Raw genomic sequence first — 114,586 nt, 5'->3', positions numbered from 1 at the left:
CAAGGGCTGATGTATCGCACGACGATGCCCGCCAACGCGGGCATGCTCTTCGTGTTCGAACAACGCGCCGGACACTGCTTCTGGATGAAGAACACCGATCTGCCGCTATCCATCGCGTTTCTTGCCGACGATGGCACGATCGTCAACATCGAAGACATGGCGCCCCAGACGGAGGACAACCACTGCCCGCGCGCAGCCGTGCGTTACGCGCTCGAGATGAATCAAGGCTGGTTCAAAAGCAAGCATATCGGCCCGGGTGCCAAGATCTCGGGCCTGCCACGCTGATCGCGCTGATCGCGCTGATCGCTCCGATCGCTCCGTATCGCGCGCGCCCTCAGTGGGCGCCGCTCGATGCGCGTCGCATGTCGCATGTCGCGACGCATCGATGGCGAACGGGAGGATTGCGGTTCGGGTCGGCGCAGGGTTAGCAATACGTCGTCCGATCGGTTTGAAGTACTCGCTCTAACGACGGGCGCATGCAAGAACGATAACGTCGGCCAAGCACGGCATCGATGCCTGCGAAACCGGCAGTTGTTTACGACAAAAAGCCCACTGCAAGCAGTGGGCTTTCGTTTTGCCGGCGACGCCGGACGCTCGGGTTGGGCGCCGGATATTCACCTTGGCGGCCAGCCGCCGCAGTCAACCTTATCGACCGGCAAATTCCGGGAGATTCGATTACGCGAAGTTCTTCGCGGCGAAGTCCCAGTTGACCAGATTCCAGAATGCCTCGACGAATTTCGGACGGGCATTGCGGTAGTCGATGTAGTACGCGTGCTCCCACACGTCGACGGTGATCAGCGGCTTGTCCGTGCCCGTGAGCGGCGTGGCGGCGTTGCTGGTGTTGACGATGTCGACCGAACCATCGGCCTTCTTCACAAGCCACGTCCAGCCCGAACCGAAGTTGCCCACGGCCGATTTCGTGAACGCTTCCTTGAAAGCATCGTACGAGCCGAACTTGGCGTCGATGGCCTTGGCCAGATCACCCTTCGGCGCACCGCCGCCGTTCGGCGACAGCGTATTCCAGAAGAAGGTGTGGTTCCACACCTGTGCGGCGTTGTTGAACACACCGCCGGACGACTTCTTGATGATGTCCTCGAGGCTGGCGTTTTCGAATTCGGTGCCCTTGATCAGGTTGTTCAAGTTGGTCACATAGGCTTGATGATGCTTGCCGTAGTGATACTCCATCGTTTCCTTGGAGATGGTCGGCGCCAGTGCATCGATGGCGTACGGCAGTTCAGGGAGCTTGTGTTCCATGGCAATTGTCCTTTGTGCTCTGAGGGGAACCCGATTTTGTGTTATCCGGAGCCATTGATTCTAGGGCAGATGCGATAACCCCGCAAACCGCACGGTTACTTGCGCCACCGCACGGCATGACGCGGACGTGGCGATTGCTTGCCGATACCGTCCAATCGACGCACGATGTCTGCGCTTTGCCAGCGTTGCCGGCTCGAACCCGCTAAAAAGTATCGTCTAGCCTGACCTGAACGTCACCAATGCCCACGTCGGCGGCGCCGTCAGCCAAATGCATCGTGACTTGCTGACCCCGCTGCAGTTTTCGCGGGTCACGCAACGGCTGCCCCTTGGCGTCGAGCACGGCGGCGTAGCCGCGCTGCAGCGTGCGGCGCGGATTGAGCAGTTCGAGTTGCGCCGAGGCATCGGCAAGCCGCTGCGCCGAGCGCTCTGCGCGGCGCGACATCGCGCTTTGCATGCGTTGCGAAAGCAAGGCGACGCGCTCGTGCTGCGATGCGGTATCGGGCACCGCGCGCACCCACCGAAGGCGTAGCATCTCGAAGCGGCTTCGGCGCTGGGCCAGCGGGCGCTCAAGCGCGTGACGCATCCGGTCGCCCAGGTGCGCCAGCGCTCCCCGCTGGCGCGCCAGACGCTCACGCGGCGACACCAGCGCGCGCGACAAGCTGTCGAGTTGCTGGGCTCGCTGCTCGAGGGTGCGCCGCATTGCGCGCGTGAGTCGCTGGCGCTCACGCTCGACGTGACGCAGGCATTCGTCGCGAGCCGCACTGATCATCTCGGCGGCTGCCGTCGGTGTGGGCGCCCGCACATCCGCCACGAAGTCGGCAATCGTGAAATCGGTTTCATGTCCCACGCCGGACACCACCGGCAACGCACTGCGGGCGATCGCGTGCGCCAGCACTTCTTCGTTGAACGCCCACAGGTCTTCGATCGAGCCGCCGCCACGGCAAAGCAGCAGGGCGTCGACCTCGCGACGCGCGTTGGCCGTATCGAGGGCCGCCGCCAGCCGGGTTGCGGCATCGCTTCCCTGCACAGGCGCCGGGTAAACCACCACCGAAACATGCGGCGCGCGCCGGGCGAGCGTTGTCAGCACGTCGCGCAATGCGGCCGCCTGCAACGATGTGACAACGCCCACGCGCCGCGCGTATCGCGGCAACGCGCGCTTACGCGCCACGTCGAACAGTCCGGCAGCGGCGAGCTTTTCCTTGAGCCGCAGAAACGCCTCATACAGATTGCCTTGCCCGGCTCGACGGATCGCTTCGACGTTAAGCTGGACCTCCCCGCGCGGCACGTACATGGAGAGCAGCGCGCGCACTTCGACGCGATCGCCCTCCTTCGGCGAGAAGTCGGCGTGCTGGGCGCGGCCACGGAACATCACGCAGCGCATTTGCGCCTGGGCGTCCTTGATCGAGAAATACCAATGGCCGCTTGCCGCGCGCGTGAAGTTGGAGATTTCGCCGCTGACCCACGCCAGCGGGAAGCTTCGCTCCAGCAGGCCGGCCACGGCTTTGTTCAAATCCGAAACACTGAGCACGCGATCCGCGCCACCAGAGGGCCGGGCGTCGTCGAAAGAGAGATTCATGCGTGTTCGCTGACGAAAAACTGTCCACAGGACCGTTAATTTAAGGGTTTTCGCGCCCGGACGCCCCATTTTTCCTGCACTCCGATGCCAAACCGTTGATTTATCTGGCTTTGCACGGGGTTTCACGGCGGCGCCACAAGGCGATCTGCGCGGCATCGCCAAGATATATTCCGAATCGCCGACATGTTCACAAAGTTATCCACAGGCAGTTGAGGGTTTCTTGGGAATCGTGAATCTGCGGACGTGTTCATTTCTGAAACGTTTTGCTGCTCATTTTTTCATCACAAACCAAAAAGATGCGTCGCGTCAAAGGGTTGGTGAACGTATCCCACGGTTGTCCACACCCTTGTGCTCGTGTGATGTGGAAAACGGTGCTTGCCCATCCCCCCCCTGCACGCTACAGTTCGGACTCGTTTGCTCCATCCCCCGCACCAAGCAAGAGGTCGTCTTTGTTCGCCGTCATCCAGGCCGCCGGCTGGCCCATCTGGCCACTTCTCATCGCCTCCGTCATCGCGCTCGCCCTGATCGTCGAGCGCGCCCTTTCGTTGCGCCGCGCACGCGTGCTGCCGAGTGGTGTGCTCGAAAGCGCGATCACGCTCGCCCGACGCGGCTCGGCCAAACAGGACTCGACCGACGCGTTGGCGCGCGGCTCCATGCTCGGGCGCGTGCTCGCGACCGGCGTTCGCTACGTTGCACACAATCCCCAGGGACCGCGCGACGCTGCGAAGGAAGCATTGGAGGAGACCGGGCGTGCCGTCGCGCATGAACTGGAGCGCTTTCTGCCTGCGCTGGGCACCATCGCGTCGGTCGCGCCGCTCATGGGGCTGTTCGGCACGGTCGTCGGCATGATCGAGATCTTTGGCGCCCAAGACGCCACGGGCACCGACCCGGCGCAACTGGCGCATGGCATTTCGGTGGCGCTCTACAACACGGGTTTCGGTCTGATGATCGCCATTCCCGCGATGATCTTCTACCGCTACTATCGCACCCGTGTGGACGCGTTTCTGGTCGAACTCGAGACGCAGGCGATCCATTTTCTCGATGCCACGCTGCCGCGGCACTGAACCGAGAGACGTGCGATGAATTTCCGTCGAGGTCTCTCCACGCGCGACGAGCCGGAGATCAATCTGATCCCGCTCATCGACGTGCTGCTCGTTATTCTCATCTTTTTGATGGTCACCACGACCTACACGCGCTACACGGCGCTCAAGGTCAACCTCCCGACAGCCGATGCGGAAAAGGCCGTCGTGCCGCCGCGTCAGATCGTGGTTTCGGTCAGTGCCGACGGCAGCTACGCCATCGATCGGCACGCGCTCGCAAAGCGCGATGTCGTGAGTCTCACGGACGCACTGCGTCAAGCCACCGGTCCCGCAAGCGCAGGTGCCGAAGCGCCGGTCGTCGTCATTAACGCCGACGCCAAGAGCGCCCATCAGTCGGTGATCAACGTCATGGAGGCTGCGCGCGAGGCCGGCTTGTCTCGGCTGACGTTTGCCGCACGCTCGACGGCGACCCACGACGCGGCGGGCCAACCGTCCCGATGACGACGCCTTCCTTGCGCCCAGGGACAGCGCGCCGGGCGCGTTCGCGCGCGCTGGTGCCGCGTCTGTCGGGCGCGCTGGTCCATTGGGTGAGCGCGCAGTGGCAACGAAGAGGGCTCATCGCCTGGCTGCTCTGGCCCCTGTCGTGGATTTTCGCCGCCATCGCGGCATGGCGGCGTCTGAGCTTTCGCCTGGGCTGGAGAACGTCGACGCGGCTGCCGGTGCCCGTCGTCATCGTCGGCAACCTCACGGTAGGAGGCACCGGCAAAACCCCAACCGTCATCGCACTCGTGGACGCGCTGCGTGCGCATGGCTACACGCCCGGTGTGCTCTCGCGCGGGTACGGGGCAACGCTGTCACGCCCGACGGAAGTGGACGCGACGGCACGTCCCGAGGCTGTCGGTGACGAGCCCCTGCTCATCGCCAAGCGCACGGGCGTGCCGGTGTGGGTGTGGCCGTCACGGGTCGAAGGTGGCCGTGCCCTGCTGGCCGCGCATCCGGCATGCGACGTCATTGTCTGCGACGACGGGCTTCAGCATTACGCGCTCGCGCGCGATGTCGAGATCGCCGTGTTCGATCACCGGCTGGGCGGCAACGGCTTCCTACTGCCCGCCGGGCCGTTGCGCGAGCCGCTCTCGCGGCGGCGCGACGCCAATCTCATCAACGATCCGTACGGGAAAACGCTCCCCGAGTGGCCCTGCACGTGGCGATTGACGCTCACGCTGGGCAACGCCTGGTGCGTGAGCCAGCCCGCCCTGACTCGGGCGATTTCGCACTTCGTTGGCAAACGCGTGCTGGCGGCGGCCGGTATTGGCGCGCCCGAGCGCTTTTTCGCTGCACTGCGTGCCGCGGGCCTGCAAGTCGAAACGCTGGCCTTGCCCGATCATTACGACTTTGCGACGAATCCGTTCGACGGCGTCGCGGCCGATGCCATCCTGATTACCGAAAAGGATGCAGTAAAATGCGTCACCTGGTCCGACCCGCGCGTGTGGGCCGTGCCTGCCGAGGCGGCGCTCGATGCACGCCTCGTTTCACTGGTAGTGGAGAAATTGCGTGGACAACCGACTGTTTGAGATTCTCGTCTGCCCGTTGTGCAAGGGCCCCCTGGAGTACGACAAGAAAGCCCAGGAGCTGATTTGCCACGCAGACAAGCTCGCCTATCCGATTCGTGACGGCATCCCCGTCATGCTGGCCGATGAGGCGCGCCAATCTGTCGAAGGCACGCCCGTGCCGCTGAAAGACGACAAATCTGCATCGTGAGCGATTCGATCCATCCCGTCGATTTTGTCGCAGTGGTGCCCGCGCGCCTCGCGTCGACGCGTCTGCCCAACAAGCCGCTCGCCGATATCGGCGGCAAGCCGATGGTGGTGCGCGTTGCCGAGCGGGCGCGTGAGTCGGGCGCGTCTCAGGTCGTTGTGGCCACCGACGCACAGCGTGTGGTCGATGCCGTGTCGATGCACGGCTTCGATGTTGCTTTGACGCGCGCGGATCATCCGACCGGCACCGATCGTCTTGCCGAGGTGGCGGTTCAACAGGGCTGGTCCGACGACACCATCGTCGTCAATGTACAAGGCGACGAGCCGCTTATCGATCCACGCCTGGTGCACGCGGTGGCGGCACATCTGGCCGAGCATCCGGAATGTGCGCTGGCGACCGCAGCCCACCCGATTACCGACAACGCGGAGATTTTTTCTCCAAACGTCGTCAAGGTTGTGCTCGACGCGCATGGCCGCGCGCTCTATTTCTCCCGTGCCCCCATCCCGTGGTCGCGCGATGCATGGTCCGCCGGACTTGCGGATACGGCGACCCTGCCGGCGCCCGCCACCCCTGTTTTTCGTCACATTGGCCTTTACGCCTATCGCGCCAAATTTCTGCGCAGCTATCCGAGCCTGCCGCAGGCGCCGATCGAGATGGCCGAGTCGCTCGAACAACTCCGCGCGCTCTGGCATGGGGAACGCATTGCCGTGCTCGTGACCGACGACGCACCGCTGCCCGGCGTCGACACGGCGGAAGACCTCGAACGCGTTCGGGCGTTGCTGCAAAACTGAAGCCCCATCGAGCGCGAACGCCGGCATCGATACGTCTTCGGATCGGGCGCGAACGCGTCCCGGAAATCGCACCCGCTCAACGCACGCGAGTCGGCAAAACGGCGCCGGGCGGGCACGCCGTGGCATAATCGCTCTGATTCTCGCGAGCAGACCCCCGGTCGCGCGCGACGCGCCCTGTCGAGCGCGTTGCCTGCGCGCAGTGCGGTTGGCCGGTCGCTGGACCCGTAACCGCCCGAGATCGCCGGAGAACGCACCTGCTCGCCGCACGCACAGCATTCGCAAATCACAAACTTTCAGGAGTCATCGATGCGTCTGATTTTGTTGGGGGCACCCGGGGCCGGCAAGGGCACCCAAGCCACTTTCATCAAGGAAAAATTCGGCATCCCGCAAATTTCGACCGGCGACATGCTGCGCGCCGCGATCAAGGAAGGCACCCAACTCGGCCTCGAAGCCAAGCGGTATATGGACGCTGGCGACCTCGTGCCGGACGCCGTCATCATCGGCATGGTGCGTGAACGGCTGAGCGCCGACGACTGCAAGACCGGCTATCTGTTCGACGGTTTCCCGCGCACGATTGCGCAGGCTGAAGCCATGAAGGACGCCGGCGTCGCCATCGACTTCGTGCTCGAGATCGACGTACCGTTCGACGAAATCATTACCCGCATGAGCGGTCGCCGCACGCACCCGGCGTCGGGCCGTACGTATCACGTCACGTTCAACCCGCCCAAGGTCGAAGGCAAGGACGATGTGACCGGCGAGCCGCTCGTGCAGCGCGACGACGACAAGGAAGAAACCGTCAAGAAGCGCCTGACCGTGTACGAATCGCAAACCAAGCCGCTCGTGGCCTACTACTCGGATTGGGCTTCGCATGGCAGCCCCGGCGCGAAGGTCGCGCCGCCGCAGTATCGAAAGATCTCGGGTCAGGGCAGCGTGGAAGAAATCCGTGCGCGCGTGTTCGACGCATTGAAGTAAGCAAGTTACCGTCGCCCCCCGTGCCCCGGTGCTACACGCACCCTGCCCGGTGAGGTCGACGTCGATGACGCCATGGAAAAAGGCGGCCAGGTCACACTGGTCCGCCTTTTTTGCCAAGGAAGCAAGCCCCATGGACAATCGGCGCAATGAATTCCCGATCGTCGGCGGCACGTCAGCGCCTGTCGCGGCGACATCGATTGCGCGGGCATCGCCCCAGGCAACAGGCAACCGGTAACAGGCGAACAGGCGAACAGGCGAACAGGCAAGCAGCAGAGCCGTAGGCGTCGACAACTCGCAGGCCCGCGACGCCATCGCGCGTCATTCGGGTCGGACTGTGACTACAATGGAATGCCGAACGCACTTTGCGGTCGGCTCACGCGCCGGGGGCGGTTGCCGGTGCTCCCGCATTCTCCCGTTCCCCCGAGGCAGGAGGCTGGCATGAAATCACTGGCACAACAGATGTCGTTCTACCAGCGGTATCACCGAAGTCCCAAGAATCGTCTCACGCATTTCTTCGGCGTTCCCATGATCATCCTCGCTGTCATGCAGGCGTTTTCGTGGCTGCCGCTCGGCCCGAGCGGACTGAACGTCGCGCATGTGATCGTGCTGGTGCTGCTCATGTACTACTTTCTGCTCGATGTCCCCCTGGCGCTCGCCATGACCGTCTTTTTCGCGTTGCTGCTGGCCATCACCCAGCATCTGGCGAAACTGTCGTGGCCCTGGGGGCTGACCGTCTTTGGCGTACTCTTCGTGGGAGGCTGGATCATTCAACTGATCGGCCATCATTTCGAAGGCCGCAAGCCCGCCCTGCTCGACAACGTCTTCCAGATTTTCATCGCTCCGATGTTCCTGATGGCCGAAGTGTTCTTTCATTTCGGTTACAAGCGAGGGCTGCAACGGCGCGTCCAGGAGTTGGCGGCGCAATCGGTATGATTGACGGCCTGGCCCCGACGCGCGGCGTGAACGGTTGAAAGCGTCGTGACAGGCACGGGCGCTTGCATCCACGACGACGGCGTGACTGGCGAACCGGTGTGTCGGGCGTATCTGGCGTATCTGGCGTATCTGGCGTATCTGGCGTATCTGGCGTATCTGGCGTATCCAGTGTATCCGGCGCAACGCCACGGCCGGTGCCTACCCGTGACTGCCCGGGCGCCGGCTCAGATCATCGAGCACCTGACGAATCGCGTAGGCGTCGTCGGCGTCGGGACGTTCGCCCAGATAGCGTTCGAGATCGTCTTGCGCCGGACGTACCAACCCGAGACGCGCATAGGCCAACCCGCGGTCCCGCTTTTCAACGGGATGGTCGGGCAACACGAGCACCATGCGCTCCTGCACCGCCAACAGGCGTTCCCATCGCTCGCTTTGCGTGTAAACCGCTCGCAGGTTGCGTAGCATCCGCGCCAGGATGTCGCGCGGTGTTGCCGGTTCCAGAAACGGGTGCAGCAATGCCCACAGCGCCAACTCCTGAATCGGCTCGGCGCTTTCGTCTCGATAGTGCTTCAGATAGGGCTCGACCATTTCCAACAGCCGTTGCGGAGAGAGTGAGTCGCCCGAGAGCGGGTCGATGACCACGTCGCCGGCCGGCACGGCAAGCCTCAGCAGGAAATGACCGGGGAACGACAGGCCACGCAGCGGCAAGCCAATCTGGTGACCGATCTCCATGCACAGCACGGCCAATGAAATGGGGATACCGCGACGTCGATCCAGCACCATGTGCAGGTGACTGTTATCGGGATCGTAATAGTCGTTCTGGTTGACGGCGAAGCCGAGTTCTCGAAAGAAGAAGTGATCGAGCAACTGAAGCTTCTGCAGCGGTCCGGCGTCGGTCGGCAGGCGCTTGGCCAGACGCGCGGCAAGCGCGTCGATCTGGGTCAGCGTGTCCTGCACGTCGAGATCCGGATAGACGTCCTGTGCAATTGCGATGGCCGCTTCGGTCAGTGGCAGACCGTCGTCAGACGCGACCAGCGCAGCAAAGTACTCGAGAATGCGATTCGCCATGCGGTATCCGTGGATTCTGCCGAGCACGCAGCTCGTTAGTGATCACTAGCGAGTCCGTCGGCGGAAGAAGGAGAAGTTGAATCCCATGAGGAATAATGCCCCGAAATACACCACGCCGCATAGCACCAGACTTGCACCGAGCAAAGCAATGCGCGAGAGCGGCCGCGCGGCCAGCGCCACCCAGTCGAAACTCTGCGTGAACCACAGCAACACGCCCGCGAGAATCAGGCAAGCGGCCAGCAACTGCACGAAGAACAAACGCCAACCGGGCGCCGGCCGATAGATGCCTCGCTTGTACAGGCCCGCGAACAGCAGCGCCGCGTTCATGCACGCCCCGACGCCAATCGACAGCGACAGCCCCGCATGGGCAAACCAACGCACGAAAAGCACGTTTGAGAGCTGCGTGGCAATGAGGACCACCACGGCGATCTTCACCGGCGTCTTGATGTCCTGCTTGGCGTAAAAACCCGGCGCCAGAATCTTGATGAGAATCAGGCCAACCAACCCGATGCCATACGCAGTCAGCGCATGCGCCGTCATCGCGACGTCAGTCGCGTCGAAACGGCCGTACTGATAGAGCGTTGCGGTCAGCGGCTCGGCGTACACGAATAGCCCGACGGCGCTCGGCATCGCCAGCAGGAATGTCAGGCGCAGGCCCCAGTCCAGCAGGGCGGAATACTCGGCGGTGTCGCCGTCGGCGTGGGCGCGGGACAGACTCGGCAGCAGGATCGTGCCCAGTGCCACCCCCAGAAGCGCGGTCGGAAACTCCATCAACCGGTCGGCATAAGCGAGCCACGACACACTGCCCTGCGCGAGGTGCGACGCAATATTGGTATTGATGATCAGGCTCACCTGCGCCACCGACACGGCGAGCGTCGCCGGCACCATCTTCGCGAGCACTCGTTTGACCCCGGTGTTGCGTAGCGCCGCAGCGATATTGATCGTAATGCGCGGCAGCATGCCGATACGCGCGAGCGCCGGGAGCTGGATGAGCAGTTGCAGCACGCCGCCGACGATCACGGCGTAGGCCAGGGCATAGACTGGCGTTTTCAGGTGCGGCGCGACCCAGAGCGCCGCGACGATCGAACTGATATTGAGCAGTACGGGAGCGACCGCCGGCATCGAGAACTGACGCCAGGTGTTGAGCACCCCGGCGGCGAGCGTGGTGATCGAGATGAGCGTGATGTATGGAAACATCACGCGGGTCATGAAAACGGCGGAGTCGAACGTGCCATTCTCGCGCGAGAGGCCTGCCGCGACGGCATAGACCACCCCGGACGCCCCGAGCACCCCGGCAACCGTGATCGCCAGCAATACCCAGAACAGCACCGTGGTGACGGAATCGACGAGGGTTTTCGTCTCCTGCGCGCTACGCTGCGATTTGAATTCGGCCAGAATTGGAACGAATGCCTGCGAAAACGCCCCTTCGGCGGACAGGCGGCGCAGCAGATTGGGGATGCGGAACGCGACATTGTAGGCGTCGGTCATGGGACCGGCACCGAACATGCGCGCGATGAGAATTTCACGGACCAGACCGGTGATGCGCGAAAGCATCGTAAAACCGCTGACCGTAGCGAGAGCTTTGAGCAAATTCATGTTGCGCGTATTATACGCACAGCCCCGCAGCAAAGAAGTTGCAATTTCCGTTGGCCTTCGGCTATAATCGACGGTTTCGAAGTCAATGGATTGCTTCCTGGCCACCGTGTCTCCCAGGGAGCCGAGCCAAACTGCATAGAAGCCGCATCAGGCGGAGCAATTCAAGGAATTCACCGAACATGGCAAATACCGCACAAGCACGCAAGCGCGCGCGTCAAACCGTTAAGATCAACGCTCACAACTCGGCGCTGCGTTCCCGTCTGCGCACGGCCGTGAAGGCTGTCCGCAAGGCTATCGCCAAGGGCGATCAAGCCGCTGCCAAGGAAGTGCTGCGCACGTCGGCAAAGACGATCGACATCATCGCTGACAAGAAGATCGTCCACAAGAACACGGCCGCTCGTCAAAAGAGCCGCCTGTCGGCCGCCATCAAGGCGATGTCGGCTGCTGCCTAAGTCAGCGCAAGCTGCAAAGCAGTACCCGTTGCTTGCCGGTTCCGACCACGGTCGGAACACTAAAAAGCCCGCTTCATGCGGGCTTTTTTCTTTGGGATGCTCGGCAAAGCCCCCCTCCTCCACCGCCGTGTCCACCCTCTGTGTCCGTCCTCTGTGTCCGTCCTCTGTGTCCAACCCTCTATATAGCCCTCAAGCTCGGCGCATGCGCGCCCATGGGTGACGCGGCAGACGAATGCACGCGCGGCTTACAGGCGAACGCGACCCTGTTCGGCGTGCCGCATGTACGGAAAAGTCTGGGAATATCCCGCGAGCACGCAGGCATTGATGACATCGAGGCCCCACAACAGGCAGGGCGCTTGCGGATCGACGGTGAGCCAGGGCCAAAGGCCCGGTACTCACGTCTGGCCGAACAACGGCCATGGGGGGATTACTTGACGTCGGGGACGAAGCAGGCTTCGGTCAGTTGCAAATCGTTGTCACGGGCGAAATTCATCACGAAATCAAAAGCCATCGGCTCGATGTCGCGCAGTCGCTCGTCAACCACAACACATTTGACGTCGCCCACCATAATCGGACGCACGTAGGGGGAGTACTGCATGTATGCGTTCGGGCCGGTATTGCTTCGGCCGCAGAACGACACGGCGCCGCACAGACGCTCCGCCCAGTCACTCGGCCGGAACTTCTTGCCACCCCGGGTGAGCCCCTGGATGAAATACTCGCGCGCGGAAACCTCGTCGGTCATATCGCTCAATCACCTCTAAAAACACCTGGCCAGCCATACGCGGGTAGCGTCGGCGACAGAGTAGGTATTATATCTTATATAAGACTCAAACCCGTCCCCCACCCGAGCTGCAGATGTTTTTTTCAGTCTTGCCAACCGTTTTCGGCTATGCAGCAGCGGGCTCGATCATACGCTTTTCATGTGACGGCAAAACGATTTGGTAGACTAGCGCTTGTTCCCCTGAAGCCAGCAATCGATAGAACACCTTCACGCGCCTGATCGGGGGACAGGCCTCAAGGCTTGTTCGTCGTGCCGTAAGCGAGCGAGTTCCCTTCGAATTCCCGCGATATCGGCCTCCAGCAGAACATCCAAATGACCACCGCCAAACCCATCAAGCATTACCTTCAGTTTTCGGATCTGACGCTCGACGAGTACGACTACGTGCTCGAGCGCACCCGCATTCTCAAGAAGAAGTTCAAGAACTACGAGACCTACCACCCGCTGCACGACCGCACGCTGGCGATGATCTTCGAGAAAAGCTCGACCCGCACACGCCTGTCGTTCGAAGCGGGGATTCACCAGTTGGGCGGACACGCTGTGTTTCTGAACACGCGCGACACGCAGCTTGGCCGAGGCGAGCCGATCGAAGACGCCGCCCAGGTGATCTCGCGAATGACCGACATCATCATGATTCGCACCTTCGGTCAGGAGATTCTCGAGCGCTTCGCGCAACACTCACGCGTGCCCGTGATCAACGGCCTGACCAACGAATATCATCCGTGCCAGGTCATGGCGGACATTTTCACGTACCTTGAGCATCGCGGGCCGATCAAGGGCAAAACCGTGACGTGGATTGGCGACGCCAACAACATGTCGTACACCTGGATTCAGGCCGCCGAGATCTTCGGCTTCCAGTTCAACATCTCCACGCCGCCGGGTTACCGTCTCGATCACGCTCGGGTGGCCGAATCGGCCCGCCCGTTCGTGCGCGAATTCGATGATCCGCGCCAGGCCTGCGAAGGCGCCGATCTCGTGTCGACCGACGTCTGGACGAGCATGGGCTTCGAAGCGGAAAACGAGGTGCGCAAAGCCGCCTTCGCGCAATGGTGCGTCAACGGCGATCTGATGCAGCGCGCGAAACCCGACGCCCTGTTCATGCACTGCCTGCCCGCACATCGTGGCGAAGAAGTGTCTGCCGAGGTGATCGACGGCACGCAGAGCGTGGTATGGGATGAAGCGGAGAACCGTCTGCACGTACAAAAGGCACTCATGGAGTTCCTGATGCTGGGTCGCGTGTAACAGCGTAACAGCCAGCCCCGCAGTGCAATCAACGCCCGGACTCGCGCAATGCTGTCCGGGCGCTTCGCCGAACATCGACCGCCCGCCACGCGCCCCGATCCCCCCCGCCGTCCCACCGCCCCACCGCCCCACCGCTCTTAGCGTTCCGCTATCATCACTGTCGCGCCGCCGTCGTTCATCGGCGTGCGTTTCATTGCAGCACATTGCACTCCATCAGGTCCATCAGGTCCGTCAGGTCCGTCAGGTCCGTCAGAGCGTTTCATGTTTTGCACCAAAACGAGGCAAATTCGTTGTGCAATGCACAAACCGGCGACGGGTGGACGTCTGAAACGTGCTAGCATGAATTCACGCTTGCTCCGTCGGAGCAGGCTTATCGACGATCCATCGCGACTTTCCGTCGCATTCGACACCGCATTCGGTCATGACGCAAAACGCAACGCAGTTCGACAACGTTTCCGTAATCAAGCGTGCCAACACCTATTTCGAAGGCAAGTGTGTTTCACACACCGTTCTGTTTCAGGACGGCACTCGCAAGACACTGGGCGTGATCTTTCCGGCCACGCTCCAGTTCGGGACCGATGCGCCTGAAATCATGGAAGTCACGGGCGGCCGCTGCCGCATTCGCCTGGCCGGTCAGACCGAATGGCAGGAATACGCCGCCGGTCAGCAATTCTCCGTGCCGGGTAATAGCAAGTTCGATATCGAGGTCGTGGAGACGCTCGATTACGTTTGCCACTACGGCTAACCGACCGGCCAGTATCGCCATGACGCGGGACCTCCCGCGTCATGGCCCTCTCGGCCGGTTCAGCGCGGCCCGGCGCCGCTACTCACTATGTCGAGTCTGCCCCCCGAATCTGCCAACCCTGCTGCCGGCGACCTGTCCTCTGTAACCCCTGCCGATGCACTGGACACGGCCCAGCCCGCTGCGCTGAGCGCTTCCACCACGGCCCCGCACAACGGCGCGAGTACCGACCTCGAACCGAGCGACGTGCCGCTGCTCCCGCCAGACGGACTCACGCGCCCCGCACAAACCGTGAAGGCGCCGAGAAAACCCGCCGCCCCTCGCGCGCGCAAGCGCACGCCCGTCACGGACGACGCCCTCGCGACCATTGCCGCAAAGGGCAGCGCCGGGACATCCGAGGCTCGCCCCACATCCGGCCCCTCTCGATCCACGAAGCCCGAGCGCAGTCGTCGCGGCCCCGCGAAGCGAAAAGGCATCGACCTGGGGTTGCAAGGCGGTGGCGCACACGGCGCGTACACGTGGGGCGTGCTCGACAAACTGCTTGAGGACGGACGTCTCGAGTTCGAGGGGATCAGCGGCGCCTCGGCAGGCACCATGAACGCGGTTGTACTGGCGCATGGACTGCTGGATCGTCCGGGCGTCGATCCGCGCGAGAAGGCGCGTGAAGCGCTGCACGGTTTCTGGCTCGGCGTGTCGCAGGCGGGTTCGTCGGCGAGCGCATGGGCGCAGACCGTCTTCAGTTGGCTCAACGGCCGGCCGACCGAGTACCCCGTCTGGCACGACTGGATGCAGAGCATGCAGCAATGGATGATGCCATTCTCGCAACCTACGGCCGAAATCAACCCGCTGCGCACCGTGCTTGAAGCGCAGGTCGATTTCGAGCGGCTGCGCGAGAGCACCGCGACGCATCTGTTCGTTTCGGCAACCAACATCCGCACCGGCAACATCCGCATCTTCCGCACGCATGAAATCACGCTCGACGTTGCAATGGCGTCGGCGTGCCTGCCGTGGCTGTTCAAACCGGTGAAAATCGACGAAGAGTTTTACTGGGACGGCGGCTATCTGGGCAACCCGGCGCTCTACCCGTTCTATTACGAGACGCTCACGAGCGACATCCTGATCGTCCACATCAACCCGATCGAGCGTAAAGAGAAGCCAGTGCTGCCGGGGCAGATCATGAACCGTGTGAACGAGATCACGTTCAACGCGTCGCTGCAACGCGAATTCCGCGCCATTTCCTTCGTGCACAAACTGATCGACGAAGGATGGCTCAAGCCCGAGTTTCGCAAGCGTCTGAAGTATCCGCTGATTCACTCGATTCGCGCAGACAAGGAATTGTACGATTTGTCGTCATCGACGAAATTCGTGACCGACTGGCATTTCCTCACCACACTGCGCGACCGTGGACGTGACGCCGCAAGCCGTTGGCTCGATGAGCACTTTGCAGACGTCGGCGTGCGTTCCACCGTCGATCTGCGGCGCGACTATCTGCAGCGCCTGCCCGACGCCACCGCGATCAAAGCATGACCGGTTCGGGCTCGAGCGCGATGTCGAAGCGCGCCCGCACGCTGGCCTGCACGGCACGCGCGAGCGCAACGATATCGGCCCCGCTCGCGCCGCCGCGATTGACGAGCACCAGCGCCTGGCGCTCATGCACGCCCGCTTGTCCCAGCGACTTGCCGCGCCAGCCGCATTGATCGATCAACCAGCCGGCGGCGACTTTCCAGGTGCCGTCCGCCTGGGCGTAGCCGACTGCCTGCGGGAATCGCTCGCGCAGCGCGGCAAACGTTGCCGCATCCACCACAGGGTTCTTGAAGAAGCTGCCCGCATTGCCGAGTTCGGATGGATCGGGCAATTTGCGACGACGAATGTCCGCGACGGCATCGAAGATCTGCCGCGCATTCGGCCGATCGATGCCCGCCTGTGCGAGCGTGCGCGACACGTCCGCATAGCCGGTGACGGGTTGCCACGGCTGCGGCAGTCGCAAGGTGACCGAGACGATGATGTAACGCCCCGGTTCGCGCTTGAATAGAGAGTCACGGTAGCCAAACGTGCAAGCGTCGCGCGCGAGCGTCACGAACGTTCCCGTCGTCGTGTCGAGCGCCCGCACCTGGGCCAGGCGCTCGGCGAGTTCCAGCCCGTAGGCGCCGATGTTCTGGATGGGCGCCGCACCGAGTGTGCCCGGGATCAGGGCGAGGTTTTCCAGGCCGGGGCAGTCGTGCGCAAGCGTCCAGTCGACGAACGCGTGCCAGACCTCGCCAGCGCCGCCGCGTACATAGCGCGCGTGCGCGTCGTCTGCGAGCCTTTCGCGGCCGCGAATCGCCATTCGGAACACCACACCGTCGAAGTCACGCGTGAGCACCACATTGCTGCCGCCACCGAGCACGAGACGCGGCAGTCCTCTCAGTTCAGGCATCGCGAGCGCGTCAAGCAGCGCCGCCTCGCTGTCGATCGTCACGACAAAGCGTGCGGTGGCCGGCAAACCGAAGGTATTGAATTCGCGCAGACTGACGTCGCGTTGCAACTGAGGCATGGAGTATGAAGAAGTCAGTGGGGGCCGCCGTGCCGGACATCGCCCGAATGGGACGCGGGACCGGCGGCTGAATTACAATGTCGGGCGAACGAATTTTGCGCATCATTATACCGGCCGCGCGACCCTGACCCGCGTCGCTCGGACGCCCCGGACTTCTCGGGCTTCCCGGATACCCCCGATACCCGGGAAGCCCCGGGCGGACACGCCGGTGACGCCCAACCCGCAGGGCACGCCCAGCGTGCCATTTCACGAACCCTTTGCATTTCAGGAGAGCCAGATGCCATCGTTTGACGTGGTTAGCGAAGCCAACATGGTAGAGGTCAAGAACGCCATCGAGCAGGCCAACAAGGAAATCTCGACGCGATTCGACTTCAAGGGATCGGACTCGCGCGTCGAGCACAAGGAGCAGGAACTCACGCTCTTCGCCGACGACAACTTCAAGCTCGATCAGGTCACACAGGTGCTCATCAGCAAGATGGCCAAGCGCAATGTCGACGTGCGCTTCCTCGACTATGGCAAGGTCGAGAAGGTGAGCGGCGACAAGGTCAAGCAGGTCGTCAAGGTGAAGAAGGGCGTCGAAGGCGATCTGGCCAAGAAGATCGTGCGCCTGATCAAGGACAGCAAGATGAAGGTGCAGGCAAGCATCCAGGGCGATAGCGTACGCATCTCGGGTGCCAAACGCGACGACCTGCAAAGCGCCATGGCGCTGTTGCGCAAGGATGTGACCGACACCCCGCTCGACTTCAACAACTTCCGCGACTGACCCGCGCGAGCGCGCAGCAGACCCACGAAACCCGCAGACTCGCTGCGGGTTTTTTCATGGCCGAAACCGTCCGGGTGTCGGCCGGGTTGCCCGAGACAGCGGCTTTACTTCTTTTGCCCGATGCGGCTTTCCTGACCTGCGATCAGCTTGCCGATGTTCGCGCGGTGCCGGTAGACCAGCAGCATCGCCATGACGATCACCGCCGGTGCATACGGACCGAAGCCGAACATGAACACGTAGTAGAGCGGTGCGAACGCGGCCGCCACCAGTGCGGCAAGCGACGAATAGCGGAAGAAGATCGCAATGATGAGCCAGGTGGCCATGACGGCCAGCCCCAGAATCGGGTTGATGGCAAACAGCACGCCGGCAGCGGTCGCCACGCCTTTGCCGCCCGCAAAGCGCAGGAACACCGGATACAGATGGCCGACGAAGACCGCGAGGGCCACGCCCGCGAGACCCAGATCGCCCACGCCCCAGGCGTCGGCGAAGCGCGCCGCGAGATACACCGCGAGCCAGCCCTTCAAGGCGTCGCCGATCAACGTGAGCACGGCCGCTTTCTTGTTGCCGGAGCGCAGCACGTTCGTGGCGCCCGGGTTGCCCGATCCGTAGCTGCGCGGGTCGGCGAGCCCCATCGTTCGGCTGACGATCACCGCAAAGGACACCGAGCCGATCAGATAGGCGAGAACGATAAAAACCAGTGTGGCCATGAACGTCGAGCGTGAGCAGAAATAGTGATGGCCGCCATTCTACTTGAGCCGGTCCACCCCCCCATACTGACAAACACGGGGTTGCACCGCGCGCGCAGCCCTCAGACCGGCGCACATCACCGTTTGACGGGCGCTACTCGTCGTTCAATGCGCAGGCGACCGGCTTGGCCGCCAACGTATTAACCAGCACCTGCGGTGCAATGCCGATGAGATACCCGCGTCGCCCGCCATTGATGAATATCTGCGGCAAATCGAGGATCGACGCTTCCACATACACCGTCATCGCACGCCGGGTGCCGAACGGCGACGTGCCGCCCACCAGATACCCCGAATGGCGCTGGGCCACGTCCGGTTTGCAGGGTTCCACGCGCTTGGCGCCGATCTGACGCGCCAGATTCTTCGTCGAGACGGTTCGGTCGCCGTGCATGAGCACGATCAACGGCCGGGCTTTTTCGTCCTCCATGACCAGCGTCTTGACGACGGCGTGTTCGTCCGCGCCCAACTGGCGTGCCGACTCCGCGGTCCCGCCATGCTCGACGTATTCGTAGACGTGTTCGGTAAAGGCCACTTTCTTTTGCTTCAGAAACTGCGTGGCGGGCGTTTCCGAGACGTGTTTGCTCTTACTCATGGGCGCCTATTGTAATGAAACGCAGCCGTTGCTGCGGCCCAGGAATGTGGGTGTCCCAAGCGCCCTGGCCGCCGGCGTACTGCCCGAAGCAGCCGTCGGCATTACAATGCGGCCATGTCTGCCACTCCCGTCACCTCGCCTCAGGACACGTTCGCCGCCACCTTGCTCGCGAATCTGCCCGCACGCATCGACACGCTACCTGCGCGCATCGCCGCGCAAACGCCCGCACGCACCGCCCTGATCGACGACTTCGGACGTCTGACCTACGGGGATCTGGCGCACGCCGTCAGCGCCTGCGCCGAGCGCCTGCGCGCGCACGGCGTGCGGGGCGGCGATCGGGTGATGATCGTCGGCGAGAACGGCATCGCGTATGTGGTGCTGCTACTCGCCGTGGCCGCCCTCGACGCCTGGCCGCTGCTCTGCAATGCGCGGCTCTCCCCGTCAGAGTTGAGCGTCATTCGCGATCACGCCCGGCCACGCTGCGCGATTTACACCGTCGACGCCTCTCCCGACGCCGCCGCACACGCCCGGGCGGACGCCGCCAAGGTGGTCTGGACGGAACTTGCCTTGGGGGCCATTGCGGCGTCCGACGCCGACCCCGAGAGCCTCGCCGAGCCGGTGCAGGCCGACCCGGCGTTGCAATGCGCGGCGCTCATCTACACCACGGGCACGACAGGCACCCCCAAGGGCGTTTGTCTCTCGCATCGCAATCTGATGTTCATCGCGGCAGTGTCGAGCCGCTTGCGTCGCGTAAGCGCCGACGATATCGCGTACGCCGTGCTGCCGATCTCGCATGTGTATGGACTGACATCCGTCTGCCTCGGCACGCTATACGCTGGCGGAACGCTACGGCTCGCAGCGCGCTTCAGCCCCGAAGCGGTACTCGACTCGCTTGCCCATGACGGGCTGACGATCCTCCAAGGCGTGCCCGCCATGCACGCGCGCCTGATGGCCTATGTCGCGCGGCAGAACCGATCGCTCGCCGCACCGCGTTTGCGCTTCGTCTACTCGGGGGGATCGCCACTCGATGCTGCGCTCAAGGCGCGTGTCGAGGCGTTCTACGGCCTGCCCATTCACAACGGTTACGGCCTGACGGAGAGCAGCCCGACGGTCTCGCAAACGCTGCTCGATGCGCCGCGCGAGGATTGTGCCGTCGGCCCGGCGATCCCCGGGGTCGCGGTACGGATCGTCGATGGCGACGGGCGCGATCTGCCCGAGGGCGAGGTGGGAGAACTCTGGGTGCGTGGCCCGAACGTGATGCTCGGGTACTACCGCGCCCCGGAACTCACCGCCGCGACGGTGAGCGCAGACGGCTGGTTACGCACCGGCGATCTGGCACGCCGCACCGCTGATGGTGCGCTTTTCCTCGCAGGACGCGCCAAGGAACTCATCATCCACTCCGGCTTCAACGTCTACCCGATCGAAGTCGAGCAGGCGCTCACCAGCCATCCGGACGTGCTTCAAGCCGCAGTCCTCGGACGGCCCGACGAAGACAATGAACAGGTGATCGCGTTCGTCGAAGCGCGCCCCGGCCATGTCATCGACGTGACATCGCTGGCCGCGTGGGCGGCGAAGCGCTTGGCGCCATACAAGCGTCCGGCGCAGATTCGTGTGTTGAGCGCCTTGCCCGCCGCGTCGACGGGCAAGGTGCTCAAACACAAGCTCAAAGCGATGCTTTGACGGCGTAGCGGCGTGGCGGCATAGCGGCGTGGCGGCACGGCTCGCGGCTCGCGTACCGCGTACCGCGATCACCCTCGCGGATGATGCTGCGCATGCAGCGACTTGAGCCGCTCGCGGGCAACGTGCGTGTAGATCTGCGTGGTGGAGATGTCGGCGTGGCCGAGCAACAACTGCACCACGCGCAGATCGGCACCGTGATTGATCAAATGGGTCGCGAAGGCATGGCGCAGCGTATGCGGCGAGAGCGGCGCACGAATGTCCGCCTGCAACGCATAGCGCTTGATCAAATACCAGAAGGCCTGCCGTGTCATGCCCTCGCCGCGTTGCGTGACAAACAGCGTGTCGCAGGCGCGACCGGCGAGCAACACACCACGACTCTGGGCCAGATAGCGCGTGAGCCAGCCGTTGGCCTCTTCGCCGAACGGCACCAGGCGCTCCTTCGCGCCTTTGCCGAAAATGCGCAGCACGCCTTCGTTCAATCCCACTTCGATGGTCTTGAGCGCCACCAGCTCCGACACACGCAGACCGCTCGCGTACATCAACTCGAGCATCGCACGGTCGCGCAGACCGAGCGGCTGGGTCAGATCGGGGGCACCCAGCAACGCTTCGACCTGCGCCTCGGACAAGGTCGTGGGCAGCCGCTGGGCACGCTTCGCACACGCAATGCGCAGGCACGGATCGTGCGGCACGATGTGTTCGCGCAACGCCCATTGATAGAAGCGCTTGAAGACGGACAGACGACGGTTCACGCTACTCGCCAAACTCTCGCGACGCCAGCCGAGATAGGCAGAGAGCGCAGCCTCGTCCACGCCGTCGAGCGAGGTCTCGCGCTTGGCGGCCAACCATTCCGCGAAGAGGCGCAGATCACGTCGGTACGCCTCGAGCGTGTTGCGCGCGAGACCGTCTTCGAGCCAGATCGTGTCGCAGAACTGGTCGATGAGCGTCGCGCTGCGCACGTACGTGACGCCGTCTAGATCGAAGACGAGCGGGGATGAAGCATCGTGGTCGCGGCCGTGGTCGGTGTCGACCTCGGTCGCGTTGCGTGCCGGCGTGGTCAAGCGGTGGCTCCTTCCTGGGTCAGTGCCCATTCGACATGTTCGCGCACAAGCGCCGAGGGGTGATCGCGGCGCGCCTGCAAGGCGCTGCGCAGCGGTGCGCGCGCGCCGGGGTCGGCCGTTTCGCGCAATGCATTGCCGAGTCCGACGGACAGATTGCGCAGCCATCGCTCGTAGCCAATGCGGCGAATGGGGCTACCCGCCAGCTTTTCCATGAAGTCCGCTTCGCTCCAGGCAAACAATTCCACGAGCGAGGCGCAGTCGAGCCGGTTGCGCGGAGCGAAATCGGCGAGTGGCGACGGCTGAGCAAATTTGTTCCACGGACAATAGAGCTGGCAATCGTCGCAGCCGTAAATACGATTGCCCATCTTCGCGCGCAAGCCCTCGGGAATCGAACCTTTGTGTTCAATCGTCAGATACGACACGCACAACCGCGCATCGACGCGGAACGCCTCGGTAATCGCCCCGGTCGGGCAGACGTCGCGGCATCGCTGGCATTGCCCGCAGTGCTCGCCGCGCTGCATGCCCCGCCGCTCGCCCTCGCGCCCCCCCTCGCCCTCGCCCCCGCGCGCCGCCTCATCGGGCGCGCGCGCGTCGTCGACGTCCACCGGCAGCGGTATGTCGACAAAGATCTCGCCGAGAAAGAAGAGCGACCCCGCTTCGCGTGAGAGCAGCAGAGTGTGCTTGCCGCGCCAGCCCAATCCGGCCTTCTGAGCGAGCTCGACTTCAAGCACCGGGGCCGAATCGGTGAACGCGCGATAGCCGAACGGTCCGATGGCCTGCGTGATGCGCTCAGCCAATTGTTGCAGCCGGTTGCGCAGGACCTTGTGATAGTCGCGCCCGCGCGCATAGACCGACACGATCGCCTCGGCGGGCCTCGCGGCCCGCGCGGCCTCGTGCTCACGCCAGTTCGCCATGTCGGTATCGTTCGGGAGGTAGTTCATGCTTGCGCTGATGACGCGCACCGTGCCGGGGACCAGTTCGGCGGGCCGCGCGCGCTTCATGCCGTGCGCCGCCATGTAGTCCATATCGCCGTGACAGCCGTCGTCGAGCCACTGTTGCAGGCCCGCTTCGGCATGCGAGAGATCGATGTCCGCAATGCCGACCCGGGCGAAACCGAGCTCGCTCGCCCAAGCGCGAATCTGACCGGCAAGCGCTGCCAAGCCCTCGGCATCGAGGGCGAGCGGCGTCGCATTGTCGCGTGAGGACGACACTTCCGAGGCAGGCGGACGTGCGGTCGACTCGACTTGTGCGGCGGTAGCGGGGAGAATCACGGAAGCTTTCATCGACTCCATTTTACGCAATGCCCGATCCATCGACGCCGCCCCTTCTGGGCGAGCGCATCTTCGCGCTGCCGGACGAAGCCGCCACCGAGGCCTTCGCTGCGGCGCTCGCGCGCGCCATCGTGGCGCGCATGGCGCACGCCGACCCCGCGCACGCGGGCCTGCACGTGCAGCTCTCGGGCGACCTCGGCGCGGGCAAAACCACCCTCGTACGGGCGCTGCTGCGCGCGCTCGGCCACACGGGACGCGTCAAAAGCCCCACTTACGCGTTGTGTGAACCTTACAACATCGACACACCACACGGCGGGTTGCCGGTCTATCATTTCGATCTATACCGCTTTGCCGATCCGGCCGAATGGCACGACACGGGCTTTCGCGAGCACTTTTCAGGCGATGCCCTGTGCCTTGTCGAGTGGCCGGAAAAGGCCGAAGGTCTCCTGGGCACCCCCGATTTGGGCCTTTGGCTGGAACCTGTTGGCAACAGCCGCCGTCTGACAACGAGCGCCTACACGCCAGCCGGTCTTGCTTGCCTGAACTCATGCTGATCAAACGCTTCACCCGTACCGACGATGCCTCTTCGCCCAATGCCGGCCGCCGCCGCGCACTGCGCGCGGGCGCATCGACACTGATCCTGGGCCTCGTCGGCCCCCGCCTCGCGTTCGCCAACACCATCGTGGCGGTGCGCGTCTGGCCGGCCAGAGACTACACGCGCGTCACGCTCGAGACCGACAGCCCGGTCAAGTTCCAGCAGCAACTGATGGATAGTCCGAACCGCTTCGTCATCGATCTCGACGAGGTGGATCTGAATCCAGCGCTGCGCGACCTCGTGTCCAAGATCCAGCCGAACGACCCGCAGATCATTCAGGTTCGCGTGGGACAGTTCAAACCCGGCGTCGTGCGCATGGTCTTCGACCTCAAGGCGGGCGTGAAGCCGCAGTCCTTCACGCTGCCGCCGGTCGCAGGCTACAAGTACCGCACGGTGTTCGACCTCTATCCCGCTGTCGAGCCCGATCCGCTCATGGAACTGCTCGCCAAATCCGGCCATAAGGCCGAAGCGTTGGCGCAAAACGCGCCGCCATCGACATCGACATCGCCGTCCGGCGCAGGCACACCGAGTACGGATGAAAGCGAAGCGTTCTTTCAGCGTTACGCGCAGCGCGAACCGGGCCCGCGTTGGCCACGCCAGACGCCCTCCCCCGCGCCGGGCAAGACACCACCGCTCGCCCAGCGCAATTACGGCGGCGACGACGGCCTGACGAACCTGACACCGTCGCGCGGTCCGAAGACAACCCGCCTGCTCACCATCGCCCTCGATCCCGGCCATGGCGGCGAAGATCCGGGCGCGATCGGCAGCCGAGGCACCTACGAGAAGGTGGTCGTGCTGCAGATCGCCAAACGGCTGCGAGAGAAGATCGACGCGCAACCCAATATGCGGGTGATGATGACCCGCGACGCCGATTACTTCGTGCCCCTCGGCGTGCGTGTGCAAAAAGCCCGCCGCGTGGACGCCGATCTTTTCATGTCGATTCACGCCGACGCGTTCACGTCGCCGTCGGCGAACGGCGCGTCGGTCTTCGCGCTCTCCGAGCGCGGCGCCACCAGCGCGACAGCGCGCCTGCTCGAGAAAACGCAGAACGCGTCCGATCTGATCGGCGGCGTCAATATCAAGACCAACGACCGCGCCGTGGCGCATGCGCTGCTCGACATGTCGACGACCGCACAGATTCGCGACAGCAAGGTATTCGGCCGGGCGCTGCTCGCCGAGATCGGCACGGTCGCGGACCGGCTGCACAGCGCGAACGTGGAACAGGCGGCATTTGCAGTGCTCAAGGCGCCTGACATTCCGTCGGTGCTCGTCGAGACAGCCTTCATCAGCAACCCCAAGGAAGAGCAATCGCTGAACGACCCGGCGTATCAGGACCGGCTCGCCAACGCGCTGCTCAAGGGCATCAAGGCGTACTTCGCCAAGAATCCGCCCCTCGCGAAGAATCGTACAGCCTGAGCGTACGGCCTGAGACCAGGCAGCGCATGAGGCAACGCGCGAGGCAGCGCGCGACGGCCCCAATGAAAAAATGGCGCGCCCGTTCATCAAACGGACGCGCCATGATTCATCGACCGGGCTGGGTCGAGCTTACTTGCCCTGACCCTGCGGCGCGCGGCGACGTCCGCGCGTGAAGAGCTTCCAGAGCGCGCCAAGCGCAATGGGCACCACCGCCGCCGAAATCCCCACCAGCACGATGACGTTCAGGTATTGCTTGACCACCGGCAGGTTGCCGAACAGGTGACCGCCGCCCACGAGCAGCCCCACCCAGATCAGCGCGCCCAGCGTGTTGTAGAGCTGGAAGCGTGCCCACGACATGGCCGATACGCCCGCCACGAACGGCGCGAACGTGCGCACGACCGGCACAAAGCGCGCGATCACGATGGTCTTGCCACCGTGATGCTCGTAGAAGTCATGCGTCTTGCGCAATGCGTCGCGATCGAGAAAACGCCAATTCTTCTCGTACACGCGCGGCCCGATCTTCGAGCCGATCCAATAATTGAGCGTATTACCCGTCACCGCCGCGATGAAGAGCAGCACGCCGAGCAGCCACGGATCCATCGCGCCGGTCGCGGCAAACGCACCGCCAATGAACAACAGGGAATCGCCCGGAAGGAACGGAAAGAGCACCAGCCCCGTTTCCACGAACACAATCATGAACAGGAACAGATACACCCAGTTTCCGTACTGATCGATGAACATCCCCAGATGTTTATCGATGTGGAGCACCATCTCCAGCAATTGCACCAAAGTATCCAAGTCGATTCCTCAAGATAAAGGACGCCAGCCCGTCCCTGCGGGCGCAAGACGATTCGCATCATACCAGCGCAAACGTCAGGCGTCGTGAAGTCCCCATGACAGTCGGAGCCGACTTGCCCGGGCGCGTCGAATACGGCCTTCAGCCTACTACCTTCCCATGTGGGGAATGAGTCGCGCCTGCAAGGGTGTTGCAGACCGAAACATCGGTCGGCCTATGTCTTTGAGGGCAACCTTTATAATGGTTCCCATGTCTGCCACCCCGACCCCCGCTTCCCCGTCACAGGATCTGGCTGCCGTGCCCGGCGACGCCAGCACCGACGCCCACGTGCGTCGCCCCGGCCCCATGCCGGCGGGCCTCGCACCCGCGCGTGCCATCCGTGTCCTGCCCGACCAGTTGATCAGCCAGATTGCCGCCGGCGAAGTGGTCGAGCGCCCGGCGTCCGTCGTGAAGGAATTGCTCGAAAACGCCCTCGATGCCGGCGCCCGCGCACTCCAGATCAAACTCGAAGAAGGCGGCGTGCGCCGCATTGCCATTACCGACGACGGCGGCGGCATGTCCGCCGAGCAGTTGCCGCTGGCGCTCACCCGCCACGCGACAAGCAAGATCCGCACGCTCGACGAGCTGGAATCGGTGCTCACCCTCGGGTTCCGTGGGGAAGCGCTCGCCTCCATCGCGTCGGTGGCCCAGCTCACGCTGTCGAGCCGCCAGATCGATGCACCGCACGCGAGCGCCATCGACGGCAATACCGGCGTGCTCACGCCCGCCGCCGGACCGGTGGGCACGACGGTCGACGTGCGCGACCTGTATTTCAATACCCCCGCGCGCCGCAAATTCCTGAAGACCGAGCAGACCGAATTCGGTCATTGCATGGACGTCATCCGTCGCAGTGCGCTCGCCCGGCCGGACGTGGGCTTCTCGATTCTGCACAACAACCGCGCGGTGGAGCATTGGAATGCGTCAGACGCGGCGACACGTGTCGCGCGCGTGCTCGGCAACGATTTTGCCGACGCCCATCTGGCGCTGGACGAAGGCGCGGCCGAATTGCGCCTGTCGGGCTTTGTCGGTCTGCCAACCGCCAGCCGTGGCCGTGCCGACCAGCAGTTCTTCTTCGTGAACGGTCGCTTCGTGCGCGACAAACTGCTGACCCACGCCGTGCGCGCCGCCTATGAAGACGTGCTGCACGGCGACCGCTATCCGGCGTACGTGCTGTATTTCGAACTGCCGCCGCAGTTGGTCGACGTCAACGTTCATCCGTCGAAAATCGAAGTACGGTTTCGCGACGCCCGCAGCGTCCACCAATTCGTGTTCCACGTCGTGCAACGCGCGCTGGCCCGCGCGGCGGGCAGCGGCGGTGCAACCCACGCAGCCCACCTGACCGATGGCGGCGCACTCGCCGCAGGGCCGGGCACGGCCGGCAGCGGCATGACGGCCGCGCGTGCGGTCGGCGGCTTCGGCGCGCAGGGCGGCAGCAGTTGGAACCCGCGCATGCAGCAAGGCACCTTGCCCGTCGCGCAACCGCTGTCCGTGTACGACAACCTGTTCGGACGGACCGCACCGCCGGCACCGCGTCCGTATGGTCAGCCGGGGGTGTCGGACGCGCTCCCACCCCCGTATGGCAGTGCCGGCGCGTCGCAAGGCGCGGGCGCGCTCGCCGGCGGCCTCGACACCCCGCCGATCGCTACCGGTGACAACGGCAACATCGGCACCACCGACGCCACGTCGCTCGGACAGCCGCTCGGCTTCGCGCTCGGCCAGTTGCACGGCATCTATATCCTCGCGCAAAACGCGCATGGCCTCGTGCTCGTCGACATGCATGCCGCGCACGAGCGCATTCTGTACGAACGCTTCAAGCAGGCGCTGGTGGAGCGCAGCGTGCCGGTGCAGCCGCTGCTCATTCCCGTGACGTTCTTCGCCGACCCGGTGGAGATCGGCACCACGCACGAGCATCAGGAAGCGCTCACCGCGCTTGGCTTCGACCTCGCGGCGATTTCACCGACCACGCTGGCCGTGCGCGCCATTCCCGCGCTGCTCGACGGCGCCGATGCGCAAGCCCTCGCGCGTGCCGTGCTCGCCGACTTGCGTCAGTACGGTGGCTCGCATGTGCTCACGGAACGTCAGCACGAACTGCTCGGCACGCTGGCCTGCCACACGGCGGTGCGCGCCAACCGGCGTCTCACCCACGAGGAGATGAACGCGCTGCTGCGTCAGATGGAAGCGACCGAGCGCGCCGATCAGTGCAACCACGGACGTCCTACCTGGTATCAGCTCACGCTCGGCGACCTCGACAAATTGTTCATGCGCGGACGTTGAGCAGTTCATGAAGGCACCTTCCCCGATCGTCTGCCTGCTAGGCCCGACGGCGTCCGGCAAGACCGCCGCCGCCCTCGCGCTCGCGCAGGACACCCCGCTCGAAATCATCAGCGTCGACTCCGCACTCGTCTATCGCGAGATGGATATCGGCACCGCCAAACCGAGCAAGGCCGAGTTGGCCGCCGTGAGGCATCATCTGATCGATATCGTCGACCCGCGCGACGCCTACTCCGCCGCGCAATTCCGCGACGATGCGCTGCGTCTTGTCGATGACATCGCGGCGCGGGGTCGCCGGCCGCTGCTTGTCGGCGGCACGATGCTTTACTACAAGGCGCTCACGCAGGGTCTCTCGCCCCTGCCGTCGGCCAACGCCGACGTGCGCGCCCAACTGGACGAGGACGCCGCGCGCCACGGCTGGCCGGCGATGCATGCGCGGCTCGCGCGCGTCGATCCCGTCACGGCGGCGCGCCTCGCCCCGAACGACGCGCAACGCATTCAACGCGCGCTGGAAATCTTCACCCTCTCGGGCAAACCGATGTCGCATTGGCTTGCCGAAGTCGCACAGACACCCGGCACGCCGCCCGCGCACACATTCGTGCCCGTCGCGCTCGAACCCGGCGAGCGCTCGATCCTGCACGCCCGCATTGCCGAACGCTTTCGTCTGATGCTCGCGGCGGGCTTCGTCGAGGAAGTCGAGCGCCTTCGTGCGCGTGGCGATCTCAACCCCGGCCTGCCATCGATGCGCTGCGTTGGCTACCGCCAGGTGTGGGAATACCTCGACGGCGAGACCGATTACGACACCATGCGCGACAAAGGCATCTTCGCCACGCGTCAGCTGTGCAAGCGTCAGCTCACGTGGCTGCGCGCAATGCCGGAACGCCACGTCGTGGACTGCACCGCCGCCGACGCCGCACAACGCGCCATCGAGACGGTACGCGCCCTCTGGCAAGCCTGAGCACGACGCCCCCTGCTGCTTCGCCGACGCAGCGCAACGGCTTGGCGCGCGCTGCGTCGCACCACGCGAAACCCGCATCGCCGCGCACCCAGTCCCTGGCGCACCTCCGTTGAAACCCTGACAGCTTTCCGGTTTGCATGCCGATTTTGATATGCTAATTTGCATATCAACGTTTCGATCAATGCAAATTTGCATCGAATCCACGATATCGGGAAGGGCGCCAATGACGCAGACTTCGATGGAGCCGAGTGGGGTGGCGGGTGACGTGTCGCGACTGCCGGCAGGCAGGCCGAGGCGCGTGCCGGTCGTCCAATGGGCGGTACGCACAGCGGTCGCCCTGATCTATCTGTTCATGCTCAGTCCGCTGATCTTCGTCGTCTGGCTGAGCTTCTTCAAAGACGCGATCATCACGTTCCCGCCGAGCGGCTACACGATGTCGTGGTACTTGAACGCGTGGCGCAACGATGCGTTCGCCGACGGCTTTCTGCTCTCGATGCAGCTCGCCGCGTGTGCGGCCATCGTTGGTGTGATTCTCGGTGTGGCCGCATCGCTCGCGCTCGCGCGCTATCGCTTCCCGGGGCGCCGCGCGCTCGGCAATGTGCTGCTGTTGCCGCTCGTCGTGCCGGGCATCGTCGCGGGCATTGCCACTTACCTTTTCTATCTTCGCGCCGAAAACGCGCTCGACATGGACATCGTCGGTACGTTCGGCGGTCTCGTGATCGCGCATGTGTGCCTGACCATTCCGTGGACGATGCGTCTCGTGGGCGCGAGCCTCGCGCAGATCGACGGCACCATCGAGGAAGCGGCGCGCAATCTCGGTGCGGGGCCGTGGCGCACGCTCTGGCGCGTGACGCTGCCGATGTTGCGCCCCGCTGTCGTGGCGGCCGGACTGTTCAGCTTCATCGTGTCGTTCGAGAACCTCGAACTCACCCTGCCCCTGGTGGGCCCGGGCAAGACCACCCTGCCCATCGCCATCATGCAGTACCTCGAATTCAACCTCGATCCGACCATTGCGGCGGTCTCCGCCGCACAGATCGTGCTGCTCGGCATCGTCATGCTGATCACCGATCGCTTCGTCAAACTCAGCCAGGTGATCTGACATGGCCAACGTTTCGCTTCGCGGGCTGCGCAAGCAATACGGCAACGCCGCTGCCGTGACCGACTTTTCGCTGGAGATTGCGCAAGGAGAACTCGTCGCATTCCTCGGCCCGAGCGGCTGCGGCAAGACCACGACGCTGCGCATGGTCGCGGGCTTCGTCGAGCCGACGGCCGGCGAAATCTGGATCGGCGGCAAAGAGGTCTCGCGCCTGCCCGCGCACCGTCGCAACACGGGCATGGTGTTTCAGCGCTACGCCCTCTTTCCGCATATGACCGTGGCCGAGAACGTGGCGTTCGGACTGGAGATGCGTCACGTCCCGAGCGCCGAGCGCACCACACGCATTCGCGAGGCACTCGATATGGTGCGCCTCACGCCGCTCGCGGATCGCTATCCGCGCCAGCTCTCCGGCGGTCAACAGCAACGTGTGGCAATTGCCCGCGCGCTGGCGATTCGCCCCGACGTCTTCCTGCTCGACGAGCCGCTCTCCAATCTCGACGCGAAGCTGCGAAGCGAAGTGCGCGAGGAGATCCGCGCGCTGCAGCGCCGGCTCGGGCTGACGACGATCTTCGTCACGCACGATCAGGAGGAGGCGCTCGCCATTGCCGACCGTCTCGCCGTGATGCACGACGGCTGCGTGCAGCAGATCGGCACCGCCGATGCCCTCTACGAACGCCCGGCCAATCCGTTCGTTGCGAACTTTCTCGGCAAGATGAACTTCCTTCCGGGCCGCATGACCGACGGCCACTTCGTGACCGCCAAGGGCGAACGCCTGGCATTGGCGGGCGCCGCGCCCGATGCCACGACGCTGGGTATCCGCCCCGAGCGCCTGCGCCTGAGCGACGCCCCCGCCCATGACGAGACGGCCATACCGGTCACAGTCGACCAGTCGATCTATCTGGGCGCCACGCTGGAACTGCGGCTGACGAGCCGGCACGGCGAAACGCTCGTCGCGCATGTCCCGAATACCGCACGCGAGGACACCGGCCGGTACGCGCCGGGCCGCACGCTCAACGCGTGCTTCGCGAGCACCGACTGCCTGTTTTTCAACGCCTGACGACTCAGCCTCACTCACACCCGCTTCGGCCCCTGTTTTGGCCAACCTTGTGGCCAACGTTTTGAAGGATGACGACATGACGCACGCCCTGAACCGCCGCTCGTTTCTGAAGACCGCTTCCGGTCTGGTGATCGCCCCCGCGCTCGGCCTCGATGCGCTCTGCGCACACGCTGCCGCTGCGTGTCCGAATGTGGTCGTCGGCACATGGGGCGGCGACTATCTGAACCTTCTCGAGCAAAACATCGGCAAGCCGATCATCGAAGCCGCAGGCGGCAAGGTCACGTACGACTCCGCCGGGCAGGTCGAGCGCATGACGAAGCTGCGCGCCGAGAAGGCCTCGCGGCGCGGCTCGCTCGACGTGGCGTGCCTGGCCGATCTCGATATGTACGACATCAACCGCTCGGGCATTCTCGAAGCGGTCGACACCCAGCGCGTGCCGAATCTGGCGAACGCGCTGGAGGCGCTGCGCCGTCCGTACTCGATCCCGCACATCTTCAGCGCGATGGTGATCGTCTACAACCCCGAGAAGCTGGGCACGAAGCCCGATTCGTTTACCGCCGCGCTCGATCCCAAGCTCAAGGGCCGCGTCGGCTTCTCCGACATCCTCTACAACTTCAACGTGGTGAGCAGCTCGCTGGCCGCCGGCCACAAGGACGGCGACATGGCCGGTGGCGTGCAATTCCTGCGCGAGCTGCGCAAGACGCAACAGCCCAAGGTGTATCCGTCGAACGAAGCCGTGGCTTCCGCGCTCAAGAGCGGCGACATCTGGTTCACCTGCATGTGGAAGGCACGCGCGCTGCAATGGAAGAAGGCGGGCGTGCCCATCGACTACGTGGTGCCCAAGGAAGGCGCCGTGCCGGTCACGTTCGAAGCCGCCGTGCCGAAGAACTCGCAGTCCAAGGCCTGCGGCTTCAACTATCTGAATGCGATGCTCGATCCGCGTGCGCAGATCGGATTTGCCGAGACGATGGGCTACGCGCCGACCGTAACGAACGCGAATCTGCCGCCGTCGTTGCAGCAAAGCGTGGGGTTCACCAACGCCGAGCTCGATCGCATGGTCAAACTCGATTACGCCCGCTTCACCGCCGACAAGCCCGCACTGCTCGATTTCTGGAACAAGGAATTCAAGGTGGGGCTGTGAGCGTCGCCGACACCCCAGAGCCCGCGATGACGCCACGCCTGCCTTCGTCTCGAGCCTCCCGGGCCGCCACCGCACGTGCGGTGCGCGGCGCGCTCACGGGTGGCTCGCTCGCCGCGCCGGCCACGCTCGTCGTGTTGCTGGTGATCGTGCTGCCGGGGCTGCAACTGGTGCGCTACAGCTTCAACCGGTTCGACCCCGTCGACATGATGCAGGCGGCGTTCACCGGCAGCAACTATCTCAAGTTCTTCACCGATCCGTACTACCTGTCGGTGCTGTGGACGACGATCAAGGTTGCATCGCTGTGCACCGCCCTCGCGCTGGTGTTCGGCTTTCCGGTGGCGTACGTTCTCGCTCGCACGCAAACCCGCTTCAAGAGCCTGCTCGTGATGCTGCTGGTCTTCCCGCTGCTCGTGGGCAACGTCGTGCGCGCAGCCGGATGGATGGTCATGCTCGGCACCGCCGGCTTCGTCAACTCGCTGCTCGTCTCGCTGGACATCGTGTCGCAGCCGATTCGTTTGCTGTACACGCCGTTTGCGGTCGTGGTGGGCACCACCGCCGTGGTGCTGCCCTACATGATCCTCACGTTGCAGAGCGTGCTCGAAGGCATGGACTTCTCCGTCGAGGAAGCCGCGCGCAATCTCGGGGCGACGTTCCGGCAAACCCTCACGCGCGTGATTCTGCCAATGGCCGCGCCGGGCATTGCGGCAGGCACCATGCTCGTGTTCATTCTGTGCATGAACGCCTATGCCACGCCGGTATTGCTGGGCGGCACCGGCATCACGATGATGACGCCCACGATCTACGACCAGATCGCGAAGGCGAACAACTGGCCGTTCGGCGCGGTGCTCTCCATCGTATCGATGGTCGTGACGTTCGTGCTGGCCATTGCGTCCCATTGGGTCATCCACCGTCGTTATGCAAAAACGATGATGACCTGACCGAACCGACGTCGTGAGCCGCACTGCCCGGCGGCTCACCCGTGTGCCGCACACACCCGACACCGGACACCGGACGCCCCCACGCACCCTGACATTCCGCCGATAAGGATTTCGTCATGCCGATACTCTCCGATGCCACGCGTGTGTACCGCCGTGGCCTGATGAACGATCTGATGGATCGCGCGCGCGTCGATGCGCTCGTGTTCACCGCCGCCGACTTCTTCCAGTGGGCGACCAACTTCCATGTCGATGTGCAGACGTGGGAGCGCCCCATCGCCATTTGCGTGCCGCGCAATGGCGAACCCGTCGCCGTGATGAACGAGCTGTCCACGCATCACCTGCGGATGGCGAGCGAGCGCGGCCATCTGTGGCTCGACCTCGATCGCGTCACGCTTTATGCCGAGCATCCGCGCGTGACGCAACGCCAGCCGCTGCTCGCGGAAGTGCCATCGCTGATCGCCGACACGCTGAGCGCGGCCGGCCTCGCCGGCGCGCGCATCGGGGTCGATGCCGCGGGCGGGCCGCTGGCCCGCGCAAGCGCGCTGCTGCCCGACGCCAGGTTCGTACCGATGCTCGCGCAAATGCGCGCCTTGCGCTGGGTCAAGCACGATGAGGAGATCGCCATCATGCGCGCCGCAGCGGAACTGTCCGACTGGGTACAGGAGCGTTATCGCGAAAACATCCGGCCCGGGCGTCTCGTGCAGGAACTCGATTACGCGATGGCCGCGCTGATGGTCACCGAAGGAGCGAAGCGCTTTCCCGGCGAGAATCTCGAAGTGCTGCGCTGCTGGACGCTCTCCGGCCCGGCATCGGCCTCGCCGCATGGCGATGGGGCGTCGTGCGGCGCGCGCATCGGTGCGGGCGACGGCATGGTCAACATCGTGATCCCGCGCCTGAACGGCCTGGTGATCGAGAACGAGCGCACGTGGTTCTGCGGCAAGCCGTCGAGCGAGCAGGCGCGCTTCTACGAAGTCGCCCGCGCGGCCAACGAGGCCGCCGTGAACGCTGCGGTGACAGGCAAACCCGTCTCCGGTATCGACGCCGCCGCACAGGCCGTCATCGAGCAAGCAGGTTGCGGCGAGTATATCCGCCATCGCACCGGACACGGCATGGGCATCATCGGCCACGAATACCCGGACGACATGGCCTTCAACCATCGCCCGCTGCTCGCGAACGAAGTCTATTCGGCGGAACCGGGCATCTACGTCTACGGCCTCGGTGGCTTCCGTCTGGACGACTCGGTCGTCACCGGCGATACCCCCGTCATGCTCACACGCACGCCGCGCACCCTTGCGCATGCCACGATCGATTGAAAGCGAGACAGGGTGGCCGCGCCGGCTTGGCGCCCCCCCCGACACACTATTGCGGAGGAGAGGTCATGGAGTCGATTCTGTTGTCGAATTGCGCGCTGCTCGACCCGGTCAAGGGCGAACTGCGCGAAGACTACGCCGTCCTGATCGAGGGCGGGCGCATCAAGGAAGTGTCCGATCGGCCGATTCGCGCGCCGTCCGCGCGTGAGATCGATGCCCACGGACGCACCGTCATGCCGGGTCTGATCGATCTGCACGTGCATGTGCACGCCACGCAGCTCAATCTCGCCGCGCAAGCGCATCTGCCGAACGTGCTCGTCACGCTCAAGTCGGTGCCGATTCTGCAAGGCATGTTGCGGCGCGGCTTCACCACTGTGCGAGACGCGGGCGGTGCGGGACACGCCATCAAGCATGCCGTCGAAAGCGGTCTGGCCGAAGGACCGCGCCTGTTCGTGTCGGGCCGCGCCATCAGTCAGACCGGTGGACACGGCGACGGCCGCCCACGCACCGATTACGTCGGCACCGACGGCCCCTGCCCATGCTGCGTTCGCGTGGGGGCATTGTCGCGCGTGGCCGACGGCGTCGACGAAGTACGGCGCGCCGTGCGCGAGGAGCTGCAAATGGGCGCCGACCAGATCAAGATCATGGCCTCGGGGGGCGTGGCGTCGCCCACCGATCCCGTCGGCGCGTGGGGCTATTCCGAAGACGAGATCCGCGCCATCGTTGCGGAAGCACGCGGGCGCGGCACCTACGTGCTCGCCCACGCCTACACGGCACAAGCTATCGAACGCGCAGTGCGCTGCGGCGTGCGTACCATCGAACACGGCAATCTCGTCGACGCCGCCACCGCGCGTTACATGGCCGATCAGGGCGCTTATGTCGTGCCAACGCTTGTAACGTATGACGCGCTCGCGAACGAAGGCAAGTCGCTCGGTCTGCCGGACGATAGCGTTGCGAAGATCGCGAGCGTGCATGCGGCGGGGCTGCGTTCGCTGGAGATCTTCCGCGACGCCGGTGTGAAGATGGGTTACGGCTCGGATTTGCTGGGGGAGTCGCAGCGTTTGCAAAGCGACGAGTTCCGTCTGCGCGCCGAAGTGCTGACGCCTGCGGAGATTCTTCGCAGCGCGACGGTCATCGGCGCCGAGGTCCTCGGACAGTCGGGGCAGTTGGGCGAGATCGTGCCCGGCGCGCATGCCGATGTGCTGATCGTCGATGGCAATCCGCTCGCGTCGCTCGACTGTCTGCTCGGTCAGGGGGAGCGGATTCCGATGGTCATGAAGGGCGGTAAAATCCACGCTTTCGCGCTGTAGGGCGAGCCTCGCACGAGGCCCATCGCGGGTTCGAGCGGTGGGGCGGCCAGCACCGGCGCTCCCTGCCCCAAATCACGACAGCGCGGCTGTGCGGCCATGCGGCGCACACGCTAACCCTTCCGTGGAGAATCGATGGATTTCCGGCACATCGACGCCTTTCGGGCGCTGATGCTCACGCGCACAACGACCAAAGCCGCACAGGTGCTTGGCACGTCGCAGTCTGCGGTCAGCCGCCTGGTGGCCGATCTCGAACGCTCGACGCGTCTCACGCTGTTCGATCGTGCGCGCGGCCGGCTCGAACCCACGGCCGAGGCGTTCGCGCTCTTCGAGGAAGTCGAGCGCCGCTACGCCGGGCTCGACAACATTCGCGAATTCGCCTTGAATCTGCGCAATCCCGACAAGGCGGTCGTTCGTGTGGGGTCGGTCCTGTCGTTCGGGCTGGGCTTCTTCGCGCGCGTGATGGCAGGCTACCGGGCGTTGCATCCCAGCGTGCAGCTCGCGCTGACCACCGGCGCGTCGGATCTGATTCGCGACCAGGTCGTCACCCATCAACTCGCACTCGGACTGGTGACCGACACCATCGACGTCGCCGCGACCGATGCCGTCTCGTTCGCCAAGCTCGACGCGATCTGCGCCCTGCCCGCCGGTCATGCGCTCGCGCGCAAGAAGGTGATTCGCCTGAGCGATCTGAAGGGGCAGCCGATCTTGTCGTACGAACCGACGGACATGGTGCGCTGGGGCATGGATCAACTCTTTGCGGACGGCGATCTGCATCAGCAGGTCGTTGCGACGGCACGCTACTCCGTCAACATCGGCACGATGGTCAAGGAGAACGTTGGGATCGGCTTGCTGCATCCGGTGTCCGCCTACGACTTCCTCGACTCCGATCTCGTGCTGCGCCGCTTCGAGCCGTCGATGCCATTTCACACGTTGCGCATCACGCCGCGCGCCGCTGCGCCCAGTGCACAGCTCGACGACCTGGTACGGGTGATGGAGACGACGCTCGACGATGTCATGCGCGCCGTCGAGGCCCGGATGAAGGTGTGACCCACCTCGCGCATATCGAAAAAAAGCCCGCCAAAGCGATCGAAGCGATCGAAGCGATCTCCGGCGGGCTTGCAGTGCAATCCTTAACGCGCGAGGCGCGAGGCGCGAGGGCGCGGCGCCCTCGCCGGCCGCTCACGACACGATGGTTTGCGCTTCGCCTTCCTTGCGCTCGCGGATCCGGCCCAGACGGTAGACCGTCTCGCCCGATGCTTCGAGGTGCTTGACGGCCGCATCGGCGTCCGCTGCCGAGACGATCACCGCCATACCAATGCCACAGTTGAACACGCGATGCATCTCGGCGTCGGCGACCTTGCCATGCGCCTGCAGCCACTGGAACAGCGGCGGCAGCGTCCAGGCGTCCTTCGCGATGTCGGCCGTCAGGTGGTCCTGCAACACGCGCGGAATGTTCTCGACGATGCCGCCGCCCGTGATGTGCGCCATGCCCTTGACCGGCAGCGCCTGCATCAGCGCCAGCAACGGCTTGACGTAGATGCGCGTCGGGGCCATCAGCACGTCACGCAGCGGCTGGCCGTGGAAGTCGGCGTCCAGATCCGGCTTGGCGACGTCGAGGATCTTGCGAACGAGCGAGTAGCCGTTCGAATGCGCGCCCGACGAGGCCAGTCCCAGCACCACGTCGCCCGGCACGATGGTCGTGCCATCGATGATCTTGCTCTTCTCGACCGCACCCACGGCAAAACCGGCCAGATCGTATTCGCCATCCGGGTACATGCTCGGCATTTCAGCCGTCTCGCCGCCGATCAGCGCACAGCCCGCCAGTTCGCAGCCCTGGGCGATGCCCTTGACGACGGTGGCCGCAGTGGCCACGTCCAGCTTGCCGCAGGCGAAATAGTCGAGGAAGAACAGCGGCTCGGCGCCCTGCACCAGAATATCGTTCACGCTCATGGCCACCAGATCCTGGCCGACCGTGTCGTGCTTGTTCAGCGTAAAGGCCAGCTTGAGCTTGGTGCCCACGCCGTCGGTCCCCGAGACGAGCACCGGCTCCTTGTAGCGCTTGGGCACTTCGAACAGCGCGCCAAAGCCGCCGATGCCGCCCAGCACGCCGTCGCGCAGGGTTTTCTTGGCAAACGGCTTGATCGCTTCGACCAGTGCGTCGCCCGCTTCGATGTCGACGCCAGCGTCGCGATAGGAAAGGCCGGAAGTTTCGTTAGGGTGTGACATGACGGGAATGCATCAAGGTTCGGTAAAATGCGATTTTACCCGATGCGCGTGCCCTTTCGGCGCGCAAAGCGGATATCGGACGCCAGTCACGGCTGGCGTGCCCCGTAAACCGACCTTTGCCGGCGTTTTAGCCGGCTTTCTTCGTTCGTGATCCAGCAACTGTATCTCGACCTCGGCACACCGCCGCCCGCGACGTTCGACAATTTCATTGTCGGGCCCAATCGCGAGGCGGCGCAGACGCTCGCCGGCCTGCCCGCCGAACTCTCGGCCGGCACGGCGCGCGACCGCGGCATCTACCTTTGGGGGGCTGCGGGTTCCGGACGCACCCACCTGATGGAGGCGCTGTGCCACGCCGTCGGCCCGAGCGCGCGCTATCTGCGCGCGAACAGCCCGCTGGCCGCCTTCACCTTCGACGAGACGAGCACCGTCTACTGTGTCGACGACTGCGACCAGCTCTCGCCTACGCAGCAGATCGCCGCCTTCAATCTGTTCAACGAGACGCGCGCCCGGCCGCATTGCGCCTTCCTCGCCGCAGGATCGCAGCCGCCGGTCGACATGCCGCTGCGCGAAGACCTGCGTACCCGCCTCGGCTGGGGCCTCGTTTTCCACATTGTGGGACTCGACGACGACGGCAAGAAGCAGGCGTTGCAGAATGCGGCCCGCGAGCGGGGGTTGCAGTTGGCGACCGACGTGCCGGCCTATCTGCTCACGCATTTTGAGCGTGACATGTCGAGTCTGATGGCGCTGCTCGACCGTCTTGACCGGTTTTCGATGGAACAAAAGCGCGCGGTGACCTTGCCGTTGCTGCGCCAGATGCTCACCCACACCGATTCCGCCGCCCCCGACGGCAAAAACTGACCGGTGTTAGCTTCAGGTAAAATTCGCGCAATGACCAATTTAGCTCTCTTCGATCTCGACCACACCCTGCTGCCCACGGACAGCGACAAGGAGTGGGGCCGTTTCCTCGTGCGCCAGGGCGCCGTCGAGCGCGACTCGTACGCGCAGGCCAACGAGGCCTTTTATCAGGACTACCGTGCAGGCCGACTCGATATGCCGGCCTATCTGCGTTTCTGCCTGGCGCCGCTCGCACGCTACCCGCGTGACCAGCTCGACGCATGGCACGCGCAGTACATGGAAGAATCGATTCTGCCGCACATTCGCGCCGAAGCGCTCGAACTGCTCGACGTGCACCGTCGGGCCGGCGACCTGTGCGCCATTGTGACGGCCACCAACACGTTCGTCACGCGACCGATCGCCAAGGCGTTCGGCATCGATCATCTGATCGGCACCGAGCCGACCACGGCCGGCGACGGTCCGAACGCGCGGTACACCGGCGAATACGTCGGCACGCCGAGCTTCCGCGAGGGCAAGATCACGCGCACCGAAGCCTGGCTCGCCAGCCTGGGCAAGACGTGGAGCGATTTCGACCACGCATTTTTCTATAGCGATTCCGCCAACGACGTCCCCCTGATGGAGAAGGTGAACCATCCGGTGGCAACGAACCCCGATGAGGCGCTGCGCGATATCGCACTGGCGCGTCGCTGGCCCATTCTCGAGTTGTTTCAGTGATCCGCAAATTCATTAAAAAGCTGCTGGGCAAAGACAGCCCGACCGACGGCGGCGCAGGCAGCCCGCCCCCCATCGGCACGCCGGTCGTCATCCCCGTCTCGGTCCACGGCATCGATCCGAGCCTGCTCTCGAAGAACGCCGTGCGCGTGACCGACACGCTGCAGCAAGCCGGCTTCAAGGCCTTCATCGTCGGCGGCGCCGTGCGCGATCTGCTGCTCGGTATCGCCCCGAAGGACTTCGACGTCGCCACGAGTGCCACGCCCGAGCAGGTCCAGCGCCTGTTCCGTCGCGCTCGCATCATCGGGCGCCGCTTCCAGATCGTGCACGTTCAGTTCGGGCAGGAGATCATCGAGACCTCCACGTTCCGGGCGTTGGTCGATGCGGTCGACAGCGAGCAGATCGGTACGCGTCGTCCGAAAAAGGGCGAACTCGACCGCAAGACGCACGTCACCGACGAATCGGGCCGCGTGCTGCGCGACAACGTCTGGGGCGAGCAGGAAGAGGACGCCGCCCGGCGCGACTTCACCATCAACGCCATGTATTACGACCCGGCGGCGCAGACGGTGCATGACTATCACCGCGGCTGGGAAGACATTCAGAAGCGCGTGCTGCGCATGATCGGCGACCCGGCCACGCGCTACCGCGAAGATCCGGTGCGCATGCTGCGCGTGGTGCGTTTCGCGGCCAAGCTCGGCTTCAAGATCGACGAGGCGACGGCCGCGCCGATTCCGCAGCTCGCCCCGCTTGTCGACAACGTGCCTGCGGCGCGTCTGTTCGACGAAATGCTCAAACTGCTGCTCTCGGGTCACGCGTGGGCCTGTGTCCAGCAATTGCGCGAGCAGGGCCTGCATCACGGGCTGTTGCCGTTGCTCGATGTCGTGTTGGAGCAGCCGCTGGGCGAGAAATTCGTCGCGCTCGCGCTCGCCAACACCGATGCGCGCATTCGTGCGGGCAAGCCGGTCTCGCCGGGCTTCCTGTTCGCCGCGCTGCTCTGGCACCTCGTGCTCGAAAAATGGCAGGCCTATCAACGCGCCGGCGAGTATCCGATTCCGGCGTTGCATCTCGCGATGGACGACGTGCTCGATGCGCAAACCGGCAAGCTGGCGATCCAGCGCCGTTTCGTCGCCGACATGAAAGAGATCTGGGGCTTGCAGGTGCGTCTCGACAAGCGCGTTGGCCGCACGCCCTTGCGAATGCTCGAGCATCCGCGTCTGCGCGCGGGATACGACTTCCTGCTGCTGCGTTGCGAGTCGGGCGAAGTTCCGGCGGAAGCCGGCCAATGGTGGACGGACTTCCTCGAAGGCGATGCCGCCACGCGCGACGCCTTGCTCGCACAAGGCGGCGGATCGAGCACCACGCCGGCCGCCAAGCGCCGCCGGCGCCGTCGCAAGCCGTCGGGCAGCGGTGGCAGCGAAGGCACCGGCAGCGGTGAGCCCGACGCGCGTGGCGACGCGGGTGGCGAGGGCGCTACCAGCGAGAATCAGGGCAAGCGGGTATCATCGCGACAGCGTGGTTCTGAAGGTGCTTCATGACTGTTGCCTATATCGGGCTCGGCGCGAATCTCGGCGACGCCCGTCAATCGATCAAAGACGCCATCGTCTGTCTGGCACAGCAGATCGGCGTCACCATCATCGGCAAGTCCGACTTGTATCGCACTGCGCCGATCGAGTCGAGCGGCGACGATTATCTCAACTGCGCCATCGCCGTCGAGACCCATCTGAGCGCGCGGCAGTTGCTTACGCTGTGCCTGAAGATCGAAACGCATTTTGGGCGTGAGCGGCCCTACAAGCATGCACCGCGCACGCTCGATCTCGATCTGCTGCTGTATGGCAACGAACGCATTGCGGAACCCGATCTGATCGTGCCGCATCCGCGCATGGCAGGGCGCGCCTTCGTGCTGCGCCCGCTTGCGGACCTCGCGCCCGAGCTTGAAATTCCCGGCGTGGGCCGCGTGAGCGCCTTGCTGATGAACGTTGTCGACCAGCGCATCGAGCGCGTTGCGCAGTGCTGCTGCCCGACGAAGCGCGCCTACGCATCATGAGATCGCCGGTGCTTGGGCGTTTTCGCTATCTGGCCGTCGAGGGTCCCATCGGGGTTGGCAAGACGTCGCTGGCGCAGCGCCTGGCCGATGCCGCCGGCGCCGATCTGATGCTCGAACAGCCCGCGCTCAATCCCTTTCTCGAACGTTTCTATCGCGACAGCGCACGCTACGCGATGCCTGCGCAGTTGTCCTTCTGTCTGCAACGCGTGGACGAGGCGACGGAAATTGCACGGCGCGATATCGACGGCAAACCGATCTTTACCGATTTCCTTCCCGAAAAGGACGGCCTGTTCGCGCGACTCACGCTCGCCGCCGACGAGCTCGATCTGTACCGCAAGCTCGTTGCGCACATCGAGCGGCCGCACCGGGCGCCCGATCTGGTGATTCTTCTGCAGGCGAGTCCCGAAACGCTGTTCGCGCGTATTCAGAAGCGTGCCATTGCGATGGAGCAGCAAATTCCGGACACCTATCTGCGTGCGTTGTGCGACATCTATGGTGAATTCTTCTATCATTACGCCGCGGCGCCGGTACTGACGGTCGACACGGAACAATTCGATCCGGCGCACAACGACAGCGACTTCGCCCTGCTGGTCGAGCGCATCGACCAGATGCGCGGACGCAAGGAAGTCTTCGTCAAGGGCGCGCGCCCCTGATCGTCTCCAGACCCGCTCCGGCGCACGCGCGACACCTCGACACCTCCTGAACCAGGGCTGACATGAGTTATCTGCAAGAATCCAATCGCAAGGCCGTGACCGTTCCCGGACTCGCCCAGATGCGCGAACGGGGTGAGAAGATCGTGATGCTCACCGCCTACGACGCCAGTTTTGCCGCGCTGCTCGAGCGCGTGGGCGTCGATGCCATTCTCGTTGGCGACTCGCTCGGCAACGTCATTCAAGGTCAGCGCACGACGCTGCCCGTCACGTTGCGTGACATCTGCTACCACACCGAATGCGTGGCACGCAGTGTGAACAAGGCACTGGTGCTGGCCGACCTGCCGTTCGGCACCTACGGCACGAAGGAACAGGCGTATCAAAGCGCGGTGTCCGTCATGCAGGCCGGTGCGCAAATGGTGAAGATCGAAGGCGGTGCGTGGCTCGCCGAGACGGTGCGCTTTCTGGTCGAGCGCAGCATTCCGGTGTGTGCGCATCTTGGGCTGACGCCGCAGTCGGTACACGCTTTCGGCGGATTCAAGGTGCAGGCGCGTGAGGACGCCGCACAGGCGCAATTGATCGACGATGCCCGCGCGCTGCAAGCGGCAGGCGCGCAATTGGTCGTGCTCGAAGCAATTCCGGCGGCCGTCGCGTCGCGCGTCACGCCGGAAGTGCCGACGATGCCGACCATCGGTATCGGCGCCGGTCCCGAGTGCGACGGGCAAGTGCTCGTCCTGCAGGACATGCTTGGCGTGTTTCCCGGCAAATCGCCGAAATTCTCGAAGAACTTCATGGACGGCCAGCCCAGCATTGCCGCTGCCATCGAAGCCTATGTGCAAGCCGTGAAGCACGGCACCTTCCCGGCGCAGGAGCATTGCTTCTGAGCGCAGGCGCACGCCCGGCGCAATGACGAGACAGCGGTTCGGCAACGCACCGCTTCGTTCATCCCGCGCAAGGCAACATCAGCACGACCGCGAATCCCTCACCTTCGGCCTGCTCGAATGTCATCTGACCGCCATGGGCGAGCATGACTTCGGCCACCATCGCCAACCCCAGGCTTGCCCCTTCACGGCCGTCCGCGCGCGATGAAAACGGCGTGCGCACGCGCTGCCATTCCGACGCCGGAATGCCCGGGCCATCGTCGAAGAAGCGCAACCGCCATTGATCGTTCACGCGGGTCAGATCGACATGAAGCCGGTGCGGTGCACCGTAGGCCAGCGCGTTGACCAGCACGTTCTTGATCGCTTCACGCAGGCTCAGGGCGTCGCCCACGATCATGCAGGGCGTCTGAGGTGCCTGAAGCGCGACGTCGATATCGCGCGTCGCATACGAGAGCGTTTCGCGCATCGCCACCTGCAACAGCGCGTTCAGATCGACTGGCGTCGGCGCGATGCTGTCGGCCCGGTGCTGCACCATGGCGTGATTGATCAATTGATGGATCAGCCCGCCGAGTCCACGCGCCTGCTTCTGGATGCGCGCGATATGCGCCTGTCGCGCGGCCTCGTCCTGCGTTTGCGTGAGCATTTCCGCCTGCGCGGTGAGCGCCGTGACAGGCGTGCGCAATTGATGCGCCGCGTCGCCGATGACACGGCGCATCAGCGCACGCGATGTCGCCAGCCGTTGCATGAAGTCGTTGATCGCACCGACTAGCGCCAGCGTCTCGACCGGTGCCGTCACCGCCAGCGGGGCAAGGTCGTTCGAATCGCGCGCTCGAATCGCGGCCTCGATCTGCCCCAGCGGCGCGAGCGCCTGACGCAGTGTCCACAACGCCGCAAGCATCGTAAGCACGCCGGTGGCAATGGTGATGAGCAACGTGTTGTCCGCCAAGCCGCGCGTGAACCGCACGCGAGCATTCTGCGTGTGGGCCAGCGCCACGACGGCCCACGGATGAGGCGCGTCCACCGGCATGCGGCGTCCGACGATGGCGATCCGGATCGGCATCTCCTGATACGTGCCGTCGACGACGACCGGTCCGTCGGCCAGTTTGTCCCATGGAATGGCCGGATGGAACTCCGAATCGCCGGCCACCGAGCGGCCATTCGGATCGAGCACGGTATAGAAGATCTGATCGCCCGGCGCGAGGGCGGAAAAGGCGGCGAGTGGCACGTCGACATTCACTTCGCCGTTCTGGTACCAGGTGTTCTCCGCCACTTGCAAAGCACTGCCGAGCAGCCAGCGGTCATAGGCCCGGTCGACGGCCGCGCGCGTCGAGAACCAGATGCCGAGCAGCACGGCCGCCACCGCGAACGCGAGTACCGCGCCCATGCGCACGACAAGGCGCAGATACAGGGAACGGCCGGGAACGATCATGACAGCACAAGTTGATAGCCCAGTCCGCGCAACGTGCGAATCTGGAATTGCGCCGCCGCCAGCTTCTTGCGCAGGCGAGCGACATACTGCTCGATCGCATTGGCGTTCGGTGCGGGTTCGTCGCCATACAGACGATCCATGAGTTCATCCTTGCCGAAGATGCGCCCCGGTCGCGCCGCGAGTATTTCGAGCAGCGTCACTTCGCGGCGTGTGAGCTCGATCGGCTGGCCATCGACCTCGACACCGCGGCTCTTGCGATCCAGCGTGAGGTTGGCGCACGTCAGCCGGTTCGTGGCGTCTTGTCCGGTGCGACGCATCAGCGCGCGCACGCGCGCTTCGAACTCGCGGAAATCGAACGGCTTGGTGAGGTAATCGTCGGCGCCAAGATCGAGGGCGCGCACCCGCTCTTCGATCTCCGCACACGCGGTGAGCATGAGCACGCGCGTGGACAGGCCGCGCTCGCGCACGCGTCGCAGCAGCTCGAAACCATCGATGTGCGGCAGCATGACGTCGAGGATCAACAGGTCGTAATCGTCGCCGATGCGCGCCGCTGCTGCCGCGCCGTCCGTCTCGCAATCGAGCGCATGGCCAAGCCTGCGCAATTGGGTGGCGATCGCTTCGGCGACATCGGCGGTGTCTTCCACCAGCATGATGCGCATGGTTCCTGAGTCTCCTTCCCTCTTTTCACCGAGCGCGCGACGCGCACCTGGCTGCCGGTCACTTCCCGGCGTATGCCGCGATTCTGTCGGAAATCGTCTGCGACTTCCTCGGGGTTTCCCCTGAATTCGGGCGCCGCACGCCTCGCGTGTCAGCTTCGCTACAGCTTTGCTACTTAGTATCGGAACCGATTATAAGAGCATCCCTCAGGAGACACGCAATGCACAACGCCCCCCTTGCGGGCGCCGCCGGGACGATGGCGCCCGCAGCGCCGCCATTGCTGGAAATCGACCGCGTCACGCTGCAATACAAGACCGACGACTATCTGGTGACCGCCGCCCAGCAAGTGAGCTTCAATGTCTATCCGGGCGACCGGTTTGTGTTGCTCGGCCCGTCCGGCTGCGGCAAATCGACCTTGCTCAAGGCGATTGGCGGATATCTGCCGCCGGTCCACGGCGAGATTCGCCTCAAAGGGCGCACGATCACCGAACCGGGCCCCGATCGCATGATGGTGTTCCAGGAATTCGATCAACTGCTGCCATGGAAAACCGTTCGCCAGAACGTGGAGTTCGCGCTCGTCGCGAGCGGTCGCCTGAAACGGCGCGACGCCGCAGAACGCGCAGCACACTACATCGAAAAGGTCGGCCTGGCGAAGTTCATCGACAGCTATCCGCATACGCTCTCCGGCGGCATGAAGCAGCGCGTGTCCATCGCGCGCGGCATGGCAATGGAGCCCGACGTCCTCCTCATGGACGAGCCCTTCGCCGCGCTCGACGCCCTCACCCGCCGCAAGATGCAGGACGAGCTGCTGCGCTTGTGGGACGACACGCGCTTCACGGTGCTGTTCGTCACGCACGGCATCGACGAAGCGATTCGCATCGGCACGCGCATTCTGCTGCTCTCTGCGCACCCGGGTCAGGTCAAGGCCGAACTCAACAGCATCGCGCCCGAACAGCTCGGCACCGCGCACCAGAGCGCGCTCGAGTCCCGCATCGATCAACTGCTGTTCGCGACACACTGAGAAGACGACCATGAACACCATGACCTCGCCACCCACCGCGTCGTCCACGCCTGCGCCCATCGAACCGGTCTTCAGACCGGAGTTCGTGCTGGAACCGGCGCCCGCCGAGTTGTCGTCGATTCAGCGTCCGCTCTCTACCTTCGAGACACTGTACCGACTGAGTTGGCTGCGCAAGACGCTCATCTTGTGCGTGCTCGCGGTGATCTGGGAAATCTACGGCCGCTGGCTCGACAATGCTCTGCTCTTCCCAAGTTTCACCGACACGCTCGGCGCCTTCGCGAATGGACTGACGAGCGGTGTACTGCTGCTGCGCGCGGCGGTCTCGCTCAAGACGCTGCTCATCGGCTACGGCATCGGCATTGGGCTCGCGGCCGTGCTCACCACCGTCGCCATCAGTTCGAGGATCGGCAACGACTTGCTCGAGACGCTCACCGCGATGTTCAACCCGCTGCCGGCCATCGCGCTGTTGCCGCTGGCGCTGATCTGGTTCGGACTCGGTAGCGGCAGCGTGATTTTCGTGCTGGTGCACTCGGTGCTGTGGGCAGTGGCGCTGAACACGCACAGCGGCTTTCGCGGTGTATCGAAAACGCTGCGCATGGTCGGTCAGAACTACGGGCTCAAGCGCTTTGCGCTGGTGCGCCACGTGCTCATTCCCGCCGCGTTCCCGAGCATTCTCACCGGACTGAAGGTGGGCTGGGCATTTGCGTGGCGCACGCTGATCGCGGCAGAACTCGTGTTCGGCGTGTCCTCTGGGTCGGGCGGTCTCGGGTGGTACATCTTCGAGAACCGCAATTCGCTGGAGACCGCCAACGTCTTCGCCGGGTTGTTCTTCGTGATTCTGATCGGGCTGGCGGTCGAGAATCTGCTGTTCGCCCGCATCGAGAAGCGCACGCTGCATCGTTGGGGCATGCAGCACTGACACATGGTTTTTTGCGGCTGTGTTTGATTGACGCCCCTTCGGGGGTATGAATAATTCCAACTATCTGGAGACGACAACACCATGAACCGACGCCATTTCACCCGCTGGGCAAGCGCGCTGACGCTCGCCGTCACGACCGCCCTCTCCACACTCGGCAACGTGGCCCACGCCGAGGCCAGCACCGTGCGCCTGTCGCACGGCTACGGCATTCTCTATCTGCCGTTGATGGTCATGCGCGACCAGCATCTCGTGGAGAAGCACGCGAAGGCGCTGGGGCTGGGCGACGTGAAAACGACGTGGACCATTCTCGACGGCGGCAACGTCATCAACGACGCAATGCTCGCAGGCAATCTCGATGTGGCAGGCACAGGCGCGCCGGGCTTCGTCACGCTTTGGTCGAAGGCTCACGGCATTCCGCGCTCGGAAGTGATCGGTCTGTCGGCCCTGTCGACCGGCCCGCTCTGGCTCAACACGAACAACCCGAACGTCAAGTCGCTCAAGGACTTCACGTCGAAGGACAAGATTGCGATTCCGGGCATCAAGACCTCACTCTCCGCCGTGCTGCTGCAAATGGCGGCCGCCAAGACATTCGGCATCGAGAACTATGCGAAGCTCGATCCGCTCACGGTCAGCCTGAGCCATCCGGAAGCCCTCAGCGCCCTGCTCTCGGGCAAGACCGAGATCACGGCGCATTTCACCTCGCCGCCGTTCTCCTATCAGGAGCTGAAGGACCCGCGTATCAAGCGCGTGCTGAACTCGACCGACCTGCTCGGCAACATCACCATCGACGTCCTGTTCGCGCCGAAGCAATTCACCGTGCAGAATCCGAAGCTGGTGCAGGCGATTCTTGACGCTCAGGAAGAAGCCGCCGCGTATATCGCCAAAGATCGCGTAGGTGCCGCGAAGACGTTCCTGCGGGTGTCGAAGATGAACCTTCAACTCTCCGACATCGAGCAGATCCTCGCAGACCCGGGCATGAAGTTCACCACCACGCCCAATGGCCTGATGCAGTACGTCGAGTTCATGGGCCGCGCGGGCACCATCAAGGCGCGTCCGGCGAAGTGGACCGATCTGTTCGTGCCGCAGATGGCATCGCGCCAGGGAAGTTGAGGTCAAGGTGCACGGCCGGCGCGTATCCGGCACCGCCGTGCGTCAGACGGCCGGTGCAGCCGATATCGTTGCGGGAAGTGCACCGCGCAGGGCATTGCAGACGACGATGGCCTGCGCGCACAGCACATCGTCGCGTGTGAGCACCGCCTCGACGGCCCCCCACGAGGGGTCGTCGAGCAGCACACCGCGCATCACGCCCGGTAATACGCCGCACGACAGTGGCGGCGTCACCCAGACGCCGTCGCGCTTGACGAACACATTGCTGCGCCCGCCCTCCGTCAGTTCCCCCCGCTCGTTGAAGAACAACACGTCGAAGGCCCCGCCCCCTTGCGCCGCCTTCCACGCTGCATCGTAACGCGCACGCACCGTGGTTTTATGGCGCAGGAACACGTCGCTCGCACGGGTCGTGCTCGCGGGATTCGCCACGTCCGCCAGCCACACCACAACGCTGTCGGCCGACAACGGTTCGAGCACGCCATGGGTGATCTCGGCAGTCCCATCGTGGGCGAGCGCCAGCCGCAGGCGATGAATGCCCGCCTCGCCGAGCGTTGCGACGACCGTGTCGATCCGGGCGCGCAAGGCCGCTTCGTCGAACCGGAAGCCGAAGTACTTGGCCGACGTCGCGAGACGCGCCAGATGACGCGCCAGATGGGCCACGCCAGACGAATGCGTGGCCTGCATCGTCTCAAAAATTTCGAAGCCCGGATCGAGCGCGCTCAGGAAATGCGCCTTGAGCTTGCACTCGTCGCGTTCCTCGTCGGCTTGGCTATCGAGCACGATCCCCGCACCGACGCCCAACCGACCGCGCCGCAGACCGCTCGCGTCCGGTGCTTCGAGTTCGAGCGTTCGAATCGCGACGGACAAACAGAAGTCCCCGAGCGCTTGCGGGTTATCCTCGCGCGCATCGAGCCAGCCAATCGCGCCGGTGTAGAGCCGCCTCGGCGACGTTTCCAGTTCGCCGATCAGTTGCATCGCGCGGTGTTTCGGCGCGCCTGTGATCGAACCGCAGGGATACAGCGCGCGCAGAACATCGGCGAACGACGCCGTCTGCGGCAGCGTGGCGGTGACCGTCGAGGTCATCTGCAAGACACTCGCGAAGCGCGTCACCTCGAAGAGGTTCGGCACCTTGACCGTGCCAGGGATCGCAAGGCGTCCGAGATCGTTGCGCAACAGGTCGACGATCATCAGGTTCTCGGCGCGATTCTTCTCGTCGGCCGCGAGCGCGGCGCTGCGCTCGGCATCCACCGACGCGTCGCCGCACGCCGGCGCCGTCCCCTTCATCGGACGGGCCTCGATCTGCCCGCGCGAATGGCGCACGAACAGTTCGGGCGAGAGCGAGAGAATCGCCCGCCCCGCCACGCCCTGTGCCCCCGGCAACACGACCAGCGCACCGTACGGCACCGGCTGACGCGCCCGCAACCGGCGATACAGCGCCACGGGCGAGCCGAACGCGTCGAAATTCAGGCGGTACGTGTAGTTGATCTGATAGCACTCGCCTTGCGCGAGCCAGTCGTGAATGCGGGCAATGGCGTCGTCGAACGCGGCGTCGCTCACATCGCTTCGCAACGCGGCGACGCCGGCCACCCCAGGCGGGGCCACGCCGTCGCTGCCGAGATCGGTCGCAGCGGCAGCGGCAGCAGCAACAGCGGTGCCTTCGCTGGCAAATGTCGCTTCGCGACGCGATAGCCACGCTTGTGTTTGCGTGTCGTCGAGTCGTTGCAGGTCGCCAAACAGCAGCGCGCGAAATCGCCCCGGCGCGCGACGCGTCGTCACCGTCTGGACACCGCCCAAACGCACACCGAATTCGTAATCGGCCAGCAGCACGGCATGCAAGCCGTGACGTGTGGCATCTTCCACTTGGCGAAGTGCGTCGGAAAGCACACCGGGCTCGTCGCAAGTCACCTCGCGTACGAGCCCGGTATACAGACGCGCCCCACCGGCCGGATTCGCGCTGTCGTCCAACAGCGCGAACGCGGCCAAAGGCGCTTCATCTTGCATGCAATTACTCGAAGAACTGCTTCACACGGTCGAACCAACCCTTGGACTGCGGGCTGTGGCGAGCGCCGCCGGCCTTGAGCGACGCATCGAAGTCGCGCAGCAGTTGCTTCTGCTTGTCGTCGAGCTTCACCGGCGTCTCGACCTGCACATGCACGTACAGATCCCCCGGATAGCTCGCGCGCAGGCCCTTGATGCCCTTGCCGCGCAGGCGGAACGTCTTGCCCGTCTGGGTGCCTTCCGGCACTTCGAAGGTCGCTTTGCCGTGCAGCGTCGGCGCATCGATGTCGCCGCCGAGTGCCGCCGTTGCAAACGAAATCGGCATCTGGCAATGCAGATCGTCGCCGTCGCGCTCGAACACGTTGTGCGCCTTGATGTGGATTTCCACATACAGGTCACCCGCCGGACCGCCATTCACCCCCGGCTCGCCGTTGCCGGCCGAGCGGATGCGCATGCCGTCTTCGATACCCGCCGGAATCTTGATCTCCAGCGTCTTGGTCTTCTTGATCTTGCCCGCGCCGTGACAGTTGGTGCAGGGCTCGGGAATGTACGAGCCCGTGCCGTGGCACTTCGGGCAGGTCTGCTGAATGCTGAAAAAGCCCTGCGACATGCGCACCGCACCCGAACCGTTACAGGTCGGGCACGTCTCGGGCTTCGTGCCCGGCTTCGCGCCGCTGCCATGACAGATCTCGCATTCGTCCCAGCTCGGCACGCGAATCTGCGTGTCGAAGCCGTTTGCGGCCTGCTCGAGCGTAATCTCCATGTTGTAGCGCAGATCGGCGCCGCGATATACCTGCGGACCGCCCCGACCACCCCGGCCGCCGGCGCCGCCTGGGCCGCCCTGACCGAAGATGTCGCCGAAGATATCGCCGAACGCGTCCGCGAAGCCACCGAAGCCCTGACCGCCCGCGCCACCGAAGCCGCCCATGTTCGGGTCGACGCCTGCGTGACCGTATTGGTCGTATGCTGCGCGCTTCTCCGGCTCGGAGAGCATCTCGTAAGCTTCTTTGACTTCCTTGAACTTGTCTTCGGCGTCCTTGCTGTCCGGATTGCGGTCCGGATGGTACTTCATCGCCAGCTTGCGATACGCCTTCTTGATTTCTTCGTCGGAGGCGTTCTTGGCGACGCCAAGGACTTCGTAGTAATCACGTTTGGCCATAAGTCTTTCCAATGTTGGCGCATGTCGCCATCAGGCAAAAAGCCGGGTCGAGATTCTCTTGTCAGAGAACTTCGATACCCGGCCCACACGCGGCGCACATCTGCGTGCACCGCGCGCCATGCACGCCTTACTTCTTGTCGGTAACGTCCTTCACTTCAGCGTCGACGACATTATCGTCATGCGGCTTGCCCGGCTCGGCGCCCGCGGCACCCGCAGCACCGGCTTGCGCCTGCATGTCGGCATACATCTTCTCGCCGAGCTTCTGACTGACGGTGCCCAGCGCCTCGACCTTGGCATCGATGTCCGCCTTGTCCGAACCGCGCAGCGCGCCTTCGAGTGCCGTGATGGCCGATTCGATCGCTTCCTTCTCCGAAGCCTCGATCTTGTCGCCGTACTCGGTCAGCGCCTTGCGAGTGCTGTGGACCAGTGCGTCGCCCTGGTTACGGGAGTCGGCCAGCTCGCGTGCCTTCTTGTCTTCCTCGGCATTGAGCTCCGCGTCCTTCACCATTTGCTCGATCTCGGCATCCGACAGGCCCGAGTTCGCCTTGATGGTGATCTTGTTTTCCTTGCCCGTTGCCTTGTCCTTCGCGCCCACGTGCAAAATGCCGTTGGCGTCGATGTCGAAGGTCACTTCGATCTGCGGCGTGCCACGCGCGGCGGGCGGAATGCCCTCGAGATTGAACTCGCCCAGCGACTTGTTGCCGGCGGCCATCTCGCGCTCACCCTGGTACACCTTGATCGTCACGGCCGGCTGGTTGTCGTCGGCCGTCGAGAACACTTGCGAGTGCTTCGTCGGGATCGTCGTGTTCTTCGTGATCATCTTCGTCATCACGCCGCCCAGCGTTTCGATACCGAGCGAGAGCGGGGTCACGTCGAGCAGCAGCACGTCCTTGCGGTCGCCCGAGAGCACCGAGCCCTGGATCGACGCGCCAGCGGCCACGGCTTCGTCCGGGTTCACGTCCTTGCGCGGTTCCTTGCCGAAGAACTCCTTGACCTTGTCCTGCACCTTCGGCATGCGGGTCATACCGCCGACCAGAATCACGTCGTCGATGTCGCCGACCTTCACGCCGGCATCCTTGATGGCCAGGCGGCAAGGCTCGATCGTGCGCTCGATCAACTCCTCGACCAAGGCTTCGAGCTTGGCGCGCGTGATCTTCAGGTTCAAGTGCTTCGGACCCGAGGCGTCGGCCGTGATGTACGGCAGGTTGATTTCGGTCTGCTGGCTCGACGACAACTCGATCTTGGCCTTTTCCGCAGCTTCCTTCAGGCGTTGCAGCGCGAGCACATCCTTCGACAGATCGACGCCTTGTTCCTTCTTGAACTCGCCGATGATGTAATCGATGATGCGCTGGTCGAAGTCTTCGCCGCCCAGGAACGTGTCGCCGTTGGTCGACAGCACTTCGAACTGGTGCTCGCCATCCACATCCGCGATTTCGATGATCGAGATATCGAACGTGCCGCCACCCAGGTCATACACCGCGATCTTGCGGTCGCCGCCTTCCTTCTTGTCCAGACCGAAAGCCAGTGCGGCCGCGGTCGGCTCGTTGATGATGCGCTTGACTTCCAGACCGGCGATACGGCCGGCGTCCTTCGTTGCCTGACGCTGGCTGTCGTTGAAATACGCCGGCACCGTGATCACGGCTTCCGTGACCGGCTCGCCCAGATAGTCCTCGGCGGTCTTCTTCATCTTGCGCAGCACTTCGGCGGAAATCTGCGGCGGCGCCAGCTTCTGGTCGCGCACTTCCACCCAGGCGTCGCCGTTGTCGGCCTTGACGATCTTGTACGGCATCAGGCCGATATCTTTCTGCACTTCCTTTTCTTCGAAGCGACGGCCGATGAGGCGCTTGACAGCGTACAACGTGTTCTTCGGATTGGTCACCGCCTGGCGCTTGGCCGGCGCACCGACCAAAATCTCGCCATCGTCCATGTAGGCGATGATCGATGGCGTGGTGCGCGCACCTTCCGCGTTCTCGATGATCTTGACCTGATTGCCTTCCATGACGGCCACGCACGAGTTCGTGGTGCCCAAGTCGATACCGATAATCTTGCCCATTTGAATTTCTCCTAGCGTCCTGTGCGTCTTTCTATCGGGCCTGCGGCCCGTTAAATTCGTTGATCTGCACGACATATGGGGTGCAGCCCGGTACATTTCAAGACCCTTCTTGCGGTCCGGTTTTGTCCTCCCGCCGCCGCGATCTTCGCGCGGGCGGCGGCTGCCTGCCATGCCGTGCGGGTCAGCCGTCAGCCGGCAGCCGGCAGCCGGCAGCCCACGGATTGCCATGATGGCAGGGCACCGCGCGCCGGTACGTTCCGATTACTTGGCCGCAGCGACGGTCACGAGTGCCGGGCGCAGCACGCGGTCGGCGATCAGATAACCTTTTTGCAGCACCGATACGATGGTATTCGGCTCCTGGTCGGCCGGCACCATCGAAATGGCCTGATGTTGATGCGGATCGAACTTCGCACCGGCCGGATCGATGACGGTGACCCTGCTGCGCTCGAGCGCCGAGACGAGCTGACGCAGGGTCAGCGCGACGCCTTCCTGCAGCTTGGCCACGTCACCGCTCTTGTCGGCGGCGGCGGCTTCCAGGCTGTCGATCACCGGCAGGAGGTTCTCGGCGAAGCTCTCGACGGCAAACTTGCGGGCCTTCGCCACGTCATCTTCCGCGCGGCGGCGGACGTTCTCCATCTCGGCGCGTGCGCGCAACGCGTCGTCGCGCAGTGCCGCCGCTTCGGCTTGCGCCGCCAGAAGCTGCGCCTCGACCGAGGGCAGCGCGTCGTTCGCGAGCGCAGCGTCGTTCGGGGCCGCTTCGGCCTGGGACGGAATCGGCTGGTCGGGGGTGTTTTGCTGTTCAGTCATGAGCTTGAGTCGTCAAAAGGTTCTTGCGGCGCACCACGACGATGCGCCACCAGTTCAAATCCCATTGGATAGTAGGGGCGTTCACACCGATTTCAAGAGCTGGCGGGCAGTCTGTGCGCCATACCGGTGCGCGCTGCGCGTCGGAAAACATCCGGTTACACGCGTTACGAGTCCTCTATTGTATCGGCCGTTGCTGCGACCTAACATGAAATACGGTTCTGCGGATGTTCGTGCCATGCCGAACCCGGCCGCTCATCGGGCATCGCCTGTCCGATGCAGTGTTCTCTCAGGAGCGCATCATGAAGCTGCCACTGACTGTCGTATTCATCCTCGCGTTGGTGACGACGGTAACGATTACGATCTGCCTGTCCGGCGCAGTGACGCCGCGCGACACCGAGTACGGTGGCGTGAAGGCAGTGCTGCATCGCTACGTCGAAATGCCAGGCGCGCCGCTGCATTCACCCAACTCCGGAATCCCCTCACGGTAGTTGCGAGGGAACGCCGGAGCGCTTATGGCGCCTCGCCGTCATACGTGGCGATGTTCCCCAGTTCGTTCCGCCCTTGCCCTTGCCCTTGCCCTTGCCCGCCGCTGCGCGATTCGCCAGCGGCGGTGTTCGTTTGGGGGCATTCGCTGGGCAGGCATTCGTTGCGGGGCGCTGAAACAACGGCTGGCCGGCCGATCGGCCTTCGCCGTGGCAGGCTGGCGGGCTGCTGCTACTCGCCGAGCCCGCCGAGACGACGCCGGTCCCGCTTCGTCGGACGCCCGTGCAGTTGCGACGCGGGTTCCTGAAACAGCCGCCGGCGCTCACTTTCATTTGCACGCGCGCGAATACTGGCTTCCGTCTCTTCGTACAGCGACTGCGCCACCGTCGCCGAGCCCCGCACTTCGGCGATGGCCTTCACCCGGACTTCCCAACGCGTGCTGCCGTTGTCCACCGTGACGATGTCGCCTGGGCGGACGTCGCGCGCCGGTTTGACGCGCGCCTCGTTGCACAGGATTCGGCCGCGATCGACCGCCTGTGTGGCGAGCGAACGCGTCTTGAAGAAACGCGCCGCCCACAACCACTTGTCAATGCGCGTGGCGGCCTGCGCAGAATCGTCGACCTTGACCGTCACCTGCTCGCTCCCGGCTCGCCCTGTGCCGATGCGGCGGCTGCGGCATTGGCCGCATTCGCTTCGTCGAACGCGGCAACGGCCGCGACTTGCCGCTGGCGGGTCGAGGCCACCGCCGCTGCCGACGCCTGAACCGCACCCTCGGGCGTGAGCACCGGCCACCCCTGCAGGTGACGCGCCGCAATCTCGCCAAGCGCCGTGATCCAGGCACTCGCACCGTTCAGGCACGGGATGAAGTGGAACGCCTTGCCGCCTGCGGACAAGTACGCGTGACGGCCTTCCATGTTGATTTCTTCGAGCGTCTCGAGACAGTCGGAGGTGAAGCCGGGGCAGAACACGTCGACACGCGGCGTGCCGCCACGACCCAGTTCTTCGAGCGTGGGCGCCGTATACGGTTGCAGCCATTCGGCCTTGCCGAAACGCGACTGGAACGTAAGACGGCAGGTCGTCTCATCGAGACCGAGCGCGGCCCCCAGCAGACGTGCCGTCTTCACACACTGATCGTGATACGGATCGCCCAGATCGAGCGTGCGGCGCGGTACGCCGTGAAAGCTCAGCAACAAGCGCTCGCCCGCCGCGAAATCGGGACGGCCGTGCTGCTGCCAGTAGCCTTCTACCTGCTGACGCAGCGCCTCGATGTACGCAGGATGATCGTGATAGTCGCGCACCGTGCGCACGTCGGGCTGATTGCGCAGTCGACCCAGCACGCGGAACACGGCGTCACTGGCCGTGGCGGTCGTGCTGCTTGAGTACTGCGGATAGAGCGGCAGGACGAGAATGCGCTCGACGCCAATTTGCCGCAGCGCGCGAATGCGCTCCGGGATCGACGGATTGCCGTAGCGCATGGCGTAGTCGACGACCACGTCGTAATCGTTCGCATGCAGCAGGGCGCGCAGCGCGTTTGTCTGATACTCGGTGTTCACTTTGAGCGGCGAGCCGTCGCGCGTCCAGACCGTCGCGTACTTCTGTGCGGACTGACGGGAGCGGAACGGCAAGATCACCAGCCGCAGCAATGGCTGCCACACCAGCGAAGGAATCTCCACGACGCGAGGGTCCGACAGGAACTCCCGCAGGTAGCGGCGCACGGCCGCAGGGCGCGGCTCATCGGGCGTGCCGAGGTTGATCAGCAGAACGGCAGTCTTGCCGGCCTGGCCATGCGAAATAGGTTCTGGATCGAAGCGCATGGGACGTACTTTACCGCAAACTCGGGATGAATCCGGCAGGCATGCCACGCGCCCCCGCCGCCGTGCCCCGCCCCGTCAGCCAGCCGGCGACGACGGGGCGCGACGGCCGATTCGGCGCTCAACCGTGCGGATGCTCGTCTTCGCGCGACGGGTCATGGCGTGCGCTTGGGCGCTCGGTCTCGTGCGATGGAGCACGCGCGCCGTCGGGCTTGCTTTCACGAGGCGCGGGTGGCGGATGCGGATGCCCCTGGGGTTGTGGGTTCGGTGCCTGCGGACGTTCGGGCGGACGCACAGGTCTCGGCGCGACTTGCGCGCGCTCGGTCTGGGGTTCCGCCTGGGGTTTCAAACTCGGCTGGGGACGCGGCTGGGGACGCGTCACATTCGGCTGAACACGCTCGATCGGCGCTGACGGACCGGGCTGCGGCTGGAACTGCGGCTGCGCGTGCGACTGCCATTGCTGCGCTCGACGGACCGGTTCGGCCGGGTCGGGTTGAACGCGCGACGGCGCAGGAGCACTGCGCGCCGCTGGGGCCGGCATGGGCGCTTGCGGCGATTGACGCGGCATCTGCATGTCGCGCGGCACCGATTCGCGCCCGGTCTGCGACGGTTCGCCACGTGAGCCACCTAAGCCACCTAAGCCACCTGAGCCATCTGAACCACGCAAGGCAGGCTCGGTCGGCACACGCGTTTGCGGCGGATGCGGCACGCCCGACGGGACCGCCTGCCCACCTCGCTCCGGCAGCGGTGCCTGCGGCGCGGACCGAAGCGGGCGATTCTGATAAACGCCCTGTCCCGGATTTCCCGGCCCCCCCGGCTCGGCGAGAACGCCAGGTTCACCCGGCACGCCCGAATGTCCCGGCTTGCCCGGTACACCCGGTACACCCGGTACGCCGCGCATTGGCGATACGGCTTCGGAGGGCGGCAGCGAGCGACGCGCCGGCGCTGCGGGCGTCACCCCGAGGGGCGCTTGGGCCGGCGCCGCCCCGTTCGCCCCGTTCGCACCGATCGGCGCGCCGACGGGCCCATGGGTGCCGACCACCGTCACGCGCGGCTGTATACGCCCTGGCGAGCCAGCGACGCCCGGTTGGGTCTTGGGCATTTGCTGGGCGCTGCGCCCCAACGCCAGCGGCGTGCCACCCGCATCAGGCACTGCGTGCAGTTGGCTCGTAAGCTCACGCGACGGCAACATGCGGGCGACCGGCGAGCGCGTGGCGAGCACCTGCCGGTTGAACAGACCCGCCGGCGGCGCTCCCGCAGCACGACGGCTGTTGCCGAACACACTCTGCTGCACTGGCGCGACGCCTGGCGTGTTGCCCACACGCCACGGCTGGCCGGCACGCGGGGCGGCCAATGCCACGGGCGCGCCCACTGGGCGACCCTGTACGAAGGCATGGGCAGGCATCGTCGACACGGCGCCGCGCACATTGCGATTCACGTACACATTGTTGACGTAAATTTGGGTGACATCGGTCGTCCGGATCACCGTCGATCGATTGATGTTGGTCACATACGACGAGCTGGCGCGATAGGCCGGGCGATAAGCATCGTGCGGACCGAGCGCGAACCAGGCAAGCCCCATGCCCCCCGCCGCAAACGAGATGCCCCATTGATTCCCGCCGCTGTTGCCGCTGACCCAGCCGACCAGCGCCGGCGCATACACAGGACGCGCGGCGACCGGGCCCGGCACCCAGCACCAGCGCGCGTCGACGTAGGCCCAACGGCCGTAGTGATAGGGCGCGAAGCCCCACGGCGCATCGTCGACCCACGTCCAGCCCCACGGTTCGACCCAGACCCAATGCCCCGTGCGGTAAGGCGCCCAGCCCGACGGCACGTCGGACGGCACCCACACGGCGCCGTAGGTCGACGTCTCCTGCCACACGCCGTAGTCGTCCAGACTTTCGAAGCCGGTCATCTCACGCGGCACATAACGTGCGGACACGGAGGCGTCCTCGCGAGCGTCGCGCTGACGTACCCATTCGTCGAACGCGTCGGCCACGCGTTGCCCTGTCGGTTGCTGCATCAGGTTCTGACCGATGAATGCGACACGCTGCCCCTGCTGCAGGGGTACGGATGCGCCTTGACCATACACGGTGGCCGCACCGCGCCAGACGCTCACGGTCGTTACCCCGTTCGGGTCGATGTCGACCCGATACTCACCGGGCTGTTGCGGGACGAACGCCAGATTCGGCGTATCGATCTCGTAAGGCCGATTCGGATCGTAGGCCCGCAAACGCAATCCGACCGTGCCCTGCGTTACGTTCAGTTGCACATTCTGATCGGTCACCGCCGAGAGCACGACGCTGGTGGACGCCCCCATGCGAACCGCCGTACCGCCGACGTGCATCTCGGCACGGCTGTTGCGGTCGACCCAGACGGCATCGCCCGTGGTAAGCGGCCGGTTGCGATCGGCGTAGTGCCATTCGCTGGTGCCTGCGGGGGCATACGTGACGGTGCCGTCGAAATCGTTCAGACGTGCCACCCGCCCCGGCGGGTCGGCGCTCTGGGCGTATGCCAGCGCGGGAACCCCCGCTGCGCCAACGGCCCCGAGCGCTAACCCGATACCGAGATTGCGCGCCATCGACCACCAGGAAATCAGGGATTTCATAAACACTCCGGGTCCGTCCGGCTCACGCACCGAGCGTTGCGTCGGTCGCGCCACCTTGTTGCTCTGTCCGAATCCTTCGACGAACGCCATGCTCGCGACTTCGCCATAAGTGACAACTCAAGCGTAAGCCTGCCGTGTGTGACAGCGTGTAAAGGAATGCTACGGGGATGTAACGCGAAGCGGCAGCGCAGACGCCCGTTTGCCCGTTTGCCCGTTTGCGTCCGGCCAATCCTGGCACGTGCGTCCAAGGGCTGGCGTTGGTGCCGACGTTAGTGCTGGCGTCAGTGCTGGCTGAGCGCGTTGGAGAGCAGCTTGGCGGTGATGTCGACGATCGGGATCACACGCTCATACGCCATACGCGTCGGGCCGATCACGCCGAGCGTGCCGACGACTTCGCCGTCGACTTCGTAGGGTGCCGTGATGACCGTCATCTCCTCGATCGGCACGAGGCTCGACTCGCCGCCGATGAAGATCTGCACGCCCTGAGCACGGCTCGACACGTCGAGCAATTGCAGCAGGCCGGTCTTGGACTCGAACACGTCGAAGAGCTTGCGCAGGCGCGCCATGTTCGACGACAGATCTTCCACGCCCAGCAAATTGCGCTCGCCCGAGATCAGCACGCTCTCACGGGTGGTGTCGGCCATGGCGTCGCTGCCCGCCTGCACGGCGGCCTGCATCAAAGCGCTCATATCGGAGCGCAGCGCATCGAGTTCACCGCGCAAGCAAGCGCGCACGTCGTCGAAGCTGTGGCCGCCGAAATTGGCGTTCAGATAGTTTGCCGCCTCCACCAGTTGCGCGGGCGAATGATCCTTTTCCGTCAGGATGATGCGGTTCTGCACGTCGCCGTCGGGGGTGACGATGATGAGCAGCACGCGCTTGTCGGACAGCCGCAGAAATTCGATCTGCCGGAACGTCTGGCTGCGGCGCGGCGTCAGCACCACGCCCGCGAACTGCGAAAGATTGGAGAGCACCTGCGCCGCCGAGGCAACCAGTTGCTGCGGCCCCGCGGGCTGCAGCCCGGTCTGCACCTGTGATGCCAATTGATGCACCGCCTCCTCGAGCGGGCGCACCGTGAGCATGGTATCGACGAACAAACGATAGGCACGCGGCGTCGGCACGCGACCGGCCGACGTATGCGGGCTGGCCACAAAGCCGAGCGCCTCGAGGTCGGCCATCGCGTTACGGATGGTCGCCGGCGACAGGTCGAGTCCGGAGTATCGGGAAAGCGTGCGAGACCCGACCGGCTGGCCATCCGCGATGTACCGTTCGATCAGGGTTTTGAGGAGCGTTTGCGCACGTTGATCTAGCATGGCAAAAATTGTAACGCGAAATGTGCATACGCGGCGTGCGGCAAACCCCGAGGCGTATTCCGCGAGGCCGCGCGTGCCGATGGTTGGTGTCATCGACTTATGGTGTAATGGCGGCATGAAAACAGGGAGCCCTTTCAAGACCGTGGCGCTCGTCGGGAAATACCATGCCGACGGCGTTGCCGAACCGTTGCTCACGCTCGCGGCATGCATCGCCCAGCGGGGGCACCATGTCGTCTTCGAGCGAGAGACCGCGCACAACATCGGCGCGGCGGCCGATCCTTACGGCACCCTCGATATTCGGGAGATCGCCACGCAGGCCGATGTGGCCGTGGTCGTCGGCGGCGACGGCACGATGCTTGGCGTCGGCCGTCAGCTTGCGGCATCGAAGGTGCCGCTCATCGGCGTGAACCACGGACGCGTCGGTTTCATCACCGATATTCCGCTCGACGAAATGCGGCAGGTCGTGCCCGCCATGCTCGAAGGGCATTTCGAAGCCGAGCAGCGCACGCTGCTGGCCGCCCGCATCGAGCGCGACGACCAGACGCTCTTCGAGACGCTCGCGTTCAACGACGTGGTCGTGAACCGCTCGGGCATCTCGGGCATGGTCGAGCTGCGTGTCGATGTCGACGGCCGCTTCATGTACAAGCAGCGCTCCGACGGCCTGATCGTCGCCACGCCCACCGGCTCGACCGCCTACGCGCTCTCGGCCACCGGCCCGATTCTGCATCCGCGTCTTGGCGGCGTGGTACTCGTGCCGATCGCCCCGCATGCGCTGTCGAACCGGCCGATCGTGCTGCCGGATTCGAGCAGCATCGTCATCACCATCACGGGCGGGCGCGAAGTCGGCGCCAACTTCGATATGCAGTCGTTTGCCGAACTGCGCCAGGGCGACCGGATTCTATTGGGCCGGTCCGAGCACCAAGTGACGTTTCTGCATCCGGTGGGCTACAACTACTACGCCACGCTGCGCCGCAAGCTCCACTGGAACGAGCATATTTCCGACGAAGACATGCCGCAGAACTGACCTCACGCCTCTCTCGACCTCCCATGCTACGCAGTCTCTCGATTCGCGATTTCGTGATCGTCGATCGTCTCGACCTGGAATTCTCCGCCGGCTTCACCGTGTTCTCGGGGGAGACCGGCGCGGGTAAATCGATTCTGATCGACGCGCTCGCGTTGGCCATGGGCGAGCGCGGCGACGCCAGTATGGTGCGGGCGGGGCAGACACGCGCCGACATCACCGCCGAGTTCGCCGCCGACGCGCAAGCCCGCCCCGATCTCGAAGCCTGGCTTCAGGCACAGGCGCTCACGCTCGAAGAGCACGGCGGCGTGCTGCTGCGCCGCGTGCTCGACTCGGGCGGACGCTCGCGCGCCTTCATCAACGGCACACCCGCCACCCTCGCCCAACTGCGCGAGCTCGGCGAGATGCTCGTCGACATTCACGGGCAGCATGCGCACCAGCAACTGCTGCGCCCCGACGCGCAGCGCCGTCTGCTCGATGCCCACGCCAGCGCCAGCGTGCTTGCAGCCGACACGGCGGCGGCACACAAGGAATGGCGGCGTCTCGTCAAACGATGCGAAGAAGCGCACGGGCGCGACCGCGAGTTGCAACTGGAACGCGAACGCCTCGAATGGCAAACGTCGGAGCTCGACAAGCTGAACCCGCAGGAAGGCGAGTGGGATGACGTGAGCGCCGAGCATCGCCGGCTCTCTCACGCCGCGAGCCTCATCAACGGCGTGCAAGGCGCGCTCGACACGCTCGCCGAGGCCGACGGGGCAATCGTCCCGTCGCTCGGTCATGTGGTGCATCAGATCCGCGCATTGGCCGAGATCGATGCCGGGCTGGCCGACACGCTTGCCGCGCTGGAGCCCGCCGAGATTCAGCTTCGCGAAGCCGTCCACTCGCTCACGCATTATGCGCAACGCATCGATCTCGACCCGGAGCGCCTGGCGGTTGTCGAGCAGCGTCTCGAAGCGCTGCATTCGGCGGCACGCAAGTTCCGCGTCACACCGGAGCGGCTGCCGGCCGAGCACGCCGAACGGCGTGCGCTGCTCGATGAACTGACCGCCTCGCAGGACACGGCCGCCATGCAGGCTGCGGCCGACGCAGCCCATGCGACGTACCTCGCGCTCGCGAAGGACTTGTCGAAGGCCCGCGCCGCCGCGGCGGCGTCGCTCTCGCGAGAAGTCACCCGCGCGATGCAGGATCTCTCGATGCCGGGCGGGCGCTTCGACGTTTCGCTCAGCCCCACCCCCGAGCCCCAGTCGTTCGGTCTGGAGACGGTCGAGTTTCTTGTCGCCGGTCATCCGGGCGTGCCGACGCGGCCGCTCACCAAGGTGGCGTCCGGGGGCGAACTGGCGCGCATCAGCCTGGCGTTGCAGGTGATCGCCAGCAGCGCGAGCCTCACACCGACGCTGATCTTCGACGAAGTCGATTCCGGTATCGGCGGCGCCGTGGCCGAAGTGGTCGGCCGTCTGCTGCGAGAACTCGGTCAGGGACGGCAGGTGCTGTGCGTCACCCACTTGCCGCAGGTCGCCGCCCTCGGCCATCAGCATCTGCGTGTGAAAAAGCGCAGCGACGGCGATACGACGATGAGTGAAATCGAGCCGCTCGGCCGCACGGAACGCGTCGAGGAGATCGCCCGGATGCTCGGGGGTGTGGAAATTACCGCGACGACGCGCAAGCATGCGCGGGAAATGCTCGCGCTCTGAGCGCCCCTTGCACACCGCTCGCGCCTCAGCGCAGACACGGATAGACGCAGACCATCGCGGGCGGCCACGCGTCGGCCGCCCGCGTCTGACGTCAAACCGGTCCAGCGTTGGAAAACACCGAATCCCATAGCGCCATTACGGCTTCGCGTTCGGCCTCGACATCGTCGGCCGGCACGCGCGCGGCTTCCACGCCATCGAGCCGCAACTTGTGCTGACGCTTGCGATATGTCCGATAAGCGGCGGCGGCATTGTCGGCGAGCGTGGCGTCGATCAGTCCGAGCTGCGCCGCTTCGCGCAACAGCGCGATGTTGCCTGCATTGCGCAGCAACGCCGGGTGCGCGCCCGAATACAGCAAGACCAGGTACTGCACGGTGAACTCGATGTCGACCATGCCGCCGCGGTCGTGCTTCAAATCGACGAGCCCGGTCGGGTTCGGATGCCCTTCGAGCACCTTACGTCGCATTGCCACGATTTCCTGCGCGAGCGGCAGGGCTTCGCGTGGCGTGGCGAGCACCTGCGCCCGTATGCGCTCGAACGCAGCGCCAATCGCCTCGTCGCCGGCACAGAAACGGGCACGCGTGAGCGCTTGATGCTCCCAGACCCACGCCGTGTTCGCATTGCCCTCGCGGAACTGGTACTGGCGAAAACTCTCGATGTTCGTCACCAACAAGCCCGATAAACCATTGGGCCGCAGCCGCAGATCGACGTCGAAGAGCATGCCCGCGCCCGTATGCGTGGTGAGCCACGTCACGAACCGGCGGGCCAGCGCGGCATAGGCGTCCGGTGCGCGATCGTCATCGTCGTCATAAAGGAAAATCAGGTCGAGGTCGGACGCGTAGCCCAGCTCCTTCCCGCCGAGCTTGCCGTAGGCAATCACCGAGAAGCGCGGCACCTCGCGGTGGCGCGTGGCCACGTGCGGCCAGACGGTCGAGATCGTCACGTCGACGATGATGTCGGCCAGTTCCGAGAGCCGGTCGCCGATCGCCTCGACCGAGAGCGTGCCCTGCAGATCGAGCAGCAAAATTCGGAAGACCTCGGCGTGATGCGCGCGCCGCAGAATGTCCATTTGCACTTCGACGTTTCCCGCCGCGCCCGACGCGTTCAGGCTCAGCAGCAACTGCGTCTTGAATGACGGCCAGTCGAACGGGGCGGCGAGCGCCTCGTCGTCAAGGAGTTCGTCGAGCAATTGCGGGTGGATGACCAGATAGCCCGCCGCCCAGCGCGAGCCGGCCAGCACCTTGACCACGCGCTCCAGCGCGCGCGGATACTCCGTGAGGAGCGCCAGATACGAACTGCGCCGGCTGATGGTCGAGAGCAGATCGAGCATGCGCGCCAGCACGGCGTCGGCCTCGCCCGTGCCCGCCGCGCCTTCCACCGCGCGCTGCACGAGTTGGTCGAAGCGCCGCCGGCTGATCTCGCCCAGCGCCTTGTAGCGTGACGACGTCCACACCGCGCGCAGCCGGTCGAGCGCCCCTTCGGCATCGGTGAAGCCCAGACGCGCGAGTTGATTGCCGAGGTCGCCCGTCTGCGCCTCGTCGGCCAGACACTCGCTCCACAACTCGGGCGGGCATTCGCAATCGCCCGAGCCGGACGCCCCGTGCTTCCCGCCTTTCTGTGCGTTGCTGCCCGCCTTGTCGGCGAAGATCTCGTCGAACTGGGCCGCCACGAATTCGCGATGCTCGTCGAGCACCGTCATGAAGCTGGCTTCGTCGGGGAAGCCCATCGCACGCGCGATCGCAAGGCGATCGTCACCCGATGCGGGAAGCATATGCGTCTGCGCGTCGTCCAGGTATTGAATGCGGTGTTCGAGCTTGCGCAGGAAGACGTAGGCGTTCGAGAGCTCATCGGCGACGTGCTGCGCGAGCCAGCCACGTCGCGCCGCCACGCCCAGCACGGCGAGCGTCGGGCGCACGCGCAGCTCCGGCTCCTGCCCGCCCCGGATCAGTTGAAACACCTGGGCGCAGAACTCGATCTCGCGAATGCCGCCGCGCCCGAGCTTGATGTCGTTGATGCGGGCCGGTTTGGCGCGCGCGCGGCGCTCCGCCTCATGGCGAATCTGTTCGTGCAGCGCACGAATCGCGCCGATCACACCGTAGTCGAGATAGCGACGAAACACAAAAGGCTGCACCAGCGAGGCCAGCAGCCGCTCGATGCGCTTGCCGGGCTCGGTCGCGACCTCGGACACCAGCCGCCCCTTGATCCACGCGTAGCGCTCCCACTCACGCCCTTGCACGTAGAAATACTCTTCGAGCATCGGCAGGCTGCACACGAGCGGCCCCGAGTCGCCGTTCGGACGCAGGCGCATGTCCACGCGAAACACATAGCCGTGGGGCGTGAGCTCGGAAATCATGCCGATCAGCTTGCGGCCGAGCTTGGTGAAGAATTCGTGGTTCGACAGCGGCCGCAGGCGGCTCGCTGCCGCCGGATCGGCATCGTCGGGCGCCGACGTGTCGCCATCGTCTTCGTAGAGAAAGATCAGGTCGATGTCCGACGAGACGTTCAGTTCGCGCCCGCCGAGCTTGCCCATACCGACCACGCCAAGCGTCTGCCGCTGCCCTTCCACGTTGCGCGGCACGCCGTGAATGGCTTCCAGCTCGCGCGACAGCACCGCGATCGCTGCCTGCACGGCGAACTCGGCGAGGGCCGTCATGGCTTCGGTCACCTCGGACAACTCGGCGCGGCCGTCCAGATCGCGCTGCATGACCGCGCACAGCGCTTCGACGCGCAGCACGCGCAACGCCCGAGACAGGCCCGCCTCATCGAGGCCCGACACCCCCGAGGGTTGTTCGGGCGGCGATAGCTCGGTGCCGGTCACGCTTTCGAAGCGACGGGCCAGCCAGCGCGCGTCCACAGGGTGCTCCGCCAACGCGGGGAGCGCCTCGGCAAGCGCAGGACGGCTCGCCAACATGCGCGCCACATAGCGCGAGTAGGACGAGAGATCGATCGGGTTTGGGTGTGAACTCACGGGCGGGCTTCCGGTCAGCAATGTGAGGAAGAGACTTTCGCATGCTTACCCGTGCGCGATGAAACGCCGGTTCACACGTCTGTTTCTCCTACGGCCGGGCCGTCGGACGGCCTTGGGCTTGTGTTACAGTCTTTGCCACAGAAACTACCACATTCCCTCGTAGACGCGCAGCATGACCGACCGCAAGCCGCCCGCCTCGCCCACTGCGACCCGGTCCTGGCTCTCATCACTGCCGCGTGGCTTGCGCCTGGGGCTGGAATGGCTGCTGGCGCTCGTCGTCATCGCCTATTTCGGACTGGGCGCGGTCGTCTTGACGACCCGCTACGTCATCCTCCCCCGTGTCACCGATTACCGCCCGCAAATCGAAGCGGCGGCGACGCGCGCCATCGGCCTGCCCGTCACCATCGGTCGAATCGACGCGGTCTGGCGCGGCTGGCACCCGTATCTGACGCTCGAAAACGTGCGCATCACGCGTGTGACACATGCTGCGCGTGCCGCCGGCACCACCCGCGCCCCCCGCGCCACACCTGGCACGCCCCCCGGTGCGCCACCGCCCGCCGAGCCGAGCCTGACGCTCCACCGGCTCGACGCCGTGCTCTCATGGACCAGCCTGATCCATCTTGACCTGCGTCTGTCGAATCTCACGCTGTACGAACCCGATCTGACCGTCGAGCGCCTCACCGACGGATCGGTGCTCGTTGCCGGCATGCCGGTCGCCGGTAGCGGCGGCGCCGCCGACACCACGGCCGCAGACTGGCTCATGCGGCAGGCACGCGTCGTCATTCGCAACGGCACGGTGCGCTGGCGCGACGCCATGCGCGACGCGCCCGAGGTCGTCGTCACACACGTCAACGCCATGCTGCGCAATCGCGGCTTCGAACACCGCTTCGGCATGCAGGCGAACCCGCCGCCCGGCATCGAGGCACCGCTCGACATTCGCGCCCGCTTCTCCCATGCGCTGTTCGCGCGTCCGAGCGACGTCAAACGCTGGCGTGGCCAGCTCTATGGCGATGTCGGCACGCTCGATCTGAGCGCGCTGGCCCGCTACGTCGACTTGCCGGGCAAGGACTCGCGCGGACGCGTTGCTGCCCGGGCATGGGTCGACTTCGACGGCACCGCGATTACGGGGGCCACGCTGCTCGCAGCGGGGTCGAACACGTCGGTGCAGTTGGCCGATGACCTGCCGCCGCTCACCTTCGACGCGACCCAGGGCCGGATCGATGTCACCCGCACGGGGCCGCAGGCCGCCCCGGGTTGGCAACTGCGCGCCCGCGATCTGACGTTGCAGGCGGCAGGCCGCCCGACGCTCGATGTGCCCGATCTGCGCGGCACCTACGCGCCGGCCAACGACGCGCGCGGTTTGCAGGCGGCACTCTCCGGCCAGCGCCTCGACATCGGCGCCGCGATGGCGCTCGTGCCGTCACTGCCGATCGATCCGAAGACGCGCGACACGCTCGCGCGTTTCCGGCCGCGCGGCAGGTTGGCCAATTTCAACGTCGACTATCAGGCGCCCAAACCCCACGGCGCGGGTAACTGGCGCGATCTGCCGGGCATCCGACAATTGACCCCCGAGCGCGAGCGCTATCGCGTGGTCGCCGATTTCGACGCACTCGGCGTCGACAGCGAACCGAGCCGGAATCCGCCGGGCTCGCAAGGCTCGCAAGGCCCGCAAGCGGCGTCCAATGCGGGACGCCCCGGCTTCGCCAATCTGAGCGGACACGTGGACGCCGACCAGTCACGCGGCAGTCTGACGCTCAACGCCAGGAACGCCACACTCGACTTTCCCGGCCACTTCGACCAACCTCGCATCGATCTGGATACGTTGAGCGCACGCGCATCATGGCGGGTCTCACACTCGGCGACCCAGCGCGATGCCCCCGCGAACGTGCAGGTGCGTGTCGACGCCCTGCATCTGCAAAACGCCGAACTCACCGGCGACGTGAGCGGCACGTGGCATAACGGCGGCAAGGGCAACGGCATCGTCGATCTGAAAGGCAGCATCGTGCGCGCGAACGCCAGTTCGGTGCCTCGCTACCTGCCGACCGACATCGGCGCGAGCGTGCGCGACTATCTGCAACGCGCGTTGCTCGGCGGCACGGTGCAGAACGCGCCGTTTGCGGTGCAAGGCGATCTCGAAGACTTTCCGTTCGCCAGCGGTGGCGGCAAGTTCCGCATCGACATCCCCCTCGTGGACGTCGCCTTCAATCCGTCACCCCAGCGTCCCGGTCACACCGAAGTCTGGCCGGCCTTCGACAAGGTGCGGGGCAATCTGCGCTTCGATGCCGACAAGCTGCACATTGCCATCGACAGCGGCTCGGTCTTCGGCGTCGCACTCACCCAGGTGCAAGGCGACATCAACGACATCGGTCAGGACGACTCGGTGCTCACCCTCAAGGGAGACGCACGCGGCCCGGCCGCAGACTTCGTGAAGTACCTGAACAGCAGCCCGGTGGGGCATTGGATCGGCGACTTTACCGAGGAAACACGGGCGAGCGGCACCGCGCAGCTCGCCATGCAATTGACGATGCCGCTCGACCATACCGATCAGTCGAAAGTCACAGGACGAGCGCGGTTCCTGCGCAACGACATCACGCTGCTCAACGGTCTGCCGACCTTCGGCGCGGTGGACGGAGAACTGGCGTTCAACGAGCGCGGCATCTCGCTCGACAATCTGCGCGGCACCTTCCTCGGCGGGGAGGTGCGCGCTTCGGGCGGCAGTCGCAACGATGGCACGCTCGCCCTGAACATCAATGGCACGATCAGCGCACAAGGGCTGCGCGAGAATCGCGAAAGCGCCGCACTCGCGCAACTGGCCAAGCGCATGACGGGCAGCACGCCCTATACGGCCACGGTCACGGTGCGTCAGGGCATGACGGACGTGGCCGTGCAATCCACGCTCGCCGGACTGGCCGTGAACCTGCCCGCGCCGCTGGGCAAGACGGCCGAGTCGTCGCTGCCCGCCCGTTTCACGCTGCGGCCGCAGGCGAACCCCGGCGGCCGTCGCATCGATACGCTCGACTTCGCCATCGGCAGCGTGCAAGGCAGCTACGTGCAGCAGCTTGACGGCACGCGCGTCGAGGTGCTGCGTGGCGGCATCGGCATCGACCAGCCCGTGCCGGCCCCGCGCGAAGGCGTGCAGGCGGCCGCCCAGTTCGATACGCTCGACGTGGACGCGTGGCGCAGCGTGATCGCATCGCTCGCGAGCGATGCGGCCAAGCCCGGCACGCAAGGCGCAGCGGCCACTCCCGCACCGACGGCGGCCGCAGCGAGCGACGAATTCGGCGCGCTCACGCCCTACCTGCCAACGCGTCTCGCGCTGCATGCCAAGCAGGTGCGTCTGATGTCGCGCCAGTGGCCGGAATTGGTCCTGGGCGCGCAGCGCAGCGATCACGACTGGCAGGTCAGCCTGGCGTCGGATCTGGTCTCCGGCTTCGCCGAATGGCACGCCCCGGACGCGAAGAACCCGTCGGGCACCCTTCGCGCACGGCTCGCGAAGCTGGTGATCCCGCGCGAAGAGCAAGGCGACGATGTCCTCACGCAAGTCCTCGACGAGCCGAGTGACGAATTCCCGGCCATCGATGTCGTTGCCAACGATTTCGTGCTGCGCGACAAGCCGCTCGGCCGGTTGCAATTGAACGCACACAACGCCACCGAGGACGGCGTGCCCGTGTGGCAGCTCACCAAGCTGACGTTGAGCAACAGCGCCGCCACCCTCGACGTGAAGGGCAATTGGCGCACCTCGCGCCGCCGCGCGGCCATCGCCGGCGGCGACAACAACGTGCCGCGCCGCACCGTGCTCGACTTCAATCTCGACGTGAAGGACGCAGGCGGCCTGCTCGACCGCCTGGGTCTGCCCAAAACGCTCAAGGACGGTTCGGGCACGGTCTCGGGACGCTTCGGCTGGCAAGGCGGTCCCGACGCCATCGATTACCCGACGCTCGGCGGCCGTGTCACGATCGACCTGAAGCGCGGGCAAATCCTGAAGGCCGACCCCGGACTGGCCAAGCTGTTGGGGATTCTGTCGGTGCAGACGCTCGCGAAGATTCTGACGTTCGACTTCAACAGCGTGATCGGCAGCGGCCTGCCGTTCGACAGCATCGTGGGCAACGCCACGATGCAAGGCGGCGTGGCGAACACCAACGACCTGACGATCAACGCCAACGCCGCGACGATCAAGATCGACGGCCACACCGACCTCGCCCACGAGACGCAGGACCTGAATGTGCTGGTGCTGCCGAAGATCAATGCGGCGTCGGCGTCGCTTGCGTGGGCCATCGTCAATCCGGCGCTGGGCATCGGTTCGTTCTTCGCGCAATTGGCGCTGGGCGAACAGCTCTCGCGCACGCTCTCGACGACCTACCACGTGACCGGCTCGTGGGACAATCCGGTCATCGAACAGGCAAGTAGCAATAAGAGTAAGATCGACGCATCCCCGGAAGCCCGGCCCGGGGCGCAAAATCGCGCCCCGCCGGAGATTGCGCTCCGCAACTGAGCCCACTCACGTGTGTTTGCGAAACATACGGGGGTTTCCGAGACGCCTTTCCGCTCCGAATCCAGCCATTACATGACGAGTTCCGACACGAAGTCAGCCGCCACGCCCGCCCCCGCCATCCCGCCCGTTCGCGTGGCGGCTGTGCAGATGGTGAGCGCGCCCGACGTCGAACGAAACCTGCGCGAGGCCGCTCACCGGGTCGCCGAGGCCGCCGAAGCGGGTGCGCAGCTGGTGCTGCTGCCCGAGTACTTTTGCTACATGGGCCAGCACGACACCGACAAGCTCGCCCTGCGCGAGACACCGGGTTGCGGGCCGATTCAAGACTTTCTGGCCGAGACCGCCCGCCGTCACGGCGTCTGGCTGATCGGCGGTACGCTACCGCTGGCGGCCCCCGAGGCCGAGCGCGTGCTCAACACCACGCTGGTTTTCGGGCCGGACGGCGCAGTCGCCGCACGCTACGACAAGATTCACCTGTTCAACTTCGTCAAAGGGGAGGAAGCCTACGACGAGGCCCGCACGATTCGCCCGGGCGACGCCGTACGGACGTTTGAAGCACCCTTTGGACGCGTGGGGCTGTCGGTCTGCTACGACCTTCGTTTTCCCGAGTTGTACCGTGCCATGGGCGACTGTACGCTCATGGTCGTACCCGCCGCCTTTACCTATACGACGGGCCGCGCGCACTGGGAATTGCTGCTGCGGGCGCGCGCCATCGAAAATCAGTGCTACGTGCTGGCGTCCGCGCAGGGCGGGCGTCACGAGAACGGGCGGCGCACCTGGGGGCATTCCATGTTGATCGACCCGTGGGGCGATATCGTCGCCCAGCGAGAAGCGCAAGGCGCCGGCGTGGTCGTGGGCGACATCGATCCGGCTCGGCTGGCCGGCGTACGCCAGAGCCTGCCGGCATGGCGGCATCGCGTGCTGCAAGGTTGATTCCCCCGTTTCCGCCCCCATCTACCGAATACATTTCCTTGGCCTGACACCCGCATGAAAATCATCGACACCGGCATCCAGAACCTGGCCACGGCCCGTGAGCTGCTGCTCACGCCCTATGGTCTCGACGAAAGCCACGTGCAACGCGCGCTGGGCGACATCTTCACGCACCGCGTGGACTACGCCGACCTGTACTTCCAATACACGCGCAGCGAGGCATGGAGCCTCGAGGAGGGCATCGTCAAATCGGGTTCGTTCTCGATCGACCAGGGCGTGGGGGTGCGCGCCATCGTGGGCGATCGAACCGCATTCGCCTACTCCGACGACATCTCCGAGATCGCACTGAAGGACGCCGCCGCCGCCACGCGCAGCATCGCCACAGCCGGACGCGGGCGCGTGAAGGTGGGCAGCAAGCTCTCGAACACCACCGGTCACGGGCTGTATCTGCCGTCCGATCCCCTGGCCTCGCTCGACGCCAACGGCAAGGTGGCGTTGCTCGAACGCATCGAAAAACTCGCCCGCGCGCGCGACCCGCGCGTGTCGCAAGTCATGGCCGGTCTGGCCGGTGAGTACGACGTCGTGCTGGTGGCTCGCAGCGACGGCGTGATCGCCGCCGACGTGCGGCCGCTCGTGCGCGTGTCGGTCACGGTCATCGTCGAATCCAACGGACGCCGCGAAATCGGCAACAGTGGCGGCGGTGCGCGTCTCGACTACGGATACTTCACCGACGAACTGCTCGAAAAGTACGTCAAGGAAGCGGTCGACGGCGCCATCGTCAAACTCGATGCCCGCCCGGCGCCGGCCGGCGCGATGACCGTCGTGCTCGGCCCAGGCTGGCCCGGCGTGCTGCTGCATGAAGCCATCGGCCACGGACTGGAAGGCGACTTCAACCGCAAGGGTTCCTCGGCCTTTTCAGGACGCCTCGGTGAGCGCGTGGCCGCCAAGGGCGTCACGGTGGTCGACGACGGCACGCTGTCCAACCGTCGCGGCTCGCTCAACGTCGACGACGAAGGCAATCCGACGCAATGCACCACGCTCATTGAAGACGGGATTCTGCGCGGCTACATGCAGGACAGCCTGAATGCGCGCCTCATGAAGATGCCGGTCACGGGGAACGGCCGCCGCGAATCGTATGCCGCGCTGCCGATGCCGCGCATGACCAACACGTACATGCTCGGCGGCGACAAGGACCCCGAGGAAATCATCGCGTCGGTCAAGCACGGGCTGTACGCTGTGAACTTCGGCGGCGGTCAGGTGGACATCACCAACGGCAAATTCGTGTTCTCGATGTCCGAGGCCTACATGATCGAGGACGGCAAGATCACCTACCCGGTCAAGGGCGCCACGCTCATCGGCAACGGCCCGGAATCGCTCAAGGACGTCACGATGATCGGCAACGACATGTCGCTCGACTCGGGCGTGGGCGTGTGCGGCAAGGAAGGCCAGAGCGTGCCGGTGGGCGTCGGTCAGCCGACGCTGCGCATGGAGAACATGACGGTCGGCGGCACCGCATAAGCGCCGCAGCGTCACCCGCAGGATGACGCAACGCAAAAAATGCGTAAAGCGTAGCAAAGCGCCCGGTGCGAACCGGGTGTTTTCGCGCCGTCTCCGCAAATCATGATTTTTTCACGCATTTTGCAGCATTGATTTGCGGCGATTCCGCGCGTTTTCTGACCGAATAGCGGCCGCCGCGGTTGCAGCGTCATTTGATTCAGCGTATAAAGTGATTCCTGTGCACGGCAAACGCGTGCAGTGCAATGCGAACGACATCTCTCATGACCGCCCATTCGTTTTATTTTTACTTTTTTGCGAATCTCACACCGCTGGCGGAAGGAGAGGGGTACTTGCAGCAGTAAGCACCGAAAAGAATCCTGAAAAACCGCCAGCGAGTCTGGCGGTTTTTTTTTGACCCGCATCCCCAGAAACGAACCGCAGCCCGATCTGCCCAGGAGAAGAGCCATGCCTCCCCACAACACCGACGATGTCCGTATTCGTGAGCTCAAGGAATTGACGCCGCCGGCGCATTTGATTCGCGAATCCCCCTGCTCGGAAAAGAGCGCGGACCTCATCCATCGCTCGCGCAGCGCCATTCATCGCGTGCTGCACGGCATGGAAGACCGTCTCGTCGTAATTATCGGCCCGTGCTCGATCCACGATCCGCGTGCCGCGATGGAATACGCCGAGCGTCTGGTCGAACAGCGCGAGCGCCTGAAGGGCGACCTCGAAATCGTGATGCGCGTGTACTTCGAGAAGCCGCGCACGACGGTGGGCTGGAAGGGTCTGATCAACGATCCGCACATGGACAACAGCTTCAAGATCAACGACGGTCTGCGTCTCGCGCGCGATCTGCTCGCCCAGATCAACGAACTGGGGCTGCCCGCCGGCACGGAATACCTCGACATGATCAGCCCGCAATACATCGCCGATCTCGTGTCGTGGGGCGCCATCGGCGCGCGCACCACCGAATCGCAGGTGCACCGCGAACTTGCCTCGGGCCTGTCGTGCCCGGTCGGGTTCAAGAACGGCACGGACGGCAACGTGAAGATCGCCGTCGACGCCATCAAGGCCGCGTCGCAGCCGCACCATTTCCTGTCGGTGACCAAGGGGGGGCACTCCGCGATCGTGTCGACGTCGGGTAACGAGGATTGTCATCTGATCCTGCGCGGCGGCAAGACGCCCAACTTCGACGCCGCCAGCGTGCAGACCGCATGCGACGATATCGCCAAATCGGGACTGGCCGCGCGCGTGATGATCGACGCATCGCACGCGAACAGCCAGAAGAAGCATGAAAATCAGATCCTGGTATGCGAGGACATCGCGCGTCAGATCGCCGGCGGCGACGACCGCATCATCGGCGTGATGGTCGAGTCGCATCTGGTCGCCGGCCGCCAGGATCCTGTGCCGGGCAAGCCGCTGACCTACGGTCAGAGCGTCACCGATGCCTGCATCGACTGGGAAGACAGCCTGAAGGTGCTCGACACGCTGGCCGAAGCGGTACGTGCGCGCCGTCTGGCGCGCGGCGCAGGTAACTGATGTCGAGGGCGGCCCGCGGGCGCAGCGATTACGCTCCGCCCTCGGCCCGATCGCGCCGCCACAGCACGTCGGTGCCCCCGCCGGCCCGGTTGAGCACGCGCGCGAGGACGAACATCAGGTCGGACAGGCGATTGATGTACTGACGTGGCGCGGGGGCCACCGTCTCCTCTGCGCCGAGCGCCACCATTGCGCGTTCGGCGCGTCGGGCAACGGTCCGCACGATGTGCGCCAGCGCCGCTGCACGGGTTCCGCCCGGCAGAATGAATTCCTTGAGTCGCGGCAAATCCGCGTTGTAGTACGCCAGCCAGTCGTCGAGCCTGGCAACCTGGGCGTCTCCGAGCAGCGTATGACGCGGCATGCTCAGTTCCCCGCCCAGATCGAACAGATCGTGCTGGATGTCGAGCAGCATTGCGCGCACGTCCAGTGGCAGGTCTTCGCACAGCAGCACCCCGACGTGCGAATTGGTCTCGTCAATCTCACCGATGGCGACGATGCGCAGGCTGAACTTGTCGACGCGTGCGCCGTCCCCGAGACCTGTCTTGCCACCGTCGCCCGTACGCGTGACGATCTTGCTCAAACGATTCCCCATCTTCTGACACCGACTCCTTGCGGCATGCGTTGCCCGTCGGCGCCTCGGTTGGGCCGCCAGACGACTTGCCTTCCTGGATTGAAATTGGCCGCGCACGCTCGGGTTGCCCATTTTTCGGGCAATTCCGATGGCGTTCATTGGCGGCAAGTCCGTATGATATGACGCAAAAGGTGGGGAAAAACGCCGCCACGGCGTAAAATCCCCGCACATGGGGTGTCAGGGGGCGCCGCCCGAACATGCGCGCGTTCGGACTGGCCGTGCCATTCCGACACCCCGCACCCGATATGGCGCTTGCCATCGCCCACCGGCGTTGGCGCCCGGAGACCCGAAGGAGATAACCGTGAATCACCCCCACCTGCCGTTCGCCGCCAAGCGCGCCTTTCCCGACGCGTTGCTCACCGAACTGCAAGCCCTGCTGGGCGAGCGCGTGAGCACCAAGGAGGCACTTCGCGAACACCACGGCCGGGACGAGTCTCCGTTCGACCCCATGCTGCCGGACGCCGTCGCCTTTGCGCACAGCACCGACGAGGTCTCGCAGATCGTCAAACTTTGCGCCAAATATGACGTCCCCATCATTCCGTACGGCGCAGGCTCGTCGCTCGAAGGTCATCTGCTCGCGATCGAGGGCGGCCTGTCGCTCGACCTCTCGGAGATGAACCAGGTCGTTGCGATCAATGCCGAAGATCTGACCGTCACCACGCAGCCAGGTATCTCCCGCAAGGCGCTCAATGAAGCGCTGCGTGATACGGGCCTGTTCTTCCCGATCGATCCGGGCGCCGACGCCAGCATTGGCGGCATGTGCGCCACGCGCGCGTCGGGCACCAACGCCGTGCGCTACGGCACGATGCGTGAAAACGTGCTGGCGTTGACCGTCGTGCTCGCAGACGGGCGCGTGATCCGCACCGGCACGCGCGCACGCAAGTCCTCCGCGGGCTACGACCTCACGCGTCTGTTCGTCGGCAGCGAAGGCACGTTGGGCATCATCACCGAGGCGACCGTGCGCCTCTATCCGCAGCCGGAAGCGGTATCGGCCGCGATCTGCGCATTCCCCAGCATGACCGATGCCGTGAATTGCGTTATCCAAACGATTCAGTTGGGGGTGCCGGTGGCACGCGTCGAATTCGTCGATGCGCTGGCGGTGCGCGCCATCAACAAGCATTCCAAGATGACTTTGCCGGAGACGCAAACGCTGTTCTTCGAATTTCACGGCAGCGATGCCGGCGTGAAGGAGCAGGCGGAAACCGTCGAGGAACTGGCCAAGGAAAACGGCGGCACCGGCTTCGAATGGGCCACCCGCACCGAAGACCGCAACCGTTTGTGGGGTGCGCGTCATAGCGCGTACTTCGCAATGCTTCAGCTCAAGCCGGGCTGCCGCGCGATCACGACGGACGTCTGCGTGCCGATCTCGCGTCTGGCCGAGTGTGTGGGCGAGACCGAAGAAGACCTGCGGGCGTCGAGCCTGCCCTGCCCGATCGTGGGTCACGTGGGCGACGGCAATTTCCACGTGGCGATTCTGATCGATCCGGACAAACCGGAAGAGATCGAGGAAGCCGAGCAGCTCAACCAACGCATCGTCGAGCGCGCGATCCGCATGGGCGGCACATGCACCGGCGAGCACGGGGTGGGCCTGCACAAGATGGGCTTCCTCGTGACCGAGCACGGTGAAGACGCCATCGACGTCATGCGCGCGATCAAGACATCGCTCGATCCGCACAATCTGCTCAATCCGGGCAAGATTTTCCGGTTGCGCTCGGCGGGTTGAGCGTCGCATGAACGCGCCCGTCACCCCGCAAGGTCCGTCCGGCCCGCATCAGGCGGGCGCCGCGCGCGATGAGACTGACACCGACGCCCTCGACATGCGCCGGCGTCAATTGCTCGAAGCGCTCGCCCAGATCCTGCCGCCCCATTGCATTCTGCATCGACGCGAAGACACCACGCCATACGAATGCGATGGCCTGGCCGCGTATCGGCGCGTGCCGCTCGCCGTTGTACTGCCCGAGTCGGAATCGCAGGTGCAGCGCATTCTGCAGGCGTGCCATCAACTCGGCGTTCCGGTCGTGCCGCGCGGCGCTGGCACGAGCCTGTCCGGCGGTGCGATGCCCATTTTCGACGGCCTTGTACTCTCGCTCGCCAAATTCAAGAAGATCGTCGAAGTCGACCCCTATGCGCGCACCGCGACGGTGCAACCCGGCGTTCGCAATCTGGCGATATCGGAAGCGGCCGCGCCTTACGGGCTGTATTACGCGCCCGATCCGTCGTCACAGATCGCCTGCACCATCGGGGGCAATATCGCGGAGAATTCCGGCGGCGTGCATTGCCTCAAGTACGGGTTGACGGTGCACAACGTGCTGCGCGTGCGCGCCATCACGATGTCGGGCGAAGCCATCGAGTTCGGCTCGCTCGGCCCCGACGCGCCGGGGCTCGATCTGCTCTCGGTGTTCATTGGCAGCGAGGGAATGTTCGGGGTGGTGACCGAAATCACCGTCAAGCTGGTACCCAAGGCGCAGACGGCACAGATCATCATGGCGAGCTTCGACGACGTGGAGACCGGCGGCAACGCCGTGGCGGCGATCATTGCAGCAGGCATCATTCCGGCCGGATTGGAAATGATGGACAAGCCCGCCACACAGGCCGTCGAAGCGTTCGTTCACGCCGGTTACGACCTGGACGCGGCGGCCCTCCTGTTGTGTGAATCGGATGGCACGCCGGAAGAAGTCGCCGAGGAGATCATGCGCATCTCCCAGGTGTTGCGCGCCTCGGGGGCGACGCGATTGCAGATTTCCCGCAGCGAAGAGGAGCGCCTGCGCTTCTGGTCGGGACGCAAGAACGCATTTCCTGCGGCCGGACGCATTTCACCGGACTATTACTGCATGGACGGGACAATTCCACGCCGCGCGATTGGGACGTTACTCAAACGCATCGAAGGTCTGGAACAACACTACGGATTGCGCTGTATTAACGTCTTTCACGCGGGAGACGGCAATATGCATCCGCTCATTCTTTTCAACGGCAACGACCTCGACGAGTGGCACCGCGCCGAGGCGTTCGGCTGCGACATTCTCGAAGCGTGCGTCGAACTTGGCGGCACCATCACGGGCGAACACGGCGTGGGCATCGAGAAGATCAACTCGATGTGCGTGCAGTTCTCGGCCGAGGAGCGAGACGCGTTTTTTGGCGTGAAGCGCGCATTCGATCCGGTTGGGCTGCTCAATCCGGACAAGGGCATCCCAACGCGCGCGCGTTGTGCCGAGTACGGCAAACTGCATGTGCGTGGCGGCCTGCTACCGCACCCCGACCTGCCGAGGTTCTGACATGCGCCCGCCGTCGGATTGGCTGCCGCACGATTGGCGGCAGCGGCTCTATATCATCATCTTCGAAGCCGACACGCGCGAAGGTCGACTGTTCGACATCGCGCTGCTTGTCGCCATCGTGCTCTCGGTACTCACGGTGATCGTCTCGAGCGTGCCGGCCGTGCAGGCGACGTCCGCGCGACCGCTGGCGATCCTCGAATGGTTCTTCACGCTGCTCTTTACGGCCGAGTACATCGCGCGACTGCTCAGCGCTCACCGGCCGCTGCGGTATGCGCTGTCGTTCTACGGCATGATCGACCTGCTGGCCATCCTGCCGACGTATCTCGCGATACTCGTGCCCGAGATGCATGGCCTGATCGACGTGCGCCTGCTGCGCCTCATGCGTGCGTTCCGAATTCTCAAGCTCACGGCGTATGTGAACGAAGCCGGCGTGCTGAGCATTGCGCTCTACAACGCGCGTCGCAAGATCCTCGTGTTTCTCGGGTTCATCTCGATCATCGTGGTGATCTTCGGCACGCTCATGCACATCATCGAAGGGCCGGAGCACGGGTTCACGAGCATTCCCGTCGGCATCTATTGGGCCATCGTCACGCTCACGACCACCGGCTACGGGGACGTGGTGCCCGTCACCGCCCTGGGCAAGGCGATCACCGGCTTCGTGATGTTGCTCGGTTATGGCGTGATTGCGATTCCGACCGGCATCATGGGTGCCGAGATCCATTCGGCCATGAACAAGAAACTGATCACCACGCGCACCTGCCGGCAATGTCACACCGAAGGGCACGACCCCGACGCCAGCTACTGCAAACATTGCGGCAGCGAGTTGGGACCTTATCAATCCGACCTGCCACCGCCGCCCGAACCCAGCTGATGACCGATACGAACGATACTCTCGAGCACTTCCGCGCCGTCATCGAAAATGCAACGGCACGCCGTGCGCCCCTTCAGCTTCGCGGCGGCGGCACCAAAGCGTGGTACGGGCAACAGCGCGTAGGCGACGTGCTCGACACGCGCGCCTATAGCGGCATCGTGGCCTACGACCCGGCGGAACTGGTCATTACCGCCCGGTGCGGCACACCCCTGGCCGAAGTCGAAGCCGCGCTCGCCGAACGCAATCAGTTGCTGCCGTTCGAGCCGCCCTACTTCGGCCCCGGCGCAACCCTCGGCGGCGCGGTGGCCGCCGGGCTTGCCGGCCCGCGCCGCAGCGCCGTCGGGGCCGTGCGCGACTTCGTCCTCGGCGCCAAGTTGATGGACGGTCGAGGTCACGTGCTGAACTTCGGCGGGCAGGTGATGAAGAACGTGGCCGGTTACGACGTCTCGCGCATGCTCGCGGGCTCGCTCGGCACGCTGGGGCTCATTCTCGAAGTGTCGCTCAAGGTGTTGCCGCAGCCGTTCGCAGAGCTGACGCTGCAATTCGAAATGAACGCCGTCGACGCGGTGCGCAAGCTCAACGAATGGGGCGGGCAACCGTTACCGATTACCGGCAGTGCGTGGCGCAGCGACTTACTGGTGATTCGTCTGGCGGGCGCGTCGGCGGCCATCAAGGCCGCGCGCGTGAAAATGGGCGGCGAATTGGTCGACGCCATTCACGCGGCCAAATTCTGGCACGCCATCCGTGAGCAGACCGACAACTTCTTCGCCGACGCGGGACCGGGTCAGGCCCTGTGGCGCCTGGCGGTGCCCTCCACCGCCGAGCCGCACCGGCTGCCGGGCAAGCAGCTCATCGAGTGGGGCGGCGCACAGCGCTGGTGGATCACTGACGCCGACGCACAAATCGTGCGCTCTGCGGCGCGGCAGGACGGCGGGCACGCCACGCTCTTCCGCTACGGCGAGCCCGGCGTGAGCGTCTTCACGCCGCTGCCCGCACCGGTGATGCGCATTCATCGCAACCTCAAGTCGGTGTTCGACCCCGCCGGGATCTTCAATCCGGGGCGGATGTATACGGAGTTCTGAGCGGAACGCCGAGCGGAATTCCGCGCCAAACACCGGCCCCCGCGAACTGGCGGCTCAACGCGATTCGTCCAGCAAACGCACGACCTCCGACGCGAGGGTGCGAACCGCCTTGTCGATTTCACGCGTGAACGGCTGCCCACCATTGATGCGCAGGAAGTGGTCGTAACGTGCCGAATTGGAGAAAAGACTGCCCGGTGCAACGCGAATCCCCTTCGCGAGCGCGGCATCGAACAGTTGCTCCGAACTGACGCCGCCGGGCATTTCCACCCAAAGACTCAAGCCGCCAGCGGGCTGCGTCAGGCGGGTACCCGCCGGGAAGTAGGTCGCAATCGCTTCGGCCATCGCCGCGCGATGCTCGCGCAACTGGGCGCGCAGATGACGCAGGTGACGATCGTAGCGGGGAGAGTCGATGAACTCGCCCATCGCGATTTGCGCGAGCGCTTCATTGGGGCGTGTCTGCGCGTACTTCAGCATCTCCACGCGCCACTGCCATTTGCCACCGGCGATCCAGCCGAGCCGCATGCCCGGCGCCAGCGTCTTGTGCAGCGATGCACAGTGAATCACGTTGCCGGTCGTGTCCCATGACCGGATGGCGGCGGGGATATTGCCGTCGTCGCCCAGCGCCGAATAGGTGTCGTCTTCGATGATCGCCATGCCGCGCGACGCCGCCCATTTCACGAGCCTCGCCTTGTGCGCGTCCGGCATCACCGACCCGAGCGGATTCTGGAAATGCGGCACAACGATGACCGCCTTGATGTTGTCGTAGGTTTCGCTCGCCAATTCCAGCGCTTCAAGCGAGATTCCCGTCTGCGGACTCGTGGGAATTTCGAGCGCTCGTATGCCCATGCTCTCCAGCGTTTGCAGCAGCGCGTAGTAGGTGGGCGACTCGACGGCAACCACGTCACCCACAGTGGCCACCGCCCGCAGCGCAAGATTGATCGCCTCGATGCAACCGTGCGTGACGACGATCTCCTCGGGATGAATGTTCATGCGCGCTTCCAACGCTCGACGGGCAATGGCAGCGCGAAAACGGGCCTCGCCGCCGCCGGGCGGCGGTGTGCCATAGAGCAGCGGGTTATCGCGCAACGCCCGAAGCGTGGCCTGACGCAGCGCGTTGACCGGATAGAGCGACGCCGCGCCGTGGGCGACCGCGAAATTGATTTTGACGTCGGCCTGAAGGCCTCGCGCGAGGATCGACGATACGCGCTGATTGATGCCGACGTATTGCCTCAGGTCCGGCACCCACGGACGCGGTTCAGCCACGGGTACCAGGCTGGCCCGCGCAGGCGCGCGTACGAAATAGCCCGAACGCGGACGTGCCTCAAGCACGCCCTGCGCCTCGAGATGACGGCACGCGTGCAATGCGGTCGAGAGGCTGATCTGGTGCCGATCCATCAATGTGCGCACGCTTGGCATACGCTCGCCCGGCGTGAGCGTGCCCGCCTCGATGGCCTGACGGTAATGATCGGCAAGTTGCCGATACAACGGCGTGCGATCCCGCGAGGCCCCATCGGGCGATGTCGCCGGATCGGTCGCATCGGTCGCATCGGTCGCATCGGTCGCATCGGTCGCATCGGTCGCATCGGTCGGATCGGTCGGATCGGTCGGATCGGTCGGATCGGTCGGATCAGGCGGGACTGGCCGCGTGGCGTCCGAAGTCGCGAGAGGAAGAGTGACGGCATTCATGCGCAGATGATCGTCCATTGCACGCGACCATAACAGATACAGATACATTGAATTGGCATCGTAACAGACCGCCAGACGCCGTTCTGTACCGAACGAAACGATGCCATTGTGTGCCTACCGGGGCCACTCGCGGGTCGATACGCTGTATTGCATCTCATCAACGCCCCGGAGCCCGCCATGATAAAGCCCCCCTCGCCCGCGCTGTCCCCTGATTCCATGCGTGTGCGCCATCGCGGCGATGCCGGGGCGTCGCAAACGCGCGTTGCCCAGCCCTGGGTGCGGGCTCACCCTGAAGATGCGGGAGGCGACGCGCCTGGCATCCTGCCGTCGCCGTCGTCGATTACGCTGACACGCGGGCAATCGTTTCACGCCTATGTGAGTCGCGGCACGGTGTTTCATGTACAGCAAGGGTGCGCCGTCCTCGGCCTCGCACCGCGTTGGCTGTCGGCGAGCGTCTGGCGAGATGTCGTGTCGCTGGCAGCGGGTCAGGTCCGTGTGGTCGAGACGCCCGGCTGGATGACGCTGACCAGCGACGCCGGGGCCCGGATTGCGCTGCGCGAAAGCACAGGCGATGCCCGCCACCGTGCAGGGTGGCGGGCGCACGCTACCGGTCGCTGGCAGCGCATCCGCGAGCGTTTCGGGTTTTGAGCCGTCTGCGCAACGGCGCGGCGCGGGCGGCTTCGTATGTCTGCGTATTGCGGCGTGCGCCGCATCTTCCTGCGTGCGGCTGCCTGCGCCCGTGGGCGCATGGATACGCCTGGATACGCCTGGACGCGCCCGGACGCGCCTTGATGCACCCGGATGCGCCTCGATGCGCCTCGACATGCCTGATAACGCCTGATAGCGCCTGATAGCGCCTGAATCTGGGGCAAGTGCGGCTTGGCCGGCCCGTGCGTGGCCAATCAAGCCGGTAGCAGTCGCTCGATGTCGGCGCGAAGTGTCTCGGGTTTCGCGGTCGGCGCATAGCGTGCTACCACGTGGCCCGTCGCATCGACGAGAAACTTCGTGAAATTCCATTTGATCGCCTTCGTGCCGAGCACACCGCGCTGTTCCTGCGTGAGGTATGCATAGAGCGGTGCGGCGTCCGGCCCTTTGACGTCGACCTTGGCGAACATCGGAAACGTCACGTGAAAGCGCAGATCGCAGAAGCTGCGAATTGCCTGTGCGTCGCCGGGTTCCTGCTTGCCGAACTGATTGCACGGGAACGCGAGAACTTCGAAGCCACGCGGGGCAAGTTGTTCGTAGAGCGTCTGCAGTCCGGCGTACTGCGGCGTGAAGCCGCATTCGCTTGCCGTGTTGACGATCAGCAGCACCTTGCCGCGGTATTGCGACAGGCTGACGGTCTCGCCCGCGAGGGTCTGGACGGAAAAATCGTAAATGTGCTGCGAATTCGCGCTCATCGCTGGCTCCCTGTGAATGTTTGCTTCGCGCAGTCTGCCACAAGCCGCGCGCCAAGGCCGCTCGATAGGCTTCGGACCACCGGACCGCCCGGCCACCGGCCACCGGCCACCGGCCACCCAGACATGGGACATGGGACATGGGTCATGGGTCATGGGTCATGGAGCGGGAAGCGGGAAGCGGGAAGCGGGAAGCGGGATGCGGGGAGCGGAGAGCAGGAAGCAGGAAGCAGGAAGCAGGGAGCAGGGAGCAGGGAGCAGGGAGCAGGGAGCATAGGGCTCGGGGCACAGAGTACAGTTCATGGCTCACGGGGCATTGGGCGGGTAGCACCTCGTTTTTTCCCGGGTAGCACCTCGAGTGCGGGCACGGCTATAATCATTGACCGGCACGACCTGTCAAACACACTCTCGCGCCACCGCCCTCGCCTCTCCTGACGCCCGAACCTGCCTCATGTCGACCATCGCCGCCCATCTCGACGACGTGCTTTCCCGGATTGACCGCGCCACCGCCGATGCCGGCCGACCGGCGGGCAGTGTGCGTTTGCTTGCGGTCTCGAAAACGTTCGGCGTCGATGCCGTGCGCGAAGCACTCGCGGCGGGTCAGCGGGCATTCGGCGAAAACTATGTCCAGGAGTCGCTCGACAAGATCGCCGCGCTTTCCGGCGACAGAGTCGACGGCGCACCGCTGGAGTGGCACTTCATCGGCCCGCTGCAGAGCAACAAGACGCGCCCGGTGGCGGAACATTTCGACTGGGTGCATTCGGTGGATCGCCTGAAGATCGCCGAACGTCTGAGCGCGCAGCGGCCAACGGACCTCCCGCCCCTGCAAGTCTGCCTGCAGGTCAATATCAGCGGCGAAGCAAGCAAGAGCGGCGTAACACCCGCCGACGTGCCCGCCGTCGCGCGCGCCATGGCGGCGCTGCCGAATCTGCAATTGCGCGGCCTCATGGCCGTCCCCGAACCCGAAAGCGATCCGGCTCGACAACGCGCGCCATTCAAGGCCTTGCGCGAATTGTTCGATGCCCTGCGCGCCGACGGTCTGGCGCTCGACACGCTCTCGATGGGCATGTCGGGCGATCTCGAAGCGGCGATTGCCGAGGGTGCGACAATGGTGCGCATCGGCACCGCGATTTTTGGTGCCCGCGATTACGGCGCCCGGGCCTGATGGCTGCGCGCATCGGTGGCGAGCGCAATGCCACGGCTCGCCGCAACACGCGATATCACGCGATATCACACGCAAACACGCGCAACCACGCAATAACGCAATAACGCGATAACGACGGTCACGACTCACGCAACGCAAAGGATGGTTATGAGAATTGCATTCATCGGCGGCGGCAACATGGCCAATGCCCTGATCGGCGGACTCGTCAAACGCGGCACGGCCCCGCGCGACATTCTCGCGATCGACGTCAACGAATCGACCCGCGACGGCCTCGTCAAGCAGTATGGCGTCGAGACCGCCAGCACCCCCAACGATCGACTGCGCGACTACGACACGCTCGTGCTGGCCGTGAAACCGCAAGTGCTCAAGGATGTCGCGCAGGCGCTCCAACCGCACCTGAACGGCCAACTGGTCATCAGCATTGCGGCGGGCATTCGGGCGTCTGATCTGGCGCGCTGGCTCGGCGGCCACAACCAGATCGTGCGCTGCATGCCGAACACGCCCGCCCTGATCGGCATGGGCATCACCGGTCTGGCCGCGCTCTCGGGGGTCGATTCCGACCAACGCAAGCGCGCCGAGAACGTGCTGGGCGCGGCGGGGCAGATCGTCTGGGTCGACAAGGAAAGCCAGCTCGATGGCGTAACCGCCATCTCCGGCAGCGGCCCCGCGTATGTGTTCTATTTCATCGAGGCGTTGGAGCAGGCCGCACGGGAATTGGGCTTTTCGCCGGAACAGGGACGCCAGTTGGCCGTCGCCACATTTACGGGTGCGTCGCAACTGGCGGCGCAGTCGAGCGAACCGGCGAGTGTGCTGCGTGAGCGTGTGACGTCCAAGGGCGGCACAACGTTTGCCGCGCTCAGCTCGTTCGAGCGCGACGCCGTCAAGGCGGCGATCGTGCGTGGCGTGCACGCGGCCAACACCCGCGCCAAAGAACTCGGCGACGAGTTGGGCGACGCCTGACCGCCCGACGATCGACACGATGCAATGACGAACGGCCCGCATGCGGGCCGCTTCTTTTCGACAGGCGCTCCGGCGCACGCTCGAGCTTGTCACTGCCCCCGTCACTGCACCCCGCCCCTGCACCTGTCCCGGCACCCGCCCCTGCGCCTACCCTGGCACCTACCTCTGCCCTTACGCCTGCGCGCTCAGCAGATAGTGGCCGACGATGCCCGCAAACACGGCGGCACCGAGCCAGTTGTTATGACGGAACGCGGCAAAACAAGACATGCGCTCGCGTCCGCGAATCAGGAAGTAATGGTAGATCGCGAAGCTGGCCGCCACTGCCATTCCCAGCCAAAACGGCCACCCGAAGCCGAGATACACGCCAACGCCCGCCTGTATGCCCAGCGCGCCCACGTAGCAGAGCATGACGGCCACCACGTCGAGGCGACCGAACGTGATCGCCGACGTCTTGATGCCGATCTTCAGGTCATCGTCGCGATCGACCATCGCGTATTCGGTGTCGTAGGCGACCGACCAGAATACATTCGAGAGCAACAGCACCCACGCGATCGTCGGCACCTGATTCTGCACCGCCGCGAAGGCCATCGGAATGCCGAACCCGAACGCCACGCCGAGATACGCCTGCGGAATCGCCAGAAAGCGCTTGGTGAACGGATAGGTACCGGCCACGAACAGCGCCGGAATCGAGAGCCACTTGGTCAGCGCGTTGAGCGGCAGAATCAGCAGAAAACTGGCGAGGGCGAGCGTCGCGGCCACGGCCACGGCCTCCCACGCGCGGATACGTCCCGACGTGATCGGGCGCTCCTTCGTACGTTTGACGAACTTGTCGAAGTCGCGATCGGCGTAATCGTTGATGGCGCACCCGGCCGAGCGCATCAGAAAGGTGCCGAGCGTGAAGATCGCGAGCAGCAGGAGGTCGGGATGCCCGTTCGATGCGATCCACAGCGCGGCGAGCGTCGGCCAGAGCAGCAGCACGGTGCCGATCGGCTTGTCGAGACGAACGAGGCGGAAATAGAGCGGAAGACGTTGGGCAAGCAACATGGGCGTCACATGGAAAGACTGGTGGGGACATTGTAGGCCACGGGCCACGGGCTCGCCAATCGCCGCGCCCGCGCCGTCACCAGATCCAGAACATGAGGAGCCAGAGCCAGTTGACCAGCGCCAGCGCCGCCACGACACCGGCCATTCCGGCCAGACGCCGTCCCAGCGAGCGTGCATGACGTCCGGTCACCCGCCAGCCCAGCCACAGACTCCACAACGTAGTCGCGGCGAGCAGGGCCGCGCGCACATCGTTCGCCCAGTACACCGGCAGGTGCTCGGCGCGCAGCAGGCTGATCGTGGTGGCCGACAGACCGATGAACACCCCCGCCCCGGCGATCGGAATCAGCGACTGCGCCAGATGATTGAAGCGCGACGTCTGCCACGGCCCCATCGCCCGGTTGGCCAAAGCGAAGATGATCGTGAAGGCCAAGCCCAGCAACAGCCCGTTGCCCAGGATGTACGTGACGACCATGCCGCCGTCGAGCCATGAGAAAACGTCGCTCTGCTCGGGGTAGTTGGTGAAAACGAACCACGGCGCGTTCGTCTCGAATGGCCACATGATGTTGCGATCGATGAGCCAGGTGGCCAGCGCCGTCTTGGTCGCAACGAACCACGGGTTCACCGTCCAGTGGAACGCGCCGATGGCCACGCCGAGCAGGCCGTACATGAGAAGCACGCTGTCCCACACACTATTGTTCTCGGTCGCGCCGAACTTAACGATTTCGTCGCTCGGTGAGCGGCCCGCGAGCGCGATGGCGTCGCGATGTCCGGCGCAGCGGCCACACATATGGCACTGCGCGCCGCCCTTCATATTGCGCAGCGGCACGAGCGGCGCGCAGTTGATCGGAATGATCTTGCGGCCGTTGGTGTGGTACGACCGACGCCAGGCGTCTTCGTCGACCTTGAAGTGAAACGGCGCCAGACGCGCCAGCAACGAAAACACACCGTTGACCGGGCACAGATACTTGCACCACACGCGCTTGTCGCGTCCGTAGAAATAGCCGATGACCATCGCACCGACGGTCGACCCGCCCAGCACCAGCAGCACCGCCTTCGGATATTGGTAGACGCTGACCATCTGGCCGTAAAGCGTGGTGCCGGCAAAGGCCACGAATGGCCAACCGCCCCAGCGCATCCAGCGCGGAATGGCGCGCCCGCGTCCATGACGGCTCGCAAATTCCGAAAGCGTGCCCTCCGGACACAGCACGCCGCACCAGACGCGGCCCATCAGCACCATGCTGATGAGCACGAACGGCCACCAGATGCCCCAGAACGTGAATTGCGCGAAAACGGTGAGGTTGTTGAGGATGTGTGCCGTCTCGTCGGGCAACGGCAACATCACCGGCACACCAATGAGAAACGCATAGACGAGCACGACGCCCCACTGCACGCCACGTATGAGCTTGCCGTGGCGTTGCATCCAAAGGCCCAATCGGGCCAGTCGGTTCGGGACAGGTATGGCGATACTCATGCTCAACTCGTACGTCGGGGGGACGACCTTGCCGGGCTGACGATACGCGTCGCGTCGGTAGGTCTCGGGGTGCCGGAACGCGCGCGGCTGTGTGGCGCCTTACAGCGCACTGGCGAGGCTTTCGTTGCCCGGTGCGCACCGCCCCACGCCCGCGTTCATTCAGGCGGGCTTGACCTGCTTGGCGGGGGTGTCGGCCCGCCTGAGCAGCGCCCAGATAAACAGCCAGTACACGGCGTACACCAGCAGATTCATGCCGGCCGGATGCGCACGGTAGCCGGTCAGCGTGGCGACGAGACTGCCGAACGGGCTGGCGTCGTCGAGCACCGCGGAGGTGTCCCACAATTGATCGACCAATGTCGGCACGATCTCGAGCGAGATCAGACGATCGAGTCCTGACTCAAGCAAGCCCGCCGCCAGGAACAGCAGCATGATTTCGGTGACGCGGAAGAACAGGCGCCACGAGAAGATCTTTCCGCCCAGTTGCAGCAGCCAGAATGTCAGGAGCGCCAACGCGAAACCGATCAGCACCGCGAGCCACATCGACGGCGGCACGCTGCCCTGCTGGCCGAAGCCGATGCCGTACAGAAAAATGGCCGTCTCGCTGCCTTCGCGGGCGATGGCCAGCGCCACCAGCACGAGCACCCCCCACCACGTGCCCTGATCCTGATTCTTTTGCAGCGACGATTCCATGTCGCGCTTGAGCGTTCGCCCGTGCCGCTTCATCCAGAAGACCATCTGTACGATCAGCACACAGGCGATCAGCACCATGGCGGTCTGGAAGTAATCCTGCGCGTCGCCCGAGAGCACCTCGGTAAAGCCGACGAGCGCCGCGCCCAGCCCGACAGCCGCCGCAATCCCCAGTGCGACACCGGCCCACAGATAGGGAAGCCCGCGCTTGGCGCCGTGCTCCGGGTTGGCCAGCCAGGCGTGGAGAATACCGACTACCAGCAATGCCTCGACGCTCTCGCGCCAGACGATGAACATGACCTGACCCATCGCGTGATTCCTCTTGTGAAGCGTGTCTTACCGTGTGTCCGAAACAACGTCCGCAGGCTCACTTGGCGACGATCACGCCTTGCGCCTGCTGGTGGAAATCGTCGAAAAACTTGTACTCGCCCGGCTGCAACGGGGCGATCACCACGAACGACTGCGCGCCCGGTGCGAGCACCTTTTCCTTGCGCAATTGCAGACTTTCGAATTCGACCGCATTCGTTCCGGTGTTGTGCACCTCGATCTTGATGCGCTTACCGGCCGGGACTTCGATACGCGCCGGATTGAGCTTGCCGTTGTTCATTTCCAGCCTGAAGGTCGGCAATTCGTCGGCACGAGCAAGCGTCGGGCCGACGAGCACCGACCACGTCGCCATCACAGCCATCACCGTGGCCAGCAGGCGCGCGATGCGTTGATTCATCCTTTTGCTCCAAACGAAACCGGCGCTGACCCACAGGCCAACGCCGTATCACGATCGGGCAGGCTTAGTAGCCGCCCTTCTTGCCAATGCCCGAGAAAGTGAAGTCGACTTCCTTGGTGATCGGCTTGAACCACGGACCCACGCCGGTTTCCTTGTCGACGTGACGGCCGAAGCACCACGGTCCCATCCCGCCATGCGCCGCGTGGGCGCCCGCGGCCGGTGCACCGCCCATCTTGCAGCCGAATTCCTGCAGCGTGCCCGGTGCGTTGACGACCATCGTCAGGCGGTACTTGCCGACCCCCGCCAACTTCACGTTGTCACCGTAGTGCGGACCGTCGCTCGCAACCATCGGCATCATCAAGCCTTCCACGGCAGCGCCGTCCGGGGTCTTGCCGTCGCTCTTCATCTTTTGCAACTTGTACGTGATTTCCAGCCCTGGAATCCAGTCACCCTCGGCGTAACCGTTCGGGTTCTTGGCAATCGCGTGAATGTCCGCTTCGAGGTGGATGTCCGACTTCGCGGCGTCGCGCATCATGCCGGCCGGTTCCATCGTGACCGGCTGGAGATACACCGTGTTGATTTCCATGCCCGCTACATTCAGCGGCTTACCGATGGGGAACTCGGCGGCCTGAGCCAGGGTGGCGACACCGGCAAGCAACACCGCTGCCACGAGGGATTTCACACGCATACGCACTCCAGATTGACGAAGAAGTTAATGCAAACAATTCTCAGTAATTTTAGCACTATCGCCATCGGCAGACAAACCTGCGGCCGCACGGCAACACGGCGATCAACGGGAAATTTGCGTGTCGCGCGAGCGCTGGCGGGACGCGGCGCGATTCTTAGAAGCCGGTTACGGAAAATTACCGCGCATCGAATCGAACGATTTACCGCAGACGCTGGGCCAGTGCGTACGCGTGCGCTGCGGGCGCTGCGAGCGTCGAGCCTCCCGGGCCGCACCGCGGCGGCGACGCACCGGGGGCACCAGGGGACACCGGACGGACAGGGGGATGCTCAGGGCAGTACGCCGCCCCGGTCGATCTTGCGGGCGAGTACCACCGACGTGGTCGTCCGGGTCACGCCGTCGATCTCGCCGATGGTGTCGAGCAGCCCGTCGAGCTGGTCTGCCGAAGCAGCATGCAGCCACGCCACGTAGTCGAACTCACCGCTGACGGTGCACAACAGGTGAATCTCGGGCATCTTGTTCAGGCGCCGCAGTACGTCGCGCCCTGAACGCGGCTGCACGCTGATGCCTACGCAGGCTTGCAGCCCGCCACCGGCGGCGTCCTGCCCAAGTCGCACCGTATAGCCGGCGATGACGCCAGCATGCTCGAGCCGCCCGAGGCGGGCGACCACGGTCGTGCGCGCCACGCCCAACCGGCGCGCCAGATTGGCCGTGCTCTCGCGCGCGTTCACCCGCAGCAGCGCGAGCAGGTTACGGTCGAGTTCGTCGAGTGCGGTCGAAGACAGCGTCATCAGGTTTCGCCTTGGTTATCACAGTCGTAATCGGCAAGCGCGATTATAGAACCCCGGCCTCATGCCGCGCGCCCCCCCTCCTTTCAACCTCAAGAGATACGATGACAAGGGTCCGGAAACAGGCGCCATCAACCCGTCGTTGAGGTGTCCTCACGCAACCTTCAGCCCTCCATCCGGTGCGTCGGAACCCCCTTTGACCCTTGTGGCGTCAAGGGATAAGCCAAGGGTATCCCCCCAAGCCGCCGCTATTGACAACGCCAATCCACGGTGCGCAAAATCACATCACTTATATGACGACGTACAAGAAAGACTTGCCAAAGCGATTGCGGCGAACATCACCGCAACGGCACGACCTGGCGCGTCGGCCCCGAACGTCACCGGAGACAGGCGTCAGCCATGCATTTCTCGTTGAATTTCGCCCCACTGGTGCCCTACTGGCCAGTTTTCCTTGACGGCGCCTGGCTCACGCTGAGGATGACCTTGCTCGCCGTCGTCATCGGTACCGTCGTCGGCACGCTCGTGGCCTTCGCCAAGCGCAGCCGCCACCGCTGGCTGTCCCGGCTTTGCAGTCTCTATATCGAATCGGTTCGCAACACGCCGTTTCTCGTCCAGATCTTTCTGCTGTATTTCGGACTAGCCAGCGTAGGCGTGCACATGCCGACGTTTGCTGCGTCGGTCATTGCGATGGTGATCAACATCGGCGCGTACGCGGCGGAGATCATCCGCGCGGGGCTCGAATCGGTGCCGCGCGGTCAGATCGAGGCGGCCGAGTGCCTGGGGCTATCGAAATGGCGCATCGCGTGGCACGTCATGCTGCAGCCGTCGATCGAGAAGGTGTATCCGGCCCTCACCACCCAGTTCATTCTGATGATGCAGGCGTCCGCCATGGCCTCGCAGATCTCCGCCGAAGAACTGACGGCCGTGGCGAACACCGTGCAATCGGACACGTTCCGCTCGCTCGAGACGTACATCGTCGTGGCGGCGCTCTATCTTTGCCTCTCGCTGCTGGTGAAGCTCGTGGCGTGGGCGGCAGGCGAGTACTTCTTCAAGCGCCGCCGTATCGTACGACGCGCTGCGGCGCAGACCGCCCAGGCAGCGCGGCGCCGTGCCACCGCCGCGCGCACCGCCCAGTTGAATGCCTCGAAGGCCGCGGGCGTACCGGGCGTACCGGGCGTACCGGGCGTACCGGGCGTACCGGGCGTACCGGGCGTACCGGGCGTATCGAGCGTATCGAGCGTATCGAGCGTATCGAGCGTATCGAGCGTATCGAGCGTATCGAGCGCATCGAGCGCATCGGGCTCGGGCATATCCGGCATATCGGGCACGCCGGCCGCATCGGGCTCGGGCATATCGGGCAATAACGCCGCGCAACGGAGCACCTCATGATCGGCAACTTCTCCTGGACCTATTTGGGTTACTTGGTGCAGTCCATCGGCTGGACGCTCGTGCTCTCGCTCATCGCGTTCGTACTCGGCAGTGCGGGTGGCTTTCTCGTGATGCTCGGGCGCATCTCGCCGCGCCGCTGGCTGCGTCTGCCGGTACAGGTATTCATCGAAGCGATCCAGGGCATTCCGCTGCTGATTCTGCTTTTCATCGTCTACTTCGGCCTCTCGGTGTATGGCTTCGAGCTGCCCGCCATCGTGGCCGCCGCGCTCGCCCTGATGGTCTACACGAGCGCCTATCTGGGCGACATCTGGCGCGGTTGCGTCGAAGCGATGCCTCGGGCGCAGTGGGAGGCCGCAGAGTGCCTGTCGCTCTCGCGTTGGCAAACGCTGCGTCTGGTCATCATTCCGCAAGCGGTACGTCTGTCGCTGCCGCCGACCATCGGCTTTCTGGTGCAGATCATCAAGATGACGTCGCTCGCGTCGGTGATCGGATTCGTGGAGCTCACGCGCGCCGGACAGATCATCAACAACTCGATTTTCCAGCCCTTCCTCGTGTTCTCGCTGGTCGGGGCGTTTTATTTCGTGCTGTGCTACCCGCTCTCGCGCTGGAGCGCATCACTGGAGGACAAGCTCAATGTCGGCAATCGTTAAGGTCAACCAGATTCACAAGCGCTTCGGCGACAACCCGGTGCTCAAGGGCGTGTCGTTCGAGGTGGAGCGCGGCCAGATGGTCGCGGTCATCGGCGCGAGCGGCTCGGGCAAGAGTACGGCTCTGCGTTGCATCGACCGGCTCGAGACCATCGACGAGGGCTCCATCGAGGTGTGCGGCATTCGCGTGGAAGATCCGAAGATCGATCTGCATCAACTGCGCCGCGAAGTGGGCATCGTCTTCCAGAGCTACAACCTGTTTCCGCACCTGAGCGTTCGAGAGAACATCATGCTCGCGCTGCGCCACGTCAAGCGCATGGCGCGCGACGAAGCGCAGGACATCGCCAAGCGCGTGCTCGCCCAGGTGGGCCTCTCCGACAAGGCCGACAGCTATCCCGAGCAGCTCTCGGGCGGTCAGCAGCAACGCGTGGCCATTGCACGCTCACTCGCCATGTCGCCGAAGGTCATGCTGTTCGATGAAGTGACGTCCGCACTCGATCCGCAACTCACGGGCGAAGTGCTGCGCGTCATGGAAGACCTCGCAGCCGACGGCATGACGATGCTGCTGGTCACGCATGAGATGGCGTTCGCCAAACGCGTCGCCGACCAGATCATCTACATGCATCAGGGCAAGGTGTGGGAGGTCGGTCCGGGAGACATGCTCGACAACCCGCAAACGCCCGAGTTGCGAGCGTTTCTCGCCAACGGGCTGTAAGTCGCCAGGCAAGGCAACACAACACATCACTCCAAGGAGACCTTTGCATGAAACTCAAGACGTTCCTCACCCAGACCTGCGCCGCAGTCGTGCTCGGGGCGATGGCGCACGCCGCCCTCGCCGATCAGTTGGACGACATCAAGAAAGCGGGCAAGATTCGTGTCGCGATCGCCATGGGGACCCCCCTGTATTCGTACGCCGATGCCAACCTGCAACCGGCGGGCTCGGATGTCGATACGGCCAAGCTGCTGGCGCAGGATCTGGGCGTGAAGCTCGATATCGTGTCCGTGACAAACGCCGCGCGCGTGCCAACGCTGCAGGCAAACCGTGCCGATGTCGTGGTGGCCGATCTCGCGATCACGCCGGAGCGCGCCCAGGTGATCGACTTCTCGGTGCCTTACGCCGTCATCTCGATCATCGTCGGCGCACCCAAGAGCATGACCATCAAGGGTTACAGCGATCTGAACGGCAAGCGCATCGGCCTCACGCGCGCCACCGTCAACGATACGCTGACCACGCAGAACACGAAGGACGCCCAGATCGTGCGCTACGAAGACGACGCCACGCTCATCACGTCGATGGTGACCGGTCAGGTCGATATTTTCTCGAGCACGCCGTCGAACCTCGACGAGATGATCAAGCGCGCACCGGACAAGCACCTCGAACTCAAGTTCGAACAGAAGGAATTCAATCTCGGCATTGCGCTCAACAAAAATCAGCCGGCGCTCAAGGCGTGGATCAACAACTGGGTGAAAACCAATCTGAAAAACGGCAAGCTCAACGCGATCTACAAGAAGTATCACGGCCGCGATCTGCCGCAGAGCATCACGCAAGGCGCGGCGTAATACCGCGGTAGCCCGACTCGAACGGCCGTCGACGCCCCTGCGTTGGCGGCCGTTGCGTTTGGCGTCACACCCGACATGCGCCGCGTGAAGCACGCGTGCCATCGCTGCGACGCTCGCTCGCGCACCCCGCACGGCGACACCTCCCAGGCGCCCACGAGCGGTGCTCAAGAGACAGATGATTGGCATCGGAGAGGCGGCTCGATGTCTGCGCCCGCGACAGGATGTCGCAGCGTCGTCGCGCGCGAATCGCTGGCGGCGCACGACGGAAAGCGGTAAGTTAGCGCCTTGCCTTTCGACACGCTCCCGGCTGTGCGCCCGCCCATGATTGCCCTTACCGTCTTCCCGACCTCGTCCGCCCGTCCTCTGGCGTCCGCCGCCCGCATGCGACTCGCCGCCCTGATGGTCGCGCTCGCCTCGCTGGCGTCGAGCGCCCTTGCAGCAGGGGACATCGAATCGGGCAAGACCCTGTTTGCGGCGCGTTGTGCCTCGTGCCATTCGGTCGGGCCCATGGCGACGTCGGGCTTCGGCCCGCAGCTCAACGGCCTCGCCAACCGCCACGCGGGCAGTCTGACGGATTTCGATTACTCGACGGCGATGAAGCAGTCCGGCATCGTGTGGAACGACAGCACGCTGGCCGCTTTCATCGCCAATCCCGGCAAAACCGTGCCGGGGACGAAGATGCGCTTCTGGGGTATCGGCAACGCGCGCAAGGTCGACGACCTGATCGCCTACCTGCACACCTTCAAGTGACCTGAGGCGCTCGCCCGGTCCCGGCTTGCGCGCGATCGCAGCATCGCGACGGGCTCGTCGATTGCTATACTCCGTGGGCCCAGCGAACCCACTGAGGTTTCCGTCTCGTCATGAGGATTGAACGATGCCCAATACGCAACGCTCCTTTGTCGGACGCGTTCGCGCGCAACTCGGTACGTTGCCGGCAACCGAGCGTCGCCTTGCCGAATTCGCACTCGACTTCCCTGGCGACCTCGCCAGCTACACTGGCGCGGAACTCGCCGACCTTGCGGGCGTATCCAGGGCCACCGTGAGTCGTTTCGTGCGGCGGCTGGGTTACGAGAGTTTCGAGGCCGCACGCCGACACGTACGCGACGACAAGCAGACAGGCTCACCGCTGCTGCTCTCGGCATCCACGAAGGTGTCCGGGCAAAGTGCCGTTGAAGCGCACACGCGCCACGGCGTGCAGAATCTCACCGCCACCCTCGCGCGACTTCCCGATGCGCTGATCGACACGATCGCGCGCGCCATCGTCGACGCCCGCCAAGTCCTGGTATTCGGCTATCGCAGCAGTCAGGCATTCGCCAGCTATTTCCGCTGGCAGATACTGCAGGTCGCCGAGCGAACCCTTGCACTGCCAGGTCCGGGTGAAACCGTGGGCGAACACCTCGCAGGACTGAGCGCACAGGACATCGTCATTGTGTTCGGCTTGCGCCGGCGCGTGCCGCAAACGGACGCCATTCTCGACTATGCCGCGCGCGCCGGCGCTCGCGTGCTCTACCTCACCGACCAGCAAGCCCCCGACCATCCGGGCGCAACGTGGTCGATTCATTGCGAAACCAGCGCGCCGGGCGCGCTCGACAATCATGTCGCCGTTCTCGGTGTGTGCGGCCTGCTCGCCACACGTGTGCTCGAACGCGCCGGAAATCGCGGGCGCAAACGCCTGAGCACAATCGAGAGCGCGCACGACGCGATGGAAGAACTCTAGACGGCCTGCCGGCGCCGCTCGTCCCCGGCGCGAGTGCGGGGGGCGCAGTGAAACGGCAGTATCGCGCCAAAATGAAATTTTGATTTCTTGCATTTGATTATTTGAAATCCTAGGATCAACTCATCCCGGACGAGGCGACGGTCGCCATGTCCACACCCGGAGAGACGATCATGGTCGGCATGGCTGAATCCAACTCGGCGTTCGCAGGCTCCGCGCAGCTCGATCGCGCGCTCGACGACATCGGCGTCACATCGGCACACAAGACCATCATCGGCTTGATTCTGATCGGTTGCCTGTTCGACAGCTTCGAGCAGAACTCCATTGGTCTCATTGCGCCCATGTTGAAGCAACACTGGGGGCTTACCGCCACCGACATCGGACTGTTGAATACGGTAACGTTTGCGTCGGCGGCGATCGGCCGCCTTGTGTCGGGCTATATTGCCGATCGCTTCGGCCGGCGCGTGATGCTCACCGCGGACCTGTTGGTTTTCACGCTTGGCGCGATCATCTGCGCCCTCGCGCCTTCATTTCTGGTGCTGAACCTGGGCCGCGCAGTCGTCGGTTTCGGGCTGGGTGGCGAGATCGCCGTGGCCGTCACCATGCTGGCCGAATTTTGCTCGCAGAAGTTTCGTGGCACTGCCGTTGGACTCGTCAATGTGGGGGCGGGGGGAATCGGCAATTTTCTCGCGCCGGCGTTCGGTTTGCTTGTCTTCACGCTCTTTCCAGGACCCGACGGATGGCGCTGGCTGTTCGCGTGTCTCGTTCTGCCCGCGATGCTCGGCGTTTTCTACCGGCGCATCATCCCGGAAACGCCGAGATTTCTACTGTCCAAAGGACGGGTTCGCGAGACCAATGCCGTGCTCACGCGCCTCGCCAGCGGCAAGCTCACCGATCGTCATCAAACCACCACGCCGTACATCGCCGAGAATGTTCAGTTCAAGGCAACGCCCATCCGCGTCAACGTGCTCGACATCTTCCGCGGCAAACTATTGCGCCGCACGTCCTCGGTCGGCATCGCCATCTGGATGACCTACGGTGCACAGATTTCGGTGCTCACATTGATGCCCACCATGCTCGTCGCGCAAGGCTATACGATCACTCGCAGCCTGGTGTTCACGTTGATCATGCAGGGCGGCAGCGTTGCCGGTGCGCTCGCGGCGTCGCTGCTGGGCTATCACCTTCCCCGAAAGCGCGTGCTGAGCGCTGGCGCGGTACTCGCTTGCCTTGCCGCACTCGCGTTCGGGTTTCTTGCGAGCAACATCGCACTGATCCTGCTGTGCGGCGCGTTATTTCAATTCTTCGTGTTACTGCTGAACACGACGATCTGGATTTACGCCCCCGAGCTTTTCCCGACGCGCGTGCGCGCCTTCGGCACATCGTTCATCCTCGCCACAGGAACCGCGGCGGGGGCATTCATGCCGCTGGTCTCCGGTCGCCTCTTCGATCTGCAAGGCGTGGCCGGCGTGTTCGGTTTGATCGCGGTAATGTACGCGCTGTTCGCCACATGCATTCAGTTCGCCCCGGAAACGTATGGCCAAAAGCTCGACGAAACGCCGCTCGCGTCCGAGCACGTCTCCACGACCGTTCCAACCAACGTCTGAAACAACTGTATCGACCCAAGTTATGCGCGAAATTCTTCTGGTGAACCCGAACACGTCTGCCGAGACGACATCGATGATGGTCGACATCGCGCGGGCGGTGGCGCCGCCGGACTACCGGGTCAGCGGCGCCACCGCCGCGCGCGGTGTGCCGATGATCGTGAACGCCGAGCGGCTCGATGCGGCGGGCTACGAAGTCGTTCAAAGCTGGCGCAGCTACGTGGGCAAGGTCGATGGCGTTATCATCGGCGCGTTTGGCGACCCCGGCATTCATCGCTTGCGCAGTTTGGCGAAAACGCCTGTGGTGGGCATCTGCGAAGCATCCATCCTCGAAGCCTCGCAAGGCGACCGCCGCTTCGGCATCGCCACCGTCACTCCGGACCTGGTCGAACCGATCGACGCAAAGGTGCGCGAACTCGGGGTCGCGAACCGCTATACAGGCGTTCGATTGACGTGTGGCGACCCCCTGGCGCTCGCCGGCAATGCCCGCGCGTTGGAAGACGCGCTCGCCCATGCGGTAACCGAATGCGTGGAACGCGATGGCGCACAGGCCGTGGTGATCGGCGGCGGTCCGCTGGGACAAGCGGCAATCGGCCTGGCCAATCGCTTTTCGCTGCCGATCATCGCACCGATTCCCGCCGCTATGCGGCGTCTCGTCAAACTGCTGGCAAACGGCTCGACAATGTAGAAACGCGGTGTAAGCACGCGTCTGAATGAGCGCTCGCGCGCCGGGAGGAATACGCTAGATCGACAGGTGGCGAGCTTGCGAGCCAGCGTCTGCGCTACCGTCGTCTTTCCGGTGCCGGGCAGTCCCCCGAAGGCAATCGACATCTACGACGCTCCTCGCATGGAAAGTCAGATTCGATAGTCGCGGTATTGCCGCAATGGCCTATCGGGGGGGGGCCGAAGATCGGAACCACGACCGCGCTTGCCTGGAGGTGATTCGTCGCCGCATTGATCCGACGATTTATCATTGACGCACATTTGCGCAAGGCCGCCGGAATGCAATATTCGGGGAAAGTTCAGATGCGACCGCGAGTCGTCAGAACGCATCGGGAACGATCGGCGGCGGGCACGTTACTCGACAACGCGCGTCGCGCGGGATAGGGCAACCGCGCACAATGAGCGCGCTCGGCTCGATGGGGCGATAAGCCCAAGTGGTACCGGGGACCGGACTTGAACCGGCAAGCCCGAAGGCGGCGGATTTTAAGTCCGCTATGTTTACCAATTTCATCACCCCGGCAAGGGCACGCATTCTAACATCCCCACCGAGATACGTCAGTTGGGTATGATGAGGGTATCCACGCTCTGCGCGCGCCAACGGAGATCGATCCATGCTGGAGAATCTCGACCGCATCGCCCTGTCGCTAGACGCCATCGAAGCCGCCGCGCGCGACCTCGCCCTCCAATCCCCCCAAAACGCGCAGGCGCTTTATACCGCGCTGATGGAGATCCGCAACGCCATCGCGCTCGTCGCCCAGGAAGTCGTGCGCCTCGAACACGAACTCCACGGCCCCACCGGCAACGGGCAATCGTAATCGCCCCACGCCCCACCGCCGACCGGCAAGCTTGCCCCTGACACCCGCGCCCGCGCCATCGCCATCGCCGCCAGCATTCCTCCACGCCGGACCGGCGCGGCAACGGGGCGATGGGCCGGCGGGTCGACGTACGCCATTCCGTGCCCCGTGATCGTGACGAACCGTCACACACGTGGGGTGGGCAACCGGTCTACAATAGGCAACACGTTTCACAACACGGCGCGTCCCCATGGCCCTCCCCTGTTGTACGTCGCAAGCCGAGGCGCCCTCCGGCACCTCCCCCAACGCTCCCCGCTCACGCACCCCGCGCGACGGCCTATTGGGCCGCGCATCGACTGCGCCAGCGTCGCTGCACGACCGCTACGATGCCGTGCGCGCCGCCTCGGTCGCCTTTGCGCAAGGTCTGTCCGACGCCGACGCCACCGTGCAGTCGATGCCCGATGCAAGCCCGATCAAGTGGCATCTCGCCCACACCACCTGGTTTTTCGAAACATTCCTGCTGAGCGAGTCCGGCGGCCTGTCCGACAGTCATTACCGCCCCTACGATCCTCGTTTCGCCTATCTCTTCAATTCCTATTACGAAGCCGCCGGTCCGCGCCACCCACGCCCGCAACGCGGCTTGCTCACGCGCCCCACGCTCGATGAAGTGATGCGCTATCGCCGTCATGTCGACACCGCCATGCACGAGCGGCTCCTGCACGCCGATCTCCCGCCCGACGTCGGCGCACTCATCACCCTCGGTCTGCATCACGAAGAACAGCATCAGGAGCTGATGCACACCGATTTGCTGCACCTCTTCGCACAAAATCCGTTGCGTCCCGCACATCGCCAACCGCCATACCCCGACGAGATCGCCGCCGGACCGCTGCACTGGATTGCACACGACGGCGGACGATATCGCATCGGACACGAAGACGAGTCCCACGCGCACTTCGCCTTCGACTGTGAAATGCCTGCACACGATGTCTTGCTGCGTCCCTTCGCCATCGCCTCGCGCGTCGTGACGAACGGCGAGTGGCGCGCGTTTATCGAAGACGGCGGCTATCGCACGGCAGGACTCTGGTTATCCGACGGATGGGCGACGGTGCAGCGCGAGAGCTGGGGACATCCGCTGTACTGGGAATGCTGCGATGGCGATTGGCAAACGATGACGCTCTGCGGCATGCAACCCGTCGACGACGACGCCCCCGTGCGGCACGTCAGCTATTTCGAAGCCGACGCTTTCGCCCGGTGGGCAGGCAAACGTCTGCCAACGGAACAAGAGTGGGAAGTGGCGGCAAACCTCGCCTCGCCAACGCCCCAACCGATGGCACAACGCTTTGGCCCTGTCTGGCAATGGACGGCGAGCCCGTACGTCGCCTACCCGGGATTCCGGACCGCGGCCGGGGCCGTCGGCGAATACAACGGCAAGTTCATGTGCGGACAGTTCGTGCTGCGCGGCGGATCGCTCGCCACGCCGCCAGGGCATGCCCGCGCCACGTATCGCAACTTCTTTTATCCGCATCAGCGCTGGCAATTCTGCGGCCTGAGGCTCGCGGAGGATCGCTGATGTCGCAAGCCCCCCAGGCCAAAGCCACGGCATTCGTTTGTCCGTCACTGCCGGAGAACGCCTTCGCCGCCGACGTGCACGCCGGTCTCGGCCACACCCCGAAGACGCTGCCCAGCATCTGGCTCTACGACCGCCGCGGCAGCGAACTGTTCGAAGCCATCACTGGCCTCGACGAGTATTACCAGACCCGCACCGAGACGGCCCTGCTCGCTGAATGCGCCGCCGCCATCGCCGACGTCGTCGGCCCCGACGCCGTCGTCATCGAGTTCGGCAGCGGGTCGAGCCGCAAGACGCCGCTGCTGCTCGACGCCCTCGTCACTCCGCGCGCCTACGTGCCCGTCGACATTGCCGACGACTTCCTCGACGACGCCGTCGCCACGCTGGCCCGCCGCTGCCCCGGCATTCCGATGTTGCCGGTACGCGCCGACTTCACCCGGCCGTTTCTCCTGCCACCGCAGTTGCAGAGCACGCCAGGACCCCGCCTGGGCTTCTTTCCCGGTTCGACGATCGGCAATTTCACGCCCGGACAAGCCGCCGCATTTCTTGCGCACGTCGGCAAGATGCTCGGCCCGCACCGCCGGATGGTTGTCGGCGTGGACGCCTGCAAAGACCCCGCCGTGCTGTTGCCCGCCTATGACGACGCACGCGGCGTGACAGCGCAGTTCAATCTGAACGTGCTCGCGCGCATCAACCGCGAACTCGACGGCGACCTGCCGCTCGACGCCTTCCGCCACGAAGCCCGCTTCAATTCGGCGGCGAGCCGCATCGAGATGCATCTGGTCGCGCAGCGCACGTTCCACGCCTGCGTGCTGGGCCACCGCGTCGACTTCATGACGGGCGAGTCCATCCACACGGAGAACTCCTACAAATACGGTCAGACCGAATTCCGTGCGCTGGCCACCTCCGCCGGATGGGATGTCGAGCGCGCATGGCTCGACGCCCGTTCGCGCTTCGCCCTCTATTTGTTGCGCCCCGCCACCGGTCGCTGACCGAACGCGCGCCACGCGGAAATCACATCGGCACCGTCCGACGCTATCCGCCAGCCGCAGAGCGGTCGGTGCCGAGGCGCGCGTGCCGTCTCCACAAGGCATTGCGCAAAAATGCGCCCGGCTTCGCTAAAGTTTCGGCGCCGTTGTGCCGTTGATGCATGCAGACGCTTGCTGCCCGCCATGTGAATTGTGAATTTCGTGGAGGAACGGCGGGACGCGGCGAGTCACGCACGATGGATACGCTAGAATCGCCGCCATATACGCCACGGGATCACGCACACCGGACCATCGGCATGTGTTCCCGCATGGCCAATTTCACAGCGCGCGGCCACGACCGCAGCGCACCGCTTACACGTATCGCTGCACATGACTTCACGCGCAATGGGGATGCACGTGGCACGAGCTTCGGCGGCAGCGCCTCCGGCTCGCGGCACTGGCACAGACACTCGACCGGCTGACGCGCGCTCGCTCGCGACGCCGCCCGGCGCCATCGTTGCTGTGCCTGGGAGCCCGTCACGATGAGCCGCATTTCGCTTACCCTCTCCGACACCGCGCTGGCGGATCTGAAAAAGGACTTCGACGCGTTCGTGCGCATTTCCGCCGCCGTCGACCGTCACTTCACACCGCCGCCGTTCGACGATTTCCTGCGCGCCCGCCTGCTCGACAGCACCGTGCCGCTCACCGAAGCCGCCGTTGCTCAGTTGCTCGCTGGCGGACATTACGCGTGGGCCAAACGCACCTTCGACAAACAGTTTCCCGACGTCGTCTCGATCATCCTCAATCAGGCGCGTCAGCACGGGTTCTATTTCGTCTCCCGCCCCGAATGGACGCGCGAAGACATGTCGCGTCAGGCGAGCCGCTGGGCCGAAGGCATTGTGCGTGAAGCGAAGGGCGAGGAGCGTACCGTCGAGTCGCTCGCGGGACAGATCGTCACGTCGGCGCAAGACTTGCGCACCCTGGAAGCGACGTTGCAGACACCCGCCTGGCGCACCGCATCGGTGCTGCGCGAGCGCGTATTCAACGCCAAGCGCGGCGTGGAGTCTGCGCGTTCTTTGCAAGCACGCGAGCGACTCGGCGAGCTACGCGCGCTCCTCGATCTCGCGGTGATCTATGGTTCGGTTGGCGCGCAGGAAGCCGAACAGATTCTGGAGTACCTGCGCTTGCTCCGTCCCGAGCTGTTCAACGACGATCCGGGCATCGTCGAGCGTCTTGCCGCATGGCTACGCCGTTTGCTCACACCGTCCACGCCACGCGCGGGCGCTGCGCCGGACGCGCCGCCGTCCGGCGTGGCGGCCGAGGTGCCGCGTCCGAATTCCGATTCGCGGCAATCGCCCCTCACGCATTGATGCACTGACGCACTGACGCACTGACGCGCTGACGGGCGGACGGCATCCAGGCCGACGCTCATTCCCGCATTCCCGCATCCCCGTCTTCCCGACGTGTCGGCCGAGGCGCCGCCCTTCGGTCGAGGACCGCCGCGACGCCCCCCGAAGCACATGCCCCATCCGGGGGCACGGTCCGAGCGCAATCTCAGAAGTCTTCGTCCAGGCGATGCAACGCATCGAACATGACCCGGTAGGCGGCCGCAACCCCGTAGGCACCGCGCAACATGCGCACACGCGACACCGCGTCGGGCTCGCCGGCCTCCTCCACCCATTGCGCGAGCAACGAGGTTCCACCGCAAACGCTCGCATCGTGCCGCGCATGCGCGCCGAGCGCTGCAAACCCCTCGGCGGCCGACGGATACCGCTGCGCGAGCATGTCGAACTGTGCCTCGATCTCGCTGGCCGCGCGTACCGTCGCCGGGGCCTGGCTGAGCGCGCAACAGCCCACGTAGGCCGGCATGTCGCCCGCCGCACCAATGATGAAGTCGATGAGCGCGTGGGTCGCGTCGAACGCGCCGCTGTCGAGAAACGTGCGCGCGGCCGCGCCGCAACGCAGGAGCCCGGCGGCGAGCATCGTCGCCTGTCCGCGCTGCTCGCGATACTGACGCAACAGCAATGGCCGCAGCACCGCATCGGTGCAACGCTCTACGGCAATACGATTGTGAACGTCGGCCCCCGCCGCGCGATGGTAGTGCTGCGCGAGAAACGCCAGCACCTGGATGTCGCTCGACTCGCCGGCAAGGAAGCGCGCCCAGAACGGCGCGGCGAAAATGCCGCGCACCCAGTCATCGCAAATCCGCCCGAACGCCGGCACGATATCGCAACGCGTCGCGGGCAACACGTGCACCAACGCTTCGTCGACGAGCGTCGCCAGCCAAGTCCCCGGCAGCGGCGCTTCGGCCAGCAACAAGCCATGCCGCATGCGGTCCAGCCACGTAGCGGCTTCCGCCGGCGCGCCATGCAACGTGCAGGACACTTCATGTGACGACACGGTGACGGCTTGCGCATCGCCCGTCCATCGCGCATGTGGCGATACGATGACCCACACCGCCGTGTCGCAGGCGTCCGGCGTGAACTGCGAGACGGGCGCAGGACCGGAGATCGAAGACGCGACCGTGGCACTCATCGGATGATGGCCCCAAGCAGCGTTACGCCGGCAGGATCGATGCGCCGCTCGATCTCCGCGCGAAATGCCACGGCGTTATCGTCCAATGACAGGCCCGGTACGGTTTGCATCTTGCCCCCGCTGCCACGGCACGTGGCGCGCGCCTTTCCGCGTGAAGCGTCCGAGGTGCCACGCGCCGGTCGGCGCGCCACCTTCTCAGGCAAACAGGCGGTCCCATCGGTGGCAGGCAGTTTTCGAGCGCGCGCCGCAGCGGGCGACTCGAGTACGACGGGAAGAAAAGGAAACGGTGACGGCGGCGCATTGGACGGCATGTCGGCTCCTTTCGAAATTCTGGTGACGCGGATGGCCGCGCTTCGTGCAAGTCTGCCGCGCGACCCGCGCATGCCCTATCAGGCATGAACGCAGCGGCCCGCGGGCCAAACGTCTACATTAGAAATCCCTTAGGGGTTCGAAAAAGAACGGAGACTCTAGATCTACGTAGACGACGTTGTCATATCGCCCCGCCGCAACAACACCGGTCCGACGCAAACGACCTGTGGCTCCCCGGGAAATCGCGACGGTTCGACATCGCCGCCATCGTGAACGGCAAATGCGGACATCGTCTCCCAATCACGAAATTTCAAGACTTTTCCCAAGAACTTGGGGCATCGATGCCCGGTTGCGGCGTCGCACCGAGACGTCTTTCCCGTAGCGACGCAGTCGAGCCCCACCCCACTGGCATCGGCCGTCCGCTCAAAATGCGCCGGGCGTTACCCCAAAAATGTGCCTCGTCGTGCACGAACACCCAAATTCGCCCCTACGCTAGGGCATCTCAAGCTCAACAACGGAGACGTAACCAATGCCCGACGCCCCTCCCCACGCTGCGGATGCGCCTGGCACCGCGGCACCGCACGCCAAAGCCCGCCTACGCGGGGTGCTTGGCCTGGTCGAGTGGCTCGGCAACGCACTGCCGCACCCGGTCACACTTTTCGCACTCATGACAGTCGGCGTCATCGCGCTGTCGTCGATCAGCGCCGGGTTGGGCATTTCCGCTGCCGACCCGCGTCCGGCCAATGCTGGCGACATACTGAGCGTGACGAATCTGCTGACGGGCACCGAACTCGTGCGCTGGGCCAGCACCGTAACCACGAACTTCACGTCCTACGCACCGTTGGGCACGGTGCTCGTGGCGCTGCTTGGCATCTCGATTGCCGAACATTCCGGCCTGCTGTCGATCGCGCTTCGGGCACTGGTCGTGGCCGCGCCGCGTCGCTGCATCACCATGGCGATCGTCGTCGCCGCCGTGATCTCGAACGTCGCGTCGGATCTCGGCTACGTCGTCGTTCTGCCGCTCGCCGCGATGCTCTTCGCCGCGATGGGCCGTCATCCGCTCGCAGGCCTGTCGGCAGCGTTTGCCGGGGTGTCTGGCGGTTACGGCGCGAATCTCGTGCTCAGCACGTCGGATCCATTGCTTGGCGGCATTACCCAAAGCGCAGCGCAACTGCTCGCCCCGGAGTACAGCGTGAGCGCCGTTGCGAACTGGTACTTCATGGCGGCGAGCACGCTGCTCGTCACGCTGGCCGCCACCTGGGTCACCGAACGCGTGATCGAACCGCGCCTGGGCACCTGGACGCCGCAGGACGGCGATGCGCAGACACTGTCCCCGGAGGCCGGCATCGGCCGGGACATCACGCACACCGAGCGACGCGCATTGAGGGCCGCACTCGCGTGCATGCTGGCCTGTGGCGCCGCCTTGTTCGTGCTCGCGTGGCCCGACAGTTCCCCGCTGCGCGATTCGGCTGGCGAATACGGCAGCCGTGCGCCGTTGTTCGGCAGCGTGGTGGCGTTCATTGTGATTTTCTTTGCGCTGCCGGGATTGCTGTACGGCGTCATGACCGGGACGTACCGAAACGACCGCGACGTGATCGCCGCCATGTCGAAGACCTTGGGCAGCCTCGGCCAATACCTCGTCCTCGTGTTTTTCGCGTCGCAGTTCATCGCCTTGTTCGGGCGCAGCGGCTTGGGCACCATTCTCGCCGTCAAGGGGGCCGGCTGGCTCAGCGGGATTGCCGATAACGGTCCGCTGCTGTTCGTCGGGCTAATCGCCCTTTGTGCCGCAGTGAATCTGATGATCAGTTCCGGCATGGCGCAGTGGGCGCTCATGGCGCCCATCGTCGTGCCGATGATGATGCTGCTCGGTTACGCCCCGGAAGTCGTGCAAGCGGCTTACCGAATCGGCGACTCGGTCACGAACGTCATCACGCCGATGCTCAGCTACTTCGCGCTCATTCTCGCGGTCGCGACCCGCTATCAGCGCGATGCCGGGGTGGGAACGTTGCTCGCGCTGATGCTGCCGTACGCGATCGTGTTCGCCGTCGCATGGACCGCATTCTTTTGTCTCTGGGTGTTCGGTCTGGAATTGCCGGTCGGGCCGAACGCGCAGCTTCGTTACTCGGGCCACTGAGCGCAACGCGTGAGAGTCTGCTCACTTGCAGTACCATGATCGTTTCCGTTGCTGCACCCGGGAGCGACTCTCATGCATCTTTATCAGCGTCTGCCGATCTTTGTTTTCGAGATCGAAGCCTGTGAAAACCTGAAGTTCATCACGATGGCGATTCGCTTCAATCTGGATCGCAATGGCCAACACCTGTCGCTGGCCGACTGGCAGCGTTTGCCGCAAGCGGCACGCGAAACGCTGGCGTCGTGTCTGCCGGGCGACGACGATTTCGCAGCCCGTCTCGATGAAATTGCCCGCGACCATCTCGGGCGAGCGGTCGAGCGCAGCGTCGATCCGGCGTCGACCGCCTGGCAGGACACGAACACGCTGCCGCCAGGACTGCTCAGGCAATGCGAACTGGCCGACCTGACGCCCCCCGATGTCGGCGACTGGGCCACACTCCCGGCGTTTCGCCGCTACGTGCTCACCAAGCTCTCACGGCGCGACACGCCCAATCATTGCTTCGTGCCGGCCATGCTCGAATTCGGACTGGCACGAACGCCAGCCGAACTCTGAGGGGCGCGCGGGCCGCCGCTGTCGATTTCCCGTCAATGCCTGACCATCGACTCAGGTCACCGGCGCCGGGTTGAACAACGCAAGCGCGTTATGCAGTCCCCAGCGTTCCGCCCATGTCTTCTCGCCACTCGCCACGGCGAGCATCAGATGAAAGAGCTGCCAGCCGATGTCTTCGATGGTGGCATCGCCCGTGGCAATGCGCCCTGCGTCGACATCCATCAGATCGTGCCAGCGACGCGCGAGATCGGAGCGCGTCGCGACCTTGATGACGGGCACCTCGGCCAGCCCATACGGCGTGCCGCGTCCCGTCGTGAAAACATGCAGATTGATCCCCGCAGCGAGTTGGAGCGTGCCGCAAATGAAATCGCTTGCCGGGGTCGCAGCGTAGATCAGCCCACGCTGGTGTGCGCGGTCGAGCTTGGCCCCCGGCGAGACCACGCCGTGAATCGGCCCCGTGCCCGACTTCACGATCGATCCCATCGCCTTTTCCACGATGTTCGACAGTCCGCCGCGCTTGTTGCCCGGCGTGGTGTTGGCGCTACGGTCGACGCGCCCGCGCTCCAGATACGCGTCGTACCAGGCCATCTCCCGAATCATCGCTTCAGCCACTTCCGGTGTCGCCGCGCGTGAGGTGAGCTGATCGATGCCGTCGCGCACCTCGGTGACTTCGGAGAACATGACCGTGGCACCGGCGCGCACCAGCAGGTCGGTGGCAAAACCCACCGCCGGGTTCGCGGTCACACCGGAGAACGCGTCGCTCCCCCCGCACTGCACACCGACCACCAGCTCAGACGCCGGCACCGTCTCGCGTCGACGTGCATCGAGACGTTCCAGATGCGTGTGCGCCGTCGCAAGTATCGAGTCGATCATCGACAGGAAGCCGACGTGCGCGTCGTCCTGCAGACAGACGGTATCGGGCTTGCCCTGCGCATCGGCGCTGCCGATGGGAATGCTGCCCGCCGGCAAGAGACGCTCGGGCTGAAGCTTCTCGCATCCCAGACTGACCACCATCACTTCGCCGCCGAAGTTCGGATTCATCGAGATGTTGCGCAGCGTGCGGATCGGGATGACGGCATCGGGCGCATCGATGGCTACGCCACAGCCATAGGTGTGCTCCAGCCCGACAACGTCGTCGACATTCGGATACTGCGGCAGCAACGTCTCTTTGATCCGTTTGACGGCATATTCGACCACGCCCGCGACACATTGCACCGTGGTCGTGATCGCAAGAATGTTGCGCGTGCCGACCGAGCCGTCGGCGTTGCGATAGCCCTGAAACGTGAATCCCTCGAGCGGCGGCAGCGGCGCGCCCACCCGCGTGCCGATCGGCAGATCGTTGAGCGTCGGCGCCTCGGGCATCAGCAGATTGCGCTCATTGACCCAACTGCCCGCAGGCAGCGCACGTGCCGCATAGCCGATCACCACCCCGTAACGAATCACTGCCGCGCCCTCGGCCAAATCGGCCAGTGCGACCTTATGCCCCTGGGGCACGGCGTCCACCAGCGTTAGCCCGTCTGCAAACCGGCTGCCAGCGGGCAAGCCACCGTCGTTCACGACGATGGCCACGTTATCGTCCGGCTGCATCCGGATATAGCGCGGCGCATTCTTCGCCTTTTCGCTGAGCTCGCGCAGCTCGCCCGGCTCGCCCGGTTTGCCCGATTCACTTGCGGCGGCGCGATCCGCGCCCTTCACTGATGCCATGTTGCTCACTCCTGTGCCCTGTTTTTCCGATGCAATGCGACGTTCGCCCGTGCTGGCGCATGCGATTTGCCGCGAACTTTAGCGCACTGTCACCTTCGACCGCGCTTGTCGTTGACATTGGTTCAATCACCCGTCACTTATGCGTCATCATACATCTAGATGCGTCATAATAGGCCCTCTGAAGGTCTTCGGCGAAATCCGGACAAACCCTTTTCACGTCTTTTGCGGGTTTATCCCACTGCCATTCGATAGAGCACCCTCTTGTCCACTTTCACCACATGTTATACGATGACATATAACTCAGCGCCGAGCGCTGGTTGCGCGCCTTCTTCATTCATCGAATCCGGCCCTACGGCCGACAGGAACTCTTGAAATGACCGCACCTCAAGAACTCAAGCAGATCGTCTCCGACGGCTTGTTGTCTTTCCCCGTGACCGACTTCGACGCCCATGGCGACTTCAATGCGCGCGGCTATGCGGCCCGCCTGGAGTGGCTTGCGCCGTTCGGCGCGACGGCGCTCTTCGCGGCGGGTGGCACGGGCGAATTCTTCTCGCTCACACCGAAGGACTACAGCGCCGTGATCAAGACGGCCGTCGACACCTGCGCAGGGAAGGTCCCGATTCTGGCCGGCGCCGGCGGCCCGACGCGACTGGCCATCGAATACGCACAGGAAGCCGAGCGCCTTGGCGCCGCAGGCGTGCTGCTCATGCCCCACTATCTGACCGAAGCGAGTCTGGCCGGCATTGCCGCCCACGTCGAGCAGATCTGCCGTTCGGTGAAGATCGGCGTCATCGTCTACAACCGCGCCAATTCGAAGCTCGGCGCCGACGAACTCGAACGCCTGGCCGAGACGTGTCCCAACCTGATCGGCTTCAAGGACGGCGTGGGCGACATCGAGCGCATGATGCAGATCCGCCGCCGCATGGGCGAGCGCTTCTCGTATCTGGGCGGTCTGCCGACCGCCGAAGTCTATGCCGCCGCCTACCGCGCGCTGGGTGTGCCGGTGTACTCGTCGGCCGTCTTCAACTTCATTCCGAAGACGGCGATGCAGTTCTATCGCGCCGTGTGCGAGAACGATCAGGCGACGATGGGCCGTTTGCTCGACACGTTCTTCCTGCCGTATCTGGAAATCCGCAATCGCTGCGCGGGCTACGCCGTGAGTATCGTCAAGGCGGGCGCGAAGCTCGTCGGCCACGACGCCGGTCCGGTGCGAGCGCCCCTCACCGACCTGCTGCCGCACGAACTCGACGCGCTCGACGCGCTGATCAAGAAAGTCGAAGGCTAAGGAGAATGCGCATGCAAATCACCGGTGAGATGTTGATCGGCCGCGCCGATGTGTTCGGCAGCGCCGGAACGCTCGAAGCGTATGACCCGTCGCGCGGCGAACGTCTGTCGCCTGCGTTCGGCGCGGGCACGGCGCAGGACGTCGATCGCGCATGCGCGTTGGCGCGAGCCGCGTTCGACCCGTTCCGCGCGTTGCCGCTCGCCCGGCGTGCCGAGTTTCTCGACGCCGTCGCGCAGGCCATTCTCGATCTGGGCGATGGCCTGATCGAGCGTGCCCACGCCGAGACCGGATTGCCTGTCGCCCGTCTGCAAGGCGAGCGCGGGCGCACAGTCGGCCAATTGCGCATGTTCGCTCGCGTGGTGCGTGACGGCCACTTCCTCGACGCCACCGTCGACCCTGCGCAGCCCACGCGCGAACCGCTTCCGCGCAGCGACTTGCGCCTCGCCAAGATCGGACTCGGCCCGGTAGCGGTGTTCGGCGCGAGCAACTTCCCGCTGGCGTTCTCGGTGGCGGGCGGCGACACCGCGTCGGCATTCGCCGCCGGCTGCCCGGTGATCGTCAAGGCACACTCGGCGCATCTGGGCACGTCGGAACTCGTGGCACGCGCCGTGCGTTCGGCGGCACAGGCGCTGGGCCTGCCCGAAGGTGTGTTCTCGCTGCTCGTGGGCGAACGTGCCGTTGGCGAGGCATTGGTCGCGCACCCGGCGATTGCCGCCGTGGGCTTCACCGGCTCGCGCACCGGCGGCCTCGCGCTGCAACGTATTGCGCAGTCGCGTGCCGTACCGATTCCCGTCTATGCCGAGATGAGCAGCATCAACCCGGTGTACTTGCTGTCCGAGGCGCTGGCGGCGCGCGGCGAGGCAATCGCCCAGAGCTTCGTCGATTCGCTCACGATGGGCGTCGGCCAGTTCTGCACGAACCCGGGGCTGGTCTTGGGTATCGCGGGCGAGGCACTCGAGCGTTTCTGCCGCACGGCCACCGAAGCGCTCGCCGCGAAAGCGGCGGGCACGATGCTCACGCCAGGCATTCATCAGGCTTACGACCGCGGTGTGGCACGACTGGCCGACGCGCCGAATGTAACGCTGCTCGCACGCGGTCAGACCGGCGGCGCGCATCAGGGCCAAGCGGCCCTCTTCCGCACGACGGCCACCGAGTTCCTCGCCACACCGGCGTTGCACGACGAAGTCTTCGGTCCGGCATCGGTCGTGATTGCCTGCGATACGGTCGAGGAGATGATCGCGATCACCGAGCGCCTGGAAGGACAACTCACGACAACGCTGCAACTCGACGCGGGGGATACCGACACGGCACGCCGTCTGCTGCCGAGTCTGGAGCGTCGGGCCGGACGCATTCTCGCAAACGGCTTCCCGACCGGCGTCGAGGTGTGTCATGCGATGGTCCACGGGGGCCCCTATCCCGCAACCTCGAACGCGATGTTCACCTCGGTGGGCGCCACAGCCGTCGACCGGTTCCTGCGCCCGGTCTGCTATCAGGACCTGCCCGACACGCTATTGCCTGAAGCACTGCAGGAAGCCAATCCGCTCGGCCTTTGGCGGCTTCGCGACGGCGCATTGTCCCAGGCGTAACGGCCTGGCCTCACGCATAGTGAGCAAGGCGAACAAGGCGAACAAAGCGAAAACAAGCGCCGAAACGACCAACGCCCTCGATTCCGAGGGCGTTCCGAAGGTGCCTCGTCACCGACACGACGCGACACGACGCGTCGCGGCGCAAGCCGTTACGACGCGGAATGCCCCCGCGTGAGCGCAGGCAACGTCAACAGGCCATAGAGCGGCGCCACATCTCCCTGCGTAAGTCGCTTCGCTACCGCCTTGAGATTCACGGAGCCCGGTGCACCGATGAGCGCGTAGCCGATCTGCCCTTTGCGCCACGTCACCACGCCCATGCCGTCGATCTGCTGTTCCGCCACGCCCTGATCCGGACGCGGATCACGCAAGGCGCACAACGCGATGGGATCGCCCGCTTCCGGCAAGTACACCATTTGCACCAGCGCCCGGTCCTGCCAGCGCAAGCGCTGCACGCGCTTGAACGTCAGCCCTTGCGAGCGCAGGTCGGGGACGCGGATATCGAGTTTGTCGTTCTGACGAATGTCGCTCACGACGCGCTCGGTGTCGCCGTCGTCAACCCGCACCGACGCCATCGTGTCGCGCGCATAGAGCTGCTGATATTCGGCGGCGGCGCGTACCCACGTCGTGCCTTGCGCCGACTTGGGCGGCACCGGCACCGAGGCAGTCATGCGCGCACTGCCCCCCGCGCCGAACCGGCTGAACAACCCAGGCAGCAACGGCAAAGCGACGGCGGTGACGGCCACGCCTGCTGCGAACGCGGCCGCGAGCCATCCAGTGCGCACGCGACGGCCCGCAGGAGCGTCGTTGGCGGCAGGCAGACGGCGCGGCTCGTCGACACGCCCGGTCGCTGTCGGCTCGACCGGACTCACGGCATCGGCAACGCTTTGCCCCGCCGTCGTCCGACGCTGCGCATGCGAGCGTAGCAACGCCTCGACGTTGGCGCTCAGGCTGGCGGGTACCGGTGGGAGCATTTGCGCGGCGAAACTCTCTCGGTACGGCAGACGCGAAGCGCGCAACGAGGCCAACGCATCGGCCAATTCAGGCGACGCGGCAATGGCCGCTTCCACTTCTGCCCGCTCCGCTGCGGGGAGTGTCTCATCGACGTACGCGAGCAGGCGGATATCGTCTTCGTTCATCGCGCGTCCTCCTCACTTGCGCCGGACGCGGGGCCGACACGGTCGGCGCGGCGGGGTTGCCCCTCGGGATTGCGAAACTGATCGCCGACGGTTCGGCGTGCGCGTGAGAGGCGACTCATGACCGTGCCGATGGGCACGTCGAGCACGAGCGCCGCCTCCTGGTAACTCAGGCCCTCCACGGCCACGAGCAATACCACGAGTCGCTGCGCTTCGGGCAGCCGGTCGACCGCACCGAACACCTGGTGATAACTGGCAAGGTCTTCAGGCGTCGACGCCTGAAGATCGGGGATCGCCTCGACGTCAGCGTCGTCCCACGTCAGCGCGCCGCGCGACCGAACGCGGCGCGCGCGGATCTCGTTGATCCACGTCGTATGCACGATGCTGTACATCCAGCTCAATGCCGAGGTGCCGGGCTGCCATTGGTGCACGCGCTCGAGCGCGTGCAGGCAGGCGCGTTGGACGAGATCCTCGGCATCATGGCGGTCGCCCGTGATGCGTAGCGCGAACGCCCAGAGGCGCGGCAGCAAGCCCGGAAGCATGCTGGGCAAATCCTGACCGGTCATCGGCAAATTTCCTGGCGGAGGGTGCCTGGCGTCAAGCCAGCCCGGGGCATCGCCAGCGAATACCGCTGGCGCTTGCCGCGAAATTATACTGAGCCGCCGCGACTTTGCACTGCGCCGCGTGGCCGGCCAGACCGCCAACACCCTCTCGCTCCCTGTCAGATCTGCGTGCGCTCCCGCTCAGGGCTTCACGGCGTGCCACACATCCTTGAAACCGTCGCCCTTCATGTCGCCCGGCGCGGCGTCCTTCGTGAACAGATACACGGGCTTGCCCTTGTAGGCCCATTGCATCGTGCCGTCGTCACGCGTGATAACGGTGTAATGGCCCTCGGCCTTCGCGCCCGGCGCTGCCATCACCGGCGGCCAGGCTTGCGCGCACGGGCCGTTGCAGGTGCTCTTGCCGCTGCCGGCCACATCTTTGTCGAACGTATAGACGGTGCGGTTCTGGCTGTCGACCAGCATGCCGCCCATCGCCTTGAGCGGGACTTCGGCGTGCGCCGCTGCAGCGACAAACAGACCGGCGGCGGCCACCATCGCGGTAAGGGCGGCGGACATCGATTGACGTGCATTCATGACATTGGCTCCTGAGTGATTTGTCGGGACGACACTCTCAGAACACCGGGTCGCGACGTTTTATTCCATCGCATGCATCGATATTTTTGGTGCACCGCAACGCGACCGAGCCGGGCGAGGGGGTGACGGGGGGGACGGGGGGGACGGGGGTGACGGGGGTGGTGGGGGGGA

General features: G+C 64.8%; 99 protein-coding genes, 1 tRNA gene and 2 pseudogenes (1 of these 102 cut by a window edge). 64 read left to right on the top strand and 38 right to left on the bottom strand.

Translation table 11 applies throughout. From position 1 onward, the window contains the following. Positions 1-285 carry the 3' portion of a DUF192 domain-containing protein gene (locus ACE3UG_RS10285; protein WP_374623281.1) on the top strand. Its footprint begins 126 nt before the window's first position, so only the last 285 of its 411 coding nucleotides appear in the window; its start codon lies beyond the left edge, outside the window; its stop codon occupies positions 283-285. 390 nt (positions 286-675) lie between these two features. Here the strand turns inward: ACE3UG_RS10285 and sodB are convergent, their stop codons facing one another. Then, positions 676-1,254, bottom strand: a complete 579-nt coding sequence (gene sodB, locus ACE3UG_RS10280; protein WP_374623156.1) for a superoxide dismutase [Fe] — start codon at positions 1,252-1,254, stop codon at positions 676-678. Positions 1,255-1,456: 202 nt separating this feature from the next. After that, on the bottom strand, positions 1,457-2,830 hold the full coding sequence (gene xseA, locus ACE3UG_RS10275; protein ID WP_374623153.1) for an exodeoxyribonuclease VII large subunit: 1,374 nt from the start codon (positions 2,828-2,830) through the stop codon (positions 1,457-1,459). A gap of 449 nt (positions 2,831-3,279) precedes the next feature. On the opposite strand from xseA, the gene ACE3UG_RS10270 reads away from it, so the two are divergent. From ACE3UG_RS10270 to ACE3UG_RS10240, 7 genes are all read left to right on the top strand, one after another. Next, positions 3,280-3,894 carry a MotA/TolQ/ExbB proton channel family protein gene (locus ACE3UG_RS10270; protein ID WP_374623149.1) on the top strand — a complete coding sequence of 205 codons (615 nt, stop codon included), beginning with the start codon at positions 3,280-3,282 and terminating at the stop codon, positions 3,892-3,894. Positions 3,895-3,909: 15 nt separating this feature from the next. Further along, a complete protein-coding gene (locus ACE3UG_RS10265) occupies positions 3,910-4,371 on the top strand; it encodes an ExbD/TolR family protein (RefSeq protein ID WP_374623147.1) in 462 nt (153 codons plus the stop codon). Then, positions 4,368-5,441 carry a tetraacyldisaccharide 4'-kinase gene (lpxK, locus tag ACE3UG_RS10260; protein ID WP_374623144.1) on the top strand — a complete coding sequence of 358 codons (1,074 nt, stop codon included), beginning with the start codon at positions 4,368-4,370 and terminating at the stop codon, positions 5,439-5,441. The genes ACE3UG_RS10265 and lpxK overlap by 4 nt, the downstream gene beginning before the upstream one ends. Beyond that, the gene (locus ACE3UG_RS10255; protein WP_374623141.1) at positions 5,422-5,628 is read left to right on the top strand and encodes a Trm112 family protein; all 207 of its coding nucleotides are present in this window, start codon (positions 5,422-5,424) and stop codon (positions 5,626-5,628) included. The genes lpxK and ACE3UG_RS10255 overlap by 20 nt, the downstream gene beginning before the upstream one ends. After that, positions 5,625-6,416 (top strand): 3-deoxy-manno-octulosonate cytidylyltransferase, encoded by a 792-nt coding sequence (gene kdsB, locus ACE3UG_RS10250; RefSeq protein ID WP_374623139.1) that lies wholly within the window; start codon positions 5,625-5,627, stop codon positions 6,414-6,416. The genes ACE3UG_RS10255 and kdsB overlap by 4 nt, the downstream gene beginning before the upstream one ends. Before the next feature lie 306 nt (positions 6,417-6,722). Next, complete coding sequence (adk, locus tag ACE3UG_RS10245; RefSeq protein WP_374623136.1) at positions 6,723-7,388, top strand: adenylate kinase; 666 nt, start codon at positions 6,723-6,725, stop codon at positions 7,386-7,388. Between the two features lie 438 nt (positions 7,389-7,826). Beyond that, positions 7,827-8,321, top strand: coding sequence for a DUF962 domain-containing protein (locus tag ACE3UG_RS10240; protein ID WP_374623133.1), 495 nt, complete (start codon positions 7,827-7,829; stop codon positions 8,319-8,321). Between the two features lie 198 nt (positions 8,322-8,519). On the opposite strand, the gene ACE3UG_RS10235 is transcribed toward ACE3UG_RS10240, so the two are convergent. Both ACE3UG_RS10235 and murJ read right to left on the bottom strand, forming a co-directional pair. Then, complete coding sequence (locus ACE3UG_RS10235; RefSeq protein WP_374623130.1) at positions 8,520-9,386, bottom strand: SirB1 family protein; 867 nt, start codon at positions 9,384-9,386, stop codon at positions 8,520-8,522. A 45-nt stretch (positions 9,387-9,431) separates the two neighbouring features. Beyond that, a complete protein-coding gene (gene murJ, locus ACE3UG_RS10230; RefSeq protein ID WP_374623127.1) occupies positions 9,432-10,982 on the bottom strand; it encodes a murein biosynthesis integral membrane protein MurJ in 1,551 nt (516 codons plus the stop codon). 179 nt (positions 10,983-11,161) lie between these two features. Between murJ and rpsT the strand changes: the two genes are divergently transcribed. Further along, on the top strand, positions 11,162-11,434 hold the full coding sequence (gene rpsT, locus ACE3UG_RS10225; RefSeq protein WP_058375828.1) for a 30S ribosomal protein S20: 273 nt from the start codon (positions 11,162-11,164) through the stop codon (positions 11,432-11,434). 427 nt (positions 11,435-11,861) lie between these two features. Here the strand turns inward: rpsT and ACE3UG_RS10220 are convergent, their stop codons facing one another. Further along, positions 11,862-12,176: a DUF3579 domain-containing protein gene (locus tag ACE3UG_RS10220; protein ID WP_374623124.1), complete on the bottom strand. Its 315-nt coding sequence runs from the start codon at positions 12,174-12,176 to the stop codon at positions 11,862-11,864. A gap of 351 nt (positions 12,177-12,527) precedes the next feature. On the opposite strand from ACE3UG_RS10220, the gene argF reads away from it, so the two are divergent. The 3 genes from argF to ACE3UG_RS10205 all read left to right on the top strand — a co-directional run bounded on the left by argF (position 12,528) and on the right by ACE3UG_RS10205 (position 15,723). Further along, positions 12,528-13,454: an ornithine carbamoyltransferase gene (gene argF / locus ACE3UG_RS10215; protein ID WP_374623121.1), complete on the top strand. Its 927-nt coding sequence runs from the start codon at positions 12,528-12,530 to the stop codon at positions 13,452-13,454. A gap of 421 nt (positions 13,455-13,875) precedes the next feature. After that, the gene (locus ACE3UG_RS10210) at positions 13,876-14,199 is read left to right on the top strand and encodes a pyrimidine/purine nucleoside phosphorylase (protein ID WP_374623119.1); all 324 of its coding nucleotides are present in this window, start codon (positions 13,876-13,878) and stop codon (positions 14,197-14,199) included. An 87-nt stretch (positions 14,200-14,286) separates the two neighbouring features. Then, positions 14,287-15,723 (top strand): patatin-like phospholipase family protein, encoded by a 1,437-nt coding sequence (locus tag ACE3UG_RS10205; protein WP_374623117.1) that lies wholly within the window; start codon positions 14,287-14,289, stop codon positions 15,721-15,723. Here ACE3UG_RS10205 and murB read toward each other — a convergent pair. Continuing rightward, positions 15,713-16,729, bottom strand: coding sequence for a UDP-N-acetylmuramate dehydrogenase (gene murB, locus ACE3UG_RS10200; protein ID WP_374623115.1), 1,017 nt, complete (start codon positions 16,727-16,729; stop codon positions 15,713-15,715). The genes ACE3UG_RS10205 and murB overlap by 11 nt on opposite strands. A 277-nt stretch (positions 16,730-17,006) precedes the next feature. Here murB and ACE3UG_RS10195 point away from each other — a divergent pair, with 277 nt between their 5' ends. Continuing rightward, a complete protein-coding gene (locus ACE3UG_RS10195; protein ID WP_374623112.1) occupies positions 17,007-17,492 on the top strand; it encodes a YajQ family cyclic di-GMP-binding protein in 486 nt (161 codons plus the stop codon). A gap of 104 nt (positions 17,493-17,596) precedes the next feature. On the opposite strand, the gene plsY is transcribed toward ACE3UG_RS10195, so the two are convergent. Further along, positions 17,597-18,199: a glycerol-3-phosphate 1-O-acyltransferase PlsY gene (plsY, locus tag ACE3UG_RS10190; RefSeq protein WP_374623109.1), complete on the bottom strand. Its 603-nt coding sequence runs from the start codon at positions 18,197-18,199 to the stop codon at positions 17,597-17,599. Between the two features lie 133 nt (positions 18,200-18,332). Further along, entirely contained in the window at positions 18,333-18,827 is a 495-nt protein-coding gene (ybaK, locus tag ACE3UG_RS10185; RefSeq protein WP_374623106.1) for a Cys-tRNA(Pro) deacylase, read from the bottom strand. 114 nt (positions 18,828-18,941) lie between these two features. Here ybaK and ACE3UG_RS10180 point away from each other — a divergent pair, with 114 nt between their 5' ends. Further along, positions 18,942-20,507, top strand: coding sequence for a class I adenylate-forming enzyme family protein (locus ACE3UG_RS10180; protein WP_374623103.1), 1,566 nt, complete (start codon positions 18,942-18,944; stop codon positions 20,505-20,507). Between the two features lie 68 nt (positions 20,508-20,575). Here ACE3UG_RS10180 and xerD read toward each other — a convergent pair whose 3' ends face one another. Then, positions 20,576-21,595 carry a site-specific tyrosine recombinase XerD gene (xerD, locus tag ACE3UG_RS10175; protein WP_374623100.1) on the bottom strand — a complete coding sequence of 340 codons (1,020 nt, stop codon included), beginning with the start codon at positions 21,593-21,595 and terminating at the stop codon, positions 20,576-20,578. Next, positions 21,562-22,857 (bottom strand): tRNA epoxyqueuosine(34) reductase QueG, encoded by a 1,296-nt coding sequence (gene queG, locus ACE3UG_RS10170; protein ID WP_374623097.1) that lies wholly within the window; start codon positions 22,855-22,857, stop codon positions 21,562-21,564. The genes xerD and queG overlap by 34 nt, the downstream gene beginning before the upstream one ends. Before the next feature lie 8 nt (positions 22,858-22,865). On the opposite strand from queG, the gene tsaE reads away from it, so the two are divergent. Together tsaE and ACE3UG_RS10160 are read left to right on the top strand one after the other, a co-directional pair. Further along, positions 22,866-23,390 (top strand): tRNA (adenosine(37)-N6)-threonylcarbamoyltransferase complex ATPase subunit type 1 TsaE, encoded by a 525-nt coding sequence (tsaE, locus tag ACE3UG_RS10165; RefSeq protein WP_374623094.1) that lies wholly within the window; start codon positions 22,866-22,868, stop codon positions 23,388-23,390. Then, positions 23,372-24,847 carry an N-acetylmuramoyl-L-alanine amidase gene (locus ACE3UG_RS10160; protein WP_374623091.1) on the top strand — a complete coding sequence of 492 codons (1,476 nt, stop codon included), beginning with the start codon at positions 23,372-23,374 and terminating at the stop codon, positions 24,845-24,847. The genes tsaE and ACE3UG_RS10160 overlap by 19 nt, the downstream gene beginning before the upstream one ends. A 129-nt stretch (positions 24,848-24,976) precedes the next feature. On the opposite strand, the gene ACE3UG_RS10155 is transcribed toward ACE3UG_RS10160, so the two are convergent. Continuing rightward, complete coding sequence (locus tag ACE3UG_RS10155) at positions 24,977-25,645, bottom strand: VTT domain-containing protein (protein WP_374623088.1); 669 nt, start codon at positions 25,643-25,645, stop codon at positions 24,977-24,979. A gap of 343 nt (positions 25,646-25,988) precedes the next feature. Here ACE3UG_RS10155 and mutL point away from each other — a divergent pair, with 343 nt between their 5' ends. From mutL to ACE3UG_RS10110, 9 genes are all read left to right on the top strand, one after another. Further along, positions 25,989-27,956, top strand: coding sequence for a DNA mismatch repair endonuclease MutL (gene mutL / locus ACE3UG_RS10150; RefSeq protein WP_374623278.1), 1,968 nt, complete (start codon positions 25,989-25,991; stop codon positions 27,954-27,956). Between the two features lie 7 nt (positions 27,957-27,963). Beyond that, positions 27,964-28,911 (top strand): tRNA (adenosine(37)-N6)-dimethylallyltransferase MiaA, encoded by a 948-nt coding sequence (gene miaA / locus ACE3UG_RS10145; RefSeq protein WP_374623085.1) that lies wholly within the window; start codon positions 27,964-27,966, stop codon positions 28,909-28,911. A gap of 223 nt (positions 28,912-29,134) precedes the next feature. Continuing rightward, positions 29,135-30,010, top strand: a complete 876-nt coding sequence (locus ACE3UG_RS10140; RefSeq protein ID WP_374623082.1) for an ABC transporter permease — start codon at positions 29,135-29,137, stop codon at positions 30,008-30,010. Position 30,011: 1 nt separating this feature from the next. Next, positions 30,012-31,064, top strand: a complete 1,053-nt coding sequence (locus ACE3UG_RS10135; protein WP_374623079.1) for an ABC transporter ATP-binding protein — start codon at positions 30,012-30,014, stop codon at positions 31,062-31,064. A 76-nt stretch (positions 31,065-31,140) separates the two neighbouring features. After that, positions 31,141-32,205 carry an extracellular solute-binding protein gene (locus ACE3UG_RS10130; protein ID WP_374623076.1) on the top strand — a complete coding sequence of 355 codons (1,065 nt, stop codon included), beginning with the start codon at positions 31,141-31,143 and terminating at the stop codon, positions 32,203-32,205. Between the two features lie 26 nt (positions 32,206-32,231). Then, on the top strand, positions 32,232-33,143 hold the full coding sequence (locus ACE3UG_RS10125) for an ABC transporter permease (RefSeq protein ID WP_374623073.1): 912 nt from the start codon (positions 32,232-32,234) through the stop codon (positions 33,141-33,143). A 116-nt stretch (positions 33,144-33,259) separates the two neighbouring features. Next, on the top strand, positions 33,260-34,456 hold the full coding sequence (locus tag ACE3UG_RS10120; RefSeq protein WP_374623071.1) for a M24 family metallopeptidase: 1,197 nt from the start codon (positions 33,260-33,262) through the stop codon (positions 34,454-34,456). Between the two features lie 65 nt (positions 34,457-34,521). Beyond that, the gene (locus ACE3UG_RS10115; protein ID WP_374623068.1) at positions 34,522-35,763 is read left to right on the top strand and encodes an amidohydrolase family protein; all 1,242 of its coding nucleotides are present in this window, start codon (positions 34,522-34,524) and stop codon (positions 35,761-35,763) included. A gap of 132 nt (positions 35,764-35,895) precedes the next feature. After that, entirely contained in the window at positions 35,896-36,810 is a 915-nt protein-coding gene (locus tag ACE3UG_RS10110; protein WP_374623066.1) for a LysR substrate-binding domain-containing protein, read from the top strand. A gap of 132 nt (positions 36,811-36,942) precedes the next feature. On the opposite strand, the gene purM is transcribed toward ACE3UG_RS10110, so the two are convergent. Next, complete coding sequence (gene purM, locus ACE3UG_RS10105; RefSeq protein WP_374623063.1) at positions 36,943-37,989, bottom strand: phosphoribosylformylglycinamidine cyclo-ligase; 1,047 nt, start codon at positions 37,987-37,989, stop codon at positions 36,943-36,945. Positions 37,990-38,136: 147 nt separating this feature from the next. On the opposite strand from purM, the gene hda reads away from it, so the two are divergent. The 6 genes from hda (at position 38,137) to panB (ending at position 43,133) form a co-directional block, all read left to right on the top strand. After that, positions 38,137-38,847: a DnaA regulatory inactivator Hda gene (gene hda, locus ACE3UG_RS10100; RefSeq protein WP_374623060.1), complete on the top strand. Its 711-nt coding sequence runs from the start codon at positions 38,137-38,139 to the stop codon at positions 38,845-38,847. Between the two features lie 30 nt (positions 38,848-38,877). Then, positions 38,878-39,558 (top strand): HAD family hydrolase, encoded by a 681-nt coding sequence (locus ACE3UG_RS10095; RefSeq protein ID WP_374623057.1) that lies wholly within the window; start codon positions 38,878-38,880, stop codon positions 39,556-39,558. Then, positions 39,555-41,090: a polynucleotide adenylyltransferase PcnB gene (gene pcnB, locus ACE3UG_RS10090; protein WP_374623055.1), complete on the top strand. Its 1,536-nt coding sequence runs from the start codon at positions 39,555-39,557 to the stop codon at positions 41,088-41,090. Before ACE3UG_RS10095 ends, pcnB begins: the two co-directional genes overlap by 4 nt. Further along, positions 41,087-41,599, top strand: coding sequence for a 2-amino-4-hydroxy-6-hydroxymethyldihydropteridine diphosphokinase (gene folK / locus ACE3UG_RS10085; protein WP_374623053.1), 513 nt, complete (start codon positions 41,087-41,089; stop codon positions 41,597-41,599). The genes pcnB and folK overlap by 4 nt, the downstream gene beginning before the upstream one ends. Continuing rightward, positions 41,596-42,252 carry a deoxynucleoside kinase gene (locus ACE3UG_RS10080; protein WP_374623050.1) on the top strand — a complete coding sequence of 219 codons (657 nt, stop codon included), beginning with the start codon at positions 41,596-41,598 and terminating at the stop codon, positions 42,250-42,252. The genes folK and ACE3UG_RS10080 overlap by 4 nt, the downstream gene beginning before the upstream one ends. A gap of 62 nt (positions 42,253-42,314) precedes the next feature. Beyond that, a complete protein-coding gene (gene panB / locus ACE3UG_RS10075; RefSeq protein WP_374623048.1) occupies positions 42,315-43,133 on the top strand; it encodes a 3-methyl-2-oxobutanoate hydroxymethyltransferase in 819 nt (272 codons plus the stop codon). 58 nt (positions 43,134-43,191) lie between these two features. Here panB and ACE3UG_RS10070 read toward each other — a convergent pair whose 3' ends face one another. Together ACE3UG_RS10070 and ACE3UG_RS10065 are read right to left on the bottom strand one after the other, a co-directional pair. Then, complete coding sequence (locus ACE3UG_RS10070; RefSeq protein ID WP_374623045.1) at positions 43,192-44,559, bottom strand: sensor histidine kinase; 1,368 nt, start codon at positions 44,557-44,559, stop codon at positions 43,192-43,194. Continuing rightward, entirely contained in the window at positions 44,556-45,218 is a 663-nt protein-coding gene (locus ACE3UG_RS10065; RefSeq protein ID WP_374623043.1) for a response regulator transcription factor, read from the bottom strand. The genes ACE3UG_RS10070 and ACE3UG_RS10065 overlap by 4 nt, the downstream gene beginning before the upstream one ends. A gap of 254 nt (positions 45,219-45,472) precedes the next feature. On the opposite strand from ACE3UG_RS10065, the gene ACE3UG_RS10060 reads away from it, so the two are divergent. From ACE3UG_RS10060 to ACE3UG_RS10050, 3 genes are all read left to right on the top strand, one after another. After that, positions 45,473-46,237: an ABC transporter ATP-binding protein gene (locus ACE3UG_RS10060; protein WP_374623275.1), complete on the top strand. Its 765-nt coding sequence runs from the start codon at positions 45,473-45,475 to the stop codon at positions 46,235-46,237. 10 nt (positions 46,238-46,247) lie between these two features. Beyond that, positions 46,248-47,156 carry an ABC transporter permease gene (locus ACE3UG_RS10055; protein WP_374623040.1) on the top strand — a complete coding sequence of 303 codons (909 nt, stop codon included), beginning with the start codon at positions 46,248-46,250 and terminating at the stop codon, positions 47,154-47,156. A gap of 81 nt (positions 47,157-47,237) precedes the next feature. Further along, a complete protein-coding gene (locus tag ACE3UG_RS10050) occupies positions 47,238-48,266 on the top strand; it encodes an ABC transporter substrate-binding protein (RefSeq protein WP_374623038.1) in 1,029 nt (342 codons plus the stop codon). Positions 48,267-48,308: 42 nt separating this feature from the next. Here the strand turns inward: ACE3UG_RS10050 and ACE3UG_RS10045 are convergent, their stop codons facing one another. The 4 genes from ACE3UG_RS10045 to grpE all read right to left on the bottom strand — a co-directional run bounded on the left by ACE3UG_RS10045 (position 48,309) and on the right by grpE (position 54,280). Continuing rightward, positions 48,309-50,264 (bottom strand): chorismate-binding protein, encoded by a 1,956-nt coding sequence (locus ACE3UG_RS10045; RefSeq protein ID WP_374623035.1) that lies wholly within the window; start codon positions 50,262-50,264, stop codon positions 48,309-48,311. Between the two features lie 4 nt (positions 50,265-50,268). After that, positions 50,269-51,420: a molecular chaperone DnaJ gene (gene dnaJ / locus ACE3UG_RS10040; RefSeq protein WP_374623033.1), complete on the bottom strand. Its 1,152-nt coding sequence runs from the start codon at positions 51,418-51,420 to the stop codon at positions 50,269-50,271. Positions 51,421-51,547: 127 nt separating this feature from the next. Next, positions 51,548-53,473, bottom strand: coding sequence for a molecular chaperone DnaK (gene dnaK / locus ACE3UG_RS10035; RefSeq protein WP_374623031.1), 1,926 nt, complete (start codon positions 53,471-53,473; stop codon positions 51,548-51,550). Between the two features lie 261 nt (positions 53,474-53,734). Continuing rightward, complete coding sequence (gene grpE, locus ACE3UG_RS10030; RefSeq protein ID WP_374623028.1) at positions 53,735-54,280, bottom strand: nucleotide exchange factor GrpE; 546 nt, start codon at positions 54,278-54,280, stop codon at positions 53,735-53,737. A 299-nt stretch (positions 54,281-54,579) separates the two neighbouring features. Between grpE and ACE3UG_RS10025 the strand changes: the two genes are divergently transcribed. After that, entirely contained in the window at positions 54,580-54,768 is a 189-nt protein-coding gene (locus ACE3UG_RS10025; RefSeq protein WP_374623025.1) for a hypothetical protein, read from the top strand. A 226-nt stretch (positions 54,769-54,994) separates the two neighbouring features. Here the strand turns inward: ACE3UG_RS10025 and ACE3UG_RS10020 are convergent, their stop codons facing one another. From ACE3UG_RS10020 to hrcA, 4 genes and pseudogenes are all read right to left on the bottom strand, one after another. Then, positions 54,995-55,396, bottom strand: coding sequence for an RNA-binding S4 domain-containing protein (locus ACE3UG_RS10020; protein ID WP_374623022.1), 402 nt, complete (start codon positions 55,394-55,396; stop codon positions 54,995-54,997). 149 nt (positions 55,397-55,545) lie between these two features. Next, positions 55,546-56,577 (bottom strand): annotated as a pseudogene (gene hemH, locus ACE3UG_RS10015) (ferrochelatase); the annotation flags it as partial. 118 nt (positions 56,578-56,695) lie between these two features. Beyond that, positions 56,696-59,182 carry a DUF6600 domain-containing protein gene (locus ACE3UG_RS10010; protein WP_374623019.1) on the bottom strand — a complete coding sequence of 829 codons (2,487 nt, stop codon included), beginning with the start codon at positions 59,180-59,182 and terminating at the stop codon, positions 56,696-56,698. 281 nt (positions 59,183-59,463) lie between these two features. Next, complete coding sequence (gene hrcA, locus ACE3UG_RS10005; protein ID WP_374623016.1) at positions 59,464-60,609, bottom strand: heat-inducible transcriptional repressor HrcA; 1,146 nt, start codon at positions 60,607-60,609, stop codon at positions 59,464-59,466. Between hrcA and ACE3UG_RS10000 the strand changes: the two genes are divergently transcribed. Both ACE3UG_RS10000 and recN read left to right on the top strand, forming a co-directional pair. Continuing rightward, a complete protein-coding gene (locus ACE3UG_RS10000; protein WP_374623014.1) occupies positions 60,608-61,516 on the top strand; it encodes an NAD kinase in 909 nt (302 codons plus the stop codon). The genes hrcA and ACE3UG_RS10000 overlap by 2 nt on opposite strands. A gap of 23 nt (positions 61,517-61,539) precedes the next feature. After that, entirely contained in the window at positions 61,540-63,204 is a 1,665-nt protein-coding gene (gene recN, locus ACE3UG_RS09995; RefSeq protein WP_374623011.1) for a DNA repair protein RecN, read from the top strand. Between the two features lie 91 nt (positions 63,205-63,295). Here recN and glnE read toward each other — a convergent pair whose 3' ends face one another. Next, a complete protein-coding gene (gene glnE, locus ACE3UG_RS09990; RefSeq protein ID WP_374623009.1) occupies positions 63,296-66,169 on the bottom strand; it encodes a bifunctional [glutamate--ammonia ligase]-adenylyl-L-tyrosine phosphorylase/[glutamate--ammonia-ligase] adenylyltransferase in 2,874 nt (957 codons plus the stop codon). A 172-nt stretch (positions 66,170-66,341) separates the two neighbouring features. Between glnE and ACE3UG_RS09985 the strand changes: the two genes are divergently transcribed. From ACE3UG_RS09985 to aroG, 4 genes are all read left to right on the top strand, one after another. Then, positions 66,342-70,661, top strand: a complete 4,320-nt coding sequence (locus ACE3UG_RS09985; protein ID WP_374623006.1) for a YhdP family protein — start codon at positions 66,342-66,344, stop codon at positions 70,659-70,661. Between the two features lie 72 nt (positions 70,662-70,733). Further along, positions 70,734-71,591 (top strand): carbon-nitrogen hydrolase family protein, encoded by an 858-nt coding sequence (locus tag ACE3UG_RS09980; protein WP_374623002.1) that lies wholly within the window; start codon positions 70,734-70,736, stop codon positions 71,589-71,591. A gap of 54 nt (positions 71,592-71,645) precedes the next feature. Next, the gene (gene tldD / locus ACE3UG_RS09975; protein ID WP_374622999.1) at positions 71,646-73,106 is read left to right on the top strand and encodes a metalloprotease TldD; all 1,461 of its coding nucleotides are present in this window, start codon (positions 71,646-71,648) and stop codon (positions 73,104-73,106) included. Positions 73,107-73,550: 444 nt separating this feature from the next. Beyond that, positions 73,551-74,624: a 3-deoxy-7-phosphoheptulonate synthase AroG gene (gene aroG, locus ACE3UG_RS09970; RefSeq protein WP_374622996.1), complete on the top strand. Its 1,074-nt coding sequence runs from the start codon at positions 73,551-73,553 to the stop codon at positions 74,622-74,624. Positions 74,625-74,652: 28 nt separating this feature from the next. Here the strand turns inward: aroG and ACE3UG_RS09965 are convergent, their stop codons facing one another. Next, positions 74,653-75,213 carry a cob(I)yrinic acid a,c-diamide adenosyltransferase gene (locus tag ACE3UG_RS09965; RefSeq protein WP_374622993.1) on the bottom strand — a complete coding sequence of 187 codons (561 nt, stop codon included), beginning with the start codon at positions 75,211-75,213 and terminating at the stop codon, positions 74,653-74,655. A gap of 340 nt (positions 75,214-75,553) precedes the next feature. Between ACE3UG_RS09965 and ACE3UG_RS09960 the strand changes: the two genes are divergently transcribed. Genes ACE3UG_RS09960 through glcE form a run of 4 tightly spaced genes read left to right on the top strand, consistent with a single transcriptional unit; the run spans position 75,554 to position 80,477 of the window. Beyond that, entirely contained in the window at positions 75,554-76,975 is a 1,422-nt protein-coding gene (locus tag ACE3UG_RS09960) for an FAD-binding oxidoreductase (RefSeq protein ID WP_374622990.1), read from the top strand. 7 nt (positions 76,976-76,982) lie between these two features. Continuing rightward, on the top strand, positions 76,983-78,524 hold the full coding sequence (locus tag ACE3UG_RS09955; protein WP_374622987.1) for an FAD-linked oxidase C-terminal domain-containing protein: 1,542 nt from the start codon (positions 76,983-76,985) through the stop codon (positions 78,522-78,524). Position 78,525: 1 nt separating this feature from the next. Beyond that, the gene (locus ACE3UG_RS09950) at positions 78,526-79,395 is read left to right on the top strand and encodes an ion transporter (protein WP_374622985.1); all 870 of its coding nucleotides are present in this window, start codon (positions 78,526-78,528) and stop codon (positions 79,393-79,395) included. Next, the gene (gene glcE / locus ACE3UG_RS09945) at positions 79,395-80,477 is read left to right on the top strand and encodes a glycolate oxidase subunit GlcE (protein ID WP_374622982.1); all 1,083 of its coding nucleotides are present in this window, start codon (positions 79,395-79,397) and stop codon (positions 80,475-80,477) included. The genes ACE3UG_RS09950 and glcE overlap by 1 nt, the downstream gene beginning before the upstream one ends. Before the next feature lie 54 nt (positions 80,478-80,531). Here glcE and ACE3UG_RS09940 read toward each other — a convergent pair whose 3' ends face one another. Next, positions 80,532-82,163, bottom strand: coding sequence for a PLP-dependent aminotransferase family protein (locus ACE3UG_RS09940; RefSeq protein ID WP_374622979.1), 1,632 nt, complete (start codon positions 82,161-82,163; stop codon positions 80,532-80,534). 177 nt (positions 82,164-82,340) lie between these two features. Here ACE3UG_RS09940 and ACE3UG_RS09935 point away from each other — a divergent pair, with 177 nt between their 5' ends. Then, positions 82,341-82,811, top strand: coding sequence for a hypothetical protein (locus ACE3UG_RS09935; protein ID WP_374622976.1), 471 nt, complete (start codon positions 82,341-82,343; stop codon positions 82,809-82,811). A 254-nt stretch (positions 82,812-83,065) separates the two neighbouring features. On the opposite strand, the gene ACE3UG_RS09930 is transcribed toward ACE3UG_RS09935, so the two are convergent. After that, entirely contained in the window at positions 83,066-83,563 is a 498-nt protein-coding gene (locus tag ACE3UG_RS09930) for a glutathione peroxidase (RefSeq protein ID WP_374622974.1), read from the bottom strand. 448 nt (positions 83,564-84,011) lie between these two features. Here ACE3UG_RS09930 and ACE3UG_RS09925 point away from each other — a divergent pair, with 448 nt between their 5' ends. Both ACE3UG_RS09925 and proC read left to right on the top strand, forming a co-directional pair. After that, positions 84,012-84,725: a YggS family pyridoxal phosphate-dependent enzyme gene (locus ACE3UG_RS09925; protein ID WP_374622972.1), complete on the top strand. Its 714-nt coding sequence runs from the start codon at positions 84,012-84,014 to the stop codon at positions 84,723-84,725. A gap of 147 nt (positions 84,726-84,872) precedes the next feature. Further along, positions 84,873-85,685, top strand: a complete 813-nt coding sequence (proC, locus tag ACE3UG_RS09920; protein ID WP_374622969.1) for a pyrroline-5-carboxylate reductase — start codon at positions 84,873-84,875, stop codon at positions 85,683-85,685. A 171-nt stretch (positions 85,686-85,856) separates the two neighbouring features. On the opposite strand, the gene ubiA is transcribed toward proC, so the two are convergent. The 6 genes from ubiA to ACE3UG_RS09890 form a co-directional block, all read right to left on the bottom strand. Further along, positions 85,857-86,729, bottom strand: coding sequence for a 4-hydroxybenzoate octaprenyltransferase (gene ubiA / locus ACE3UG_RS09915; protein ID WP_374622967.1), 873 nt, complete (start codon positions 86,727-86,729; stop codon positions 85,857-85,859). A 76-nt stretch (positions 86,730-86,805) separates the two neighbouring features. Further along, the gene (locus tag ACE3UG_RS09910) at positions 86,806-88,149 is read right to left on the bottom strand and encodes a 4Fe-4S binding protein (RefSeq protein WP_374623272.1); all 1,344 of its coding nucleotides are present in this window, start codon (positions 88,147-88,149) and stop codon (positions 86,806-86,808) included. 210 nt (positions 88,150-88,359) lie between these two features. Beyond that, a complete protein-coding gene (locus ACE3UG_RS09905; RefSeq protein WP_374622965.1) occupies positions 88,360-89,196 on the bottom strand; it encodes an FTR1 family protein in 837 nt (278 codons plus the stop codon). 58 nt (positions 89,197-89,254) lie between these two features. Then, on the bottom strand, positions 89,255-89,575 hold the full coding sequence (locus ACE3UG_RS09900) for a cupredoxin domain-containing protein (RefSeq protein ID WP_374623269.1): 321 nt from the start codon (positions 89,573-89,575) through the stop codon (positions 89,255-89,257). Positions 89,576-89,675: 100 nt separating this feature from the next. Continuing rightward, the gene (locus ACE3UG_RS09895) at positions 89,676-90,299 is read right to left on the bottom strand and encodes an iron transporter (RefSeq protein WP_374622962.1); all 624 of its coding nucleotides are present in this window, start codon (positions 90,297-90,299) and stop codon (positions 89,676-89,678) included. 326 nt (positions 90,300-90,625) lie between these two features. Next, positions 90,626-91,087 (bottom strand): Lrp/AsnC family transcriptional regulator, encoded by a 462-nt coding sequence (locus tag ACE3UG_RS09890; protein WP_374622959.1) that lies wholly within the window; start codon positions 91,085-91,087, stop codon positions 90,626-90,628. A 396-nt stretch (positions 91,088-91,483) separates the two neighbouring features. Between ACE3UG_RS09890 and ACE3UG_RS09885 the strand changes: the two are divergent. From ACE3UG_RS09885 to ACE3UG_RS09850, 8 genes and pseudogenes are all read left to right on the top strand, one after another. Then, positions 91,484-92,179 (top strand): annotated as a pseudogene (locus tag ACE3UG_RS09885) (amino acid ABC transporter permease); the annotation flags it as partial. 290 nt (positions 92,180-92,469) lie between these two features. Further along, positions 92,470-93,123, top strand: a complete 654-nt coding sequence (locus tag ACE3UG_RS09880; protein ID WP_374622956.1) for an amino acid ABC transporter permease — start codon at positions 92,470-92,472, stop codon at positions 93,121-93,123. Further along, positions 93,107-93,835 carry an amino acid ABC transporter ATP-binding protein gene (locus ACE3UG_RS09875; RefSeq protein ID WP_374622953.1) on the top strand — a complete coding sequence of 243 codons (729 nt, stop codon included), beginning with the start codon at positions 93,107-93,109 and terminating at the stop codon, positions 93,833-93,835. The genes ACE3UG_RS09880 and ACE3UG_RS09875 overlap by 17 nt, the downstream gene beginning before the upstream one ends. Before the next feature lie 47 nt (positions 93,836-93,882). Continuing rightward, entirely contained in the window at positions 93,883-94,680 is a 798-nt protein-coding gene (locus ACE3UG_RS09870; protein WP_374622950.1) for a transporter substrate-binding domain-containing protein, read from the top strand. A gap of 321 nt (positions 94,681-95,001) precedes the next feature. Beyond that, a complete protein-coding gene (locus ACE3UG_RS09865; RefSeq protein WP_374622947.1) occupies positions 95,002-95,430 on the top strand; it encodes a cytochrome c family protein in 429 nt (142 codons plus the stop codon). A 124-nt stretch (positions 95,431-95,554) separates the two neighbouring features. Continuing rightward, entirely contained in the window at positions 95,555-96,397 is an 843-nt protein-coding gene (locus ACE3UG_RS09860; RefSeq protein ID WP_374622944.1) for a MurR/RpiR family transcriptional regulator, read from the top strand. Between the two features lie 170 nt (positions 96,398-96,567). Next, complete coding sequence (locus ACE3UG_RS09855) at positions 96,568-97,998, top strand: MFS transporter (protein WP_374623266.1); 1,431 nt, start codon at positions 96,568-96,570, stop codon at positions 97,996-97,998. A gap of 22 nt (positions 97,999-98,020) precedes the next feature. Further along, complete coding sequence (locus ACE3UG_RS09850) at positions 98,021-98,683, top strand: aspartate/glutamate racemase family protein (RefSeq protein WP_374622941.1); 663 nt, start codon at positions 98,021-98,023, stop codon at positions 98,681-98,683. 470 nt (positions 98,684-99,153) lie between these two features. Here the strand turns inward: ACE3UG_RS09850 and ACE3UG_RS09845 are convergent. Continuing rightward, a tRNA-Leu gene (locus tag ACE3UG_RS09845) sits at positions 99,154-99,238 on the bottom strand. Between the two features lie 91 nt (positions 99,239-99,329). On the opposite strand from ACE3UG_RS09845, the gene ACE3UG_RS09840 reads away from it, so the two are divergent. The 4 genes from ACE3UG_RS09840 to ACE3UG_RS09825 all read left to right on the top strand — a co-directional run bounded on the left by ACE3UG_RS09840 (position 99,330) and on the right by ACE3UG_RS09825 (position 103,417). Then, a complete protein-coding gene (locus ACE3UG_RS09840) occupies positions 99,330-99,533 on the top strand; it encodes a hypothetical protein (protein ID WP_017232965.1) in 204 nt (67 codons plus the stop codon). Positions 99,534-99,762: 229 nt separating this feature from the next. Further along, the gene (egtB, locus tag ACE3UG_RS09835) at positions 99,763-101,082 is read left to right on the top strand and encodes an ergothioneine biosynthesis protein EgtB (RefSeq protein ID WP_374622937.1); all 1,320 of its coding nucleotides are present in this window, start codon (positions 99,763-99,765) and stop codon (positions 101,080-101,082) included. Next, positions 101,082-102,071, top strand: a complete 990-nt coding sequence (egtD, locus tag ACE3UG_RS09830) for an L-histidine N(alpha)-methyltransferase (protein ID WP_374622935.1) — start codon at positions 101,082-101,084, stop codon at positions 102,069-102,071. Before egtB ends, egtD begins: the two co-directional genes overlap by 1 nt. A 518-nt stretch (positions 102,072-102,589) precedes the next feature. Next, the gene (locus tag ACE3UG_RS09825) at positions 102,590-103,417 is read left to right on the top strand and encodes a DUF4088 family protein (RefSeq protein WP_374622933.1); all 828 of its coding nucleotides are present in this window, start codon (positions 102,590-102,592) and stop codon (positions 103,415-103,417) included. Between the two features lie 184 nt (positions 103,418-103,601). On the opposite strand, the gene ACE3UG_RS09820 is transcribed toward ACE3UG_RS09825, so the two are convergent. Next, positions 103,602-104,582, bottom strand: coding sequence for a hypothetical protein (locus ACE3UG_RS09820; RefSeq protein ID WP_374622930.1), 981 nt, complete (start codon positions 104,580-104,582; stop codon positions 103,602-103,604). An 838-nt stretch (positions 104,583-105,420) separates the two neighbouring features. Here ACE3UG_RS09820 and ACE3UG_RS09815 point away from each other — a divergent pair. Together ACE3UG_RS09815 and ACE3UG_RS09810 are read left to right on the top strand one after the other, a co-directional pair. Then, on the top strand, positions 105,421-107,025 hold the full coding sequence (locus ACE3UG_RS09815) for an AbgT family transporter (RefSeq protein ID WP_374622927.1): 1,605 nt from the start codon (positions 105,421-105,423) through the stop codon (positions 107,023-107,025). 72 nt (positions 107,026-107,097) lie between these two features. Further along, positions 107,098-107,574 carry a nitrate reductase associated protein gene (locus ACE3UG_RS09810; RefSeq protein WP_374622925.1) on the top strand — a complete coding sequence of 159 codons (477 nt, stop codon included), beginning with the start codon at positions 107,098-107,100 and terminating at the stop codon, positions 107,572-107,574. Between the two features lie 51 nt (positions 107,575-107,625). Here the strand turns inward: ACE3UG_RS09810 and garD are convergent, their stop codons facing one another. Beyond that, entirely contained in the window at positions 107,626-109,158 is a 1,533-nt protein-coding gene (gene garD / locus ACE3UG_RS09805; RefSeq protein ID WP_374623263.1) for a galactarate dehydratase, read from the bottom strand. A 490-nt stretch (positions 109,159-109,648) separates the two neighbouring features. Between garD and kdgD the strand changes: the two genes are divergently transcribed. Both kdgD and ACE3UG_RS09795 read left to right on the top strand, forming a co-directional pair. Continuing rightward, on the top strand, positions 109,649-110,560 hold the full coding sequence (gene kdgD / locus ACE3UG_RS09800; protein WP_374622923.1) for a 5-dehydro-4-deoxyglucarate dehydratase: 912 nt from the start codon (positions 109,649-109,651) through the stop codon (positions 110,558-110,560). A gap of 11 nt (positions 110,561-110,571) precedes the next feature. Continuing rightward, the gene (locus ACE3UG_RS09795; protein ID WP_374622921.1) at positions 110,572-112,146 is read left to right on the top strand and encodes an aldehyde dehydrogenase (NADP(+)); all 1,575 of its coding nucleotides are present in this window, start codon (positions 110,572-110,574) and stop codon (positions 112,144-112,146) included. Between the two features lie 149 nt (positions 112,147-112,295). On the opposite strand, the gene ACE3UG_RS09790 is transcribed toward ACE3UG_RS09795, so the two are convergent. The 3 genes from ACE3UG_RS09790 to ACE3UG_RS09780 form a co-directional block, all read right to left on the bottom strand. Then, on the bottom strand, positions 112,296-113,282 hold the full coding sequence (locus ACE3UG_RS09790) for an anti-sigma factor (protein WP_374622919.1): 987 nt from the start codon (positions 113,280-113,282) through the stop codon (positions 112,296-112,298). After that, entirely contained in the window at positions 113,279-113,845 is a 567-nt protein-coding gene (locus ACE3UG_RS09785; RefSeq protein WP_374622917.1) for an RNA polymerase sigma factor, read from the bottom strand. Before ACE3UG_RS09785 ends, ACE3UG_RS09790 begins: the two co-directional genes overlap by 4 nt. Positions 113,846-114,022: 177 nt before the next feature. Continuing rightward, entirely contained in the window at positions 114,023-114,415 is a 393-nt protein-coding gene (locus tag ACE3UG_RS09780) for a hypothetical protein (RefSeq protein ID WP_374622914.1), read from the bottom strand. Between the last annotated feature and the right edge of the window lie 171 nt (positions 114,416-114,586).

The organism is Pandoraea sp., assembly GCF_041919235.1.
Lineage (GTDB): Bacteria > Pseudomonadota > Gammaproteobacteria > Burkholderiales > Burkholderiaceae > Pandoraea.
Note: the sequence above shows the minus strand (reverse complement) of the source record. Positions and strands in the feature narration are given on the sequence as shown.

Excerpts from the sequence above, each read along its gene's own strand:
- ACE3UG_RS09790 (WP_374622919.1), bottom strand. The coding sequence starts at position 113,282 with ATGAACGAAGACGATATCCGCCTGCTCGCGTACGTCGATGAGACACTC.
- kdgD (WP_374622923.1), top strand. The coding sequence starts at position 109,649 with ATGACCGCACCTCAAGAACTCAAGCAGATCGTCTCCGACGGCTTGTTG.
- recN (WP_374623011.1), top strand. The coding sequence starts at position 61,540 with ATGCTACGCAGTCTCTCGATTCGCGATTTCGTGATCGTCGATCGTCTC.
- sodB (WP_374623156.1), bottom strand. The coding sequence starts at position 1,254 with ATGGAACACAAGCTCCCTGAACTGCCGTACGCCATCGATGCACTGGCG.
- ACE3UG_RS10110 (WP_374623066.1), top strand. The coding sequence starts at position 35,896 with ATGGATTTCCGGCACATCGACGCCTTTCGGGCGCTGATGCTCACGCGC.
- ubiA (WP_374622967.1), bottom strand. The coding sequence starts at position 86,729 with ATGTTGCTTGCCCAACGTCTTCCGCTCTATTTCCGCCTCGTTCGTCTC.
- ACE3UG_RS09825 (WP_374622933.1), top strand. The coding sequence starts at position 102,590 with ATGAGCCGCATTTCGCTTACCCTCTCCGACACCGCGCTGGCGGATCTG.
- ACE3UG_RS10025 (WP_374623025.1), top strand. The coding sequence starts at position 54,580 with ATGAAGCTGCCACTGACTGTCGTATTCATCCTCGCGTTGGTGACGACG.
- ACE3UG_RS10070 (WP_374623045.1), bottom strand. The coding sequence starts at position 44,559 with ATGATCGTTCCCGGCCGTTCCCTGTATCTGCGCCTTGTCGTGCGCATG.
- argF (WP_374623121.1), top strand. The coding sequence starts at position 12,528 with ATGACCACCGCCAAACCCATCAAGCATTACCTTCAGTTTTCGGATCTG.
- ACE3UG_RS10050 (WP_374623038.1), top strand. The coding sequence starts at position 47,238 with ATGAACCGACGCCATTTCACCCGCTGGGCAAGCGCGCTGACGCTCGCC.
- tldD (WP_374622999.1), top strand. The coding sequence starts at position 71,646 with ATGAAAATCATCGACACCGGCATCCAGAACCTGGCCACGGCCCGTGAG.
- dnaJ (WP_374623033.1), bottom strand. The coding sequence starts at position 51,420 with ATGGCCAAACGTGATTACTACGAAGTCCTTGGCGTCGCCAAGAACGCC.
- xseA (WP_374623153.1), bottom strand. The coding sequence starts at position 2,830 with ATGAATCTCTCTTTCGACGACGCCCGGCCCTCTGGTGGCGCGGATCGC.
- queG (WP_374623097.1), bottom strand. The coding sequence starts at position 22,857 with ATGGAGTCGATGAAAGCTTCCGTGATTCTCCCCGCTACCGCCGCACAA.
- ACE3UG_RS10010 (WP_374623019.1), bottom strand. The coding sequence starts at position 59,182 with ATGAAATCCCTGATTTCCTGGTGGTCGATGGCGCGCAATCTCGGTATC.
- panB (WP_374623048.1), top strand. The coding sequence starts at position 42,315 with ATGAGTTATCTGCAAGAATCCAATCGCAAGGCCGTGACCGTTCCCGGA.
- ACE3UG_RS09815 (WP_374622927.1), top strand. The coding sequence starts at position 105,421 with ATGCCCGACGCCCCTCCCCACGCTGCGGATGCGCCTGGCACCGCGGCA.
- ACE3UG_RS09930 (WP_374622974.1), bottom strand. The coding sequence starts at position 83,563 with ATGAGCGCGAATTCGCAGCACATTTACGATTTTTCCGTCCAGACCCTC.
- ACE3UG_RS10125 (WP_374623073.1), top strand. The coding sequence starts at position 32,232 with ATGACGCCACGCCTGCCTTCGTCTCGAGCCTCCCGGGCCGCCACCGCA.
- ACE3UG_RS10000 (WP_374623014.1), top strand. The coding sequence starts at position 60,608 with ATGAAAACAGGGAGCCCTTTCAAGACCGTGGCGCTCGTCGGGAAATAC.
- ACE3UG_RS10045 (WP_374623035.1), bottom strand. The coding sequence starts at position 50,264 with ATGCAAGATGAAGCGCCTTTGGCCGCGTTCGCGCTGTTGGACGACAGC.
- ACE3UG_RS10205 (WP_374623117.1), top strand. The coding sequence starts at position 14,287 with ATGTCGAGTCTGCCCCCCGAATCTGCCAACCCTGCTGCCGGCGACCTG.
- ACE3UG_RS09870 (WP_374622950.1), top strand. The coding sequence starts at position 93,883 with ATGAAACTCAAGACGTTCCTCACCCAGACCTGCGCCGCAGTCGTGCTC.
- egtB (WP_374622937.1), top strand. The coding sequence starts at position 99,763 with ATGGCCCTCCCCTGTTGTACGTCGCAAGCCGAGGCGCCCTCCGGCACC.
- ACE3UG_RS10235 (WP_374623130.1), bottom strand. The coding sequence starts at position 9,386 with ATGGCGAATCGCATTCTCGAGTACTTTGCTGCGCTGGTCGCGTCTGAC.
- ACE3UG_RS10220 (WP_374623124.1), bottom strand. The coding sequence starts at position 12,176 with ATGACCGACGAGGTTTCCGCGCGCGAGTATTTCATCCAGGGGCTCACC.
- ACE3UG_RS09950 (WP_374622985.1), top strand. The coding sequence starts at position 78,526 with ATGCGCCCGCCGTCGGATTGGCTGCCGCACGATTGGCGGCAGCGGCTC.
- ACE3UG_RS09900 (WP_374623269.1), bottom strand. The coding sequence starts at position 89,575 with ATGGCTGTGATGGCGACGTGGTCGGTGCTCGTCGGCCCGACGCTTGCT.
- ACE3UG_RS10265 (WP_374623147.1), top strand. The coding sequence starts at position 3,910 with ATGAATTTCCGTCGAGGTCTCTCCACGCGCGACGAGCCGGAGATCAAT.
- miaA (WP_374623085.1), top strand. The coding sequence starts at position 27,964 with ATGAAGGCACCTTCCCCGATCGTCTGCCTGCTAGGCCCGACGGCGTCC.
- ACE3UG_RS09925 (WP_374622972.1), top strand. The coding sequence starts at position 84,012 with ATGTCGACCATCGCCGCCCATCTCGACGACGTGCTTTCCCGGATTGAC.
- ACE3UG_RS09780 (WP_374622914.1), bottom strand. The coding sequence starts at position 114,415 with ATGAATGCACGTCAATCGATGTCCGCCGCCCTTACCGCGATGGTGGCC.
- aroG (WP_374622996.1), top strand. The coding sequence starts at position 73,551 with ATGCCTCCCCACAACACCGACGATGTCCGTATTCGTGAGCTCAAGGAA.
- adk (WP_374623136.1), top strand. The coding sequence starts at position 6,723 with ATGCGTCTGATTTTGTTGGGGGCACCCGGGGCCGGCAAGGGCACCCAA.
- ACE3UG_RS10120 (WP_374623071.1), top strand. The coding sequence starts at position 33,260 with ATGCCGATACTCTCCGATGCCACGCGTGTGTACCGCCGTGGCCTGATG.
- xerD (WP_374623100.1), bottom strand. The coding sequence starts at position 21,595 with ATGGGCACTGACCCAGGAAGGAGCCACCGCTTGACCACGCCGGCACGC.
- lpxK (WP_374623144.1), top strand. The coding sequence starts at position 4,368 with ATGACGACGCCTTCCTTGCGCCCAGGGACAGCGCGCCGGGCGCGTTCG.
- ACE3UG_RS09850 (WP_374622941.1), top strand. The coding sequence starts at position 98,021 with ATGCGCGAAATTCTTCTGGTGAACCCGAACACGTCTGCCGAGACGACA.
- rpsT (WP_058375828.1), top strand. The coding sequence starts at position 11,162 with ATGGCAAATACCGCACAAGCACGCAAGCGCGCGCGTCAAACCGTTAAG.
- ACE3UG_RS10240 (WP_374623133.1), top strand. The coding sequence starts at position 7,827 with ATGAAATCACTGGCACAACAGATGTCGTTCTACCAGCGGTATCACCGA.
- ACE3UG_RS10095 (WP_374623057.1), top strand. The coding sequence starts at position 38,878 with ATGACCAATTTAGCTCTCTTCGATCTCGACCACACCCTGCTGCCCACG.
- plsY (WP_374623109.1), bottom strand. The coding sequence starts at position 18,199 with ATGGCCACACTGGTTTTTATCGTTCTCGCCTATCTGATCGGCTCGGTG.
- ACE3UG_RS09880 (WP_374622956.1), top strand. The coding sequence starts at position 92,470 with ATGATCGGCAACTTCTCCTGGACCTATTTGGGTTACTTGGTGCAGTCC.
- ACE3UG_RS10180 (WP_374623103.1), top strand. The coding sequence starts at position 18,942 with ATGTCTGCCACTCCCGTCACCTCGCCTCAGGACACGTTCGCCGCCACC.
- ACE3UG_RS09795 (WP_374622921.1), top strand. The coding sequence starts at position 110,572 with ATGCAAATCACCGGTGAGATGTTGATCGGCCGCGCCGATGTGTTCGGC.
- ACE3UG_RS09875 (WP_374622953.1), top strand. The coding sequence starts at position 93,107 with ATGTCGGCAATCGTTAAGGTCAACCAGATTCACAAGCGCTTCGGCGAC.
- mutL (WP_374623278.1), top strand. The coding sequence starts at position 25,989 with ATGCCGGCGGGCCTCGCACCCGCGCGTGCCATCCGTGTCCTGCCCGAC.
- ACE3UG_RS09940 (WP_374622979.1), bottom strand. The coding sequence starts at position 82,163 with ATGAATGCCGTCACTCTTCCTCTCGCGACTTCGGACGCCACGCGGCCA.
- ACE3UG_RS09910 (WP_374623272.1), bottom strand. The coding sequence starts at position 88,149 with ATGCAACGCCACGGCAAGCTCATACGTGGCGTGCAGTGGGGCGTCGTG.
- purM (WP_374623063.1), bottom strand. The coding sequence starts at position 37,989 with ATGTCACACCCTAACGAAACTTCCGGCCTTTCCTATCGCGACGCTGGC.
- ACE3UG_RS10080 (WP_374623050.1), top strand. The coding sequence starts at position 41,596 with ATGAGATCGCCGGTGCTTGGGCGTTTTCGCTATCTGGCCGTCGAGGGT.
- ACE3UG_RS09890 (WP_374622959.1), bottom strand. The coding sequence starts at position 91,087 with ATGACGCTGTCTTCGACCGCACTCGACGAACTCGACCGTAACCTGCTC.
- ACE3UG_RS09955 (WP_374622987.1), top strand. The coding sequence starts at position 76,983 with ATGAACGCGCCCGTCACCCCGCAAGGTCCGTCCGGCCCGCATCAGGCG.
- ACE3UG_RS10060 (WP_374623275.1), top strand. The coding sequence starts at position 45,473 with ATGGCGCCCGCAGCGCCGCCATTGCTGGAAATCGACCGCGTCACGCTG.
- hrcA (WP_374623016.1), bottom strand. The coding sequence starts at position 60,609 with ATGCCGCCATTACACCATAAGTCGATGACACCAACCATCGGCACGCGC.
- ACE3UG_RS09820 (WP_374622930.1), bottom strand. The coding sequence starts at position 104,582 with ATGAGTGCCACGGTCGCGTCTTCGATCTCCGGTCCTGCGCCCGTCTCG.
- ACE3UG_RS10140 (WP_374623082.1), top strand. The coding sequence starts at position 29,135 with ATGACGCAGACTTCGATGGAGCCGAGTGGGGTGGCGGGTGACGTGTCG.
- murJ (WP_374623127.1), bottom strand. The coding sequence starts at position 10,982 with ATGAATTTGCTCAAAGCTCTCGCTACGGTCAGCGGTTTTACGATGCTT.
- ACE3UG_RS09840 (WP_017232965.1), top strand. The coding sequence starts at position 99,330 with ATGCTGGAGAATCTCGACCGCATCGCCCTGTCGCTAGACGCCATCGAA.
- ACE3UG_RS09865 (WP_374622947.1), top strand. The coding sequence starts at position 95,002 with ATGATTGCCCTTACCGTCTTCCCGACCTCGTCCGCCCGTCCTCTGGCG.
- ACE3UG_RS10065 (WP_374623043.1), bottom strand. The coding sequence starts at position 45,218 with ATGCGCATCATGCTGGTGGAAGACACCGCCGATGTCGCCGAAGCGATC.
- ACE3UG_RS09810 (WP_374622925.1), top strand. The coding sequence starts at position 107,098 with ATGCATCTTTATCAGCGTCTGCCGATCTTTGTTTTCGAGATCGAAGCC.
- ACE3UG_RS09860 (WP_374622944.1), top strand. The coding sequence starts at position 95,555 with ATGCCCAATACGCAACGCTCCTTTGTCGGACGCGTTCGCGCGCAACTC.
- glcE (WP_374622982.1), top strand. The coding sequence starts at position 79,395 with ATGACCGATACGAACGATACTCTCGAGCACTTCCGCGCCGTCATCGAA.
- ACE3UG_RS10135 (WP_374623079.1), top strand. The coding sequence starts at position 30,012 with ATGGCCAACGTTTCGCTTCGCGGGCTGCGCAAGCAATACGGCAACGCC.
- ACE3UG_RS09965 (WP_374622993.1), bottom strand. The coding sequence starts at position 75,213 with ATGGGGAATCGTTTGAGCAAGATCGTCACGCGTACGGGCGACGGTGGC.
- murB (WP_374623115.1), bottom strand. The coding sequence starts at position 16,729 with ATGCCTCAGTTGCAACGCGACGTCAGTCTGCGCGAATTCAATACCTTC.
- grpE (WP_374623028.1), bottom strand. The coding sequence starts at position 54,280 with ATGACTGAACAGCAAAACACCCCCGACCAGCCGATTCCGTCCCAGGCC.
- ACE3UG_RS10115 (WP_374623068.1), top strand. The coding sequence starts at position 34,522 with ATGGAGTCGATTCTGTTGTCGAATTGCGCGCTGCTCGACCCGGTCAAG.
- ACE3UG_RS10195 (WP_374623112.1), top strand. The coding sequence starts at position 17,007 with ATGCCATCGTTTGACGTGGTTAGCGAAGCCAACATGGTAGAGGTCAAG.
- ybaK (WP_374623106.1), bottom strand. The coding sequence starts at position 18,827 with ATGAGTAAGAGCAAACACGTCTCGGAAACGCCCGCCACGCAGTTTCTG.
- tsaE (WP_374623094.1), top strand. The coding sequence starts at position 22,866 with ATGCCCGATCCATCGACGCCGCCCCTTCTGGGCGAGCGCATCTTCGCG.
- egtD (WP_374622935.1), top strand. The coding sequence starts at position 101,082 with ATGTCGCAAGCCCCCCAGGCCAAAGCCACGGCATTCGTTTGTCCGTCA.
- ACE3UG_RS09905 (WP_374622965.1), bottom strand. The coding sequence starts at position 89,196 with ATGGGTCAGGTCATGTTCATCGTCTGGCGCGAGAGCGTCGAGGCATTG.
- ACE3UG_RS10055 (WP_374623040.1), top strand. The coding sequence starts at position 46,248 with ATGAACACCATGACCTCGCCACCCACCGCGTCGTCCACGCCTGCGCCC.
- folK (WP_374623053.1), top strand. The coding sequence starts at position 41,087 with ATGACTGTTGCCTATATCGGGCTCGGCGCGAATCTCGGCGACGCCCGT.
- ACE3UG_RS09985 (WP_374623006.1), top strand. The coding sequence starts at position 66,342 with ATGACCGACCGCAAGCCGCCCGCCTCGCCCACTGCGACCCGGTCCTGG.
- ACE3UG_RS09895 (WP_374622962.1), bottom strand. The coding sequence starts at position 90,299 with ATGCGTGTGAAATCCCTCGTGGCAGCGGTGTTGCTTGCCGGTGTCGCC.
- ACE3UG_RS10210 (WP_374623119.1), top strand. The coding sequence starts at position 13,876 with ATGACGCAAAACGCAACGCAGTTCGACAACGTTTCCGTAATCAAGCGT.
- proC (WP_374622969.1), top strand. The coding sequence starts at position 84,873 with ATGAGAATTGCATTCATCGGCGGCGGCAACATGGCCAATGCCCTGATC.
- ACE3UG_RS09935 (WP_374622976.1), top strand. The coding sequence starts at position 82,341 with ATGATAAAGCCCCCCTCGCCCGCGCTGTCCCCTGATTCCATGCGTGTG.
- ACE3UG_RS10130 (WP_374623076.1), top strand. The coding sequence starts at position 31,141 with ATGACGCACGCCCTGAACCGCCGCTCGTTTCTGAAGACCGCTTCCGGT.
- ACE3UG_RS09785 (WP_374622917.1), bottom strand. The coding sequence starts at position 113,845 with ATGACCGGTCAGGATTTGCCCAGCATGCTTCCGGGCTTGCTGCCGCGC.
- garD (WP_374623263.1), bottom strand. The coding sequence starts at position 109,158 with ATGCAGCCGGACGATAACGTGGCCATCGTCGTGAACGACGGTGGCTTG.
- ACE3UG_RS09980 (WP_374623002.1), top strand. The coding sequence starts at position 70,734 with ATGACGAGTTCCGACACGAAGTCAGCCGCCACGCCCGCCCCCGCCATC.
- ACE3UG_RS09855 (WP_374623266.1), top strand. The coding sequence starts at position 96,568 with ATGGTCGGCATGGCTGAATCCAACTCGGCGTTCGCAGGCTCCGCGCAG.
- dnaK (WP_374623031.1), bottom strand. The coding sequence starts at position 53,473 with ATGGGCAAGATTATCGGTATCGACTTGGGCACCACGAACTCGTGCGTG.